The following is a 112,819-nucleotide window of genomic DNA, read 5'->3' on the forward strand; positions in this document are numbered from 1 at the left end:
GGGTTCCGTTGAGGAACGTGATAAACGCCCTACTTGCCCAGCCGGTTGGCGGTGTGCACCGCCCGCAGCACGGCCGCCGCCTTGTTGCGGCACTCCTGGTCCTCGGCGGCCGGGTCCGAGTCGGCGACGATGCCGGCGCCGGCCTGGACGTAGGCGGTGCCGTCGCGCAGCAGGGCCGTGCGGATGGCGATGGCGGTGTCGGAGTCGCCCGCGAAGTCGAGGTAGCCGACGCAGCCGCCGTACAGGCCGCGGCGGGACGGTTCGAGTTCGTCGATGATCTGCATCGCGCGGGGCTTCGGCGCTCCGGAGAGGGTGCCGGCCGGGAAGCAGGCGGTCAGCACGTCGAAGGCGGTGCGGTCCTCGGCCACGCGTCCGGTCACCGTGGAGACGATGTGCATCACGTGCGAGTACCGCTCGACGGACATGAAGTCGACGACCTCGACGGATCCGGGCTCGCAGACCCGGCCGAGGTCGTTGCGGCCGAGGTCGACGAGCATGAGGTGCTCGGCGCGCTCCTTGGGGTCGGCGAGCAGTTCGTCGGCGAGGGCCTGGTCCTCCTGCGGGGTGGCGCCGCGGTGCCGGGTGCCGGCGATGGGGTGGACCATGGCCCGTCCGTCCTCGACCTTCACGAGGGCCTCGGGGGACGAGCCGACGACGTCGAACGCACCTTCGTCCCCGTGAGGGAACCGGAAGAGGTACATGTACGGCGAGGGGTTGGTGGCCCTCAGGACCCGGTACACGTCCAGCGCGCTCGCCGTGCACGGCGTCTCGAACCGCTGCGACGGCACGACCTGGAAGGCCTCGCCCGCCCGGATGCGCTCCTTGATGTCCTCGACGGCCCGCTGGAAGTCGGGGCCGCCCCACAGGGCGGTGTACTCGGGCAGTTCCGAGGGCGGGAGCACGGCGGGCGGCTGGGCGACCGCGCGGGTCAGGTCCGCCTCCATCGCGTCGAGGCGGGCCACGGCGTCCGCGTACGCCTCGTCGACGCCCGTCTCCAGGTCGTTGTGGTTGATCGCGTTGGCGATCAGCAGAACGGAGCCCTCCCAGTGGTCCATGACGGCGAGGTCGCTGGTCAGGAGCATGGTCAGCTCGGGAAGCTTCAGGTCGTCCCGCTCGCCGGGGCCGATCTTCTCCAGGCGGCGGACGATGTCGTAGCCGAGGTAGCCGACCATGCCGCCGGTGAAGGGCGGCAGGCCCAGGTCGTGGGCGAGGTCGCGGGGGGTGTGCAGGGCCTCGATGGTGGCGCGCAGGGTGGCGAGCGGGTCGCCGCCGGTGGGGACGCCGACGGGCGGGGTGCCCAGCCAGTGGGCCTGGCCGTCGCGCTCGGTCAGCGTCGCCGCCGACCTCACGCCGACGAAGGAGTACCTGGACCAGGAGCGGCCGTTCTCCGCGGACTCCAGCAGGAAGGTGCCGGGGCGCTCGGCGGCGAGCTTGCGGTAGAGCGCGACCGGGGTGTCGCCGTCGGCGAGCAGCTTGCGGGAGACCGGGATGACGCGGCGGTCGGCGGCGAGCTTGTGGAACGTCTCGAGGTCCATGGCGGCAGACCTTACTGATCCGAGGGCCGGGCGCCGGAATCGGCGTCCTCGAAGAGCACGTCGGCGTCGAAGCAGGTGCGGGCGCCGGTGTGGCAGGCGGCGCCGACCTGGTCGACCTTGACCAGCACGGTGTCGGCGTCGCAGTCCAGGGCGACGGACTTCACCCACTGGAAGTGGCCGGAGGTGTCGCCCTTGACCCAGTACTCCTGGCGGCTGCGGGACCAGTACGTGCAGCGGCCGGTGGTGAGCGTGCGGTGCAGCGCCTCGTCGTCCATCCAGCCGAGCATGAGCACCTCTCCGGTGTCGTACTGCTGGGCGATGGCGGGCAGGAGCCCGTCGGCGCTGCGCTTGAGGCGCGCGGCGATCTCGGGGTCGAGGCTGCTGGGCCCGGGAGTGCCGGTCGTACTGGTCATGGGTGCCATTGTGCCGGGCGGCTCGGGCAGGGCCGGTCCGTGTCCACTGCGCGGACGCGGCGTGGGGTCGTAGGCTGACGGTATGTCGACCTTCGCCAAGCGTGAACGGCTGCTGCTCGCAGATCTCTTGGAAACGACCGGTCCGGACGCCCCGACCTTGTGCGAGGGGTGGCGGACCCGGGACCTGGCCGCGCACGTGGTGGTGCGCGAGCGACGCCCCGACGCGGCCGGCGGCACGCTGATCAAGCCGCTCGCGCCGCGGCTGGAGAAGGTGATGGCGGAGTACGCCGCGAAGCCGTACGAGGAGCTGATCCAGCTGATCCGTACGGGCCCGCCGCGTTTCTCGCCCTTCCAGCTCAAGCAGATCGACGAGGCGGCCAACGTCGTCGAGTTCTACGTGCACACGGAGGACGTCCGCCGGGCTCAGCCGGACTGGGGCACGCGCGAGCTGGATTCGGTCTTCCAGGACGCCCTGTGGTCCCGTCTGGAGCGCACCGCCCGGCTGGTGGGCCGGGGTGTGCCGACGGGCCTGGTGCTGCGCCGGCCGGACGGCCAGACGGCGGTCGCCCACCGGGGCACGCCGGTGGTGACGGTCACCGGCGAGCCGTCCGAGCTGCTGCTGTTCGCCTTCGGCCGGCAGAGCGCCGCGAAGGTGGACCTGGACGGCGACGAGGACGCGATCACCACGCTGCACGAGTCGAAGCAGCTCGGCATCTGAGAAAGCAGCTCGGCATGTGAGGGGCTCGCCATGATCAAGGTCGCGATGACCGGCGTGTACGTCGACGACGTGCCGAAGGCCCACGCCTTCTACACGGACGTGCTCGGCTTCGAGACCCGCACCCACCTGGACCTCGGCGGCGGCACGCTGTTCGTCACGGTGGGCGCCCCCGGCGGAGCCCAGCCGGACCTGCAGTTGCTGCTGGAGCCGGGCGGCGGCCCCATCGCGGAGCCGTACCGCCGTGCCCTGTACGAGGCGGGGATCCCGGCCATCGTCTTCTCGGTGGGCGACATCGTGGCCGAGTACGGGCGGCTGCGGGGGCTCGGGGTGCGGTTCACCCACGAGCCGCAGGAGCAGGGTCCGGTGATCGCCGCCGTGCTGGACGACACCGTGGGCAACCTGGTGCAGTTGGCCCAGCCGAAGGGGTGACGCCTCAGCGCGGCAGTTCGGCGCGGCGCAGGTCCGGTACGCAGAGGGCCACGACGCCGCCGAGGCCGCAGACGGCGGCGCTGACGGTGTACACCGGGCCGAGGCCCCAGGCGCCGATCGCGGCGGCGGAGAACGGCATGCTCAGCGGGGTCAGGCCGAGGCTGACCAGGCTGGAGACCGCGGTGACCCGGCCCAGGTAGGCGGGGTCGGCCTGGGTCTGCAGCAGGGCTCCGCACATGGCGCCGCTGAGTCCGGCCAGCAGCCCGATGAGCAGGGCGATCCCGACGGCACCGACGAGGTGCGGGACGAAGGCGAGGGCGCCGATCGCGGCGGAACCCGTGATGATGGTGCACGCGGCGACCAGTCCGGCCCGGGGCAGCCGCCCCCGGGCGGCCAGCAGCAGCGAGGCGGCGCCCGCGCCGGCACCGAACCCCGCCAGCACCCAGCCCATCCCGGAGGCGCCCCAGCCGCGCCGCTCGGCCAGCAGGGTCAGGCCGACGTTGAGCGGGCCGACGAAGCCCAGGTCGCCGAGGGCGATGACGATCATCAGCGGGGCGAGGACGCGGTGGCCGCGGATGTAGCGGAGGCCGGCGGCGAGGTCGCTCCGGGCGGTACCGGTGGGGGCCCTGTCGTCGGCGGGCAGTTCCCGCACCCGCACGCCGATCAGGAGCGGCACCGACACGGCGATCAGCAGCCCGGCGAGCCCGAACGCGGCCGCCGCGCCGCCGAGCGCCACGCCGAGTCCGCCGAGCGGGGCGCCCACGACGTTCGCGAAGCGGATCGCGAGGCCGCGCATGCCCTGGACCCGGGCGAGCTGGTTCTTGCCGGTGATCCGGGCGGGCAGGGCGCCCACGGCGGGCACGAACACGGCGTCGACGGTGCCGAAGACCAGGGCCAGCAGGGCCAGCGGCCACAGTCCGGGGCTGGTGAGGAACAGCAGGGCGGCCACCGCGAGCACGGCCGCGCACCGCGCCGCGTCACTGCCGATGACGACCCTGCGCGGCCCCAGCCGGTCCGCGATCACGCCTCCGCCCAGCATCAGCACGGCCCGCGGCAGCGCGCTGACCGACATCACGATCCCCGCCTGCGCGGGTGTCCCGGCCTGTACGGCGGCCCAGGACAGGGCGATGTAGTAGACGCTGTCCCCGACCATCGAGGACCCGTACGCCCCGAGCCAGCGCAGCACGTTGGGGTCGCGGTGGGCGGGGCGGTCGGTGGTGGTCAGCGCCGGGGGTGTGAGTGTGGCGGTCATGGGGCGGCGAGGTCCTCTCAGACGCGGAACGGGAATCCGTACACGTGCAGCGCGACGTTCTCGCGCCCTTCGGTGTCGCCCGAGGCTTCGGCGGACCGGCCTTTCTCGTCGTACTTCCTGGCGAGGGCCAGGAGTTCCTCACGCAGTTCGTTCATTTCGCTCGCGGTCAGGCGGAGCAGGGACTCGCTGTCGTGAGCGGCGGCGTTCCACTCGGGGCCCCAGGTGGACCGCTCGTCGAGGTAGCGGCGGTACATGTCCATGCGCTGTTCGAGGAAGAGCCGGGTGGCCGCCAGGTGCGCGGACGCCTTCCCGGGCTCGTCCCGGAAGTCCCGGTCGCTGATGCTCACGCCCTCGGAGGACGGCTGCCACCACCGCTCGCGGCCGTCACCGCTCTGCGCCTCGGCATCCTCGATCAGGCCGTGCTCGGCGAGCTTGCGCAGGTGGTAGCTGACCAGCGAGACGGCCTCGTCGACCTGCTCGGCGAGGTGCGAGGCGGTCGCCCTGTCGGCGACGCACAGCGCCCGGTACAGCTTCATCCGCAACGGATGGGCGAGCGCCTTGAGTGTGCCCACGTCCGTGATGGCACGACTCCCCTTGGTTGTCATGCCACAACCATAGATACGAAAGAGAAGTTGCACAACAGATTTTGCGCAACTCCTCTTTCCTATCGGGGCGCGAAAAGGCCCCGGTTACCGGAAGGCAACCGGGGCCGAAGCTCAGCGCGGCGTCACCGCACGGGGTGACCGGCCTCCTTCAGCGCCTGCTTCACCTCGCCGATCCGCAGGTCGCCGAAGTGGAAGACTGAGGCGGCAAGGACCGCGTCGGCGCCGGCGGCGACCGCCGGGGCGAAGTCCGCGAGCTTGCCCGCGCCGCCCGAGGCGATCACCGGGACGGTCACGTGCTTGCGGACCGCCGTGATCATCTCCAGGTCGTAGCCGTCCTTCGTGCCGTCCGCGTCCATCGAGTTCAGCAGGATCTCGCCCGCGCCCAGCTCGGCCGCCCGGTGCGCCCACTCGACGGCGTCGATGCCGGTGCCCTTGCGGCCGCCGTGGGTGGTCACCTCGAAGGTGCCCTCCGGGGTGCGGCGGGCGTCCACCGAGAGGACCAGCACCTGGCGGCCGAAGCGCTCGGCGATCTCCCGGATCAGGTCCGGGCGGGCGATCGCCGCGGTGTTCACGCCCACCTTGTCGGCGCCCGCCCGCAGCAGCCTGTCCACGTCCTCGGCCGTGCGGACGCCGCCGCCGACGGTCAGCGGGATGAACACCTGCTCGGCGGTGCGGCGCACCACGTCGTACGTCGTCTCGCGGTTGCCCGACGAGGCGGTGATGTCCAGGAACGTCAGCTCGTCGGCGCCCTCGGCGTCGTACACCTTGGCCATCTCTACGGGGTCGCCCGCGTCCCGCAGGTTCTGGAAGTTGACGCCCTTGACGACCCGGCCGTCGTCCACGTCCAGGCAGGGAATGACTCGGACGGCGAGGGTCATGCTCCGGACACTCCTCTGAACGCCTCCACCTCGACCTCGACGACCAGACTGGGGTCGACGAAGCCGGAGACGAGGATCATGGATGCGGCGGGCCGGACGGAGTCGAACAGCTCCTTGTGGGCGCGTCCGACGTCCTCCACGTCCCGGGCATGGGTGAGGTACATGCGCGTCCGCACGACGTCGTCGCGGCCGAGGCCCAACCGGCCCAGCGCCGCGAGCGCGACGTTGAAGGCGTTGACCGTCTGCTCGTACGGTCCGCCTCCGGCGATCTCGCCGTCCACTATCGATGTGCAACCGGAGACCAGCACCAGCCCGTTCGGCAGTTCGACCGCTCGGGAGTAGCCGAAGCTCTCCTCCCAGGGCGCGCCGGTCGTGACACGTCGTACATCGCTCACTGGGCTACCGCCTCCAAGGCCTCTTCGAGAGTGAACGCCTTCGCGTACAGCGCCTTCCCGACGATGGCGCCCTCGACACCGAGGGGTACCAGCTCGGCGATGGCCCGCAGGTCGTCCAGCGACGACACGCCACCGGAGGCCACGACCGGGCGATCGGTCGCGGCGCACACGTTCCTCAGCAGCTCCAGGTTGGGGCCCTGCAGCGTGCCGTCCTTGGCGATGTCGGTGACGACGTACCGCGCGCAGCCCTCCTCGTCGAGCCGCGCCAGCGTCTCGTACAGGTCGCCGCCGTCGCGGGTCCAGCCGCGTCCGCGCAGGGTCGTGCCGCGGACGTCCAGACCGACCGCGATCTTGTCACCGTGCTCGGCGATGACCTTGGCGACCCACTCCGGGGTCTCCAGTGCGGCGGTGCCGAGGTTCACCCGGGTGCAGCCGGTGGCGAGCGCGGCGGCCAGGGAGGCGTCGTCGCGGATGCCGCCGGACAGCTCCACCTTGATGTCCATGGCCTTGGCGACCCCGGCGATCAGCTCCCGGTTGTCGCCGGTGCCGAACGCGGCGTCCAGGTCGACCAGATGCAGCCATTCGGCGCCCGAGCGCTGCCAGGCGAGGGCGGCCTCCAGCGGGGAGCCGTAGGAGGTCTCCGTGCCGGACTCGCCGTGCACGAGGCGGACGGCCTGGCCGTCACGGACGTCGACGGCGGGGAGGAGTTCGAGCTTGGCCATGTCTCTACAGGGTTCCGATCCAGTTGGTGAGCAGCTGGGCTCCGGCGTCGCCGGACTTCTCGGGGTGGAACTGCGTGGCCCACAGGGCGCCGTTCTCCACGGCGGCCACGAAGGGCTTGCCGTGCGTCGCCCAGGTGACCTTCGGCGGGTGCAGCACCGGGTTGTGGGTCTCCAGGGTCCAGTCGTGGACGGCGTAGGAGTGCACGAAGTAGAAGCGGGCGTCCGCCTCCAGGCCGGCGAACAGTTCGGAGCCGGCGGGCGCCGATACGGTGTTCCAGCCCATGTGGGGCACGACGTGGGCCTGCAGCGGCTCCACCGAGCCGGGCCACTCGTCGAGGCCCTCGGACTCGACGCCGTGCTCGATGCCGCGCGCGAACAGGATCTGCATACCGACGCAGATGCCCATCACCGGCCGCCCGCCGGACAGCCGGCGGTCGACGACCCAGTCGCCGCGGGCCTCGCGCAGGCCCTTCATGCAGGCGGCGAAGGCACCGACACCCGGCACCAGCAGGCCGTCGGCGTTCAACGCCTTGTCGAAGTCACGCGTGATCTCGACGTCAGCTCCCGCGCGCGCGAGGGCGCGTTCGGCGGAGCGGACGTTGCCGAAGCCGTAGTCGAAGACCACGACCTTCCTCGGCGCGCTCATCAGTTCCACACCTCCAGCCGCATGACGCCGGCGACCAGGCACATCGCCGCGGCGATCGAGAGCAGCACGATCAGGCTCTTCGGCATCTGCTGCTTGACGAAGGAGTAGATGCCGCCGACCAGGAAGAGGCCGACGACGATCAGTACGGTGGACAGACCGTTCATGGGGCTACAGCGCACCCTTCGTGGAGGGGAGGATGCCCGCCGCGCGCGGGTCCCGCTCGCTGGCGTAGCGCAGTGCGCGGGCCAGCGCCTTGAACTGGCACTCCACGATGTGGTGGGCGTTGCGCCCGTAGGGCACGTGCACGTGCAGGGCGATCTGGGCCTGGGCGACGAACGACTCCAGGATGTGCCGGGTCATCGTGGTGTCGTACTCGCCGATCATCGGCGCCATGTTCTCGGGCTCGGTGTGCACGAGGTAGGGCCGGCCGGACAGGTCGACGGTGACCTGGGCCAGGGACTCGTCCAGCGGGACCGTGCAGTTGCCGAAGCGGTAGATGCCCACCTTGTCGCCGAGGGCCTGCTTGAAGGCGGCGCCCAGTGCGAGGGCGGTGTCCTCGATGGTGTGGTGGGAGTCGATGTGCAGGTCGCCGTCGGTCTTCACGGTCAGGTCGAACAGACCGTGCCGGCCGAGCTGGTCGAGCATGTGGTCGTAGAAGCCGACGCCGGTGGCGATGTCGGTCCTCCCGGTGCCGTCGAGGTCGATCTCGACGAGGACCGAGGTCTCCTTCGTCGTGCGCTCGATCCTTCCGACACGCGCCTCGCGAGTCATGTGTTCTGCTCCTTCTTCAGGTCACGGACCGCGTCGAGGAACGCGTCGTTCTCCGCCGGGGTCCCGGCGCTCACCCGCAGCCATCCCGGTACGCCGTTGTCACGCACCAGGACGCCCCGGTCGAGGATCTTCCGCCAGGCCGCGTGGGCGTCCTCGAACCGCCCGAACTGTACGAAGTTCGCGTCGGACTCGGTGACCTGGTAGCCGATGGACCTGAGCTCGCTCACCAGCCGGTCCCGTTCGGCCTTCAGCTGTTCGACGTACTTCAGGAGGACGTCCGTGTGTTCCAGGGCGGCCAGGGCGGTCGCCTGGGTGACCGCCGACAGGTGGTACGGCAGCCGGACGAGCTGGACGGCGTCCACGACCGCCGGGTGCGCGGCGAGGTAGCCGAGGCGCAGGCCGGCGGCACCGAACGCCTTGGACATGGTCCGTGAGACGACGACATTCGGCCGACCTTCGAGCAGCGGCAGCAGCGAGCGGCCGTGGCTGAACTCGATGTACGCCTCGTCCACGACGACCATGGACGGCTTGGCCGCCTGAGCCGCCTCGTACAGGGCGAGCACCGTCTCGGGCGGGACCGCGTTGCCGGTGGGGTTGTTGGGGGTGGTGACGAAGACGACGTCGGGCCGGTGCTCGGTGATGGCCCGCTCGGCCGCCGCCGGGTCGATGGTGAAGTCGTCGCTGCGGGGGCCCGAGATCCAGCCGGTGCCCGTGCCGCGGGCGATCAGCGCGTGCATCGAGTACGACGGCTCGAAGCCGATCGCCGTACGACCGGGGCCGCCGAAGGTCTGCAGCAGTTGCTGGATGACCTCGTTGGAGCCGTTGGCGGCCCAGACGTTGGCCAGGCCGACCTCGTGGCCGGTCGTGTCGGTCAGGTACTTCGCGAGCTGTGTGCGCAGCTCGACGGCGTCCCGGTCGGGATAGCGGTTGAGGTTCCGGGCGGCCTCGCGCACCCGCTCGGTGATCCGCTCGACCAGCGGCTCGGGCAGCGGGTAGGGGTTCTCGTTCGTGTTCAGCCGTACGGGGACGTCCAGTTGGGGCGCGCCGTAGGGGGACTTGCCGCGCAGTTCGTCCCGTACGGGGAGATCGTCGATCCTTACGTCGCTCACTTGCTCGTCGGCACCTTCCACCCGAACCTGGCCTTGATCGCCGCGCCGTGCGCGGGCAGGTCCTCCGCCTCCGCCAGCGTCACCACGTGGTGGGCGACCTCGGCCAGCGCGTCCTTCGTGTAGTCGACGATGTGGATGCCGCGCAGGAAGGACTGTACGGACAGGCCGGAGGAGTGGCAGGCGCATCCGCCTGTGGGCAGGACGTGGTTGGACCCGGCCGCGTAGTCGCCCAGCGAGACGGGTGCCCAGGGGCCGACGAAGATCGCGCCCGCGTTCTTCACCCGGTCCGCGACGGCGGTGGCGTCGGCCGTCTGGATCTCCAGGTGCTCGGCACCGTAGGCGTCGACCACCCGCAGGCCCTCGTCGAGGCCGTCGACCAGCACGATCGCGGACTGCCTGCCCTTGAGGGCGGGCACGATCCGGTCGTCGATGTGCCGGGTGGCCGCGACCTGCGGTTCGAGTTCCTTCTCCACCGCGTCGGCCAGTTCGGTGGAGTCGGTGACCAGCACGGCCGCCGCAAGCGGGTCGTGTTCGGCCTGGCTGATCAGGTCGGCGGCGACGTGCACCGGGTCGGCGGTGGCGTCCGCGAGGATCGCGATCTCGGTCGGGCCCGCCTCCGCGTCGATGCCGATCTTGCCGGTGAAGTAGCGCTTGGCGGCGGCGACCCAGATGTTGCCGGGGCCGGTGACCATGTTGGCGGGGGCGCAGGACTCCGTGCCGTGGGCGAACATGGCCACGGCGGTGGCGCCGCCCGCCGCGTACACCTCCTCGACGCCGAGCAACGCGCAGGCGGCGAGGATCGTCGGGTGCGGCAGGCCGTCGAACTCGGCCTGGGCGGGGGAGGCGAGCGCGATCGACTCGACGCCGGCCTCCTGCGCGGGCACCACGTTCATGATCACGGACGACGGGTAGACCGACCGGCCGCCGGGTGCGTACAGCCCGACGCGCTCGACCGGCACCCACTTCTCGGTCACGGTGCCGCCGGGCACGACCTGGGTCGTGTGGGACGTACGGCGCTGTTCGCGGTGCACGAGGCGGGCCCGGCGGATGGACTCCTCCAACGCCGCGCGCACGGCCGGGTCGAGCTGTTCCAGCGCGTCGGTGAGCGCCTGTGCAGGGACCCGTACGGACTTCAGCCGGACCCCGTCGAACTTCTCGGCGAAGTCGATCAGCGCCGCGTCGCCCCGATGATGCACGGCTTCGCAGATCGGACGCACCTTCTCCAGGGCGGCCGCTACGTCGAAGTCGGCTCGGGGCAGCAGGTCGCGCAGGGCGGGTCCCTCGGGAAGGGCGTCGCCGCGCAGATCGATTCGGGAGATCACGCCCTCAATTCTCTCAGACCGGCGTCGGCTGTCGTCCGCGCGTATCAATGGCTGATACAGAACGTGGCCGGAACCCGGAAGATCCCCTTCACGTCTGGCGTTCGGAGCTTGCTCAGTGGGCATCACCGGCTGTACCAGCGGGCTGACCCACGAGTAGCCGGGGAGGGAGGGAACAGCGTGACCGAGGGGGACGGCCTCCGGACGGGGGACCTGCCGGAGGATCTGACGGCCGCCGAGGCGGGGATGTGGCAGGCCTTCCGCAACGGCAGCGTGTACGACCTGAGCAGCGGGGACGCCGTCGTGGACGACCCGCACGGCCGGCATCCCTGGGGTCCCGAGCGGACCGTGCGGGCGCGCATCGTGTGCTGGCTGCTGCTGGACGGCCCGCCCGCGCTGGCCGGCCGGGTGTCGTCGCTGAAGCTGTCCGGCGTGCGGATCAGCGGGACCCTGGACCTGGCGGGCGGCACGGTGGTGCCGTACGTGGAGCTCAAGGGGTGCCGTTTCGACCGGGAGGTCCTGCTGCCCGAGGCCCGCTTCACGACCCTGCGCATGGTGGACTGCTCGGTCCCCCGTCTGGAGGCCGCCCGGGTGCACACCGAGGGCGATCTGCACCTGCCCCGCTGCCGCTTCCTCGGCGGCGTCCGGCTCACCGACGCGCACATCGGCACGGACCTGCTGCTCAACCAGGCGATCGTGCACCGGGACCGCCTCGGCCGTTCGATCGCCGCCGACGGCATGACCGTGGGCCAGGACCTCCAGGCCGAGCTGCTGGAGTCGCACGGCGAGCTGAGCCTGCGCAGCGCCAAGGTCGGCGTCTCGCTGAGCCTGCGCGGCGCGAAGCTGACCAACCCGTATGCGCGGCTGGCCCTGAACGCCCCCCAGCTGACCGTCGAGCGCACCCTCTACCTGACCCCCGCCGGCGTGGGCAGCCCGCTGCTGAGCGGCACCACCCCCGCGCACGGGACGCGGATCCAGCGCTTCGAGTGCCAGGGCGGGGTGCGCTTCGACGACGGGCGGTTCGGGGACGCGGTCGACCTGGAGCGCGCCCGGTTCGTCTTCACCGACGAGCAGGAGCTCTCGCTGCGCCGGGTGCAGACGCCCGAGCTGCGCTTCCTCGGGGAACGGCCGCAGCGCGGCAAGGTGGTGCTGTCGGGGGCACGGGTGGTGAACCTCGTGGACCGGGCGGCGAGCTGGCCGGGGCCGGGGAGCCTGCACATGGGCGGTTTCACGTACGAGAGCCTGGTGCCACAGGGACCGTTCCCGCTGACCGAGCGCCTGGAGTGGGTGGCGGCGGCGACCGCCGAGTACAACCCGGAGCCGTACGAGCGGCTGGCCGCCGTGCTGCGCGGGGCGGGGGAGGACGAGGACGCGCGGGAGGTGCTGCTCGCCAAGCAGCGCCGCCGCCGCGAGACGCTGCCGCCGGCCGCCAAGCTGTGGGGGTACGCGCAGGACTGGACGGTCGCCTACGGGTACCGGCCGGGCCGCGCGGCCGTGTGGATGGCGGTGCTGTGGGCGGCGGGCACGCTCGCCTTCGCGCACGCCGGCCATCCGCCGACGAACCCCGACGGACACCCGGCCTGGAGCCCGGCCCTGTTCGTCCTGGACCTGCTGCTGCCGGTCATCGACCTGGGCCAGGTGGGCCAGTGGCAGCTGCGCGGCGGCTGGCAGTGGCTGGCGGCGGTGATGGTGCTGCTGGGCTGGGTCCTGGCGACGACGGTGGCGGCCGGAGCGACGCGGCTGCTGCGGCGGGGCTGAGCCGCCGGCTTGGCAGGTACCCATCAGTAGTTGAACAGTAATCAACTTTTACCGCTCCTTGACCGGAGCACGTACAACTTTCATCGGCCTTGCGTCAGGGGCTGGCGCGGCGCCGACCAGCGGTCTTTCAATGGTCCTCACCATGGCTCTTCTCCCCACGTTCATCCGCCCCACCCGGATGAAGAGGATCCCCTCGCGCCCGGCCGGACCGCCCGCCGGTGACGAGGTACTGCTCGACGCGCCCGACGACCGCCTCGGCCCCGCACTCGTCGCGGCCGGAAGAGGCGAGTACGGCGCCGCCGCCGAGCTGCTGGCCGCCACCCGCACGGCCGCCGAGTGGGAAAACCGGGACCGGTACACACGGCGCCTGGCCGCCTTCGCCCGCTCGCGCCCCGAGTGGTTCGAGGAGTGGCGCGGGGCCGCCCCCGGCGACCCCGACGTGCTGCTGATGACGGCCCAGCTGGCGGTGGACCGCGCCTGGCCGTCGCCGGACCGGGCCGAGCTGCTGCGCGAGGTGAGCCCGCTGATCACGGCCGCCGCCAAGGGCGACGACCGAGACCCGGTGCCCTGGCGGATCGCCCTGGACCACGCGCGCGGCACCCGTGCCGGGCACCGGTACTTCGAAGAGCTGTGGGAGGCGGCCGTCCGCCGCGCCCCGCACCACTACGGCTGCCATGTGGCGGCCCTGCGGTACCTGGCGGCCTCCTGGCACGGCTCCCACCGCGAGTGCTTCGACTTCGCCGACCTGGCCGCGCAGGACGCCCCGGCCGACTCGCTCGTGCAGGCGCTGCCCGCGCGGGCCGCCTTCGCCTACCTCACCGACGGCTGCGGGCCCGAGGTGCCGCGCGGACGGCTGGACGCGGCGGCCGACCGGGCGATCGCGCTCTCCGGCCGGTTCCCGGCTGCGGATCCCTGGCCCGCCGAGGTCCGCAACAAGCTGACGTACGTCCTCGTACGGCTGGACCGCTGGGAGGACGCCCGCACCCAGCTGCGGCTGATCGGCCCGTACGCCACCTCGTTCCCGTGGGACCGGGTCTCCGACGACCCGCTGGGGCACTTCCTGCGGCTGCGCGAGGAACTCCTGACGGGACTGATCCCGGCGCCCCCGCGACCACGAAGTGAGTACCCCGGACACGTCCGCGCCGGTGACCATTAGGCTGGGGCGCCGTGACCACCGTCCGTCTCCCCCTCTTCCCGTTGAACTCGGTACTGTTCCCGGGCCTGGTGCTGCCTCTCAACGTCTTCGAGGAGCGCTACCGCGCCATGATGCGCGAGCTGCTGAAGACGCCCGAGGAAGAGCCGCGCCGGTTCGCCGTCGTGGCGATCCGCGACGGCCACGAGGTCGCGCCGAGCGAACCGGGCATGCCGGATCCGACGGCCCTGCTCGAACGCGGGGCCGCCGCGGGTTTCGGCACCGATCCCCTACGGGCGTTCCACGCCGTGGGCTGTGTGGCGGACGCGGCGACCGTACGGGAGCGGGCCGACGGCACGTTCGAGGTACTGGCGACCGGGACGACCCGGGTCCGGCTGCTGTCCGTGGACACGTCGGGGCCGTTCCTGACGGCCGAGCTGGAGGAGCTGCCCGAGGAACAGGGCGACGAGGCCGGGGCACTGGCCGAGGGCGTCCTGCGGGCGTTCCGCCAGTACCAGAAGCGGCTGGCGGGTGCGCGGGAGCGCTCGCTGACCACGGGCGCGGACCTGCCGGACGAGCCCGCGGTCGTCTCCTTCCTGGTGGCGGCGGCGATGATGCTCGACACCCCGGCCAAGCAGCGGCTGCTCCAGGCGCCGGACATCGCGTCCCGGCTGCGCGACGAGCTGAAACTCCTTCGCGCGGAGACGGCGATCATCCGTAATCTGCCGTCGTTGCCGGCGGCCGAGCTGACGCGCGGCCCGACGAGTCTGAACTGAGGCCCCCCTCCCCGATGGCGAAGAAGTCCAAGAACAAGAAACCGCAGCAGTCCGGCGGCACGCCGGCGACGGTGGCCCTGACGGCGGCGGGCGTGGACCACACGGTCCACGCCTACGACCACGACCCGTCCCACCCCTCCTACGGGGAGGAGGCGGCCGAGGCGATGGGCGTCTCCCCCGAGCGCGTCTTCAAGACCCTGGTCGCGGACGTCGACGGCACCCTCACGGTGGCCGTGGTCCCGGTGGCGGGCTCCCTGGACCTGAAGGCCCTGGCGGCTGCGGTGGGCGGCAAGCGGGCGGCGATGGCGGACCCGGTGCTGGCGGAACGCACTACGGGTTATGTGCGCGGGGGCATCTCCCCGCTGGGCCAGCGGAAGAAGCTCCCGACGGTCCTGGACGACTCGGCGACCGCCCACGGCACGATCTGCGTCTCGGCCGGTCGGCGGGGGCTGGAGGTCGAGCTCTCGCCCGCCGACCTGGCCCAGCTCACGCAGGCGGTACTGGCCCCCATCGGGCGCGGCTGATTTCGGGCTGCTGGGGGCTCCGTCCCCAGACCCCCGGGCCTATGCCCACCCAACTGGAAGGCGCGGCCACCAAATCCAGCCCGTCCGGCGTTTGAGGACGAGGCCGTTCAGGCCGAAGGGGGGTCCAGGGGGCACAGCCCCCTGGCGGGGTCGAAGGGGCGGAGCCCCTGGGGACGGGAAGGGTAGGGGCGGCGGGGGCGAGAACAGCCCGGCGGTCACCCCTGCGCGGGCGGCGTCCCGTACGGCCCCTGGTGGGGGCCCTCCTGGTAGGGATCCGGATCCCGTGGCCCGAACAGCGCCATCAGGCCGAGATGGACGAGCAGCGCGGCCAGCGACCAGGCCAGCAGCGCACCCTTCGCCCCGAGCTTCAGCGGAGCCGAGAAGGTCACGCCCTTGCCCACGGCCTTGGCATGGGCGAGGACGTCCTTCTCCGGCCCGAGCCACACCCCGAGCCGCCACGCCAGCAACGACCCCAGTACACCGCCGACGGCCAGCCCGACCACCAGCGGCACTCCCCCGCGCCGCCGCAGCAGGAAGACGACGATCGCACTGACCACCCCGAAGGCCAGCGCCAGCAGCGTGAACGTTCCGTCGACGCCGACGGCCTGCTCCCCCTCGGTGTCCTTGAGGTAGACGATCCAGCGGCCCTTGTCGTCCACGGAACCGATCAACGGCACATGCGGCGCCAGCCACCACCACAGCAGCCCCAGCAGCACCCCGCCGAGCGCCAGCGCCACCGTGACGACGGCGGCCTCCCGCACTTCGGTCTTCATCCCGGGGCCGTCCTGTCCGTAGGCACCCCCCGCGGCACCGGCGGGCTGCGGCCCTTGCCAGCCCTGGTGCGAGGACGGTTCGTGCGGCGGCGGAGGCGGAGTCAGTGGTGCGGTCACCCTGACATCGTGCCAGGTCGCCCTGTGCCGCGCGTCACCGGACGGCGGCCCTGCGGTACGCCCAGGTCGCCACGGCCAGCGACACCACCCCGACCGCGGCGCACACGCCCAGGTCACCGGCGACGAACGCCCAGTCCGGACGCGCCGCGAAGGTCCGTGCGTAGGCCTCCACGCCGTAGGTGGACGGCAGCAGATCCCGGGCCAGCCGGATGATCTCCGGCATCCGGTCGGGCGGAAGCACGCCCAGCAGCAGCGCCGCCGACATGCCCAGCTGTCCCAGCAGCGTGGCCAGTTCCGGCCGGGGCGCGAGCAGACCGCAGGCCGCGCCGAGCCCGGAGAGCGCGGCGCCCGCGAGCGGGATCACCGCGAGGAGGATCCACAGGTTGCCCAGCGGCAGCCCGAACAGCACGCAGCCGAAGACGGCGGTCACCAGGGTCCCGGGCACGGTGAACGAGGCGTACGCCCCCGCCGCCCCCAGCACCACGGCCGCCGGAGGCACCGGAAGCGTGGCGTAGTGGTCGAGGCCGCCGCCGGCCCGCAGTTGCCCGAAGTACTGCGCCAGCAGGTTCAGCGCGACGAACGCGACGACGACGACCGACGACCCGGCCACCACGGACTGGGCCTCGCCCCGGGTGTCCACCACCCCGCGCATCATGATCATGATGCCGACGGACTGGAAGGTCGCCACGAACAGCAGCGGCATCCGCGCAACCCGGGCCCGGGACAGCTGCGCCCGGTACACGGCGGCCAGCGACGGCCACAGCCGCGCGGGCGGCGCCAGCTCCGCCGCGCCCCTCGCCGCCCCGGGCACGGACACGGCGCTCCCCGAGGGAGACTGCGCGGATACGGCACTCACGTCGAGCTGCTCCTCTTCCCTGCGGCGGACGAGCCGTCCCTCGGTGGACCGTACGGATGCGGCACCCCGCGTGCTCACGCCTTCACCAAACCCTGCCGCGCGGCACCGCCCAGTGCCAGGTACACGTCCTCCAGGCTGGGGGTGGCCAGCGTGAAGTCGTCCAGGGCGGCGAAGGCGGCCCCGCCGGTGACCGTGGCGACGGCCGCGCGGGCCTCCTCCGGCGCGAGCCGCAGCGTCCAGCGGCGCCCGGCCTCCACGGCCCGCTCGCGCAGCACGGCGACCTCCGGCACCTCCAGGGGCGCCTGGTCCCGCCACACCAGATCCACCCGCACCTCGCCGGACACTCTCTCCTTGAGCCCGGCGGGGGTGTCGCAGGCGATGACCCGGCCCTGGTCCAGGACGGCGACCCGGTCGAGGACGGTCTCGGCCTCGATGACGTTGTGGGTGACGAGCAGCACGGTCGTGCCCCGGTCGGCCCGCCGCCGGTCGACGGCCCCCCACACCGCACGCCGCGCCACCGGGTCCATGCCGGTGGTCGGCTCGTCGAGCACCAGCAGCGGGCGGTCACCGACCAGGGCGGCGGCGAAGCAGGCGAGCCGCCGCTGCCCGCCGGAGAGCTTCTTCAGCGCCCGCCCGGCGATCGGCGTGAGCCCGAGCTCGTCCAGCACGGCGTCCCGTTCGGCGCGCGCCCGGGTGACGTCCAGGCCGCGCAGGCGTCCGGTGGTCTCCACGGCGAGGGAGACGGTCAGTTCGTCCAGGGCGGTCGACTCCTGGCCGAGGTAGGCGAGGATGCGCGCGGCCCGCTCCGGATGCCGCACGATGTCGTGGCCGAGCAGCTCCACGCTGCCGGCGTCCGGCCGCAGCAGCCCGGTGAGCTGCCGTACGAGGGTGGACTTGCCGGCGCCGTTGGGTCCGAGCAGTCCGAAGATCTCACCGCGGCGGACGTCGAGCGTCACGTCGTCGGTGGCCCGGACCTCCGGGACGCCCGGCGCACCACGCCGCCCTCGCACGGCCGGATAGGTCTTCGTCAGCCCGCGCACGATGCACACCACGTCATCGGGATGCCGAAGTGCCTGTGCCACGCGCGTACTCACAAGGGACGAGAGTACGCCGTCCGGGGGCTTTACTCGCCTTTGGGGCGCCCGGGCCCCGTGGGCGGGGACGGCCGTCGGCGGTTCACTCCCCCGCGGGTGCGTGCTCCGCGGACGAGGGCACGTCGATCTCCCGCCAGAAACCCGCCCGGATGGCGTACCGGTCGTGTTCGTCGATCTGGTCGTCCTTGTGGGCGAGGAGACCGAAACGGGCCGCGTAGCGCAGCAGCTCGCCGTCGATGCGGTGCGGGATGCGCGGATACATCCCGGACAGTTTCTGCAGGTGGCTCTGGTCGCCCAGGCGGGAGATCCAGCGCCGGGCGAAGACCTGTCCGACCTCGAACGGGTCTCCGCCGACCGTGGTGATGTCCTCCTCGCGGTCGGCCCACCGCTGCTCGGCCGTGGTCAGCTGGGCGAGGGTCGGCATGGAGGCGGCCTCCGGCGGTTCGGGCACCACCCCGGACCGGTCCACCCAGCCCTTGTCGGAGGACCAGCGCAGGGTGGCCGTGGTGGGGTGCTGCGCGGCCTGGGCCCCTGGGGCGCGCAGCGCGGCGAGGTCCTTGGGGGTGGGTACGCCCTTGGGTGCGGGCACCCGCTCCTGCGCGCCGTTCTCCTGGGCGCGGGCGGCGGGCGCGTGCTCCTCCTCCGCGGGCCGCTCGGCGGCCGAGGTCAGCGCGGACTCGGGCAGCGGCGCGGAGAGGATCGCGGCGATCTCCGGACGGGGCGCGGGGGGCGGTGCGCAGACGCCGGTGAGTTCCTTGGCCCGTACCGCCTGTGTGATCCAGGCGCGGTCCAGCACCCGCCGCTCGTCCGCCTCGGCGACCAGGTCCTCGGACTGGTTGTAGTCGCCGTCGGCGGCCTGTACGGCCCACAGGTGGACGGCCACGCCGTGCTCCTTGGCGGCCATCATGCCCGGCAGCAGGTCGCCGTCGCCGGTGACCAGGACGACGTCGGAGCATGCGCGGTTGCGGGCCAGCTCGGTGAGCTCGGCGTGCATGGCGGCGTCCACGCCCTTCTGGGCCCAGCGCCCGTCGCTGCGGGTCAGCGCGCCGAGCCGGACGGTGACCCGGGGCATCACGCGCAGCCGGCGGTGCTCCGGCTGGGGGACGCGGTCCGGGGCTCCGTCGAACCAGTAGATGCGGAGCAGGGGACGCTCGGTGTCGGCCTCCGCTCGCTCGCGCAGCGCCTGGATCAGGGCGGCGTGATCGACGGTGATCCGGGACCGTGAGGGCTCTCCGGCGAGGAGGCTGGCGGCGGCCCCCAGCAAGTACCCGGCGTCCACCAGGACGATGCAACGGTCCACGCGACTCACCCTCTTCCCGGGAGGTTTGTGCTTGCGGCTTGCTTCGAGTCTGCCCGACCGTGCGGGCGTTAACGGCCCGAACTCGATCTTCGGCGTGGCGTTTCCGGACCGGGCGCCCCGACAAGCCTGTCACAGACGGTAATTATCCGGAATGCGTTCATTGTCAGCCTATGTGAATCTGATGGCGGCCCTGGCCCCTAGACCCCCTTCAGGAGGCAGATCACCATGGCCAAGAACAAGAACAGCCGCAAGCAGGCCGGCCCGAAGAACCGTTCCTCGCAGGCGGAGCAGCCGCAGGAGCACACGCAGCGCCCTCCGGCTCAGGCGCACGAGCCCGAGATGGCGGGCGGCCCGGCGGATGTTGCCCGTAAGCAGCACAAGCGCTTCGGCCACAACTGAGACCGTCGCGCGGGCCTTTGAGCCCAGGCATTGACGAGGGGCGTGTCCGTGACCGGACACGCCCCTCGTTCACGCCGGTCTCCGGGCCGCGCGCCCAGGATCCGGTGGGGTCGCTCAGCCCGCCATCGCTCAGCCCGCCAGGCAGGACGGCCCGAGCAGCACCTTCAGATCACCGAAGAGCGCCGGGTCCGGCTTCACACGGTGCCGGTCGAGGCGCAGGACGGTGGTCTTGCGCGGGCCCTGGAGCTTGATACGGACCTCGCTGTCGCCCTTGTGGTGGCTGAGGATCTCGCCGAGGCGGCTGACCATCGGCGGGGTGACCCGCGTGGCCGGGATGGTGAGGATCACGGGCGCGTTGGTGCCCGCGTTGGACAGGTCGGGGACCGCCAGCTCCATCGCGACCAGCCGCGGCACGTCCTCGCGCTTGTCGAGGCGGCCCTTGACGAAGACGACCGCGTCCTCGACGAGTTGGGTCGACACGAGCTGGTACGTCGCCGGGAAGAACATGCACTCGATGGAACCGGCCAGGTCCTCCACGGTGGCGATGGCCCAGGCGTTGCCCTGCTTGGTCATCTTGCGCTGCAGGCCCGAGATGATGCCGCCGATGGTGACGACCGCGCCGTCCGCGTGCTCGCCGCCGGTGAGCTGGGCGATGCCCGCGTCGGCCTTGTCGGACAGCACGCGCTCCAGGCCGAAGAGCGGGTGGTCGGAGACGTACAGACCGAGCATCTCCCGCTCCTGGGCGAGCAGATAGGTCTTGTCCCACTCCTCGTCGGTGAACTGCACGTCGAGTCCGAAGCCGGGTTCGCTGCTGGTCTCCTCGCCCATGCCGCCGAAGAGGTCGAACTGGCCCTCGGCCTCCTTGCGCTTGACCGCGACCACGTTGTCGATCATCGGCTCGTACTGGGCGGTGAGGCCCTTGCGGGTGTGCCCCATGGCGTCGAAGGCGCCGGCCTTGATCAGCGATTCCGTGGTGCGCTTGTTGCAGACCACCGCCTCGACCTTGTCGAGGTAGTCGGGGAAGGAGGTGTACTTCCCCTTGGTCTTGCGGCACCTGATGATCGCCTCGACGACGTTGGTGCCGACGTTGCGGACGGCGGACAGGCCGAAGAGGATCACGTCGTCGCCCTGGGCGGCGAAGTTGGACATCGACTCGTTGACGTCCGGCGGGAGCACCTTGATGCCCATGCGGCGGCACTCGTTGAGGTAGACGGCCGACTTGTCCTTGTCGTCCTTGACGGAGGTCAGCAGCGCCGCCATGTACTCGGCGGGGTAGTTCGCCTTCAGGTAGGCGGTCCAGTACGAGACCAGGCCGTACGCGGCGGAGTGCGCCTTGTTGAAGGCGTATCCGGCGAACGGGACCAGCACGTCCCACAGCGCCTGGATGGCCTCGTCGCTGTAGCCCTTCTCGCGGGCGCCCTTCTGGAACAGGACGAAGTTCTTCGCCAGCTCCTCGGGCTTCTTCTTGCCCATCACACGGCGGAGGATGTCGGCCTCGCCGAGCGAGTAGCCGGCGATGATCTGGGCGGCCTTCTGCACCTGCTCCTGGTAGACGATCAGGCCGTAGGTGACGTCCAGGACCTCCCTGAGGGGCTCCTCCAGCTCGGGGTGGATCGGGGTGATCTCCTGGAGCTTGTTCTTGCGCAGCGCGTAGTTGGTGTGCGAGTCCATGCCCATCGGGCCGGGACGGTAGAGCGCGGAGACGGCGGAGATGTCTTCGAAGTTGTCGGGCTTCATCAGCCGCAGCAGCGAGCGCATGGGACCGCCGTCGAACTGGAAGACGCCGAGGGTGTCGCCGCGCTGGAGCAGTTCGAAGGTCTTGGGGTCGTCCAGCGGGAGGCTCAGCAGCTCAAGATCGATGCCCTTGTTGGACTTCACCATCTTCACGGCGTCGTCCATGATCGTCAGGTTGCGCAGGCCGAGGAAGTCCATCTTCAGCAGGCCGAGCGACTCACAGCTCGGGTAGTCCCACTGCGTGATGGTCACGCCGTCGGTGTGCCGGACCCAGACGGGCACGTGCTCGGTGATGGTCTCGCTGGACATGATCACGCCGGCGGCGTGCACGCCCATCTGCCGGACCAGGCCCTCGACGCCCTTGGCGGTGTCGATGACCTTCTTCACGTCGGGTTCGTTCTCGTACATCCCGCGGACCTCGCCCGCCTCCGAGTAGCGGGGGTGCGAGGGGTCGGTGATGCCGTTGAGGTCGATGCCCTTGCCGAGGACGTCCGCGGGCATCGCCTTGGTGATGCGGTCACCCATCGCGTACGGGTAGCCCAGCACGCGCGCGGAGTCCTTGATCGCGTTCTTGGCCTTGATCTTGCCGTAGGTGCCGATCATGGCGACCTTGTCGGCGCCGTACTTCTCGGTCACGTACCGGATGACCTCGACGCGCCGGCGCTCGTCGAAGTCGATGTCGACATCGGGCATGGAGACGCGCTCGGGGTTGAGGAAGCGCTCGAAGATCAGGCCGTGCGGGATCGGGTCGAGGTCGGTGATGCCCATGGCGTACGCGACGATCGAACCGGCCGCGGAGCCTCGGCCGGGGCCCACCGCGATGCCGTTGTTCTTGGCCCACATGATGAAGTCGGCGACCACGAGGAAGTACCCCGGGAACCCCATCTGGATGATGACGTCCATCTCGTACTCGACCTGCTTCTGCCGGTCCTCGGGGACACCGCCGGGGAAGCGGCGCTCCATGCCGCGGCGGACCTCCTCCTTGAACCAGGTGACCTCGGTGTAGCCCTCCGGGATGTCGAACTTCGGCATGAGGTTCTTGGCCTCGAACATGCCGGTGGTGTCGACCATCTCGGCGACGAGGAGCGTGTTGGCGCAGCCCTCCTGCCAGGCGTCCGAGGAGTCGATGGCGTACATCTCGTCCGTGGACTTCAGGTAGTAGCCGGTGCCGTCGAACTTGAAGCGGTCCGGGTCGGAGAGGTTCTTGCCGGTCTGGATGCACAGCAGCGCGTCGTGCGCTGACGCCTCGTGCGCGTAGGTGTAGTGCGAGTCGTTGGTGACCAGCGGCGGGATGCCGAGCTTCTTGCCGATCTCCAGGAGGCCGTCGCGGACCCGGTGCTCGATGTCGATGCCGTGGTCCATCAGCTCCAGGAAGTAGCGGTCCTTGCCGAAGATGTCCTGGTAGTCGGCGGCGGCCTTGAGGGCCTCGTCGAAGTGCCCCAGGCGCAACCTGGTCTGCACCTCGCCGGAGGGGCAGCCGGTGGAGGCGACGATCCCCTCGGACCACTGGGAGATGGTCTCCTTGTCCATCCGGGGCCACTTCTGCAGCCAGCCCTCGGCGTACGCGTCGGAGGAGAGCCGGAAGAGGTTGTGCAGGCCGGTGTTGTTCACCGCCCACATCGTCTTGTGGGTGTAACCACCGGAACCGGAGACGTCGTCCCTCTTCTGGTGCGGCTGGCCCCACTGGATCTTGCGCTTGTTGCGCCGCGACTCGGGCGCGACATACGCCTCGATGCCGATGATCGGGGTGACTCCGGCCTTCTGCGCGGAGTGGAAGAAGTCGTACGCCCCGTGCAGGTTGCCGTGGTCGGACATGGCGATGTGCGTCATGCCCATCTCGTTGCAGGCGTTGAACATGTCCTTGAGCCGCGCGGCACCGTCCAGCAGCGAGTACTGGGTGTGGACGTGCAGGTGCGTGAAGGGCGGCTTTGACACGGTTTCGGCCTCCAAGGAGAACAGGCGTCGACGGACTTCCGACCGGCTGTGGACCGACTGCGGACAGTCTGGGGGACAGCGTCGAAGTCTATGCCTCGGGAATGACATTCCGCGGGCACCCACGCGTACCTTCATGCGTTGGAGACGGCAGACGCCGTCGGACACATTCATGCACCAGGAGGCACCCAGCGATGTCGGTTCCCCAGCTCAACGGCGAGCAGCGCGGCGAGGAGATCCTCGCCGTCTTCGACACCGCCTTCGGCGAGCTCCTGGCCGCCGACCCGGCCGCGTTCCGCGTGAAGTTCCGGAAGATGGCGGCCTCGGCCTTCGCCTTCTACCGGGGCACGGCGGCCCTCTTCTACCACGACCTCACTGCGAACAAGGACTTCGGGTCGAAGCGCGGCGGCCCGTACCTGGACGAGCGCACCTCGCGCGTGTGGATCCACGGCGACCTGCACGCCGAGAACTTCGGCACGTACATGGACTCCAACGGCCGGCTGATCTTCAATGTCAACGACTTCGACGAGGCGTACGTCGGCCCCTTCACCTGGGACCTGAAGCGCCTGGCCGCCTCCATCGCCCTGATCGGGTACGCGAAGGCGCTCAGCGACGAGCAGATCACCGAGCTGGTCGCGATCTACGCGGCCGCCTACCGCGAGCGTATCCACGCCCTGGCGACCGGCGCCAAGAGCGACGAGGTGCCGCCCTTCACGCTGGACACCGCGCAGGGTGCCCTGCTGGACGCGCTGCGTGACGCCCGCTCCCTCACCCGTTTCGGGCTGCTGGACTCGATGACCGAGATCCGGGACTTCGAGCGCCGCTTCGCCCCGGGCGGCGGCTCCGTCGAGCTGGACGCCGCCACCCGCTACAAGGTGCTGGCGGCCTTCGACGGCTACCTGGAGACGCTGCCGGAAACCTCCCTGGCCCGCCCGGACTCCTACCGGGTCAAGGACGTCGTCGGGCGGCGCGGCATCGGCATCGGGTCGGCCGGGCTGCCGTCGTACAACATCCTCCTGGAGGGCCACAGCGACGCCCTGGAGAACGACGTCGTGATCTACATCAAGCAGGCCCAGACCCCGGCCGTCTCCCGGCACGTCACCGACCCCGCGATCCGGGACTACTTCCAGCACGAGGGCCACCGCACGGTGATCTCCCAGCGCGCCCTCCAGGCGCACGCCGACCCGTGGCTGGGCTGGACCGAGCTGGACGGGGCGGGCCAGCTGGTCGCCGAGGTGTCCCCGTACGCCGTCGACCTGGACTGGGGCGACATCGACGACCCGGAGGAGATCGCGGCCGTCGTCGCCGACCTGGGCCGGGCCACCGCCACCATGCACGCGGCGGCCGACGACACCTCCGGCGAGTCCCTGGTGCCCTTCTCCACCGAGCGGGCCATCGACGCGGCGATCGCGGCCGACGAGGAGGGCTTCGCGGACCTGCTCACCGACTTCGCGCACTCCTACGGCGCACGCGCGCGTGCCGACCACCAGATCTTCGTCGACCTGTTCCGCAACGGCCGGATCCCCGGTCTGTGACCGGAGAGCCACCCACAGGCCCCCCTTAGGGGTCTCTTACAGCAGGACGTGTCACACTCTCCACGCTATGGACATATCCGGGATCCAGCTCAGAGCCGTACGCGCGGCGCTGTTCACGGCACTGGTCGTGACGCTCAGCACCGCGTCGCACGTGCTGCTGTCCCGGGTCCCGCTGCCGGCGAACACGGTGGCCGCGGTCGCGGTCGCCGTGTTCCTCCTCGCGTACGCCCTCGCGGGCCGCGAGCGCGGCTTCGGCAGGATCGCCGCCCTGCTGATACCGCTAGAGCTGGCCGCCGACACCGTGTTCACCACCGGCCAGCACGTCTGCTACGGGCGTGCGGGCGGCCCGGTCGCGGGCCCGCTGCGTTCGGTCGGCTGGGACGTGCTGTGCGGCAACGGCACACAGGTCGGCACGCCGCTGGCCCGGGTCACGGGCACGGACACCGACCGGCTCGCCGCGCTACTCGCCCACGCCGATCCGGTGACCGCCTGGCTGCTGCTCGCCGCGCACGTCGCCGTCGGCCTGCTGGCCGCCGCCTGGCTGCGCCGGGGCGAACGGGCCCTGGCGCAACTGCTGCGCGCCGTGGCCGCGACGACGTTCCGGCCACTGCTGCTGGCGGTGGCCGCGGTGACCGTGCGGCCGGGACCGGCGGTGCGGCGCGTACGGCTCCCGCGCCCTCGCCCGGCCACGGTCCGGGACCGGATCCGCACGCACTCCCTGGGACGGCGCGGACCGCCGTACTCGCTCGCGTTCGTCTGAACGCCGGCCGAGTACCAGCCACCCCCACACGTATCCCGCGTACAGCATGTGCGCGTCCCATAGGGAGATCACCACCATGAGCAAGCGGAACAGTGCAGCAGCGAAGACGGCGGCCCGGGAGCGGCTGCGCCAGGAGCGCGAGCGCCAGGCCAAGCGCGACAAGACGAAGCGGCAGGCCATCGTGGCCGGCTCGGTCGTGGCCGTGCTGGCGGCGGCCGGCGGCATAGGCTACGCCGTCGTCCAGGCCAACAAGCCCAGCTACTGGGCGGGCCTGAAGGACGCCAAGGTCGTCGCCCCGGCCAACACGACGGGCGCGAAGGGCACCACCGTCGTCATCGGCAAGAGCACCGCCAAGAAGACCCTGAAGGTCTACGAGGACCCGCGCTGCCCCGTCTGCGCCCAGTTCGAGCAGACCGTCGGCTCCACGGTGACCAAGGACATCGACGACGGCAAGTTCAAGATCCAGTACATCGGTGGCACGTTCATCGACAACCATGACAACGGCGAGGGCTCCAAGAACGCGCTGAGCGCGCTCGGTGCCGCGCTGAACGTCAGCCCGGACGCGTTCCTCCAGTACAAGACCGCGCTGTATTCGAAGAAGTGGCACCCGGACGAGACGACCGACAAGTTCAAGGACGACGCCTACCTCATCAAGGTCGCCGACACGGTGCCCGCGCTGAAGAGCAACACCAAGTTCCAGAGCGCGGTGAAGAACGGCACCTACGACGCCTGGGCGCTGGCCATGTCGAAGACCTTCGACACCAACAAGGACGGCGTCACCGGCACTCCGAGCTTCGTGATGAACGGCAAGAAGCTCACCACCAACGGCCAGCCCGACGGCAACCCGCCGATGTCCGTCGCGGACTTCAACCGCCTGGTGGACGCGGCCCTCAAGGCATAGCCACCGCGTGAAGGGCGGGCGAACTTTCCGCGTTCGCCTGCCCTTTTTGCATACTGGTCAGTAACCTGATCGGCCGTGACCAGTCGATACAGAGCTCCCATATCGTCCGAGGGCGTCAACTCCCTCTCCCCCCGCCGCCGTACGGTCGTCAAGGCCGCGGCGGCGACTGCTGTCCTGGCAGGTCCCCTCGCCGCCGCGCTGCCCGCCCGCGCGGCCGAGGCGCCCGCCTTCCTGCACGGCGTCGCCTCCGGTGACCCGCTGCCCGACGGGATCCTGCTGTGGACCCGGGTGACGCCCACCGCCGAGGCGACACCCGGGTCCGGGCTCGGCCCGGACACCGAGGTCAGCTGGGTGGTGGCGAAGGACAGGGCGTTCAGCGCCGTCGTCGCCAAGGGGTCGACCATCGCTACGGCCGGCTCCGACCACACGGTCAAGGCCGACATCCGCGGCCTGGAGCCCGCCACCGACTACTGGTTCCGCTTCTCGGCCGGCGGCACCGACTCCCCGCCGGCCCGCACCCGCACCGCACCGGCGGCGGACGCGAGCGTCGCGGGCCTGCGCTTCGGCGTGGTCTCCTGCGCCAACTGGGAGGCCGGTCACTTCTCCGCGTACCGACACCTCGCGGCCCGAGGCGACCTGGACGCGTGGCTGCACCTCGGCGACTACATCTACGAGTACGGCACCGGTGAGTACGGCGCGCGCGGGACCGTCGTACGGCCGCACGCACCCACCCACGAGATCCTTGACCTCGCCGACTACCGCACACGGCACGGCAAGTACAAGACCGACCCCGACCTGCAGGCCCTGCACACGAAGGCGCCGGTCATCGCGATCTGGGACGACCACGAGTTCGCCAACGACGCCTGGTCGGGCGGCGCCGAGAACCACACGGAGGGCGCCGAGGGAACCTGGAAGGCCCGTCAGGCGGCCGCCAGGCAGGCCTACTTCGAGTGGATGCCGGTGCGCCCGGCGATCGCCGGCACGACCTACCGCCGCCTGCGCTTCGGCAAGCTCGCCGATCTCTCGCTGCTGGACCTGAGGTCCTTCCGCTCACAACAGGTCAAGGTCGGCAACGGCTCGGTCGACGACCCGGACCGCACCATCACCGGCCGGGCCCAACTCGACTGGCTGAAGGCCGGGCTGAAGGCGTCCGACACCAGGTGGCGGCTGGTCGGCAACTCGGTGATGATCTCGCCGTTCGCCATCGGTTCCCTCTCCGCCGACCTCCTGAAGCCGCTCGCCAAGCTGCTCGGGCTGCCGCAGGACGGCCTCGGCCTGAACACCGACCAGTGGGACGGCTACACCGACGACCGGCGCGAACTGCTGGCCCACCTGCGCTCCAACGCCATCGGCAACACCGTCTTCCTGACCGGTGACATCCACATGGCGTGGGCCAACGACGTGCCCGTGGACGCCGGGACCTACCCGCTGTCCGCGTCGGCGGCCACCGAGTTCGTGGTCACCTCGGTGACCTCCGACAACCTCGACGACATCGTGAAGGTGCCCGAGGGCACCGTCTCCGCCGTCGCCGCACCCGTCATCAGGGCCGCCAACCGGCACGTCCACTGGGTCGACACCGACCGGCACGGCTACGGCGTGCTGGACATCACCGCGGACCGCGCCCAGATGGACTACTACGTGCTGTCCGACCGTACGGACGCGAACGCCACCGCCACCTGGGAGCGCTCGTACCGCACGCGCAGCGGCACGCAGCAGGTCGAGCGGACCTACGACCCGGTGTAGCCGCCCGCTAGAGGGATTCGAGGAAGCCGAGCGCCACCCGCCAGGTGGCCTCGGCGGCCTCCTCGTCGTAGTCCGGCAGGTCGGGGTCGGTGTAGAGGTGACCGGCCCCGGCGTACCGGTACACCTCGACGTCGGCGCCGGCCCTGCCCATCTGCAGGTACCAGGCGCTCAGCCAGTCGTCCGTCTCGAACGGATCCGGCTCGGCCACGTGCAACTGCACCGGCAGCTCGTCCACCGCGGTGTTCGGCGCCAGGTCCGAGGTGCCGTGCAGGAGCAGCAGCCCGCGCGCCTTCTCGTCGCCGAGCGCGAGGGTCTGCGCGACGGAGGCACCGAGCGAGAACCCCGCGTAGACGAGCCCGCGGTCGGAGTACGGCGCGGCGGCCAAGACGGCCCGCTTGAGCAACTCGTCCTTGCCGACCTCGTCATTGAAGGCCATGCCCTCCTCGACCGTGTCGAACGTACGCCCCTCGAAGAGGTCCGGCGTCCACACCTCGTGCCCCGCGGCACGCAGCCGGTCCGCGGCCCGGCGCACCGCGGGCCTGAGGCCATAGGTCGAGTGAAAGAGCATGATGTTCATGAGGCCATGGTGCCAGCCGGGTACGGCAGTGGCGGTCCGTGACCGCTTGGCGCCCTACCCAGGACGCGGTCGAAGTCACATGTTCATGTCCGCCGACGGCCGGTTACGTTCGGAGGCATGGAGAACGTACTCCGCCCTCTGATCGTGATCGGCAGCTCGCTGCTCCTGACCCTGGCCATCGGCTGGGCCACGGACCGGCTGCTGCGCAAGGCCGACGAACGGGACAGTGACACCCCGCTGTGGGGACTGCTGCGCCGCGGGCGCATCCCCTACCAGCTCGTGCTGTGCGCAGCCCTGCTCAGAGGGTCGTACGACCAGGCGCAGCTGCTGCCGGCGCACGAGACCGCCATCGGCCGGGTGCTGACGCTGGTGCTGATCGGGTCCGCCGCCTGGCTGGTGATCCGGATCGCGGCGGCCATCGTCGAGACGTCCTACAGCCGGTACGCCCGTGCCCACCGGGACGTGGCCAGGGTGCGCCGGGTGCGCACCCAGGTAGAGCTGATCATGCGCGTGGTCTCGGCGATCGTCATCGTGGTGGCCGCCGCCTCCATGCTGCTGACGTTCCCGGCGATGCGCGCGGCCGGCGCCTCACTGCTGGCCTCCGCCGGCATCCTCGGCATCGTCGCCGGTGTCGCCGCGCAGTCCACGCTGAGCAACATGTTCGCCGGGCTGCAGATCGCCTTCGGCGACATGGTGCGGATCGGGGACACGGTGGTCGTGAACGGTGAGTGGGGCACGGTCGAGGAGATCACGCTGACCTTCCTGACGGTCAAGACCTGGGACGAGCGCCGGATCACCATGCCCGTGTCGTACTTCACAGCGAACCCGTTCGAGAACTGGTCGCGCGGCACCCCGCAGATGACCGGCATCGTCTACTGGCACCTCGACCACAGCGCGCCCATCGAGGCGATGCGCGAGAAGCTCCGGGACATCCTCCGCAAGTGCGACGCCTGGGACGGCCGCGCCCACGGCCTGGTGGTCACCGACACGACGCCCACCACCATCCAGGTCCGCGCCCTGATGACCGCGAAGGACGCCGACGACATCTGGACGACGCGGGTCGTGGTCCGCGAGGAGATGATCAGCTGGCTGCGCGAGGAGCATCCGTACGCCCTGCCCCGCGTCAACACTGCCGACGCGGTGCTGCCCGCGCACTGGCCCCGCATCCCGTCCCAGGACGGCGCCCACCGCCGCGCCTACGAGCAACCGGGGACGGGCCGGGGCTGACGACCGCACACGGTCACCGCGGCCCCCTGCCGGACACCGTCCGGCAGGGGGCCGCCGTCATCGCAGGCTGCGCACGTCCAGATGCCGGAGCACCCGGTCCACGATCTCCGGATCCGCCCCGGGCTCGCTCCGGGCGGCCAGCACCTCGTGCCGGGCGGCGCTCAGCATCTCCCCCTGGATGCGGCGCACCCGTTTCAGCCGGCGCACCCGCTTCTCGTGCGCCTCCCGCCGCTCGTCCTCCCCCACGTCCGGGCTGATCCGCAGTCCGATGTCGAACGCCCGCCGCGCCATCTGCTCGGACAGCTCCTCGGGCAGCTCCTCGACCGCCTCGATCTCCTTCAGCCGCCGCTTCGCGGCCTTCGCCGCCCGCACGGCCAGCTCCTTCTCGAGCTCCTTCTCCCGCTCGGTGTCCGCCCGCACCCGCAGCCGCTTCACCAGCCACGGCAAGGTCAGCCCCTGCAGCACCAGCGTCGCCATGATCACCCCGAAGGCGATGAACACGATCTCGTCCCGGTCGGGGAACGGCGACCCGTCGTCGGTCGTCAGCGGCACCGCCAGTGCCAGTGCCACCGAGGCCACGCCACGCATCCCGGCCCACCACATGACGACGGTCTCCCGCCAGCCCACCGGGATCTCCTCCTCGGTGTCCCGCCTGGCGTGCAGCCGTTTGGTCAGCCAGGTCGCCGGCAGCAGCCACAGCAGGCGTACGACGACCACCACGCCCACGATCGCGGCCGCCCAGCCGAGCAGCTCGCCCCAGCGGCCGGACGCCGTCCGGATGGCGTTGTGCAGTTCCAGGCCGATCAGCCCGAACGCCACCCCGGTGACGAGCGTGTCGACGATGTCCCAGAAGGTGTGCCCGGCGAGACGGGTCATCACGTCGTCCGGGTCGGAGGCGTACTCGGCGAGGAAGAGCGCCGTGGTGAGCACCGCGAGCACCCCCGACCCGTGCAGTTCCTCCGCGAGCACGTAGGAGGCGTACGGGACCAGCAGCGTCAGCCCGATCTGCAGGGTGGCGTCCCCCAGGATGTCCATCAGCCGGTTCGCGCCCCAGCCGAGCGCCAGCCCCACGGCGACCGCGACCACCGCGGACAGCACGAGGTCCAGTCCGGCCCGCCACGGCGAGAAGCTGCCGCTGATCACGGCGGCGATCGCCACGTGGTACAGCACGATGGCGGTGACGTCGTTGAACAGCCCCTCGCCCTCCAGGATCGACACCAGCCGCCGTGGCAGCCCGAGCTGGCCGGCGACGGCGGTCGCGGCGACCGGGTCGGGCGGGGCGACCAGCGCGCCCAGCGCGACGGCGGCTGCGACCGGCAGTCCCGGCACGATCGCGGAGGCGACGGCCGCCACGCACACCGTGGTGACGAACACCAGGGCGACGGCGAGCAGGAAGATCGGCCGTTTGTTGGCGGCGAACTGCCGCCAGGACGTCCGCCGTACCGCCGCGTACAGCAGCGGCGGCAGCAGCGCGGGCAGGATCAGGTCCGGCGGGATGTTCACGTTCGGCACGAAGTCCGACACCGCGAGCGCTATCCCTAGCAGCGTCATCAGCACCGGGGCCGGCAGGCCGAACCGGTCCCCCACCGGCACGCTCACCAGGGCCCCGAGCAACAGCACGAACAAGAGGGCCAACTGGTCCACGGCCAACGCTCCGGGAGATCGACGTCAGACGGCTGGTGTCAAGCGTGCCATGTCCCTGCCGGTCACCCGTAGGTCTCCTCACGGACCTGGTCGAGCGCGTTCCGCAGGTCCTCCGGGTAGTCGCACTCGAACTCCACCCACTGGCCGTCCCCGGGGTGTTCGAAGCCGAGCCGTACGGCGTGCAGCCACTGGCGGGTCAGGCGGAGCCGTTTGGCGAGAGTGGGGTCGGCGCCGTAGGTCAGGTCGCCGACGCACGGGTGGCGGTGGGCGGCCATGTGGACGCGGATCTGGTGGGTGCGGCCGGTCTCCAGCTTCACGTCGAGCAGGGACGCGGCGCGGAAGGCCTCGATGAGGTCGTAGTGGGTCACGGAGGGCTTGCCGTCCGCGGTGACGGCCCACTTGTAGTCGTGCTGGGGGTGACGGCCGATGGGGGCGTCGATGGTGCCGCTGGTCGGGTCGGGGTGGCCCTGGACGAGCGTGTGGTAGCGCTTGTCGACCGTGCGCTCCTTGAACTGGCGCTTGAGCGACGTGTACGCGTACTCGGACTTGGCGACCACCATCAGGCCGGACGTGCCCACGTCCAGGCGGTGCACGATGCCCTGGCGCTCCGCGGCGCCGGAGGTGGAGATCCGGTAGCCGGCGGCGGCGAGCCCGCCGATGACGGTCGGCCCGGTCCAGCCCGGCGACGGGTGCGCGGCCACGCCCACGGGTTTGACGATGACGACCACGTCATCGTCGTCGTGCACGATCTCCATGCCCTCGACGGGTTCGGCGACCACCTGCACGGGCGCGGGCGCCTGCGGCATCTCGACCTCGAGCCAGGCGCCGCCGTGCACCCGCTCGGACTTGCCGACCACCGCACCGTCGACCTGGACCTTGCCCGCGGCGGCCAGTTCCGCCGCCTTGGTACGGGAGAAGCCGAACATGCGGGAGATGGCGGCGTCGACGCGCTCGCCCTCCAGGCCGTCGGGTACGGGCAGGGTGCGGATCTCGGGAAGCGTGCTCACCCCGACGAGTATGCCGGACGGGTGAGACAGCCCCGTACGAGAGCCCGGGCAGGCCCTGGTCCCCTAGTCCTTGTGGACCGTGCCGTCCGGGTCCAGGCCGCGGAAGGACAGCAGCACGATCAGGATGCCGCCGCAGACGATCGCCGAGTCGGCCAGGTTGAACACCGCGAAGCCCTTGGGCGCGATGAAGTCGATCACTTCGCCCTGGAAGACGCCCGGCGCGCGGAAGATCCGGTCGGTGAGGTTGCCGAGGGCGCCGCCGAGCAGCAGGCCCAGCGCGATCGCCCAGGGCAGGCTGTACAGCTTGCGGGCCAGGCGGATGATCACCACGATCACGGCGGCCGCGATGACCGTGAAGATGACCGTGTAGGCCTGTCCGAGGCTGAAGGCCGCGCCCGCGTTGCGGATGGCGGTGAACTCGAGCCAGTCGCCGATGATCTGGACCGACGGGTGGTGCTCCAGCTTTGCGACCACGATCAACTTGCTGACCAGGTCGAGGGCGTACGCGAAGGCGGCCACCGAGAACAGCACCGCGATCCGGCGCCGGCCCCGGGGCCGCTCGGCCGGGGCCGCCGCGGTCGCTGCGGTCTCATCGTCCGCCGCTCCAGCAGCGTCCGGGGTGTCCGGCGTACCGATGATGTGCTCCGCCTCTGCCACGTGAGTCCCTCAACCTAGGTACCTGACTTCAGACGAGACTACGGCACCCCCCGGCGGGCGCCGGGAGCGGTCAGTACCGGCGTTCCTGCTTCTGCTTGCACTCCACGCACAGGGTCGCCCTCGGGAAGGCCTGCATACGGGCCTTGCCGATGGGGTTGCCGCAGTTCTCGCACAGACCGTACGTGCCCGCGTCGAGCCGTTCCAGGGCACGCTCGGTCTGGATGAGCATCTCACGCGCGTTGGCGGCCAGCGCCATCTCGTGCTCCCGCGTGATGTTCTTGGTGCCGGTGTCGGCCTGGTCGTCGCCGGCGCCGTCCCCGGAGTCCCGCATGAGCCCCACCAGGGACTGCTCCGAGGTGGTGATCTCGGTGCTGAGCCGGGCCTCCTCGGACTGCAGCTCGGCGCGTGCCTCCTCGACCTCCTCAGCGGTCCAGGGGTCCTCACCGGGGCGCACCGCGAGCTCGCCGGGCTTCACCGCGGCGAGGCGTGCCTTGGGGACGGCCGTCTTCGCCGCCGTGGCCGTGCCAGGAGTCTTCTTCGCAACCACCGTCGTGGCTCCCGTCTGCTTCGCGGCCTGCGCCGCGCCCGCCTTCTTGGCCGAACTCTTCCCGGCCACCGCCTCCTCGGTGCCCGCGTCACTTCCGGCGGCCCGCGCGGCCGCCTCGCCCTCGCCGCTCACTGCTCCGGCGGGGCCGCTCCCGGCGCCGGTCCCCTTGCCGCGCCGTCCCTTGCCGGCGCTCCCCGTCACCGCCTTCTCTGCGACACCCTTCCCCGCCCCGGCCCCCTTGACCGCAGCCTTCCCGGACCCGTCCCCCTTGGCCACCGTCTTTTCGTCACCGGCACCCGCGACCGGCGTCTTCCTGGCAGCGGACTTCCTGGTGGCTCCCTTCACGCCCTCGGCCCCGGTCGTCACCTTCCTGGTGGCGGTCTTCCCGGCGGAGGCCGTGGGAGAGGCGGCCGCCGCCTTCTCGCCCGCCGCCTTCTCGCCCGCCGCCTTCTCGCCCGCCGTCTTCTTGGCCACGGTCTTCTTGGCCGGGGCCTTCGCACGCACCGTCTTCGTGGCCGCGGTCCCGGTCTTGCGCACCGCGGTCTTCTGCGCCCCGTCCGCCCCGCGCACTCCCTGCTCGGCGGCCCCTTCGGCGGAGCCCCTCGCGGTCTTCTTCGCCACCATGGCCGCGGCCCCTTCACATATTGTGATTTCGCTCGCGAATCGTGCTGGGACGATAAATCGACTCGAGTCCCGCGGCAACGGGGCACGCCGCCCGATCCGCCCGCCCCGCGACCCGCGCGCGACAAGCATGCATGCGTTGTGCCCAGCTCCCAGCCGGGTAATCCGCCGAGCCGGGCATCCCGGGATCCGAACACGCGTACCTCGCCATTCAGGTCACATTCGGGACATACCATCCCTTCCCCATCGTCCTCCTCCCCGCACCCGAAATCGTTCTGCCGCTGTCATCGCGGCGCCGTACACTGGGCGGAGCGAAAAGCGTGGATGGGGACGAGTAGCGGCGTACGCAGCCCAGAGCGACCCGGGGACGGTGGAAGCCCGGGGGCGAGCGCGACGTGAAGATCACCCCGGAGCCGCCGGAAGAAAGCCGCAGCACCATCGCGGCCAGTAGAACCGGCTTCGCGACCTCAATGAGGGGGCTCGCCGGCGTGCCAGGCGCACGGAGGGCCAAGGAGGGTGGTACCGCGGGAGCGCGCCGCACCCGGCGCACGTGACACATACGGCTCTCGTCCCTCCGACGGAAGGCAGCACATCCGTTGGAGGAAGCTCGCTGATGACAGCGCCGACGTACCGCCAGGTACCCGCCCAGGTCGACCTGCCCGCGCTCGAGCACGCGGTGCTCGACTTCTGGCGCGAGCAGAAGATCTTCGCCAAGAGCCTGGAGCAGTCCGAAGGCCGCCCGGAGTGGGTGTTCTACGAGGGCCCGCCCACCGCGAACGGCATGCCCGGCGCCCACCACATCGAGGCCCGCGTCTTCAAGGACGTCTTCCCGCGCTTCCGCACCATGCGCGGCTACCACGTGGCCCGCAAGGCCGGCTGGGACTGCCACGGCCTCCCGGTGGAGCTGGCGGTCGAGAAGGAGCTCGGCTTCTCCGGCAAGCAGGACATCGAGGCGTACGGCATCGCCGCGTTCAACGCCAAGTGCCGCGAGTCGGTGACCCGGCACACCGACGCCTTCGAAGCGCTCACGACCCGCATGGGTTACTGGGTCGACCTCGACGACGCCTACTGGACCATGAACCCGGAGTACGTCGAGTCGGTCTGGTGGTCGCTGAAGGAGATCTTCGGCAAGGGCCTGCTGGTCCAGGACCACCGCGTCGCCCCCTGGTGCCCCCGCTGCGGCACCGGCCTGTCCGACCACGAGCTCGCGCAGGGCTACGAGACGGTCGTCGACCCCTCCGTGTACGTCCGTTTCCCGCTCACCTCCGGCCCACTGGCCGGCGAGGCAGCGCTCCTGGTGTGGACGACCACTCCGTGGACGCTGGTCTCCAACACCGCGGTCGCCGCGCACCCTGAGGTCCGGTACGTCGTCGTGACCGACGGCGCGGAGAAGCTCGTCGTCGCCGAGCCGCTCGTCGGCAAGGCGCTCGGCGAGGGCTGGGAGACCACCGGCCAGACCTTCACCGGCGCCGAGATGGAGCGCTGGACGTACCGGCGCCCGTTCGAGCTGGTGGAGTTCCCGGAGCCCGCCCACTACGTGGTGAACGCCGAGTACGTCACCACCGAGGACGGCACGGGCCTCGTCCACCAGTCCCCCGCCTTCGGTGAGGACGACCTCAAGGTCTGCCGCGCGTACGGCCTGCCGGTCGTGAACCCCGTCCGCCCGGACGGCACGTTCGAGGAGGACGTACCGCTGGTGGGCGGTGTCTTCTTCAAGAAGGCGGACGAAAAGCTCACCGAGGACCTCCAGGCGCGCGGTCTGCTCTTCAAGCACCTCGCGTACGAGCACAGCTACCCGCACTGCTGGCGCTGCCACACCGCGCTGCTGTACTACGCGCAGCCCTCCTGGTACATCCGCACCACGGCGGTCAAGGACCGCCTGATCCAGGAGAACGAGAAGACCAACTGGCACCCGGAGACGGTCAAGCACGGCCGCTTCGGCGACTGGCTGAACAACAACATCGACTGGGCGCTCTCCCGCAACCGCTACTGGGGCACCCCGCTGCCGATCTGGCGCTGCGAGGAGAACCACCTCACCTGCGTCGGCTCCCGCGCGGAGCTCACCGAGCTGACCGGCACCGACCAGTCGGAGCTGGACCCGCACCGCCCGTTCATCGACGAGGTCACCTTCACCTGCCCGCACGAGGGCTGCGGGGCGACGGCCACGCGCGTGCCGGAGGTCATCGACGCCTGGTACGACTCCGGCTCGATGCCGTTCGCCCAGTGGGGCTACCCGTACAAGAACAAGGAGCTGTTCGAGAGCCGGTACCCGGCTCAGTTCATCTCCGAGGCCATCGACCAGACCCGCGGGTGGTTCTACACCCTCATGGCCGTCGGCACCCTGGTCTTCGACAGGTCGTCGTACGAGAACGTCGTCTGCCTGGGCCACATCCTCGCCGAGGACGGCCGCAAGATGTCCAAGCACCTGGGCAACACCCTGCAGCCGATCCCGCTCATGGACCAGCACGGCGCCGACGCGGTGCGCTGGTTCATGGCCGCCGGCGGCTCCCCCTGGGCGGCCCGCCGGGTGGGCCACGGCACCATCCAGGAGGTCGTCCGCAAGACCCTCCTCACGTACTGGAACACGGTCGCCTTCCAGGCCCTGTACGCCCGTACGTCCGGCTGGGCGCCCAGCGCGGCCGACCCGGCCCCGGCCGACCGCCCGCTGCTGGACCGCTGGCTGCTGTCCGAGCTGCACGCGCTGACCGACCAGGTCACCCAGGCCCTGGAGGCCTACGACACCCAGCGCGCCGGCAAGCTGCTGTCGGCCTTCGTCGACGACCTGTCCAACTGGTACGTCCGCCGCTCCCGGCGCCGCTTCTGGCAGGGCGACAAGGCGGCGCTGCGCACCCTGCACGAGGTCGTGGAGACGGTCACCAAGCTGATGGCCCCGCTGACCCCGTTCATCACCGAGCGGGTCTGGCAGGACCTGGTCGTGCCGGTCACCCCCGGCGCCCCGGAGTCCGTCCACCTGACCTCCTGGCCCGAGGCGGACCTGTCGGCGATCGACCCGGAGCTGTCGAGGCAGATGGTCCTGGTCCGCCGCCTGGTGGAGCTGGGCCGCGCCACGCGCGCGGAGTCGGGTGTGAAGACGCGTCAGCCGCTGAAGCGGGCGCTGGTGGCCGCGGCGGGCTTCGACACCCTCGACACCGAACTGCACGCGCAGATCACCGAGGAGCTGAACGTCGAGGCGCTGGCGTCGCTCAGCGAGGTCGGCGGCTCGCTGGTCGACACGACGGCGAAGGCCAACTTCCGGGCACTGGGCAAGCGGTTCGGCAAGCGCGTCCAGGACGTGGCGAAGGCGATCGCCGCGGCCGACGCCGCCGCCCTGTCCCTGGCCCTGCGCGAGGGCACTGCGTCGGTGGAGGTCGAGGGTGAGACGGTCGGCCTCGCCCCCGACGAGGTGATCATCACCGAGACCCCGCGCGAGGGCTGGTCGGTGGCGTCCGACTCCGGTGCCACGGTCGCCCTCGACCTGGAGATCACCGAGGAGCTGCGGCAGGCGGGCCTGGCCCGTGACGCCATCCGGCTGATCCAGGAGGCCCGCAAGAACAGTGGCCTGGACGTGGCCGACCGCATCGCGCTGCGCTGGACGTCCACGGACCCGGCGGTCGTCGCGGCGCTCACCGGGCACGCCGGGCTCATCGCCGAGGAGGTCCTCGCGACCGACTTCGCCCAGGGCGAGGCCGACGGCGGCTACGGCGAACCCTTCACCGACGAAGGCCTGAGCCTGACGTTCCGCTTGCGCAAGGTGTAGCCGAGGAGCAAGCCGAAGGCCCGGCCCCCGATGGGGCCGGGCCTTCGGTATGAAGAACCCACCGGCCGGCGTCAACACGCGTAAAAAGGGCGGGGCCCCGGACCGAAGTCCGGGGCCCCGCCCCTGAACGCTGCCGACGCCTACGGCGTACTACTGACCGTGCCGGCCGTCAGTTGTCGTCCTCATCGATCAGGAACCCGCGCATCGGCGAGGGAGCCTGGCCCATCGGCGACGGCCCCTGCGGGCGGACCGGAGCCATCGGCTGGGTCATCGCCGGGGTCATCTGCTGCTGGCCACCGTAGGACGGGGCAGCGGGGCTCGGCGCACCGCCCATGGGCTGGTTGCCGCCGTAGGACGGGGCGCTCGCGCCGGCCGGTGCCATGGAGGGCGCCGGGGACGGCGGGAGGGAGGCCGTGGCCGGGGTGCGCGGCGGCGCCAGGGAGTCGTCGGCCTGGGTCTCCAGCTGACGCAGCTGGGACTCGAGGTACGACTTCAGGCGCGTACGGTACTCGCGCTCGAAGCCACGCAGGTCCTCGACCTTGCGCTCCAGCGTGGCGCGCGCGGACTCCAGGGAGCCCATGGCGACGCGGTGCTTCTCCTGCGCGTCCCGCTCGAGCGCGTCGGCCTTGGCGCGGGCGTCACGCTCAAGACCCTCGGCGCGGCTGCGGGCCTCGCCGACGATCTTGTTGGCCTCGGAGCGGGCCTCGGCGATCGCCTGGTCGGCGGTCTGCTGGGCCAGCGAGAGGACTCGGGCGGCGCTGTCGCCACCGGGGCCCTGACCGGGGCCGCCCATCGGACCGCCCATGGGGCCGCCCATCGGACCGCCCATCTGCTGCTGCATGGGGGGCTGACCACCCATCGGGCCCTGGCCCATCGGACCCTGGCCCATGGGGCCGGGACCCTGCGGACCGCCCTGACCGCCGGGGCCGGCGGGCAGCTGCGGGGCACCGCTCGGCAGCTGGGGCGGGCCACCCATGGGGCCACCCATCTGCTGCTGCGGCGGGCCCGATATTCCGGCGGGCACGGGCGCGCCAGGACCTCGCATGCCCTGCTGCGGCATGCCACCCTGCTGCATGCCGCCTTGCTGCATACCGCCTTGCTGCATTCCGCCCTGCTGCATTCCGCCCTGCTGCTGGTCCTGCTCCGGGGGCTTGCGCATGTTCTGCTGGTTCTGCGCAGCCGCGCGCGTGGCCGCGGCCAGCTTGGCCCGCAGGTCCTCGTTCTCGCGGAGCAGACGGGTCAGTTCGGCTTCGACCTCGTCGAGGAAGGCATCGACCTCGTCCTCGTCATAGCCTTCTCGGAGGCGGACGGTCGTGAACTGCTTGTTCCGCACGTCCTCGGGGGTCAACGGCATCTCTTCACCTCAACGTAGTCATCGGCAGTCGGCAAGACCTTTCGTCCACGTTCACCCCACCAGGTTTCCCACGATGTTGATGAGGACGTAGACGATGATCATCAGTACGAAGAAGGACAGGTCGAGCGCCACGCCCCCGAGACGCAGCGGCGGAATGAACCGCCGCAGAAGCTTCAACGGTGGATCGGTGACAGTGTAGGTGGCCTCCAGTACGACCACCATCGCCTTGCCGGGTTGCCACGAGCGGGCGAACTGGAAGACGTAGTCCATGACCAGCCGGAAGATGAGCACGATGAGGAACACCATCAGCGCGATGTAGATCACCTGCGCGAACACGCTCATGGTCTGTGCTTCCCTCTCCCCTGCTCCGTGCTTCGTTCCGTTGGTACTTCTCAGCTCTGGTTGAAGAACCCGCCCTCTGCGATGCGGGCCTTGTCCTCCGCCGTGACATCGACGTTAGCAGGAGACAACAGGAACACCTTCTGCGTCACCCGCTCGATGCTGCCGTGAAGACCAAACACCAAACCGGCCGCAAAGTCGACAAGTCGCTTCGCGTCTGTGTCATCCATCTCAGTCAGATTCATGATCACCGGTGTGCCCTCACGGAAGTGTTCCCCGATGGTACGGGCCTCGTTGTAGGTCCGGGGGTGAAGCGTGGTGATCCGGTAAGGCTCTCGTTCGGACACGACCTTGGGCATGATCACCGGTGCGTTCTTCTCCAGGGATTGACGTTCTTGTGTGATGGACGCCACGGGCGCGATCCGCGCCGGGCGGCTCGATTCCGCGGGGAGCGAAGCGGCGTGAGAAACCGGGTCGCGCTGCGCGGGGGGCTGCACGACTCGTACCGATTCATCCCTTTGGGACTGATGCGACTGGTGTGACGGCTCGTGCCGTCGATGGTCCCGCTCCGGCTCCGGGTCCAGTTCGGGCTCGAAGTCGTCGTCGGGGTCGAAACCGCGGCCGTCGTACCCATCGTCCTCCACGAGGCCGAGGTAGACCGCCATCTTGCGCATCGCGCCGGCCATGCTCTGAGTCCTCCGCTCTGTGGTGGATCGGCTGACGACTGCCAAGTGCCTGCGATCCACGAGGTCGTTCTGCCCGCCTTTCGGCGACATTGACCATATTTTCTGCTGTGGTCCGACTTCTTGGCGACGTTACCCGAGCCTGGCGCGGACTCCGAGTACCGCGGTGCCGATGCGTACATGTGTCGCTCCGGCCGCCACGGCGTCCTCGAGGTCCGCACTCATCCCTGCGGACACCATGTTCGCAGCAGGATGGGCTCGGCGCAGGTCGGTCGACAAATCCATCAACCGCTCGAAAGCGGCCCGTTGGCGCCCGGCGTACTCCCCGGTGAGCGGCGCGACGGTCATGAGCCCGTCGAGCCGCAGCCCCGGAGCGCCGGCGATCAGGCCGGCCAACTCCTCGATGCCGCCGGGTGCCACGCCGCCGCGCTCGCCCCGCCCGCCCTCTCCCGCGTCGAGCGCGACCTGGATCAGGCACCCCACCTCGCGCCCGGCCCGGACGGCCTCCCTCGACAGGGCCGTGACGAGCTTGGGACGGTCCACGGACTGAACGACATCGGCGTAACCGACCACGGAGCGCACCTTGTTGGTCTGCAACTGGCCGACAAAGTGCCAGGAAAGGGGCAGATCCGAGCAGGCGGCGGCCTTGGGGGCCGCGTCCTGGTCCCGGTTCTCGGCGACGTGGCGCACACCGAGCCCCGACAGGAGCCGCACATCGCTCGCCGGATAGGTCTTGGTGACCACGATCAGGGTCACCTCCCCCCGCTCCCGCCCGGCGGCCGCGCAGGCCGCGGCGATGCGCTCCTCCACCTTCGCCAGGTTTCCGGCGAGTTCACCCTTACGGTCCGGCATGCCGCATCAGTCCAGCCACACATAGCCTGCGAGCCGCCCGGTGGCGCGGTCGCGGCGGTACGAGAAGTGATCGCCCGATTCGAGCGTGCACACCGGCGACTGCTCCCGGTCGCACACCCCGAGGCGCTCGAGCTGCGCGTGCACTCCGGCGCTCACGTCGACCGCAGGGGTGCCCCAACTCGTCTCCGCGTGCGCCGCCGACTCGACCGCGGCCACCTCGGCGCGCATCGCCTCCGGCACCTCGTAGCACCGGCCGCAGACCGCCGGTCCGGTGCGGGCGACGATCCGGCCCGGCTCGGCACCGAGTTCGACCATGGCCCGTACGGCGGCGGGAACCACCCCGGCGACCATGCCGGGCCGCCCGGCGTGGGCGGCGGCGGCGATCCGGGCGACCGGGTCGGCGAGCAGCACCGGCGTGCAGTCGGCGGTGAGCACCGCGAGGGCGAGTCCCGGCCGCGAGGTGACGATCGCGTCGACCTCCGGCACCGGGCCGTCGCCCCAGGGCTCCTCGATCACGGCCACGTCCGCCCCGTGCACCTGGTTCATCCAGACCACGTGCGCCGGGTCCAGACCGAGGGACTTCGCGGCCAGCTCGCGGTTGGTCCGTACGGCGCCGGGGTCGTCGCCGACCGCACCGCCGAGGTTGAGTTCCTCGTAGGGAACGGCGCTCACCCCGCCCCACCGGTCGGTGAAGGCGAAGTGCGCGCCGCTCACGATCTCGTGCTGTCCTATCACGGCAGAAGCGTCACTTGAGGAAGTCCGGTACGTCCAGCTCCTCGGCGGCGCTGTCCGAGTACGTCCGCGGGGCCGGCGGGGCCGGCGGGGCGGTCGGGATCTCGGCCACCGGCTCGGGAACCGCCGCGGGCTCCGGCTCCTCCTTGGGCGTGACGCTGCCGAGCGAGCCGAAGGACGGACGGCTCTCGGGCTGCCGCGCCGGGGCCGGCTCGTCCCGGCGGGCGGTGGACGACGACGACGTCGAGCCGATGACGTTGTCCCGGCGGGCCGGGGGCTGCCCCCCGTCGAAGCCGGCCGCGATCACCGTGACCCGGACCTCGTCGCCGAGGGCGTCGTCGATCACCGCGCCGAAGATGATGTTGGCCTCGGGGTGGGCCGCCTCGCTGACCAGCTGGGCGGCCTCGTTGATCTCGAACAGGCCGAGGTCGGAGCCACCGGAGATGGAGAGCAGGACACCCCGGGCGCCGTCGATGGAGGCCTCCAGCAGCGGCGAGGAGATCGCCATCTCGGCGGCGGCCACCGCGCGGTCGTCGCCGCGGGCCGAGCCGATGCCCATGAGGGCCGAACCGGCCTCGGACATGACCGACTTGACGTCGGCGAAGTCCAGGTTGATCAGGCCGGGGGTGGTGATGAGGTCGGTGATGCCCTGCACACCGGACAGCAGCACCTGGTCCGCGGACTTGAACGCGTCGAGCACGCTGACCTGGCGGTCCGAGATGGACAGCAGCCGGTCGTTGGGGATGACGATGAGGGTGTCGACCTCTTCGCGGAGTTCGGCGATGCCGTCCTCGGCCTGGTTGGCGCGGCGCCGCCCCTCGAAGGTGAAGGGACGGGTGACCACACCGATGGTGAGGGCACCCAGGGAGCGCGCGATGTTGGCCACGACGGGCGCGCCGCCGGTGCCGGTGCCGCCGCCTTCACCGGCCGTCACGAAGACCATGTCGGCCCCCTTGAGGACCTCCTCGATCTCCTCGCGGTGATCCTCGGCGGCCTTGCGGCCGACGGCCGGGTTGGCTCCGGCGCCGAGTCCGCGGGTGAGTTCGCGGCCGACGTCGAGTTTGACGTCGGCGTCGCTCATCAACAGCGCCTGTGCGTCGGTGTTGATGGCGATGAACTCGACGCCCTTGAGACCGACCTCGATCATCCGGTTGATGGCATTGACACCACCGCCGCCGACACCGATGACTTTGATGACTGCGAGGTAGTTCTGCGGTGCTGCCACGTCGAAGGCCTCTCGCCTCGAGTTACGTGTCGCCGGGCCACCGAAGCACTGCGCTTCGCGATCCGACGACGGATGCCGAATGGGACGGTCCTGAACGCCGACCCGAACCCTAACCCTGAAGTTTAGGGTTACCAGTGTGTCTGTTCCTTGAAGTCTTCTGAACAGGACACTAAGTCGACAAGTGGCGCACGTTCAACGAACACGCCGAACCTCCCGTTTTTCTTTTCACCCTATGTGATCAGGCATAGCAGTGCCCAACCAGGGTGCTGGCCTGCGCGGATGTGCGTCAACTCCCCGATGACGCCGGGGCGGTGGGGACGCTGACGTCGAAGTGCCCTGCGCGGGGAGCGGCTTTCATGAGAGCGTTGAGTGTGCGGGCCTTGGCGCGGCCGTTCTCGCCGCTGCCCCACTCGACGGTGCGCCCGCCGCTCAGCTCCAGCGAGATGTCGTCGTAGGAACGCACCTTGACGACCCGTGTCTCCCGCGCGACGTTGGCCGGAATGTCACCTGCCACGTCCACCGCCTCCCGGACCAGACGGTCCTCGCCGAAGCGGCGCAGGCTCGCGGTGGCCGAACCGGACCGGGGCGGATCCAGTTTCAGAGCGGCAACGCCTTTCGGCGCCTGCGAAACGGTGGCGAAACGGACACCTTCCTTGTCCACTTCGACGAACCGTCCGCCCTTCCCGATGAGGAGCACCGGAACACGCTCGGTTACTTTCAGCCCGATTCCGTGCGGCCAGGAGCGGACGACCTCGACCTCGTCGATCCGGGGCAGTTTCCGGCGCAGCCGCGCGGCGATGGCATCGGTGTCGACGGAGATCAGCGGCTTGCCGACCGGCACCCGGGCGGCCTGGCGGACCTGTTCGGGCGTCAGAACCACGGTCCCCTGGACCGAGACGTGGTCCACCCGCAGCCACTTGGAGCCGTACAGCGTCCAGACCACTCCGGCGACGAGGAGCACGAGTGCGGCAGCCAGTACGACGATCCCACGAAGGCGGGGAAGGCGGAGCTTTCCCAACCGCCTTCCGGGCGGCGGGCCGGACGACTCCTGCTGGCGATCACCGCGCTCGGCGGTCGTCGGTCCGGCCACACTCACTGCCCTCCGTGCATATCGTCCTATCGGCGCGAGGCGATCGCCTCGTACACCATGCCGACGAGCAGGTCGTCGGCGTCCCGGCGGCCGAACTCGCTGGCGGCGCGGGACATCTCGTACAGCCGGTGCGGGTCGGCGAGCACGGGCAGGACGTTCTGCTGCACCCACTCGGGCGTGAGTTCCGCGTCGTCGACCAGGAGGCCGCCGCCGGCCTTGACCACCGGCTGGGCGTTCAGCCGCTGTTCGCCGTTGCCGATGGGCAGCGGGACGTAGGCGGCCGGAAGCCCGACGGCGGAGAGTTCGGCGACGGTCATCGCGCCCGCACGGCAGAGCATCATGTCGGCCGCCGCGTACGCGAGGTCCATCCGGTCCAGGTAACTTACCGGGATGTAGGGCGGCATTCCCGGCATCTGATGCACCTGCGGCAGTTCGTTCTTCGGGCCCACCGCGTGCAGGATCTGGATGCCGGCCTGCTGCAGCCAGGGGGCGACCTGCTGGACCACCTCGTTGAGGCGGCGTGCGCCCTGCGAGCCGCCGGAGACGAGCAGCGTGGGCAGGTTCGGGTCGAGACCGAAGCGCGCGCGGGCCTCGGGGCGAGCGGCGGCGCGGTCCAGGGTGGCGATGGAGCGGCGCAGCGGGATGCCGATGTAGCGGGCGTCGCGCAGCTTGCTGTCGGGCGTGGAGACGGCGACCCGGGCGGCGTAGCGGGAGCCGATCTTGTTGGCGAGGCCGGGGCGGGCGTTCGCCTCGTGGATCACGATGGGCACGCCGAGACGCTTGGCGGCGAGGTAGCCGGGCAGGGCGACGTAGCCGCCGAAGCCGACCACGGCGTCCGCCTTGGTGCGCTCCAGGACCTGCTCGGCGGCCTTGATCGTGCCGCGCAGCCGCCCCGGGACGGTGATCAGCTCCGGCGTGGGTTTACGGGGCAGCGGCACCGCCGGGATCAGCGCGAGTTCGTAGCCGCGCTCCGGGACGAGCCGGGTCTCCAGGCCGCGCTCCGTGCCAAGGGCCGTGATCCCCACGGTCGGGTCCTGCCTGCGCAGGGCGTCCGCGAGGGCGAGCGCGGGCTCGATGTGGCCGGCGGTCCCCCCACCGGCGAGTACGACATGCACCGAAATTCACCGCTCTCCGGACGAGCGCGCCGCCGAGGCACGCCGTCGCATCGTGTTCCATCTCCGGGGCCCCCGAGGACCTCCGGTCCCCCGTTTTCTACCAAAGCGGGGTTGCCGCATCGCAAGCGCCGCCCGCGCAGCGGGCTCGTCGCGCGCGAAGGCGATCAGCAGCCCGATGGCGAACATGGTCGGCAGCAGGGCCGACCCTCCGTAGGAGAACAGCGGGAGGGGGACGCCGGCGATCGGCAGCAGGCCGAGCACCGCACCGATGTTGATCACTGCCTGGGCGGTGATCCAGGTGGTCACGCCTCCCGCGGCGTACCTCACGAAGGGGTCCTCCGTGCGTCCGGCCACGCGGATACCCGCATAGCCTAGAGCCGCGAAGAGGGCGAGCACCGACAGCGTCCCCGCCAGGCCCAGTTCCTCACCGGTGACGGCGAAGATGAAATCGGTGTGGGCTTCGGGGAGTTGGCCCCATTTTTCCACACTCGCGCCCAGCCCGGAGCCGAAGAGCCCGCCGGAGGCCAGGGCGTAGATCCCGTGCACGGCCTGCCAGCAGTCGGCCACCCCCGAGCGGGGCTCGGTGGCGCCGATGCAGGCCAGCCGGGCCATGCGGTTGGGGCTGGTCTTGATCAGGAGCACACCGATCGCGCCGGCGACCGACAGCACGCCGACGAACAGCCGGGTCGGCGCCCCCGCCAGCCACAGCAGCCCGAAGAGGATCGCGGTGAGGATGATCGCGGTGCCCATGTCGCCGCCGAGCATGATCAGCCCGAGCAGCAGGAAGGAGACCGGCACGAGCGGCACCAGCATGTGCTTCCACTGGGTCAGCAGTTTCCGGTCGTGCTTGCGCGCCATCAGGTCGGCGCCCCAGAGCACCAGCGCCAGCTTGCCGAACTCGCTGGGCTGGATCTGGAAGGAGCCGCCGAGCGAGATCCAGTTCTGGTTGCCGTTGACCGCCATCCCTATCCCGGGGACCTGTACGAGGGCCATCAGGAAGACGGCGCCCGCGAGGATCGGGTAGGCCAGCGCCCGGTGCAGCTTCACCGGCATCCGGGAGGCGACGAACATCAGCACGCCGCCGATGGCCGCGGCAAGGAACTGCTTGCGGAAGAAGTACGACCCCGGCAGTGACAGCTGCAGCGCGGTGATCTGCGAGGCCGAGTAGACCATCACCAGGCCCAGCACGGTGATCAGCACACTGCCACCCAGGATCAGGTAGTAGGCGGTCAGCGGCCGGTCCCAGGCCCTCCGCGCGCGCGTGACGAACCGCCGTACCGGATTGTCGCGGGGCGGCCGGGGCGCCACGGGCCGCCTGACGGCCCGCTGGACCGGAGGCCGGCCCGTACGGCTACCGGACATCACCGGATCCTCCCGACCTTCAGCCACATCCGTCTCACGCGTCCCTCCAGGGGCCCCGAAGCACCCGCTGAGACGGGACCCGTCGTCAGGCGCCCGCGCCGAGTTCGCGAACCGCCTCCGCGAACGCGTCACCGCGCTGGTTGTAGTTGGTGAACATGTCCATGGAGGCGCAGGCCGGCGCAAGCAGCACCGTGTCGCCGGCGACCGCCAGCCGCTTGGCTTCCGTCACCGCCTGGAGCATCGCCCCAGTGTCGGTCCGGTCGAGGTCGACGACGGGTACTTCCGGGGCGTGTCGCGCCAGGGCGTCACGGATCAGGGCGCGGTCGGCGCCGATGAGGACGGCGGCGCGAAGTCGCTTTGCCGACTTGGCGACCAGCTCGTCGAAGGCGGCGCCCTTCGCCAGACCGCCCGCGATCCACACGATCGACTCGTACGCCGCCAAGGAGGCTTCCGCGGCGTGGGTGTTGGTGGCCTTCGAGTCGTCGACGTACGTCACGCCCTCCAGCTCCGCCACCTTCGCGATGCGGTGGGCGTCCGGGGTGAAGGCCCGCAGGCCGTCCCGTACGGCCTGCGGGGGCACCCCGAAGGCGCGCGCGAGGGCCGCCGCGGCAAGGGCGTTGGCGATGTTGTGCGGAGCGGGCGGGTTGACGTCCGAGACCTCGGCGAGCTCCTGGGCGTTCTTGTGCCGGTTCTCGACGAAGGCACGGTCGACCAGGATGCCGTCCACCACGCCGAGTTGGGAGGGCCCCGGGGTGCCGAGGGTGAAGCCGATGGCCCGGCAGCCCTCCTCGACGTCCGCCTCGCGCACCAGGTCCTCGGTGAGTTTGTCGGCGACGTTGTAGACGCAGGCGACCCGGTTGCCCTGGTAGATGCGGCCCTTGTCGGCGGCGTAGGCCTCCATGGAGCCGTGCCAGTCGAGGTGGTCGGGGGCGAGGTTGAGCACCGCGGCGGAGTGCGCGCGCAGGGAGGGCGCCCAGTGCAGCTGGTAGCTGGACAGCTCCACGGCGAGGACGTCGTACTCCTGGTCACCGAGCACGGCGTCCAGCAGCGAGACGCCGATGTTGCCGACGGCCGCGGTGCGCAGGCCAGCCGCCTGGAGGATGGAGGCGAGCATCTGGACGGTGGTGGTCTTGCCGTTGGTGCCGGTGACGGCCAGCCAGCGCGCGGCGTCGGGGCCGCGCAGCCGCCAGGCGAGTTCGACGTCGCCCCAGACCGGGACGTTCGCTTCGGCGGCCGCCGTGAACAGCGGCTTGTCCGGCTTCCAGCCGGGCGCGGTGACGATGAGTTCGGTGCCCTCCGGCAGGGAGTCGCCGTCGCCGAGGCGCACGGTGACGCCGAGCGCCTCCAGTTCGGCCGCCTGGGCCCGCGCGCGGTCGTCGTCGCCGTCGTTGACGACGGTGACCCGCGCGCCGAGGCCGTGCAGCACCTTGGCCGCCGGGACGCCGGAGACGCCCAGCCCGGCGACGGTGACGTGCTTGCCCTGGAACTCCGAAGATCCTTCAGGCACCGAGGAGGTCACTTGTCCGCTGCCCATCCCGCATAGAAGAGACCCAATCCGACAATCACACAGATGCCCTGGATGATCCAGAACCGGACCACCACAAGGACTTCGGACCAGCCCTTGAGTTCGAAGTGGTGCTGGAGTGGCGCCATCCGGAAGACGCGCTTGCCGGTGAGCCGGAAGGAGCCGACCTGGATGACGACCGACATGGTGATGAGGACGAACAGTCCGCCCATGATGGCCACCAGCAGCTCCGTGCGGGAGAGGATGGCCAGGCCCGTGAGGACGCCGCCGAGGGCGAGCGAACCGGTGTCCCCCATGAAGATCTTGGCGGGCGAGGTGTTCCACCACAGGAAGCCGAGGCAGGCGCCCATCAGCGCGGAGGCGACGACGGCCAGGTCGAGCGGGTCGCGCACCTCGTAGCAGGCGTTCGGGTTGGTCAGCGTCTGGGCGTTGGCGCAGGACTCCTGGAACTGCCAGACACCGATGAAGGTGTAGGCGCCGAAGACGAGAACGGAGGCACCGGTGGCCAGGCCGTCCAGGCCGTCCGTCAGGTTCACGCCGTTCGACATCGCCAGGATCATGAACAGCGCCCAGACCACGAACAGCACCGGGCCGATCGACCAGCCGAAGTCCGTGATGAACGAAAGCTTCGTGGACGCCGGGGTGTTGCCGCGCGAGTCGGAGAACATCAGCGACAGCACGGCGAAGCCGATACCGACGATCAGCTGGCCGGCCATCTTCGCCTTGGCCCGCAGACCCAGCGAACGCCGCTTGACGATCTTGATGTAGTCGTCCAGGAAGCCGACCAGGCCCATGCCCGCCATCAGGCCGAGGACCAGCAGCCCGGAGTACGTCACCGGCTTGCCGCTGATCACCTTGCTGAGGAAGTAGGCGGCGATCGTGGCCAGGATGAACGCGATACCGCCCATGGTCGGCGTACCGCGCTTGCTGGCGTGCTCACGCGGACCGTCGTCACGGATGTACTGGCCGTAACCCTTGCGCGCGAGGAGCTTGATCAGCAGCGGGGTGCCGACCAGCGTCAGGAAGAGACCAATGACTCCCGAGAACAGGATCTGGTTCATCATCGGGCGGCAACCTCACCCTCGGCACCGCTCTCGACGAGCGCCTGGGCAACGCTCTCCAGCCCCACCGAACGGGACGCCTTCACGAGCACGACATCCCCCGGGCGCAACTCGCTGCGCAACAGGTGGACCGCCGCCTGTGCGTCGGACACGTGCACCGACTCCTCACCCCACGAACCCTCGTTATATGCGCCCAGTTGCAGCCAGGAGGCTTCGATCCCCCCGACCGCGACGAGCTTGCTGACGTTGAGCCGGACGGCGAGCCGTCCGACGGCGTCGTGCTCGGCGAGCGCCTCGTCCCCCAGCTCGGCCATCTTGCCGAGCACCGCCCACGTGCGGCGCCCCTGGCCCATGGCCGCGAGTGCCCTGAGGGCGGCCCGCATGGACTCGGGGTTGGCGTTGTAGGCGTCGTTGACGATGGTCACGCCGTCCGGGCGCTCGGTGACCTCCATGCGCCAGCGGGAGAGGGAGCCCGCCTCGGAGAGCGCGGTGGCGATCTCTTCCGCGGACATGCCCAGCTCATGGGCGACGGCGGCCGCGGCGAGCGCGTTCGACACGTGGTGCTCACCGTACAGGCGCATGGTCACATCACTTGCACCGGAGGGTGTGTGAAGCCTGAACGAGGGCTGTCCGCTGTCCGTGAGTCGCACGTTCTCGGCGCGTACGTCCGCTTCGGCCGACTCTCCGAAAAGGATCACCTTCGCCTGGGTACGGGAGGCCATGGCCCGGACCAGGGGGTCGTCGGCGTTGAGGATCGCGGCCCCGCCGTCCTCGGCCGGGGGCAGGGCCTCCACGAGCTCGCCCTTCGCCTGCGCGATCTGCTCGCGGCCTCCGAACTCGCCGATGTGGGCGGAGCCGACGTTGAGCACGAGCCCCACCTTCGGCGGGGTCAGCTCGGTGAGGTAGCGGATGTGGCCGATGCCTCGGGCGCCCATCTCCAGCACAAGGAAGCGCGTCTCCTCGGTAGCGGACAGGGCGGTCAGCGGCAGCCCGATCTCGTTGTTGAGCGAGCCCGGGGTGAACACCGTCGGCGCCTTGCGCCGGAGCACCTGGGCGATGAGGTCCTTGGTGCTGGTCTTGCCCGCGGAGCCGGTGAGCGCGACGAGGGTCGCGCCGAGCCGTCGTACGACGTGCCGGGCGAGGGCGCCGAGGGCGCTCTGGACGTCCTCGACGACGATCGCGGGCACGCCGACGGGCCGCGACGCCAGCACGGCGACCGCGCCGGCCGCCACGACCTGCGCCGCGTAGTCGTGACCGTCGGCGCGCTCGCCGACGAAGGCGACGAACAGGCTGCCCGGAACCGCCTCCCGGGAGTCGCGGACCACGGGCCCGGTGACCTGGACGGACGGATCCGGTATGTCGTGCGTCTGCCCGCCGACGACTGCTGCGATCTCGGCGAGGGAGAGGGCGATCACAAGTTCATCCCTGGGTCTTCTGGATAGCTTCGCGGAGCACCTGGCGGTCGTCGAACGGACGGATCACGCCGGCGATGTCCTGGCCCTGCTCGTGGCCCTTGCCCGCGACCAGCACGGTGTCCCCGGGGTGCGCCCGGCCGACGGCGGCGGCGATCGCGGCGGCCCGGTCCTCGAAGAGGAGCACCTCTCCGCGCTGGTGCGCGGGCACGGACGCCGCGCCCTGGAGCATGGTGGCCAGGATCGCCAGGGGGTCCTCGGAGCGGGGGTTGTCGGAGGTCAGTACGGCGGTGTCGGCGAGCCGGGCGATGGCGGCGCCCATCGGGGCGCGCTTGGTGGTGTCGCGGTCGCCGCCGCAGCCGAGGACGACGTGCAGACGGCCCTTGGTGACCTTGCGCAGGGCCTTGAGCACCGATTCGACGGCGTCGGTCTTGTGGGCGTAGTCGACGACCGCCAGGTAGGGCTGTCCGGCGTCCACCCGCTCCAGGCGGCCCGGCACGCCCGGTACGGCGGCGACGCCGTCGGCCGCTGCCTGCGGGTCGAGACCGGCGGCGGCCAGGGCGACGATGGCGGCGAGGGTGTTCGCCACGTTGAAGGGACCCGGCAGCGGCGACTTGGCGGCGATCCGCTCGCCCTGCGGGCCGAGCACGGTGAACGTCGAGTCCATCGGGCCGACCTGGACGTCCTCGGCACGCCAGTCGGCGTCGGGGTGGCCCTCGGCGGAGTAGGTGATCACCGGGACGGTGGCCTCGCGGGCGAGCCGGCGGCCGTACTCGTCGTCGGTGTTGACCACGCCGAGTTTGCTGCGCAGTGGTGTGAAGAGCTGCGCCTTGGCCTGGAAGTAGTCCTCCATGCCGGAGTGGAACTCCATGTGCTCCGGGCTGAGGTTGGTGAAGACGGCGATGTCGAAGACGCAGCCGTCCACCCGGCCGAGGACCAGGGCGTGGCTGGAGACCTCCATGGCGACGGCCTCGACCCCGCGCTCGCGCATGACGGCGAACAGGGCCTGCAGGTCGGTGGCTTCGGGGGTGGTGCGCTCGGACTTGATGCGTTCGTCGCCGATGCGCATCTCGACCGTGCCGATCAGCCCGGTGGACCGGGCCGTCTTCAGACCGCCCTCGACGAGGTAGGCCGTGGTGGTCTTGCCGGACGTGCCGGTGATGCCGATCTGGAGCAGGTCGCGGCCGGGGTGGCCGTAGATGGTGGCCGCCAGCTCCCCCATGCAGCCGCGGGGGTCGTCCACGACGAGGACGGGCAGACCGGTCGCGGCGGCGCGTTCGGCGCCGGCCGGGTCGGTCAGCACGGCGGCGGCGCCGAGGCCGGCGGCCTGGGTGACGAAGTCGGCGCCGTGCACCCGCTCGCCGGGGCGGGCGGCGTACAGGTCGCCGGGGCGGACGGCGCGCGAGTCATGGGTGACACCGGTGACCTGCGCGTCGCTCGCCGGTCGTTCGACACCCAGCTGATCGGCGAGTTCCGCGAGGGGTGTGGCGGAGACCCGCGCCGGTCGCGGCGGTCCCGGATATGTCACGGAAGCGCCCTTCTGGGTGGTTTGGGACTGATCAGCGTGTGGCACGGCGGTGAGCGTACCGGGCGTACCGGCTCCGGAGCGAAGCGAGGGGCCGGGGGCATCGGGGTTCCCGGGGTCGGGAGTGATCGTTGTCACGGGGATCGTTCCTGGTCAGGGCTTGAAGTCGACGGGCAGGTTCGCGGGCTTGGCACCGGTCGGCGGGACCTGCAGGGTCTTCAGCGCGAACTCCATGACCTGCTTGTAGATCGGGCCGCAGATCTGACCGCCGAAGTAGCTGCCCTTCGTGGCGTTCTGGATCGCGCAGTAGACGGTGATGCGCGGTTTGTCCGCGGGTGCGAATCCGGCGAACGACGAGGTGTAGCCGTGGTACTTGCCGGTGGCCGGATCCACACGGTTGGCCGTGCCGGTCTTGCCGGCCACCCGGTACCCCGGGATACGGGCCTTGATGCCGGTGCCCTGCTCGTCGCCCACGACCGACTCCAGCATCCGGGCGAGGGTCTTGGCGGTCTTCTCGCTGATCACCCGGTTCTTCTTGGGCTTCGGGGCGGGGGCGAAGCGGCCGTCGGCGCCCTTCTCGCCCCGCACCAGGGTCGGCTGGACCCGGACGCCGCCGTTGGCGATGGTCGAGTACACGGAGGCGGCCTGCATGGCGCTGAGGGAGAAGCCCTGACCGAAAGGGATCGTGTACTGCTGCGATGTCGACCACTTGCCCGCGGGCGCGAGGATGCCGCTGGTCTCGCCGGGGAAACCGAGCCCGGTCGGGCTGCCGATGCCGAACCTGCGCAGGTAGGAGTAGAGGACCTTGTTCGCCTGGGGCTGGGTCCTGCCGAGCTGGCCGGTGGCCAGGATGGTGCCGATGTTGCTGGACTTGGCCAGTACGCCGTTGAGCGTGAGGTACCAGGTCGCATGGTCGACGTCGTCCGAGAACAGCCGGTCGCCGCGGTGCAGCCGGTTGGGCACGACCACGTGGGTGAGCGGGGTGGCGGCGTTCTCCTGCAGTACGGCGGCCATGGACATGATCTTGGCGGTGGAGCCGGGCTCGTAGGCGTCCTGGACGGCGGCGTTGCCCATGGCGGCGCCGTCGGCCTTGGCCAGGTCGTTGGGGTCGAAGCCGGGCGAGTTGGCCATGGCGAGGATCTCGCCGGTGCGGGTGTCCTGGACGATCACGTAGCCGCGGTCCGCCCCGGACTTCTTCACCTGGTCGGTGATGGCGTTCTGGGCGGCCCACTGGATGTCGCGGTCGATGGTGAGCTCGACGTCGGCGCCGGGCACGGCCGGTGTCTCGGTGGAGCCGGCGGTGGGGATCTGGCGGCCGCCGGACTGGGCGTAGCGGACCTTGCCGTCCTTGCCGGTCAGTTGCTTGTTCAGCTGCTGCTCGATGCCGCCGCCGCCCTTGCCGTCGGCGTTGACCCAGCCCAGTATCCCGGCGGCGAGGTCGCCGTTGGGGTACACGCGCTTGCTGCTGGGGTCGGCGAAGACGCCGGCCAGGACGTTCACGGTGGAGTGGTCCGTGGCCGCCTTCTCGGTGAGCGCGGACCTGAGGTCCTTGATCTGGTTCCAGACCTCCGGGGTCTGGCGGCTCGCCAGCTTCACATAGCGCAGGTTCTTGTTGGCGGGCCGCAGCTTGCGCACCAGGTCGGCCTGGTCCTGTCCGAGGATCGGGGCGAGCAGGGCGGCCGCCTGTTCGGGGCCGTCGCCGATCTTCAGCTGCTTGCGGTTGAACATCGTGGGGTCGGCCGTGATGTCGTACGCGTCCTGGCTGATCGCCAGGGCCACACCGTTGCGGTCGGTGATCCCGCCGCGCTCGGCGGCCAGGGTGTGGACGACATAGCGATTCTGCTCGGCCTTGGCGGCGTACGCGCTCGCGTCGACGGCCTGGACCTGGAGCAGGCGGACGACGAACGCGATCAGCACCAGGGTCAGCGCGAGGCTCACCATGCGCAGACGGGGGCGGGGGCTGCCGAGCCGGATGGTGCGGGGCGCCGACGGACGCGGCCGGCCGGCTCCACTCGGACGCCGAGCCGGCCGGGCACCGGGCCCCGGACGCCCGGCACTGCCCCCCTTACGGGGCCCGGGCGGCTTGGCCGGGCCGGGCACACGACGGCGCGGTGCTTCCCTGTCGGACACTTCCGTCACCTGCCGGGGGTCGTGGTCGTGGCGGGCTGGAGGGCTGCGGGCACCGAGCTGGTGGGCTGGGACGGTGCCGGGGCGGGGGACGTGGAGCCGGAGGCGACGGGCGCCGCGGGCGGGACGGCGGGCTCGGTCGACAGGGCCGCGGAGGCCGGGCTGGGGACGCCCTTGACGGTGCCGTCGGGGTCGAGGAACGCCGGGTCGCCGCCGGGCACCATGCCGAGTTCGCGGGCGCGGCGCTGGAGGGCGTCGGGGGCGGAATAGGCGTCGATGTCCCGCTGGAGGGCCTGTTGCTGGTCGGTGAGGCTCTTGGTCTGCTTCTCCAGGTCGTCGAGTTTGAACGACCCCTCGCTCAGGGCGGAGTTCAGCACGAGCAGGCCGATGAGACCGCCGCCGAGGAGCAGGACGACGAGGAGCACGAACGGAGTGCGCGCCGCCTGCCCCGGACCGGCCGGGAAGAGCCGTGCCAGCCGGGCCGCCCGTCCCCTCAGTTCGGGTTTGCCGCTCACTTGCCCTCCGGTGCGTCCGGGGAGCCGACCGACTGCGTTCGGGAAACCGACCGACCCGGCTCGCTCACTCGACGTCCTCCCTGATGCGCTGGGCCCCGCGCAGCCGTGCCGGAGCGGCCCGGCGGTTCTCGGCGACCTCTTCCTCGGTGGGAAGTTCGGCACCGCGCGTGAGCAGCTTGAGCCGGGGCTGGTAACGCTCGGGGACGACCGGCAGGCCGGGCGGCGCGGTGGTGGCGGCACCGGCCGCGAACACCTGCTTGACCAGACGGTCCTCGAGCGAGTGGTACGACAGGACGGCGATCCGTCCGTCCACGGCGAGGGCCTTCACCGCGGCCGGGATCGCCCGTTCCAGAACCGCGAGTTCACCGTTGACCTCGATGCGCAGTGCCTGAAAGGTGCGCTTGGCGGGGTTGCCGCCGGTGCGCTTGGCGGCCTGCGGCAGCGCGTCCCGGATCAGCTCGACCAGCCGCGCGCTGGTGCTGAACGGCTCCTTCTCCCGCTCGCGGACGACGGCCGCGACGATCCGCTTGGCCTGCTTCTCCTCGCCGTACGCGCGCAGGATCCGCACGAGTTCGCCGGCCGGATAGGTGTTGAGGACCTCGGCGGCGCTCATGCCGGTCGTCTGGTCCATGCGCATGTCCAGCGGCGCGTCCTGGGCGTAGGCGAAGCCGCGGTCGGCCTCGTCGAGCTGCATGGAGGAGACGCCGAGGTCGAACAGCACGCCCTGCACGCGCGGGATGCCGAGCCGGTCGAGCACGTCGGGCAGCTCGTCGTAGACGGCGTGGACGAGGGCGGCCCGCTCCCCGTACGGCGCCAGCCGTTCCCCGGACAGGCGCAGGGCCTCCTTGTCCCGGTCGAGGGCGACGAGCCGGGCCTCCGGGAACCGGGTCAGCAGCGCCTCGCTGTGGCCGCCGAGCCCGAGGGTGCAGTCGACGACCACCGCTCCCGGCCGCTCCAGGGCGGGCGCCAGCAGGTCCAGGCACCGCTGGAGCATCACGGGAACGTGTCGGCTCTGGGTCAAGGGTGCCTCTCATGTGCGGCGCGAAGCGGTACGCACCGCCTGGTCCCCGCCCGCTCGAGAAGGGGAGGCCTGCCGGCGCCGGAGGCGTCAGCCGGCCGGGAGCGGGAGGAGGCCGGGCCGTGCGTACGCGCCGCGCGGGAAGATCAGTCCAGCAGGGAGAGCGTCGCCTCCCGCTTCGCGTCACTTTAGTCCACCGTGTCTCGCGGTCAATCAACCGGCCTGCGCGTCGCGCATCGCGTGCCGGGCGGGGGCGCAATTCGCAGGGAATCACCCTTCCGGCACACGTTTGCCCTCCGTGTGGGTTAGTTCACAACAAGCCACGATGACACACCTGAGCGGCACACTTGTAACGTCGTGGCTATGACGACTTCCTCTGCAGCCCCGACCGGATCCGAAGGCGCCATAGCGAACGGCGGCAAGGTCACCGACCGCCTCGTCGAGGCGAACGAACGCTACGCCTCCGCGTTCACCGACCCCGGCATGGACGCCCGCCCCGTCCTCCGGGTCGCCGTGGTGGCCTGCATGGACGCCCGCCTCGACCTGCACGCCGCGCTCGGCCTGGCACTCGGCGACTGCCACACCATCCGCAACGCCGGCGGTGTGGTCACCGACGACGTGATCCGCTCCCTCACCATCAGCCAGCGCAAGCTCGGCACGCGCAGCATCGTCCTCATCCACCACACCGGCTGCGGCCTGGAGTCCCTCACCGAGGACTTCCGCAACGAACTGGAGATGGAGGTCGGCCAGCGCCCGGCGTGGGCGGTCGAGTCGTTCCATGACGTCGACCAGGACGTCCGGCAGTCCATGCAGCGCGTACGCACCTCGCCGTTCCTGCTGCACACGGACGACGTACGCGGCTTCGTCTTCGACGTCCGCACGGGTCTGCTGCGGGAGGTCGACCCGGCCTGACCGGCCCGCCCACCCCGGAAATCCCGCCACCCGGCATCGAAAATCTCATCGAAAAGGTCATGAGACCGACATAGTGCGGGCAGTTGTCCACAGGCGAGTGACACGAAACGGTAACGGCAGCAAGAATGCGGGGTGTGACGTCACTCGGGAACTCTTTCCGCGTGCTGTCCGTGTTTCGGGGTGGGCCACCGCAGAGCGACGGCCCTTGTAAGAACGGGCCGAGGAGGGCCGGGTGACGACCTATGACGATCGAGCGAGCCTGACAGATCTGACTGCCACCGTGGAGCGGGTACGCAGTTCGGTGGAAGGAGTGATCGAGGGCAAGCCGGAGGTCGTACGGCTTTCGCTGACCGTACTGCTCGCCGAGGGACATCTTCTGATCGAGGACGTCCCCGGCGTGGGCAAGACGATGCTCGCCAAGGCGCTGGCGCGGTCCATCGACTGTTCGGTGCGGCGCATCCAGTTCACGCCCGACCTGCTGCCCTCCGACATCACCGGCGTGTCCATCTGGGACCAGCAGCGCCGGGACTTCGAGTTCAAGCCGGGTGCGATCTTCGCGCAGATCGTGATCGGCGACGAGATCAACCGCGCCTCCCCCAAGACCCAGTCCGCGTTGCTGGAGTCCATGGCGGAGCGCCAGGTCACCATCGACGGGCAGACCTACGAACTGCCCAGCCCCTTCATGGTGGTGGCCACGCAGAACCCGGTCGAGATGGAGGGCACCTACCCGCTGCCCGAGGCCCAGCGCGACCGCTTCATGGCCCGGGTCTCCGTCGGTTACCCGAGCGTCGAGGCCGAGTTGCAGATGCTGGACGTGCACGGCGGCATCTCGCCGCTGGAGGACCTCCAGCCGGTGGCTCACGCGCACGAGATCGTGAAGATGATCGAGGCGGTGCGCGCCGTGCATGTCGCCGAACCGGTCAGCAGGTACGCGGTCGACCTGGTCGCCGCCACCCGCACCCATCCTGACCTGAGACTCGGGGCCTCGCCGCGCGCGACGCTGCACCTGCTGCGCGCGGCGAAGGCCTCCGCCGCCCTCAGCGGGCGGGAGTACGCGCTGCCGGACGATGTGCAGGCCCTCGCCGTGGCCGTGCTGGCCCACCGGCTCCTGCCCACCGCACAGGCCCAGCTCAACCGGCGCACCGCGGAACAGGTCGTGCAGGAGATCCTGCAGAACACGCCGGTGCCCGCGGCCTCGCCGCAGCAGAGCGGCCTCGGTCTCGGCCGGGGCGTGCCGGCGTATCCCCAGCAGCCCCCGCGGAGGCTCTGATGACCACCGGGGGGACGGGGCCGGCGGAGGTCGACCGCGGGGAGCGGGGCGGCGTCCGTACGGCCCTGGCCGGGCTGACCACCCGGGGGCGGTCGTTCCTGGCCGCCGGTGTCGCCGCCGCGATCTGCGCGTACGTCCTCGGACAGAGCGAGCTGCTGCGGGTCGGGCTGCTGCTGGCCGTCCTGCCGCTGATCTGCGCGACCGTGCTGTACCGCACCCGCTACCGGGTGGCCGGCAGCCGCCGGCTGTCGCCCTCGCGGGTGCCCGCCGGCAGCGAGTCCCGCGTGCACTTGCGGATGGACAACGTCTCGCGGCTGCCGACCGGCCTGCTGATGCTCCAGGACCGGGTGCCGTACGTCCTCGGGCCGCGGCCCCGTTTCGTGCTGGACCGGGTCGAGCCGGGCGGCCGGCGCGAGGTGTCCTACCGGGTCCGCTCGGACCTGCGCGGCCGGTATCCGCTGGGGCCGCTGCAGCTGCGGCTTACGGACCCCTTCGGGATGTGCGAACTGACCCGCTCCTTCTCCTCGTACGACACCCTGACGGTGATACCGCGCGTGGAGCCGTTGTCACCGGTGCATTTCAGCGGCGAGGCGAAGGGGTACGGCGACGGACGGCACCGCTCGGTGGCGCTGGCGGGCGACGACGACGTGATCCCGCGCGGGTACCGCTACGGCGACGACCTGCGCCGCGTGCACTGGCGCTCCACCGCGCGCTACGGCGAGCTGATGGTGCGCCGCGAGGAGCAGCCGCAGCGGTCCCGCTGCACGGTGCTGCTGGACACCCGGGGCATCGCCTACGCGGGCGTCGGCCCGGACTCGGCCTTCGAGTGGGCGGTCTCCGGCACGGCGTCCGTGCTGGTGCACATGCTCGAACGGGGCTTCTCGGTGCGGCTGCTGACGGACACCGGCAGCGCGGTGCCCGGGGAGGGCGCCGACGGGTTCGCCGGCGCCAGCCAGGAGACGGCGGACGCGGCCGGGCTGATGATGGACACGCTCGCCGTGATCGACCACTCGGACGGTACGGGTCTGTCCCGCGCCTACGACGTGCTGCGCGGCGGCAGCGAAGGGCTGCTGGTGGCGTTCCTGGGCGATCTCGACGAGGAACAGGCCGCAGTGGTCGCCAAGATGCGCCGGCGCAGCGGCGGCGCGATCGCCTTTCTGCTGGACGGCGACGTCTGGCTGCGGGAACCGACCGGCGTTCCCGGACCGGCGGACCCGCACGGCGAGCGGCTGCGGATGCTGCGCGAGGCGGGCTGGACGACCGTGAGCGTCCCCCGTGGCGCCTCCTTGGACGATCTGTGGCGTCAGGCGGACCACGAACGCCGGGGCGTGACCGCGTTGAGCGGCGGGGAGGCCCTGTGAGGACCGGCTGGGAGGAATTGTCATGAGCGGGCGGGCTCGGCTGGCCCTGTTCGCCGCGGCGGCCACGCTGATGGCGTCGTGTGCGTTGCTGCCCCTGGTGGACCGGCCGACGTGGCTGCTCGAGGCGGTCTTCCTGGTGGCGGCGCAGACCGGCGTGGGTGCGGCCACCCGGCGGGTGCCGCTGGCCCGGCCGCTGACCGTGGCGGCGCAGGCCCTGGTGACTCTGCTGCTGCTGACCCTGGTCTTCGCCCATCAGCAGGCCGTCGCCGGGCTGACACCCGGTCCCGAGGCGTTCCGGCATCTGACCGGTCTGCTCCAGCAGGGCTCGGACGACGTCAGCCGGTACGCGATCCCGGCGCCGCTGACCGACGGGATCCGGCTGATGCTCGTCGGTGGCGTCCTGGTGATCGGTCTGCTGGTGGACACGCTCGCGGTGACCTTCCGCAGCGCGGCCCCGGCGGGACTGCCACTGCTCGCGCTGTACTCCGTCGCCGCCGGGCTGTCCGACGGCGGCGGCGCCTGGCTGTGGTTCCTGGTCGCGGCCGCGGGTTATCTGATGCTGCTGCTCGCCGAGGGCCGGGACCGGCTCTCGCAGTGGGGCCGGGTGTTCGGCGGGGCGCCCCGCAGGCCCGGCGGGTCGTCGGACGGTGCGGTGGCCCCGGTCCGTACCGGGCGGCGCATCGGCGCGGCGGCGCTGGGCGTGGCGCTTTTCGTTCCGCTGGCCCTGCCCGCGATGAGCGGCGGCCTGCTGGACCCGGCCGGTACGGGCATCGGGAGGGGCAACGGCCACGGCGGCACGATCTCCGCGGTGAACCCGCTGGTGTCGCTGCGCGACAGCCTGAACGTGGACCAGGACCGCCAGGTGCTGTCCGTGAAGACGAGCACGAACGACATCTCGGACCTGTACCTGCGGATCGTCTCGCTGGACGACTTCGACGGCACCACCTGGAAGCCGTCCCAACGGCACATCGTGGGCGTGCCGAACCAGTTCCCGACACCGATCGGACTGAGCCCCGACGTCAAGCGCAGCAGCGTGCGGACCACGATCACGGCGGCGGACTGGTACGCCCAGGACTGGCTGCCGATGCCGTACCCGCCGAGCAGCGTGCGGATCAGCGGCAACTGGCGCTACGAGCCGGTGGGCATGACGGTCGTCGGTGACCACGGTCAGAACACGCGTGGCAAGTCGTACACGGTGACCAGCGTGGACGTGCAGCCGACCGCCCAGCAACTGGCCGGGGCCCCGCAGGCGCCGGCGGCGCTGCTGCGGGAGTACACCAAGGTGCCGTCAGCACTGCCCAAGGTGGTGAAGCGGACCGCCGAGGAGGTCACCGCGGGCGCGACGAGCCACTACGACGAGGCGGTCAAGCTCCAGGACTACTTCGCCGTGACCGGCGGCTTCCAGTACGACACCCAGGTGGAGGTCGGCCGGGGCCCGAACGCCATAGCCAACTTCCTGAAGCAGAAGCAGGGCTTCTGCGTGCACTTCTCGTTCGCGATGGCCGCGATGGCCCGCACGCTGGGCATCCCGGCCCGGGTGGCGGTGGGGTTCGCACCCGGGTCCCCGCAGGCGGACGGCTCGGTGTCGGTGGGTCTGAAGGACGCTCACGCCTGGCCGGAGCTGTACTTCGAGGGCGTGGGGTGGACCCGTTTCGAGCCGACCCCGACCCGGGGCACGGCACCGTCGTACACCGAGACGGACACACCCGGCAGCAGCCTCCCGGACCAGGTGCGGCCCTCGCAGTCGACGAGTGCGGCGCCGGCCGTGCCGGTCTCCCCGAGCGAGAGCTGCTCGGCGCAGCAGCGCAAGCTCGAGGCGTGCGGCAGCCCGTCCGCGCAGGCGGCGCAGGACAATCAGCCGCAGCCCCGGCCGTGGTGGGTGTACGCCCTGTGGGTGCTCGGCGGGCTCGCCGTCGCTCTGGTTCCGTTCGTACCGATGCTCTGGCGGGTCCGGACGCGCGGCGTGCGGCTGGGCGGGCACGCCCGTACGGACGAGGGTGCGGCGGCGCACACGCTGGCGGCCTGGCAGGAACTGACCGATTCGGCCTGGGACTTCGGCATTCCGCCGGACGAGTCGCAGACCCCGCGCAAGGCGGCCGCCCGGATCGTCCGGCTCGGCCGTCTCGACCCGGTGGCCGGGGCCGCGGTGCACCGGGTGGCGGACGCCGTGGAGCAGGTCCTGTACGCGCCCCGGCCGCGCCCGAGGGCCGGGCTGGCGGAGGATGTGCGGCAGGTGATCGCCGCGTTCGAGGGCACGGTGAGTACGCGTACGCGGCTGCGGGCGTTGTTCGTGCCCCGTTCGACCGTGCGGGTGCTGTGGGCGGCGTCGGCGTGGTGGGCGTCCGTCACGGCGCGCGTGGCGGCGGCCCGTCCGACGCCCCGCAGGGCGTCGGGCCAGCAGGGCTGAGGCCCTGCGGGAAACCGCCGGCCAGCGGCAAGGCCTCGCGGCATGCACGAGGGGCGGCCACCGGGATGGTGGCCGCCCCTGTCACGACGTCACCGACCGGCCGGCCGCTGGTGGGCGACGTCCGTGGGATGGGCGTCCCCGCGGCGCACGGGTGCCGGGACGGCGGGCCGGAAGCCCTGAGGGAGACAGCCGGACCGCGTCACGGGCTTCGCCGCATGCCAGAGGGGCGGCCACCGGGATGGTGGCCGCCCCTCTCACGTCTGTCGTTCGAGCCGCTGGAGGCTAGTGACCCTGCTCGTCGCGGCGGCGCTGCCAGCGCTGTTCGATCCTGTCCATCATGGAGCGCTTGGGCCGGCCCTGACGGCGTGCTTGCGGGGCGCCGGCGGGCTGTTCGCCCGGCTTGGGGGCCTTGCGCCAGCCAGTGACGGCGAGCACCGCGCAGCCCAGCATGACGAGGAAGCCCACCACACTCACCCAGATCAGCTGCGCGACCATTCCGGCCATGAGGAGCGCGATACCCACGAGGAAGCCTGCGACCGCCTGGTAGACCCGCCGCCGGGTGTACGTACGCAGCCCGCTTCCCTGGAGCGCCGACGCGAACTTGGGATCTTCTGCGTACAGCGCTCGCTCCATCTGCTCGAGCATGCGCTGCTCGTGCTCCGAGAGCGGCACGGAGTCCTCCTCATCGTGCAGTCGCCGGGGCGACCGGGGGGTCCCTTCAGGATAGGCAGGGAATCGCCCCCGTGAAACCCGCCCCTCTGCGCCAATTGGCCAACCAGGACCGCCATGCCGGGCCGGGCTCGCTGAGGCTTCCATTCCCCGGCGGCCGACCCGTCATGCCGAGCGGTCTCCTTCGATCATACGGCGCAAACCCCTCGATCGGGGGGCCTGTGGCGTACTCCATGTGCCGTCGACGCGCTGATCAGCGGGGTGCGCCCGGTGGCACGTGGGGCGGCTCACGCCTCCCTCGGCCCCGCCGTCTCGCCGAGCACGTGCAACTGGGTGGCCACGGAGTGGAACGCCGGGAGCTCGGCGGCCGCCGCCTCCAGCTTCAGCAGGGCGTCGAGGGCGCCGGGCTCGGTGTCCACGAGGACGCCCGGGACCAGGTCGGCGAAGACCCTCACCCCGTGCACGGCACCGACCCTGAGGCCCGCGCCCTCGACCAGGGCGGTGAGCTGCTCGGCGGTGAAGCGCCGCGGCACCGGGTCGCCGGAGCCCCAGCGGCCGTCGGGGTCCTCGAGCGCCTGCTTGGCCTCCTTGAAGTGGCCCGCGAGGGCGCGCGCGAGCACGGCGCCGCCGAGGCCGGCGGCGAGCAGGCTGAGGACGCCCTCGGGGCGCAGGGCGGCCACCGCGTTGCGGACGCCCTCGGCCGGGTCGTCCACGTACTCCAGGACACCGTGGCACAGCACCGCGTCGTACCCGCCGCGCTCGACCACGTCGAACAGGCCGTGGGCGTCTCCCTGCACGCCCCGCACCCGGTCGGCGACGCCGGCCTCGGCGGCGCGGCGCTCCAGCGCGAACAGCGCGTTGGGGCTGGGGTCGACGACGGTGACGCGGTGGCCGAGGCGAGCGACGGGCACCGCGAACTTGCCGCTGCCGCCGCCGGTGTCGAGGACGTCCAGCGCGTCCCGACCCGTGGCCTTGACCCGGCGGTCAAGGGCGTCCTGGAGGACCTCCCAGACCACGGCGGTACGGAGAGAAGCGCGAGGGCGCATCGGGTCCGACACGGTTTTTGACTCCTCGGGACGGAAGGCTTCGGCAACGCTTCAGGCGCCCTCCACCCTATTGCCTCCGCCGCCGCTCGCGGTCACCGTCTCATCCCGCGTCCGGCATCTCGCGCGGGGCGGCCGGGCCCTCCGGCTCGTCGGCGTCGCGGCGGGGCTGGGGCAGCACCGGCTGGAGTACCAGCATCCGCTCCACGAGGCGGACGAACATCGCCACGTCACGTATCAGGTCGTCGGCGTCACGGCCGCTCGCGGCGCCCTGGATGCCCGCCTCGGCCCGGGCGCGGCGGTCGGCGCCGGAGGCGAACAGCGCACTCCACTCGGTGAGTTCGGGTGCGATCTCGGGGAGCACTTCCCAGGCGCTCCGGATGCGTGCGCGACGCCTCGGGGAGGTCTCGGGGCGGCCGCGTGCGGCGAGCACGGCGGCGGCGGTGCGCAGCGCGGCCAGGTGGGCGGTCGCGTAGCGCTCGTTGGGGGTTTCCAGGACGGTGGCCTCGTCGAGTCCGGCACGGGCCTGGGCGAGCAGGTCGAGGGCGGCGGGCGGGGCCGTGGACCGGCGCAGCACGGGGTGCACGTCGCTCGCCGGTCCGGTCAGTGAGGGGGCAGGGCCGGTGGCGCGGCGCCGGTGGGCGGCGGCTGCGGACGAGTGGGCCATGACGAACCTCCTGTCGTCTGGGTCACGGCGCCCCCGCTATGGGGTGCCGTATGTGCCCATCGTGAGGTATGGCACTGACAATCCGTTCTGACCTGGGCTTTTGCTTCGATCGGAGGTTCGGGTTACTTTTTGCACTGACCAGTCAGTTCAAAAATACGCGCAGGGGGAAGGCGGGAGCCATGGACCCGTCACAGGACAGTGCCCAGGACCTCGGTGTCACAGCCCTCGGTGTCACGGCCCGCGGCTTCGGGCTGCGAGGGCCGCGCGGCTGGGCGTTCCGGGGCGTCTCGATCGACGCGGAGCCCGGCTCGCTGATCGCGGTCGAGGGGCCCTCCGGCTCAGGCCGTACGTGTCTGCTGCTCGCGCTCACGGGACGCATGAAGCCCACGGAAGGAGTGGCCACCGTCGGCGGCCTCAAACTCCCGCGGCAGATGTCCGCCGTACGCCGGATCAGCGCCGTGGCGGGCGTCGCCGGGGTCACCGACCTGGACCCGGCGCTCACCGTCGGGGAGCACCTGCGTGAACGCGCGCTGCTGCAACGCCGCTTCGGCGGCCCCCTGCGCTCCCTGCTGCGTCCCCGGGCGCAGCGGGCGGACGAGACCCGGCGCCGGCTCGGCACCGCGCTGGCCGCCGCCGGGCTCGACCCGGACGACCTGCCCAAGGGCGCCCGGACGACCGTACGGGACCTCGATCGGCTTGAGGCGCTGCGGCTGTCCGTCGCCCTGGCCCTCGTCGGCGGCCCCCGGTTGCTGGCCGTGGACGACACCGACCTCAAGCTCTCCGACGCGGAGCGGGCCGAGGCGCACGCGCTGCTGGCCTCCGTGGCCGCGGCGGGGACGACGGTGGTGGCGGTGTACGCCGACGCCCCCGAGGGCGTCCTGACCGTCTCCACCCGGCCCGCAGAGTCCACACGATCCACCGAGTCCACCGAGCCCGCCGACGAGGAAGCGAAGGAGGCGGCCGATGCGCTCGCCGAAACTGGCCGCCCTTGAGCTGAGGCGCTTCGGCCGGGGCCGGCTCCCCCGGGCCGCCCTCGTCGCGCTCCTCGTGCTGCCCCTGCTGTACGGCGCCCTGTACCTGTGGTCGTTCTGGGACCCGTACGGCCGTCTCGACCGCATCCCCGTGGCCCTGGTCAACGAGGACAAGGGGGCGCACGCCGACGGGAAGAAGATCACGGCGGGTGACGACATCACCGACGGGCTGCGCGACAGCCGGACCTTCGACTGGCACGAGGTGAGCGCCGCAGAGGCCCGCCGGGGCGTCGAGAACGGCACCTACTACCTGTCGCTGACCATGCCGGCCGACTTCAGCCGGCGCATCGCCTCCAGCGCCGGAGACTCCCCCGAGACGGGCGCGCTGCAGGTGCGCACCAACGACGCGAACAACTACATCGTCGGGCAGATATCCCGGACGGTGTTCAGCGAGGTGCGCACGGCGGCGTCCACCAAGGCGTCCCGGTCCTTCCTGGACCGGATCTTCATCTCCTTCTCCGACATCCACGGGCAGACGGAGAAGGCCGCCGAGGGCGCCGACAAGCTGGAGGGCGGCATCGGCAAGGCGGAGCGGGGCGCCAAGGACCTCGCCGACGGACTGAAGGACGCCAAGAGCGGCAGCGGCAGGCTGGCCAAGGGGCTGAAGAAGCTCGACCGGGGCGCGGGCGACCTTCAGGACGGCTCACGGCAGGTCGCCGACGGCACCCAGACCCTCGCCGACAAGGTCAACGGGGTCTACGCGAAGGTGGGCCCCTTCGTGAAGGACAACGAGAAGACCATCGGGGACACCGCCCGGCTCGTCGCCGACTCGGCGAAGACGGTCCGGGACAACCTCGACGTCCTGGTGAGGACGGCCCCGGCGGCGGCGAGGACCGCCCACGCGGCCTCCACCACGCTGGACGAGGTCTACCGGACGCACTGCGAGACGCCCGTACTCCCCGACCCGGTCTGCCCCGACCTGAAGAAGGCGAGGACGGCGGCCTCCGACGTGGCCACGGTCGCCGACGACCTGAACACGCTGATCGCCGACCAGGGCGGCGACCTGAACACCCTGCGCGCGAACCTCGGCACGCTGCAGACGCAGGCGCGGGCGCTCGCCGAGCGCGCCCCGCACCTGTCCGAGGACCTCGACGACGCCGTGTCCCGGATCAACAAGCTGAACGAGGGGGCGGGCAAGGTCGCCGCGGGCGCCGAGCAGCTGCACACCGGCCTGGGTACCGCGAGCACCGGCGCGACCACCCTGGACAAGGGCATCGGCACGGCCGCGTCGGGCGCCGAGGACCTCGACGGCGGCATGTACAAGCTGGTCGACGGATCCGGGAAGCTGGCCGGCGGTCTGCACGACGGCGCGAAGAGGATCCCCGACTACGACAAACGGGACCGCGACAAGCGCACCGGCGTCATGGCCGACCCGGTACAGCTGGCCTCCAGGGATCTGCACCACGCGCCGAACTACGGCACCGGGTTCGCCCCGTACTTCATCCCGCTGTCCCTGTGGGTGGGCGCGATGGTGGCGTACATGCTGATCCCGCCGCTCAACCGGCGTGCCCTCGCGGTCGGCTCCTCCGCCTGGCGGACCGCGCTCGCGGGCTGGCTGCCGGTGGCCGCGATCGGGGTGCTGCAGACGGCCGCGCTGATGTCCGTGCTGCACTGGGCGATCGGCCTGGAGATGACCCGGGCGGCCGGGACGGTGGGCTTCCTGTTCCTGGTGGCGGCCTGCTTCGCGGCGATCGTGCAGTGGCTGAACGCGTGCTTCGGCGCGGCGGGCCGGATCCTGGTGCTCGCCCTGCTGATGCTCCAGCTGACCTCGGCGGGCGGTACGTACCCGGTGCAGACCAGTCCGGGCTTCTTCAACGCGATCCACCCCTTCCTGCCGATGAGCTACGTCGTGACGGCCCTGCGCCGGCTCATCACGGGCGGCGGGCTCGGCCCGGTGTGGCTGGCGTGCGCCGTGCTGGCGGCGTTCACCGCGGGGGCCCTCGCGCTCACCGCCCTGTCGGCCCGCCGCCGCCAGGTGTGGACACTGGACCGGCTGCATCCGGAACTGAGCCTGTGACCTCGCCTTTCGCGTCCCCTTCGGGAGCCGTTCCTGTGACAATCGACGCCATGGAAAGCAGCAGCGCCACGTCGGGTGGCAGCACACGCCGCGAGGCCACCCGGCAGAAGCTCTACGAGGCCGCCGTCACGCTCATCGCCGAACAGGGCTTTTCCGCTACGACGGTGGACGAGATCGCCGAGCGGGCCGGAGTCGCGAAGGGCACGGTCTACTACAACTTCGCGAGCAAGTCGGTCCTCTTCGAGGAGTTGCTGCGGCACGGTGTCGGCCTCCTCACCGCCTCCCTGCGCGAGGCCGCCGAGCGGACGGCGAGCGAGGGCGGCACCAGGGTCGACGCCCTGGACGCGATGATCCGGGCCGGGCTGGTCTTCATCGACCGCTATCCGGCCTTCACCCAGCTGTACGTGGCCGAGCTCTGGCGGACCAACCGCGCCTGGCAGTCGACGCTGATGGTGGTCCGGCAGGAGGCCGTCGCGGTCGTGGAGGGCGTGCTGCGCGAGGGCGTGGCGAACGGCGAGTTCAGCGAGGACATCGACGTCCAGCTGACCGCGGCCGCCCTGGTGGGGATGGTGCTGGTGGCCGCGCTGGACTGGAAGTCGTTCCAGCCGGAGCGGTCGCTGGACGACGTCCACGCGGCGCTGTCCCGGCTGCTCCAGGGGCGGGTCAGCGGCAAGGGCTGAGCGAGCCGCACGCGCGCGTGCATGTGAGAAGCGCCGGTCCGGTGTGGCCGCGTCCCCCGCGGGCCACCTCGAACCGGCGCCTCCCTCTTGCTCCCCCGTACGTCCCCCCGTGCGGTCGTCCCCCGGGCACCCCCGTGCCTCGCTTCCGCCGACGGATCGGCGGCAACGAGCGGATCGAGGGCGGCCCCGTTCCGGCGCCCCGTGTCGCCGGTGCCGGGACCAGGCCCCTTCTCCGTGTCTCCACTCTCTCGTCCGCGCAGGTGGCAGCCCATCCGTGCGCGTACTCATCTCATGCACTAGGTACGGATACTCAGCCCTGCGCGCTCATCCACAGCCCCTGGGCGGGACTGTCGGTGCCGGTCGCTAAAGTCGCAGGCATGGCACGGATTGCGGTGATCGGCGCCGGCATGGGCGCGATGGCGGCCGCCGCCCGGCTGGCCGTCGCGGGCCACCGGGTGGCGGTGTACGAGCGTACGGAGACGTACGGCGGTGCGGTGCGCCGGTTCGAGCGGGACGGGTTCCGCTTCGACACCGGTCCCGGACTGCTGCCCCTGCCCGCGGTCTACCGCGACCTGTTCGTCAAGACCGGCAAGCAGCCCCTGGAGGCCTGCGTCGAGCTGGTGCAGGTCGACCCGTCGTCGCGGCACGTCTTCGCCGACGGCACCGCGGTGTCGCTGCAGAACGCCTCGCGCGCGGGTGTCGTGGCCGCCCTGGACGAAGCCCTGGGCGAGGGCGCGGGCCGGCGCTGGGGCGACTTCCTGGTGCGGGCACGCGAGGCCTGGGACCGCACCCGGCGCCCCCTGCTGGAAGAGCCCCTGTGGCCGAACTGGCGGGTGCTGGCCGAGCGCGAGCCCTATCCGGCCGTCCCGCACAAACGGCTGCTGCGCACCCGGCGTGCCGCCACCCTGACCGAGGTCGGGGAGTGGGAGCTGCGCGACCCGCGTCTCGCGGCGCTCCTGGAGGGCCACGCCCTCGCCCACGGCCTCGACCCCCGGACGGCTCCGGCGAGCGCGGCCGTGCTGCCGTACATGGAGCACGCCTTCGGCGTCTGGTATGTGCGCGGCGGCATACGGGAGTTGGCGCGCGCGGTGTACGAGCGGTGCGTGGCCCGCCGGGTGGAGTTCGCCTTCGGCGCGGAGGTCACCGGGATCCTGGAGAAGGACGGCCGGGCCGCCGGCGTGGAACTGGCCGGGGGCACGGTTGCCGAGGCCGACCACGTGGTGGCGGACGTGGACCCGGAGCGGCTGCGGGGCCTGACGGAGCATCCGCTGGACGCCGACGGGGACGTGCGCGCCGAGACCACGGCGTCCCGTACGGGCCGGTTCACCGTGCTGCTGGCCCTCCGCGGCGAGCGTGCGCCCGGTACCGCGCACCGCACGGTCGTGCACGCGCCGGACGCCGGGGCGGAGAAGGACTTCCTGGCGTCTCCCGGCGGCGCCGAGCCGGTGCGGCCCACGGTGACCGTGCTGCGGCCCGACGACCCCACCCTGCGCCCGGAGGGCGGGTACGAGTCGGTGGTCGTCCATGCCGTGGTGCCGACGGAGGCGGGCTGGGAACGGGAGGACCTGGTGCGGCGCTTCACGCGGCTCGTCCTGGAGGCCACCGGGTCCGCCGTCCCCGGGCTGCGGGAGCGGCTGATGTGGCACGAGGTGCGCACGCCGGGCGATGTGGCCGCCGAGACGGGCTCGGCTGCCGGAGCCGTCCCCGCTCCGGCGCTGGCCGCCGCCGACGGCCGTTTCCTGCATCCGGCGAACATCACACGCCTGCCGGGTCTTTACCGGGTGGGCGGCTGGGCACACCCCGGTGGGGGGCTCCCCCACGCCGGCATGTCCGGCGCGCTGGTCGCGGGGCTGATCGTGGAGGGGCCGGACTTCCGCGGCTCACAGTGAGACCCGCGCGCCGGCGGGGCCGGGCCGGGGTTCAGAAGCGGTACTGCTCGTCGAACCCGTGCCCCTGCTGCTGCCCGCCCGACTGGTAGGGATACGGCTGCTCGGTGGCGAGTTGGTCGCCGCCGTAGGGCTCCTCGGTGCGCTGCTGCGGCACCCAGACGCCGTCCGAGGGGGTCTCGCCGTAACCACCGGTGCCGTGGTGCCCCTGGCCGTAACCCTGCTGGTCGTAACCCTGGCCGCCGTAACCCTGGTCGTACCCGGTCCCGCCGTAGGGGTCGGAGTAGCCGTTGTACTGCTGCTGGCCGGCGTCGTAGGCGTAACTCTGCTGGCCGTAGCCGGAGTAGTCGTAGGCGTACGACTGGTCGGTGCCCGGGGCCGCCGCAGCGTAGGTCTCCTGAGGCTGGTCGGCGGAGGCGTGGGCGGGGCCCGTGAAGGAGTCGCCGTATATGCCGTACGTGCCGGTTTCGTCGGGCATCGGCTGCGGCTCGTAGACCGCGGTGGTCTCGGCGGCCGTGGGCCCGGCGGAGCGGGCGACGGGGGTGAAGACGTCGTCACGGTCGTAGTCGTCGAGGCCGTAGGCGGCACCGTCCTGGCCGAAGTCGCCGCTGTAGCCGGCCGCCTCGGCCGCCTTGACGCCGGAGACGTCGAGGGCGGGCCCGTCGTCCTCGGGTTCGCCCCGGCGGCGCTTGCTCCGGCCGGCTTCACCGGCGGCCGGACGGCTGACCGCCCAGCCCGCGGCGAAGCCGCGGCGGAACGACAGCGTGACGTAGGTCTGCCCGACCGCGAAGGCGGCCGCGCCCAGACCGATGACCGGCACGGACGGGATCAGCACACCGACCACGACACCGACGAACCCGACGAAGGCGAGCAGCCGCCAGCGCAGACGTGCCTTGTACTGCAGCAGCACCTCACCGAGCAACCACAGCGCGACGATGCCGAACGCGATGTAGAGGACCGCCCAGCCCATGTACGCCCCTCTCCCAGTGGCCGCTACGCAGTGTGGCGTATCGCGGTGCGGCCGGTCTAGGCCTGCGGGGGATGGTGCAGGCCCAGGTTCTCGTAGATTTCCAGCGTCGCCGTGGAGTTGTTGAGCGTGATGAAGTGCAGTCCTGGCACTCCCTCGGACAGCAGCCGTGCGCAGAACTCCGTGGCGAATTCGATACCAATGGAGCGTACCGCCGCCGGATCGTCTTTGGCTGTGAGGATCCGCTCTTTCAGGGCGGGCGGGAAGAGCGCGTTGCTGAGCTTCGGCAACCGCTGCAGCATCTTCACACTCGTCACCGGCAGGACCTCGGGGATGACCGGGGTCTCGCAGCCCGCGTCGGCCACCCGGTCGCGCAGGCGCAGGTAGGACTCCGGCTGGAAGAACATCTGCGTGATGGCGTAGTCGGCGCCGGCCCGGCACTTGTCGACGAAGTGCGCGACATCGGTGTCCCACTCGGTGGAGCGCGGATGCATCTCCGGGAAGGCGGCGACGCCCACGCAGAAGTCACCCGACTCCTTGATGAGCCGGACGAGCTCGGCCGCGTAGGTCAGGCCCTGCGGGTGCGGCACCCATTCGCCCATCGGGTCGCCGGGCGGGTCGCCGCGCACGGCGAGCATGTTGCGGATCCCCGCGTCCGCGTACTGGCCGATGATGTTGCGCAGCTCGGCGATGGAGTGGTTGACCGCGGTCAGGTGGGCGACCGGCGTCAGCGTGGTGTCGACGACGATCTGCTGGGTCTCCTTGACCGTGGTGGCACGCGTGGACCCGCCGGCCCCGTAGGTCACGGACACGAAGTCGGGCGCCACCGCCTCGACCCGGCGCAGCGCGTTCCAGAGGTTCCGCTCTCCCTGGGGCGTCTTGGGCGCGTAGAACTCGAAGGAGTACGTCGTTTTTCCGGTGCCGAGGATGTCACGCACCGTGCGCGCGCGGTCGGTCCTGGTGGATGCGGTTCCGAGGGCCATAACGGCAGGTTAGCCAGGAGCGGCCGGTCCCCCAACCGAGGGCTGGAAATATGCCCGAATTTGTCGGCCTGCCGTCCACCACTTGGACATGCGTGGACACCTGTGGGTGCCGCGTCAGGCCTGCCGCAGCCGCTTGGTGAACTCCGCCGCCGCCGCTCCCGGGTCCGGGGCATCGGTGATCGCCCGGACGACGACCACCCGGCGGGCCCCCGCGTCGAGGACCTCGTCGAGGTTGCCCAGGTCGATGCCGCCGATGGCGAACCAGGGGCGGTCGGTGCCCAGGGCGGCGGTGTGCCGGACCAGGTCCAGGCCGGGGGCGTGGCGGCCGGGCTTGGTGGGGGTGGGCCAGCACGGGCCCGTGCAGAAGTAGTCCACGCCCTCCTGCACGGCGGCGGCCTCCGCCTCGGCCTCGGCGTGCGTGGACCGGCCTATCAGGACGTCCGCGCCGAGGATGGCGCGGGCCGCGGGGACCGGGAGGTCGCCCTGCCCGAGGTGGAGCACGTCCGCGGCGGCGGCGTGGGCCACGTCCGCACGGTCGTTGACCGCCAGCAGCTTGCCGTGCCGGGCGCAGGCCTCGGCGAGGACCGCCAGGTGCTCCAGCTCCTCGGCGGCCTCCATGCCCTTGTCCCGCAGCTGCACGATGTCGACACCGCCGGCCAGCACCGCGTCGAGGAACTCGGCCAGGTCGCCCTGCCGTCTGCGGGCGTCCGTGCACAGGTAGAGCCGGGCGTCGGCCAGGCGCTCGCGTGCGGTGCCGGCAGCGGTATCGGTCATGCGTGGGTCCCCCGGGTGTCGTGCGGCGCGGGCGCGCTGTCGGCGGCGTACGGGCCGTGGCCCACCGTGGCCGGGCCCCGGCGGCCGCGGCCCGTACGCCGGACGGTGTTCGGTTTCAGATGATCTGGTTCAGACGGCGAGCGCCTGGGCGCGGCGCTTCACCTCCGTGCCGCGATTCTCGCTCAGTGCCTGCGCGGGGGTGCCGGGCAGGCTGGGGTCGGGGGTGAAGAGCCACTCCAGCATCTCTTCATCCGTGAAGCCGTCGTCCCTGAGGAGCGTCAAGGTGCCGGACAGGCCCTTGACGACCTTGTCCCCGTCGATGAAGGCGGCGGGGACGTGCAGCGCCCGGTTCTCACCACGGCGTACGGCGATGAGCTGGCCCTCCTTGACCAGCTGCCGCACACGTGTCACCTCGACGCCGAGCTGTTCGGCGATGTCGGGGAGGGTCAGCCAGGCGGGGACGAGCGCATCGATCTTCGCGTCAATCTCGGTCACGGAAACAAGCCTGCCATCTGCCACTGACAGTCGGAAGCCAGGCGGGTCCACCCGGGGTGACGCGGCAGGTCGCGGCGCTATGCCGTGGCGTCCTTCAGGGGCCTCGCCGGGTCGGTCAGCGCCTCGGGGTGCATGGCTGCGCCCGCCTCGATCAGGCGTCGGCCCTGGGCCAGGTCCCGGGGGCGTCCGACGGCGAGCAGGGCCACCAGCCGGTCCTCCTTCAGCCAGCAGACCGTCCAGGCCGGGCCGGCCGGGTCGCCGCGCCACAGGGTGCGGTCGGCGGCGCCGTGGTGACCGGCGTACTGGACGAAGCGGCCGAACTGCTCGGACCAGAAGTAGGGCACGGGGTCGTAGGCCGCGGGGGTCTCACCGATGATGTTCGCGGCGACCGTGCGGGGGCCCTGGAGGGCGTTGTCCCAGTGGTGGACGAGCAGCCGCTCCCCGTACCGGCGGGAGGGGAAGGAGGCGCAGTCGCCGACCGCGTACACGTCGGGGGCCGAGGTTCGCAGGTGTTCGTCGGTCACCACCTCGTGGTGCGTGCCGAGCTCGATGCCGGAGCCGGCCAGCCACGCCGTGGCGGGACGGGCACCGATGCCGACGACGACGGCGCCCGCGGGCAGCCGCGAGCCGTCGTCGAGCACCACCGCGCCCGGCTCGACGCGCTCCACGCGCGCGTGCGTGCGCAGCACCGCGCCGCTGTCGGCGTACCAGGACGCCATCGGCGCGGCCACCTCGGCCGGGAGCGCGCCGGCGAGCGGGCGGTCCGCCGCCTCCACGACCGTCACCGCGCACCCCGCCTCACGGGCCGCCGTGGCGAACTCGGCACCGATCCAGCCGGCGCCGACGACCACGATGTCGTGCTGCCGGGCGAGCACCGGCCGCAGCCGCTCGGCGTCGTCGAGGGTGCGCAGGAGGTGCACGCCGGGCACGCCCTCCGCGCCGGGCAGCCGGATCGGTTCGGCGCCGGTGGCCAGCACCAGGACGTCGTACGGCACGGGCCCGGCCTCGGTGTCCAGCTCGTGGTCCGCGGGGCGCACGCCCAAGGCCTCGCGGCCGAGCCGGAGTTCGATGCCGAGCGCCTCGAAGTCCACGTCGAAGGCGGAACCCTCGGCCTTGCCGAGCAGCACGGCCTTGGACAGCGGGGGCCGGTCGTAGGGCTGGTGGGGTTCGGCGCCGATCAGCGTCACGGTGCCCTTCAGGCCCTGTTCGCGCAGGGCGACCGCGGTCTGCACGCCGGCCATGCCCGCTCCGACCACGACCACTCGCCGCGTCTGTGACGTGCCCTGTTCCCGCGTCTCCCGCGTCTGCTCGCTCACTCGATCACCATAGTCAACTGACTGTGCGTCAGTCAGGGGGCGTGCTCAGTGACCTGCTCCACAACGCTCGTCCCGGCTCCCGACTGCGATTCCCACGCCCAGGCCTCCTCCAGCCGCACCCGTCCGTCGGGCAACTCGGCCACGGTCGACGCGCAGCGCCCGGAGGAGGTTGTTCCGTCCCGTTTGAGTTGCACGTACCGGAAGTCCAGCCGGTCGCCCTCGCGCGTGCCCACCAGGTACCCGCGTACGACGTCCCCACCCGCGTACTCGGCCCAGATCTCGCCGTCCTTCTCGTGGTAGGAGAAGCGGGTGCGCGTGCCCACCTGGCCGGGGGCCTGGTCGGCGACGGGCGCGAGGACGAGGCCGTCGAGCGAACGGGCCATGAGCTGAGGCCTCCTTACGAGTCCGGTGCCCTGAGGGCTAGGGTGGCCACCGTAAAGCACTCGCGGGAGCCCGGACGCACCGGGCTGAGAGGGAGGCTGGCGGCCTCCGACCGTACGAACCTGATCCGGGTCATGCCGGCGAAGGGAGGGGCTCGACGCCCATGTCGTCACGTACATCGGACGTCCTCGTCATCGGGGGCGGGATCATCGGGCTGGTCACGGCCTGGCGCGCCGCGCAACGCGGGCTGGCCACGGCCGTGGTGGACCCGGAGCCGGGCGGAGGGGCCGCGCAGGTGGCGGCGGGGATGCTGGCCGCCGTCACGGAACTGCACCACGGCGAGCACACACTGCTCGGCCTGAACCTGGCCTCGGCCCGCCGCTACCCGGACTTCGCGGCCGAGCTGACCGACCTCACCGGCCTGGACCTCGGCTACCGCAGGTGCGGCACGCTCGCCGTCGCGCTGGACGCCGACGACCGCGCCCACCTGCGCGAACTGCACGCCCTGCAGCACCGCTCGGGACTGGAGTCGGAGTGGCTGTCCGGTCGGGAGTGCCGGCGCCTGGAGCCGTTGCTCGCGCCGGGCGTGCGCGGCGGGCTGCGGGTGGACCGCGACCACCAGATCGACCCGCGCCGGCTGGCGGCCGCGCTGGTCGCCGCGTGCGAGCGGGCCGGGGTGGTCTTCCACCGGGCGTGGGCCGAGCGCTTCGACGTCGTACGGGACCGGGCGGCCGGTGTCACCACCGCGGACGGCGACGCGCTGGGCGCGGGCCAGGTGGTGCTCGCGGCGGGCAGCCTGAGCGGGCGGCTCGCGGGCCTGCCGGGTGACCTGCTGCCGCCGGTACGGCCGGTGAAGGGGCAGGTGGTACGGCTGACCGTGCCCGAGCGGTACGCGCCGTTCCTGAACCGGACCGTACGGGCCGTGGTGCGCGGCAGCCATGTGTACCTGGTGCCCCGGGAGAACGGCGAGCTGGTCGTCGGGGCCACCAGCGAGGAAGTGGGCTGGGACACGACGGTGACCGCCGGCGGGGTGTACCAGTTGCTGCGCGACGCGCACGAGTTGGTGCCCGGCATCACCGAACTGCCGCTCACCGAGACCCGGGCCGGGCTGCGTCCCGGCTCCCCCGACAACGCGCCGTTGCTCGGCCCGACCGGTCTGGACGGGCTGCTGCTGGCAACCGGGCACCACCGCAACGGCGTGCTGCTCACCCCGGTCACCGGCGACGCCCTGGCACAGGCCCTGACCACCGGCGAACTGCCCGAGGAGGCACGCCCGTTCACCCCGAAGCGCTTCAGCACGGCACTCATGGAGCAGCCCGTATGAACATCTCCGTCAACGGGGAGCGCCGGGAGGTCGCCCCGGGTACCGCTCTCGACACCCTCGTGAAGTCCCTCACGGCGGCGCCGCGCGGAGTGGCCGCCGCGCTCAACGAGACCGTCGTCCCGCGCGCGCAGTGGCCGGCCACGGCCCTGGCCGAGGGCGACCGCGTCGAAGTCCTGACCGCCGTGCAGGGAGGCTGACCATGGCAGACGACCCCTTCGTCATCGACGGTACGTCCTTCACGTCCCGTCTGATCATGGGTACGGGCGGTGCGCCCAGCCTCGAGGTACTGGAGCGGGCGCTGGTCGCCTCCGGCACGGAGCTGACGACCGTGGCGATGCGGCGGGTGGATCCTGGCGTGCACGGGTCGGTGCTGTCAGTGCTGGAGCGGCTCGGTATCCGGGTACTGCCGAACACCGCGGGGTGCTTCACCGCCGGGGAGGCCGTGCTCACCGCCCGGCTGGCCCGGGAAGCGCTGGGCACCTCACTGGTGAAGCTGGAGGTCATCGCCGACGAGCGCACGCTGCTGCCGGATCCGGTGGAGCTGCTGGACGCGGCGGAGACGCTGGTCGACGACGGGTTCACGGTGCTGCCGTACACCAATGACGATCCCGTGCTGGCGCGGAAGCTGGAGGACGTCGGCTGCGCCGCGATCATGCCGCTGGGGTCGCCGATCGGATCCGGGCTGGGGATCCGCAATCCGCACAACTTCCAGCTGATCGTCGAGCACGCGCGCGTGCCGGTGATTCTGGACGCGGGGGCCGGGACGGCGTCGGACGCGGCGCTGGCGATGGAGCTGGGGTGTGCGGGGGTGATGCTGGCCTCGGCCGTCACCCGGGCGCAGGCGCCCGCGCTGATGGCCACCGCCATGCGGCACGCGGTGGAGGCGGGGCGGTTGGCCCGGCTGGCGGGGCGGATTCCTCGACGGTACTTCGCCGAGGCGTCTTCTCCTGCGGAGGGCTTGGCTGTGCTTGATCCGGAGCGGCCCGCGTTCTGAGCGGGGTGCAGTCCCGCCTTTGTCTCCCACCCACGCACCACCCTTTACTGCCGATCGAGGGGTGGACGTCTCCCGAGGGGCCCGTTCGCCGTCGGCGGCTCACCGTTCGTGGCGGGATCTTCCCCCACTGGCGTGGGAAGCGTCACAGGTGCGCTTCAGTACCGGTGCGATCCTGGCCGAAACCGTGGGGGTGTCGGTCCTGGCTCGTACACTCGCCTGCGTGGATACGACCCTTCAGGACGCCCTCGTCGGGCAGGTGCTCGACGGCCGTTACCGTGTCGACGCGCGGATCGCGGTCGGCGGGATGGCCACGGTCTACCGGGCCCTGGACACCCGCCTGGACCGGGTCCTCGCGCTCAAGGTGATGCACCCGACGCTCGCGGCGGACGTGTCGTTCGTGGAGCGGTTCATCCGGGAGGCGAAGTCGGTGGCCCGGCTCGCCCACCCGAATGTCGTCCAGGTGTTCGACCAGGGGGCCGAAGGGGCGTACGTCTACCTGGCCATGGAGTACGTCGCGGGGTGCACCCTGCGGGACGTGCTGCGCGAGCGGGGCGCGCTGCAGCCGCGGGCGGCGCTGGACATCCTGGAGCCGGTGCTTGCCGCGCTCGGCGCCGCGCACCGGGCCGGGTTCGTGCACCGGGACATGAAGCCGGAGAACGTCCTGATAGGGGACGACGGGCGGGTCAAGGTGGCCGACTTCGGGCTCGTGCGGTCCGTGGACACGGTGACCAGCACGACGGGGACCGTGCTCGGCACGGTCTCGTACCTGGCGCCCGAGCAGATAGAGCACGGCACGGCCGATCCGCGCGTCGACGTGTACGCGTGCGGCGTCGTGCTCTACGAGATGCTCACCGGCGGCAAGCCGCACGCCGGGGACACCCCCGCCCAGGTGCTCTACAAGCACATCCACGAGGACGTCCCGCCGCCCTCGGCCGTCGTGCCGGGGCTGGCGTACGAGCTGGACGAGCTGGTCGCCGCCGCCACCGCCCGCTCCCCCGAGCTCAGGCCGCAGGACGCCGTGGCCCTCCTCGCCCAGGTGCGTGAGGCCCACGCGGCGCTCCGCGACGAGCAGCTGGACGCGGTGCCGCCGCAGGCGGTCGCGGCGGCGCACGACAACGCGGAGGACCGCACGAGCGTGATCCCGCGCGCGCTGACCTCCCCCACGCTCGGCTTCGCTCGCGCGGGGGGACCCCCATCCCGCCCGCTGCCGGTGAACGAGCACGACGTCCCGGACGCCGAGGCGGCCCTCAACCGCACCAGCGTGCTCCGGACCCCGCCCGCAGAGCCGTCGCGGCGCCGGCTGGGGCGGCCCCGGCGCGGGCTCGTCACGGTCGTCGCGGCCGTGCTGCTGGTCCTCGGGGCCGGTGCGGGGGTCTGGTACATCAACTCCGGCCAGTTCACGAGGGTCCCGCCGCTCATGACCAGGACCGAGGACCAGGCCAGGGAGCGGCTGGACAAGGCCGGGCTGGAGCTCGGGAAGGTCAAGCACGCCTACAGCGACACGGTGAAGAAGGGCACGGTGATCAGCAGCGACCCGTCGAGCGGTGCCCGGATCCGCAGCAACGACTCGGTGACGCTGACGATCTCCGACGGCCCGAAGACGGTGAAGGTGCCCGACCTGTCGGGCCAGGAGCTGGCGAAGGCCAGGGCGCGGCTGAAGGAGGAGGGGCTGGCGCCGGGCATGGTGACCCAGGAGTTCAGCGAGGACGTGCCCAGCGGTTCCGTGATCGGCACTACCCCGGCCGCCGGCACCGTGCGGCGCGCGGGCTCGGCGATCGCGCTGACCGTCAGCAAGGGCAGCCCGATCGACGTGCCGGACGTCACGGGCGACGACCTGGACAGCGCGAAGCAGGATCTCCAGGAGGCCGGGCTGAAGGTGAAGGTGTCCGCGCAGCAGGTCAACTCCGAGTACGACAAGGGCAAGGTCGCCCGGCAGACCCCGGCGGGCGACAGCCAGGCGGCCGAGGGCGACACGGTGACGCTGACCGTGTCCAAGGGCCCGGTGATGGTGGAGGTGCCGGACGTGGTGGGCGACAGCGTGGACGACGCGCATCAGCAGCTGGAGGACGCAGGCTTCCAGGTCGACGAGGACCGCGGGCTGCTCGGGCTGTTCGGCGACACCGTGAAGAAGCAGTCCGTGGAGGGCGGCGAGAAGGCGCCCAAGGGGTCGAAGATCACGATCACCATCCGGTGACGGGGGCGCGGCCGGGGCATGACACCCTGAAGGGGTGACACCGCAGCACCCCGCTTCCGCCGTCCCCGCCCCCGGCCCCGCCCGCAATCCCGTCGGCGGGCACGTGCCCGTGGCCGGTGGTCTGCACTCCGTGGGGCTGTCGTACGCCCGTGAGCTGGGCGCCGAGACCGTGCAGGTCTTCGTCGCCAACCCGCGCGGGTGGGCGACGCCCGCCGGGAACCCGCGGCAGGACGAGGCCTTCCGTCAGGCGTGCGCGGAGGGCGCGATACCGGCGTACGTGCACGCGCCGTACCTGATCAACTTCGGCTCCCACACCGAGGCGACCGTGGAGAGGTCGGTGGAGTCCCTGCGGCACTCGCTGCGGCGTGGCCGGGAGATCGGTGCGCTCGGGGTCGTGGTGCACACCGGGAGCGCGACCGGCGGCCGGGAGCGGTCCGTGGCGCTGAAGCAGGTACGGCAGCACCTGCTGCCGCTGCTGGACGAGCTCACCCACGACGACGATCCGTACCTGCTGCTGGAGTCCACGGCCGGGCAGGGGGCCTCCCTGTGCTCCCGCACCTGGGACTTCGGGCCGTACTTCGAGGCACTGGACGCCCATCCGAAGCTGGGCGTGTGCCTGGACACCTGCCACGTCTTCGCCGCCGGCCACGACCTGACCGGGCCCAGCGGCATGCATCAGACACTGGACCTGCTGGTGGACACGGTCGGCGAGGGCCGGCTGAAGCTGATCCACGCCAACGACTCCAAGGACGTGGTGGGCGCCCACAAGGACCGCCACGAGAACATCGGCGCCGGCCACATCGGCGAGGACCCCTTCCGCGCCCTGATGAACCACCCGGCGACCGCGGGAGTGCCGCTGGTCATCGAGACCCCGGGCGGCAAGGAGGGCCACGCGGCCGACGTGGAGCGCCTGAAGAAGCTCAGGGACTCTTGAGGTTCACGGCTTCACAGCTCCGGCCCGTCCCCCGGTTCCTCCTGGTAGGAGTAGCGCTGTTCCTTCCAGGGGTCGCCGATGTTGTGGTAGCCGCGCTCTTCCCAGAAGCCGCGGCGGTCCGTGGTCATGTACTCGACCCCGCGGACCCATTTGGGGCCCTTCCAGGCGTACAGGTGGGGGACGACGAGGCGAAGCGGGAAGCCGTGCTCGGCGGTGAGGAGTTCGCCGTCCTTGTGGGTGGCGAAGAGGGTGCGCTCGGAGGCGAAGTCCGGCAGGCGGAGGTTGGAGCTGAACCCGTACTCCGCCCAGACCATCACATGGGTGACGTCGGGCGCGGGCGGCGCGATCTCCAGGATCGTCCGGGCCGGGATGCCGCCCCATTCGGCGCCGAGCATGCTGAACTTCGTGACGCAGTGCAGATCGCCCACGACGGTGGTGTACGGCAGGGCCGTGAACTCCTCGTGGTTCCAGCAGTGCTTCTCACCGTCGGCGGTGGCGCCGAAGACCCGGAACTCCCAGCGCTCGGGCCGGAACTTGGGCACCGGACCGTAGTGCGTGACCGGCCAGCCGCGCTGGAGTCGCTGCCCCGGCGGAAGCCCTGGCCGTGCGGCCTCTCCTGACTCTCCAGACTCGCGATCCACCGGCTGACCCATGACTCCATCCTGACAGACCCCGGGCAGTGCACATGACCAGGGAGGCGGCCAAAGCGGGCAAACCATGAGTAAGCATGCACTAACTTACTGAGTATGCGCTTACTGGACGATCTTCTGCGCCGATGAAATCATGCCGCCGCAACCTCCCCCGTTCCCCATGTGGAAGGAGCCTCTGCGATGCAGGGCGATCCCGAGGTAATCGAGTTCCTGAACGAGCAGCTCACCGCCGAGCTCACCGCGATCAACCAGTACTTCCTGCACGCGAAGATGCAGGAGAACTTCGGTTGGACGAAGCTCGGCAAGTACACGCGGCACGAGTCCTTCGACGAGATGAAGCACGCGGAGGTCCTCACCGACCGGATCCTGTTCCTGGAGGGGCTGCCGAACTACCAGCGGCTGTTCCATGTCCGGGTGGGGCAGACGGTCAGGGAGATGTTCGAGGCGGACAAGCAGATCGAGGTGGAGGCGATCGACCGGCTCAGGCGTGGCATCAAGGTGATGCGCGAGAAGGGCGACATCACGTCCGCGAACATCTTCGAGGACATCCTCGCCAACGAGGAGCACCACATCGACTACCTGGACACCCAGCTCGAACTGCTGGACAAGCTCGGCGAGGCCCTCTACATCGCCCAGCTGATCGAACAGCCGGAGAGCTAGGGCCGCCGTTCTCCCAGGCGGCTCGTTTCCTTAGGCGGCCTCGTCCAGGGCCGGCAGCCGGTCGGCCGGCTCGCGGGTGGGACAGGCGCCACGGCCGAGGATGGCCTGGATGCGGCGGACGCAGGAACCGCAGTCGGTGCCCGCCTTGCAGGCGGAGGCGATCTGGCGGGGCGTGCAGGCGCCGCCCTCCGCGTGCTTCTTCACCTGCGCCTCGGTGACACCGAAGCAGCTGCAGACGTACACGCGGATTCACCTCCCGACGGGATCGATCAGTCTTGCCGTCCCGATTCCTCGGTGAGGCAAACCTAACCTTACCCGTCGGGCCGGGCCCGCAAAAGCGGAGCGGGGCGCGGATCGTATGTGATCCGCGCCCCACCGAAAGAAGCACGACGGCTACTGGTCCCGGTACATCTCCGCCACGAGGAACGCGAGGTCCAGGGACTGGCTGCGGTTCAGGCGCGGGTCGCAGGCCGTCTCGTAGCGCTGGTGCAGGTCGTCGACGAAGATCTCGTCGCCGCCGCCCACGCACTCGGTGACGTCGTCACCGGTGAGCTCGACATGGATACCGCCCGGGTGGGTGCCCAGCTCCTTGTGCACCTCGAAGAAGCCCTTGACCTCGTCGAGCACGTCGTCGAAGCGGCGGGTCTTGTGCCCGGAGGCCGCCTCGAAGGTGTTGCCGTGCATCGGGTCGGTCACCCAGGCCACCGTCGCCCCGGACGCCGTGACCTTCTCGACCAGGTGCGGGAGCCGGTCGCGGATCTTGTCGGCGCCCATGCGGACGATGAAGGTGAGCCGGCCCGGCTCCCGGTCGGGGTCGAGGCGGTCGATGTACTGCAGCGCCTCCTCGGGCGTCGTCGTCGGGCCGAGCTTGATGCCGATCGGGTTGCGGATCTTCGAGGCGAACTCGATGTGCGCGTGGTCGAGCTGCCGGGTGCGCTCACCGATCCACACCATGTGCCCGGAGACGTCGTAAAGCTGCCCGGTGCGGGAGTCGACCCGGGTGAGCGCCGACTCGTAGTCCAGCAGCAGGGCCTCGTGCGAGGAGTAGAACTCGACGGTCTTGAACTCCTCCGGGTCGGCCCCGCACGCGTGCATGAAGTGCAGCGCGTTGTCGATCTCCCGGGCGAGCTGCTCGTAGCGCTGGCCGGACGGCGAGGAGCGCACGAAGTCCTGGTTCCAGGCGTGGACCTGGCGCAGGTCGGCGTAGCCGCCGGTGGTGAAGGCGCGCACCAGGTTCAGCGTCGAGGCGGACGCGTGGTACATCCGCTTCAGCCGCTCCGGGTCCGGGACGCGGGCGGCCTCGGTGAAGTCGAAGCCGTTGACGGAGTCGCCCCGGTAGGTCGGGAGCGTCACGCCGTCGCGGGTCTCGGTGGGCTTGGAACGCGGCTTGGAGTACTGGCCGGCGATCCGGCCGACCTTCACGACGGGCACCGACGCGGCGTACGTCAGCACGGCGCCCATCTGGAGCAGCGTCTTGAGCTTGTTGCGGATGTGGTCGGCGGACACCGCGTCGAAGGCCTCGGCGCAGTCGCCGCCCTGGAGGAGGAACGCCTCTCCCTTGGCGACGGCCGCCATCCGGGCGCGCAGCTGGTCGCACTCGCCCGCGAAGACGAGCGGCGGATACGACTCGAGGTCCGCGATCACTGCGCGCAGAGCCTCGGCGTCGGGGTACTCGGGCTGCTGCGCCGCGGGCAGGTTTCGCCAGGTGTTGCCAGCGCTCGCGCTGGTCTTAGCGTTCACGGTCACCCGGTAAACACTACGGGGTCGTGCCGACGGATTTTCCTCCTGCCCGAAAAATGAGACGGGGCGATCACGGTACGGACGGCCGGGTGTGCGGTAGGGTTCCCGGCATGTTCGCGCTTTCGATCCAGAACTGGTGGTGGACCGCTCATCCGGCGGCCCACTGACTGCGCGTACGCAAGACTTCGCGAAGGCCGCCCGAGGGGCGGCCTTCGGTGTTTCCCGGGGTCGTTCCTCACCGACATCGACGTCAGTTCGACGGAAGAGGAACCCATGGACCTGGCACAGCTCCTTGCCGACCCCCGACCCTTCGCCCTGCTGCGCCGCCGCACCCCCGGCCGCGACGAGAGCACGGTCGAGGTCCTCGTCGGCCCGGTCGTCACCCGCGACCGTCTCGCCGACCTGCCCGACGAGGGCCTCGCGCTGGTCCCCTTCCGGCAGATCCGCGAGCGCGGCTTCGACGTCCGCGACGACGGCACGCCCCTGGCGGTGCTGACGCCCGAGGAGTCGTACGAGGTCCCGCTCGCCGACGCGCTGGCGGCGCTGCCCTCCCACCAGGTGCGGGTCGAGGGCGGTGGCTTCGACGTCGACGACGAGGAGTACGGCGAGATCGTCGGACGGGTGCTGCGCGAGGAGATCGGGCGGGGCGAGGGCGCCAACTTCGTGATCCGGCGGACGTACCAGGGGGAGATCCCCGGGTTCTCCAAGGCCGACGCGCTCGCGCTGTTCCGGCGGCTGCTGGAGGGCGAGCGGGGGGCGTACTGGACGTTCGTCGTGCACACGGGGGACCGGACGCTGGTCGGCGCCAGCCCGGAGGTGCACGTGCGGATGGCCGGCGGGACCGTGGTCATGAACCCGATCAGCGGGACGTACCGCTATCCGGACGAGGGGCCCACCGCCGGTCATCTGCTCGGCTTCCTCGCCGACGGCAAGGAGATCGAGGAGCTGTCGATGGTGGTCGACGAGGAGCTCAAGATGATGTGCACCGTCGGGGACATGGGCGGGGTCGTCGTCGGCCCCCGGCTGAAGGAGATGGCCCACCTCGCGCACACCGAGTACGAGCTGCGCGGGAAGTCCTCCCTGGACGTGCGGGAGGTGCTCAGGGAGACCATGTTCGCCGCGACGGTCACCGGGTCCCCGGTGCAGAACGCGTGCCGGGTGATCGAGCGCCACGAGGTCGGCGGACGGGGTTACTACGCGGGCGCCCTGGCCCTGCTCGGCCGGGACTCCGGGGGTGCCCAGACCCTGGACTCCCCGATCCTGATCCGCACCGCCGACATCTCCCGCGACGGCCGTCTGCGCGTCCCGGTCGGCGCGACCCTGGTCCGCGGCTCGGACCCGGCGGGCGAGGTGGCGGAAACCCATGCGAAGGCGGCGGGCGTGCTTGCGGCCCTCGGGGTGCGGCCCGCCCGGCCGCGCGACGAGCGGGAACGCCCCCGGCTCGCCGACGACCCGCGGGTCCGGGCCGCGCTGGACGGGCGCCGGGCCTCGCTGGCCCCCTTCTGGCTGCGGATGCAGGAGAGGTCCACCGCCCTGGACGGTCACGCCCTGGTGGTCGACGGGGAGGACACCTTCACGGCGATGCTGGCGCACGTGCTGCGCTCCGCCGGCCTCGAGGTGACCGTCCGGCGCTACGACGAGCCGGGTCTGCGGGAGGCGGTGCTCGCGCACGAGGGGCCGGTGGTGCTCGGGCCGGGCCCGGGCGACCCCTCGGACCTGACCGACCCGAAGATGCGGTTCCTGCGCGAGCTGACCGCCGAGGTGGTCCGGGACCACCGGCACGGCCTGCTCGGGGTCTGCCTCGGGCACGAGCTGATCGCGGCGGAGCTCGGGCTGGACATCGTCCGCAAGGAGGTGCCCTGCCAGGGGGCGCAGACGACGGTGGACCTGTTCGGGCGCCCGGAGACGGTCGGCTTCTACAACAGCTTCACCGCGCACTGCGACGAGGAGACCGCCCGGGAGCTGGCCGCCCACCGGATCGAGGTGAGCCGGGCGGAGAACGGCGAGGTGCACGCCGTACGGGGGCCCGGGTTCGCCGGGGTGCAGTTCCACCCGGAGTCGGTGCTGACCCTGAACGGGGCGGCGATCGTGCGCGAGCTGATCGGCCGGCTCCGCACGGCAGGCAGCAGGAACTGAGCGTTCCGGGCCCGGGGAGCGCGATTCCCGGGCCCGGAAGGCGTGTCAGCCGAAGAAGACGCCGACCTCGGCGTAGAGCGCGGGATCCACCGTCTTCAGCTTCGCCGTGGCCTCGGCGATCGGCACGCGGACGATGTCGGTGCCGCGCAGGGCGACCATCTTGCCGAAGTCGCCGTCGCGGACGCAGTCGATGGCGTGCAGGCCGAAGCGGGTGGCGAGCCAGCGGTCGAAGGCGCTGGGGGTGCCGCCGCGCTGGATGTGCCCCAGCACGGTCGTGCGGGCCTCCTTGCCGGTGCGCCTCTCGATCTCCTTGGCCAGCCACTCGCCGACCCCGGACAGGCGGACGTGGCCGAAGGAGTCGAGCGATCCGTCCTTGAGGACCATGTCGCCGTCCTTCGGCATGGCGCCTTCCGCCACGACGACGATCGGGGCGTAGGAGGCCTTGAAACGGGAGGTGATCCAGGCGCAGACCTGGTCGAGGTCGAAGCGCTGCTCGGGGATGAGGATGACGTTCGCGCCGCCCGCGAGTCCGGAGTGCAGGGCGATCCAGCCGGCGTGACGGCCCATCACCTCGCAGACCAGGACCCGCATATGGGACTCGGCGGTGGTGTGCAGCCGGTCGATGGCCTCGGTGGCGATGCCGACCGCGGTGTCGAAACCGAAGGTGTAGTCGGTGGCGGAGAGGTCGTTGTCGATGGTCTTCGGCACGCCCACGCAGGGCACGCCGTACTCGTCCGACAGCCGCGCGGCGACCCCGAGGGTGTCCTCGCCGCCGATCGCGATCAGCGCCTCGACCTCCTGCTTGGCGAGGTTGTCCTTGATCCGGCGGACGCCGTCCTCCTGCTTGAGGGGGTTGGTCCGCGAGGAGCCGAGGATCGTGCCGCCGCGCGGCAGGATGCCGCGCACCGCGGGGATGTCGAGGCGGATGGTGTCGCCCTCGAGGGGCCCTCGCCAGCCGTCCCGGAAGCCGACGAAGTCGTAGCCGTACTCCTGTACGCCCTTGCGCACGATGCCCCGGATGACGGCGTTGAGCCCGGGGCAGTCGCCGCCTCCGGTCAGTACTCCGACCCGCATGGAATTGTCCCTTCGCAGCGGTTGCCTGACGGAGAGTAACGGTAGTGGTGATTCACGTCACACAGCGAGAGGCGGGAAGGGCAATTCCGGTGAACCGCCGGGAATTTGCTTTACTCGTCGTCAAGTCCGCGTTCTATGGCGTACCGCACGAGTTCCACCCTGTTGTGCAACTGGAGCTTGCCGAGGGTGTTCTGCACGTGGTTCTGCACCGTGCGGTGCGAGATGACCAGGCGTTCGGCGATCTGCTTGTAGCTCAGGCCCTTGGCGACCAGCCGCAGCACCTCGGTCTCGCGGTCGGTCAGCCGGGGCGCCTTCGGCGAGTCGGTGTCCGGCGCGGGGGCGGGCTCGGAGGCGAGCCGGCGGTACTCGCCGAGCACCAGACCGGCGAGGCCGGGCGTGAACACCGGGTCGCCGACCGCCGTACGGCGCACCGCGTCCAGCAGTTCCTCCGTGGACGCCGACTTCAGCAGATAGCCGGTCGCGCCGGACTTCACCGCCTCCAGCACGTCGGCGTGCTCACCGCTCGCCGACAGCACCAGCACCCGCAGCGCCGGATCGGCGGCCACCAGCTCCTTGCAGACCTGGACGCCCGGCTTGACGGGCAGGTTGAGGTCCAGCACGAGGACGTCGGGGGCCGCGGCCTTCGCGCGGCGCACCGCCTGCTCGCCGTCGCCCGCGGTGGCCACCACCTCGAGGCCGGACTCGGCCAGGTCCCGGGCGACCGCGTCGCGCCACATCGGGTGGTCGTCGACCACCATGACCCTGATCGGGTCCTGCTGCCGTGTCATCGCCTGTCCGCCTTCCCCCGGGAGACCTCGCGGTCCTTCGGTGCCTTCAGTTCGACTTCCGTGCCCTGCCCCGGTGTCGAGACCAGCTCGGCGCTGCCGCCGAGGTCGCGCAGCCGCCCCCGGATGGACAGGGCCACCCCGAGCCGCCCCTCGCCCTCGGCCTGGTCCAGCCGCCCTTCCGGGATGCCGGGTCCGTCGTCCCGTACGGTCACCACGACCTCGTCGGGCTCGTCCTCGACCAGGATCCAGGCCCGCGCCCCCTCGCCCGCGTGCTGCCGGACGTTGTCCAGGGCGGCGCCGACCGCCGCGGCCAGCTCCCGTGCGGCGCCGGACGGGAGGAACACGGGGGCACCGGGCTCGGCGAGGCTGACGAGGGCGCCGGCGAACGGGGCGAGCAGTGAGCGCAGATCGACGGGGCCGGTGGGGACGTCCGGCTCCTCCACGGCCCGTACGACCGCTCCCTCGGCCGGGTCCTGGGAGGCACGCGGGACGGGCACCAGGCCGCCGGAGACCAGCGTGCGCAGCGCCACCTCCTGCTCCCCGGCCATCCGGCCGAGCTCGGCCGCCTCGCCGCCGATGACCGCGCCGCGCCGCTGCACCATGGCCAGCACCTGCAGCACACTGTCGTGGATGTCCCGGGCGAGCCGCTCCCGTTCCCGGGTCGCGGCCTCGATCTCCAGGGCGCGGGCGAGGGTGCGCTCGGAGGCGCGGGCCACCTCGACGACGTAGCCGATGGCTATGGACGCGACCCACACGAGGATCACGTTGTGCACGGTGTCCCTGGCCGGGCTGCCGCGCTCGATCAGATTGGCGACCGCCACGGGCGTGGAGGCGAACGCGGCCCAGCGCCAGCCGCCCTTGACGGCGAAGGCGAGGACGGAGCCCGCCGTCCATATCGACGGCAGGGTGGGGCCGCCGAGGGCGATGTGCCGGCTGGTGACGACCCATGGTGTGAGGACGATGCCGACGAGCGCGATCGTGAGGTCGAGGGCGAGGAAGCGCTTGGTGCAGGCGACCGCGTTCTGCACGCGGGGCAGGGTGGCGAGCGTCCAGACGAACAGGACGGCGTAGTAGGCGATGGCGACGCCGGGGCGGTCGTACTCGTCGTAGGCGGAGGCGAACAGGCCGACCGCGTACAGCATCGTCAGCACGCGGTAACCGGTCAGCGCCCGCCACAGCGGCAGCTCCACCGACATCCGCATGACTCGCTCGCGCCTGGCCATGTCCCCCACGCCCCCCGGATCCCCGACTCCCCCGACGCCGCCGACTCCCGGCTAGGACTCGGCGCTCTTCTTCCCGGCCTTCTCCGCCTTCTCGGCCTTCTCCGCCTCCTTGGACGCCTTCGCGGCCTCCGCTATCTGGCGCTTGGCGGCGGTGGCGTAGATGTCGACGTACTCCTGGCCGGAGAGCTTCATGATCTCGTACATGACCTCGTCGGTCACCGCCCGCAGTACGAACCGGTCGTGCTCCATGCCCTGGTAGCGGCTGAAGTCCAGGGGCCTGCCGATGCGGATGCCGGGCCGCATCAGCTTCGGCATCACCTTCCCGGGCGGCTGGATCTTCTCCGTGTCGATCATCGCGACGGGGATGACCGGCGCGCCGGTGGCGAGGGCCACGCGGGCGAGGCCGCCGGGCTTGCCCCGGTACAGCCGGCCGTCGGGCGAGCGGGTGCCCTCGGGATAGATGCCGAACAGCTCACCGCGCTCCAGGACCTCTATCCCGCTCTTGATGGCCGCCTCGCCCGCACCGCGCGCGCCGGAGCGGTCCACCGGGAGCTGGCCGACACCCTTGAAGAAGGCCGCGGTGAGCCGCCCCTTCACGCCGGGCGTGGTGAAGTACTCCGCCTTCGCGATGAAGGTGACCTTGCGGTCGAGGACCGCGGGCAGGAAGAACGAGTCCGAGAACGAGAGGTGGTTGCTCGCCAGAATGGCGGCGCCCTCGGCCGGGATGTTCTCCAGGCCTTCCACCCAGGGCCTGAAGGCGACCTTCAGCGGTCCCCCGATGGCGACCTTCATCGTGCCGTACAACAACCGAGTGCCTCCTGTTCCCGTCGATCAGACCTTAACCCGGTCCGCCGTCAATGGCGCCGACGGCCCTGGTCGGTGTCAGTGGGGTCGCGTACGGTGAAGCAACACGTGGAGTCGTTCACGCCCCCTCTCATGAACAGGAGACCGAAATGCCGGTTCTCCCTGGAGCCGAGCCGTACCGCCACGACGGCGGTCCGGTGGGTGTCGTCCTGTGCCACGGGTTCACCGGAGCGCCGCAGTCGCTGCGCCCCTGGGCGGAGCACCATGCCGCGCACGGCCTGACCGTGTCGTTGCCGCTGCTGCCCGGTCACGGTACGAGCTGGGAGGACATGCAGGTCACCGGCTGGCAGGACTGGTACGCGGAGGTCGACCGGGAGCTGCGTCTGCTGCGCGAGCGCTGCGCGCGGGTGTTCGTGGCGGGCCTGTCGATGGGCGGTGCGCTGGCGCTGCGGCTCGCCGCGAGGCACGGGGAGAAGGTCGACGGCGTGGTGGTCGTCAACCCGGCGAACAAGGTGCACGGCCTGTCCGCGTACGCCCTTCCGGTGGCCCGGCACCTCGTCCGTACGACGAGGGGGATCGCGAGCGACATCGCTAAGGAGGGGGCCTCGGAGCTGGGCTACGACCGGGTGCCGTTGCACGCGGCCCATTCCCTGCGGAACTTCTTCCGGCTGGTGGACGGCGAGTTGCCGCAGGTCACGCAGCCGCTGCTGCTCCTGCGCAGCGCGCGCGACCATGTCGTGCCGGCTGCCGACTCAGCCCGCGTGCTGAGCCGGGTGTCCTCGATCGACGTAACGGAGGTCGTGCTGGAACACAGCTACCACGTGGCGACGTTGGACCATGATGCGGACCGGATCTTCGAGGAGAGCCTTGCCTTCATCGGCCGGCTCGCACCCAGTGTCGGCAAGGAAGGGACGGCCGCAGTTGGCTGAGCACGACTCCGACCGCGAGGACCGCGAGCCGGACGAGAAGGGCGTTCCCTTCGACGAGGAGGCCGCCTGGGCGGCGATCGTCGCCGGGTACGGGGAGGAGCCCGAGGACCCACCGGGCACCAAGCCGTATCTGCCGGTCGAGGATCTCGCGCTGCCCGAGACGGATCTCGGGCAGAACCTCAACGGGAACTCCGAGAAGAAGAACGGGAACCCAGAGCAGAAGACGGACGACGACGAAGAGGAGCGGCAGCGGCCGCCTGCCCGGCCGCTGGGCAGCTCGGTCTCCTTCGCGCCCGGTGTCGGCCCGCGTGACTACACGGCGCGGGAGGCGTCCGAGGACGACTTCGACGAGGACGACGAGGGCCACTTCGTGCCGCCCGAGCCGCCGCCGCTGCCCGACACCGACACCACCGCCCGGTTCGCCTGGCTGGGTGTGGTCGGTGGCCCCATCCTGCTCCTGCTCGCCGTGGTGTTCGGCTGGGAGATGACCTGGTGGCTGGCGACCCTCGGCATCGGCGGTTTCCTCGGCGGGTTCACCGCGCTGGTGGTGCGGATGCGGACGGACGACGACGAGGACGACGATCCGGGGCGGGGCGCGGTCGTCTGAGCGGCGCGTCAGCCTGCCGGGACCTTGAGGGCGGCCAGGACCGGCAGACGGTCCGTGGCCGTCCTCGCCGTTGCCTCCCGGTGTTCAGGCCGCGGGCACCCGAAGTGAGGCCAGCACGGGCAGGTGGTCCGTCGCCCTCATGAGGTCCGCCTCGGTCACACCGGGATGGCCGAGGGGTACTCCGCAGCCGAGGACCTCGATGCCCTTGGTGGCGAAGACGGCGTCGATACGGCGGTGGGGCTCGTCCCGGGTCCAGGTGTGCTCGCCGCCCCAGGGGGCGGTGGCCCGGCAGTCCTGGAGGCCGTCGGCGAGGCGCCGGAAGGTCGGGCCGTCGGGGCGCTCGTTGAGGTCGCCGCCCGCGATCGCGTGCGGGGTGCCGAGGCCTGCCAGACGGTCGAGGAGCATGCCGCCCTGCTCGTACCGCTCGTCCTTCTGGAGGCTGAGGTGACAGCTCAGGACGCCGAGGCGGGCACCGCCGAAGCGGACCACCGCCGTGGCGAAGCCGCGCCTGTGCAGTCCGGGGGTGAGCGGGAGGAGTACGTCTTCCGTCCGCTCCACCGTGGCCCGCAGGTTGCAGAGGATCGCCGGGCCCGCGGCCGTCGCGCCGCCCGTGAGGACGACCAGGCCGGATGCGGCCGCCAGGCGGGCCAGCTTCTTGCGCCAGCGGAAGAAGAGCGGGGCTTCCTGGATGAGGACCAGGTCGGGGTCGCAGGCGGTGATCACCCGGGCGAGGGCGTCGGTGTCGTCGCGCATCGAGCGGATGTTGTAGCCGAGGACGCGGATGACGGCTGAACCGTCGGGCTCGGTCCGGGAGTTCGGAAGCAGCGCCATGCGATCAATGTACGCCCATGACCGGGGGCGCGAGGTTTCCGCCTCGCGCCCCTGTACAGCACGGGTCTTCTACATGATCGGGTCGGGCTCGCGGGCCAGGTCCGCCGCGCCGACGAGTCCCGCCTTGTTGCCCAGCTGGGCCGCGATGACGTCCGCCACCGGGCGCCAGTTGCCACCGACCAGCCAGCGCTTGTAGGACTTGCGGATGGGGTCGAGGACCAGTTCGCCCTCGTCGGAGAGGCCGCCGCCCACGATGAACGCGGAGGGGTCGAAGAGGGAGGCGAGGTCGGCGAGGCCGGCGCCGGCCCAGCGGGCCAGCTCGCGGTAGGAGTCGACGGCGACCGGGTCGCCCTGGCGGGCGGCCATGGAGATGTGCTTGCCCTCGATGCCGTCGGGGGTGCCGTCGCCGAGGCCGAGCAGGATCTCGGCGTTCTCGGGGGTGGCGTTGGCGCGCTGTTTGGCGTAGCGGACGAGGGCGCGTCCGGAGGCGTACTGTTCCCAGCAGCCCTGCGAGCCGCAGCCGCACAGCAGCCCGTCCGGGACCATGCGGATGTGCCCGAACTCGGCGGCCACGCCGAAGTGGCCGCGGCGCAGCTTGTTGCCGATGATGATGCCGCCGCCGAGGCCGGTGCCGAGCGTGATGCAGATGACGTTGCGGTGGCCCTTGCCGGCACCGAACTTGTACTCGCCCCAGGCGGCGGCGTTGGCGTCGTTCTCCACGACGACCGGGAGGCCCACGCGGGCCTCGACCTCTTCCTTCAGCGGTTCCTGGCGCCAGTCGATGTTGGGCGCGAAGTAGACCGTGGAGCGCTGGCGGTTGACGTATCCGGCGGCGCCGATGCCCACGCCGACGATCTCGTGCCCGGCGCGGGCGCCCTCCACCGCCGAGGCGATGGCGTCCACGATGCCCTCGGGCGTGCCCGGGGTCGGCACCTTGAAGGTCGAGAGGATGTTGCCTTCCTCATCGACCACGCCGGCCGCGATCTTCGTGCCGCCGATGTCGACGCCGATGGTGAGTCCCATGAATCCCTCAGTTTCGGTCGAGCCCCGCTACCGCCAACCGTACCCGAGGCCCTGCCGCCGGCTTCCCGTCGTCCGCCTCGCGGGCGGACGACGGGAAGCCGGCGGCAGGCTCTGCAGGGGGCCCTCAGTCCAGGTCGATGCGTTGCCCCGGGCCGGTGCCCTCGCCCGGGTCGTCACGGTCGTTCCAGGCTTTCCTCAGGTCGTCCTTGAGGCCGCCGGGGTCGGACGTCCAGCGCCGCTCCTGGGACTGGACGGCCGAGCGGTAGGCGGCCAGCAGTTCGTTCCCGGCCGCCGCCAGGTGGTCGAAGACGTCGGGGTTGCGCTCCAGGACGGGTTCCACGGCGGCCTTCGCCTGCTGTACGACCTGCCGCACCACCTGCTGGGCGGCGGGTCCGGCGACCGCGCCGAGCAGCGGGGACTGGATGCCGGACAGCTTGTCGGCGACCGCGTCGACCAGCTTGCGCAGTTCCTCGGCGGCCGCGCCCGGAGGCGGACCGTGTTCGGTGCGTCGGCGGGCCTTCTCCGCCGCGAGGTCCTCGGCACAGGCCGTGGCCCAGGCGTCGGCGTCGGTCGCCCGTACCTCGTCGACGGCCTCCGGTTCCGGGGCGTCGGGCGTGGGGCGCTCTTCGCTCATGACGGACTCCTGACTACGGTTCGCTCTTACGACGTTACCCGAACGGGCGTACTCGGTTCACCGCTGCCGGGACCCCGGCCGGGCTCACTGCTCGCGCGGCCACAGGCCGGGGTCCGGCTCGAACCGGATGCGGAGTTCGCCGTCGCGCAGGGCGGCCCCCGCGACGGTGCACCGGCGCAGCGCGGAGGGCAGCGGGACGATCCGGCGGAACGGGCCGACCGTGATCACGATCTCGTCGCCGCGCCGGACCAGGTCCAGTTCGTCCCGTATGGCGCCGGGAAGCGGAATGTGCCAGACCAGGACACCGTCCTCGGTGATCCGGTCGGTGACGGGCCACTCGACCGGGGCGGGCGCCGGGTCGGCCCCGGGCACGGCGAGCGCGGCGAGGTCGTCGGCGCCGCGCGGGTCCCGGCCCAGGTGGGCGACCCCGTGGACGTCGAACGACGCGCGCCATTCGGCCAGGGTCTTGCCCTGCTGGGTGACGAGACCCGCCGACCAGGGGTCGTGGGCGGTGTCCGGCAGGACGCGGTTGGCGATCAGTGCCTCGGTGCGCAGGCCGCGCAGGGCGAGCCCGAGACGGGCGGTGCGGACGGCGTCGGCGGCGGCCGGCCCGGGTTCGGCGACCAGGTGGACGGCGGTGTGCCGGTCGGCGACGACCGCTTCGACGGCGGCGAGTTCGACGTCCCAGCGGGCGGCCGTCTCGTACAGCCAGTCCGCGGGCATGGGGACCCCGGCGAGCCGGCCGAGGACGGGGCGCAGGGCGCGGGCCGCCTGGCGCTCGGGCGGGAGGAGGCGGCGCAGGTACCGGCGCAGTTCCTCCGGGAGGGCGAGGAGGGTGAGGGCCTGCGGGGCGGGCGGCAGGTCGACGACGAGCAGTTCGTACCGCTCGGAGAGGGCGGCGTCCCGCAGGGCGCGCAGGAAGGACAGTTCCTCGGCGCCGGGGAGCGGGGTGACCTCCTCGGCGTCCAGCCGGGCGGCGCCGAGCAGGTCGAGCACGCCGGCGGCGCGGCTCTGGAAGGCGGTGAGGTCGTCCCGGAAGCGCTCGGCCGCATCGGGCCGCCAGGCGGTGAGCTCGGGCGTGACCTGTACCGGGGCGGCGCCCGTGGCCGTGCCCAGTGCCGCCCCGAGGGTGTCGGTGCGGTCGGCGCTCAGCACGAGGGTGCGGGTGCCGTGGCCCGCGGCACGTAGGGCGGCGGCAGCGGCGACGGTCGTACGTCCGCAGCCGCCGGGGCCGGTGATCAGGATGGTGCGCATGGGGCTGAACGCTACCCGCGCTCGGCGGACGTTCCGGGCAACCTACTTCTCGCCCGACTCCACCCGCTTCTTCAGCCCGGCCAGCGCCCGGTCGATGATGACCTTCTCGGCCTTGCGCTTGATCATGCCGAGCATCGGGATCTTGACGTCCACCGTCAGCCGGTAGGTGACCTCGGTCGCGCCGGCGCCGGCGGGCTTGAGGATGTACGAGCCGTCGAGGGAGCGCAGCATCTGGGACTTCACCAGGGTCCAGGAGACCTCGTTCTGGCCGGTCCAGGTGTAGGCGAGGGTCTGGTCGTCCTTGATGGCGCCCGCGTCCATGACGAGGCGGACCTGCTCGGCGCGGCCCGCGTCGTCGGTCTTGAGGACCTCGGCCTCCTTCACCTCGCCGGTCCAGTCCGGGTAGCGGGCGAAGTCGGCGATCACCCCCATGACATCGGCCGGTGCCGCCTCGATGGTGATGCTCGAGCTGGTGTGTTCCGCCATCGCCGTGGCTCCTCCGGATGCGGCCGGTAGTCGGGTGGTCGTCGTGCGTGGTCGTCGTGCGTGGTCGTCGTGCGTGGCCGTCGTACGTGGTGGTCATGCGCACGGGTGTGCAGCGGAAGGCTACCGCGCCCGCCACCAGCCGACTTCACCCCGTGCCCCGCGGCCCCTCACCATTCGAGCGCCCAGGGCTTTCCGGTGCCCGCGAAGTGCCCCACGTTCACGCACTCCGTGGCCCCGATCCGCATGCGCCGGACCAGCGGCTGGTGGACGTGTCCGAAGAGGGAGTAGCGGGGCCGGGTGCGGCGTATGGCGTCGAGCAGGGCGCGGCTGCCCCGTTCGAAGCGGCGCGCGACCGTGTCGTAGACCAGTTCCGGCACCTCCGGCGGGATGTGTGTGCACAGCACGTCGACCTCGCCGACGGCCTCGATCTTGGCCGCGTACTCCTCGTCGCCGATCTCGTACGGGGTGCGCATCGGGGTGCGCAGGCCGCCGCCCACGAAGCCGAAGACCCGGCCTCCGATCTCCACCCGCTCGCCGTCGAGCACGGTGATGCCGGGCCCGGCGTACTCCCGCCACAAGGGCGGCATGTCGACATTGCCGTAGGTGGCGTACGTCGGTGTCGGGAACGCGGCGAACATCTCGGCGTACTGCTTGCGTACCGCCCTCTCGATGGCGGTGGCCCGGTCGGCGGCGATGCCCGCCCACAGCCTGGCCCCGAACTCCCGCGCCTCCTCGAAGCGGCGCGCGGTGCGCAGTTCGACGATGCGGTCGGCGTTCTCCTTGCCGAACAGGTCGGGGAAGATGCCGCGCGAGTGGTCGGCGTAGTCGAGGAAGAGCACCAGATCCCCGAGACAGATCAGCGCGTCGGCCCCCTCGCCGGCCGCGGCCAGGTCACGGGCGTTGCCGTGCACGTCGCTGATCACGTGAACGCGGGTGACACGGGTTCGGGAGCGGGCGACTGATGTAGGGGCCATGGTGATCAAGAGTAGGCGGCGCGGTGCACTTGTGAACAGTGGCGACCGGGCCTGCGGTTACTGGCTAGTCAGTTAGTGCGTCGACTACTGTGCGCTCAGGAACATCAACCCGTGTGACGCAGCGAACATCTCGCCGGGCCCCCCTGTCGAAGAAGCCATACCGGCGGGTAACGTCCGGGCAGTCCAGTCGTGCTCAGGATTTCAACAGCTGAATCTCCGAGCACTTGCCCGAGCCTTGGACCGACCGTCGCATCACACAACGTCGTGGCGCCGGCGCCCTATGAGGAGCAGCAGTCTTGCGCGAGTTCAGCCTTCCGGCTTTGTACGAGGTCCCTGCGGACGGAAATCTGACCGACATCGTCCGCAGAAACGCCGCGCAGCATCCCGACGTCGCCGTCATCGCCCGCAAGGTGGGCGGTGTGTGGCAGGACGTGACGGCCACGGCGTTCCTGGCCGAGGTGCGCGCCGCCGCCAAGGGCCTGATCGCCGCCGGCGTCCAGCCGGGCGACCGGGTGGGCCTGATGTCCCGTACCCGGTACGAGTGGACGCTGCTGGACTTCGCGATCTGGAGCGCGGGCGCGGTCACGGTGCCGGTGTACGAGACGAGCTCGCCCGAGCAGGTGCAGTGGATCCTCTCCGACTCGGGCGCCACCGCCTGCATCGTGGAGCAGGCGGGCCACGCCGCCGCCGTGGAGTCGGTGCGCGAGTCGCTGCCCGGGCTCAAGCACGTCTGGCAGATCGACGCCGGGGGCGTGGAGGAGCTGGGCCGGCTGGGCCAGGACGTCGCGGACGCGACCGTCGAGGAGCGCAGCTCGCTGGCGAAGGCCGACGACCCGGCGACGATCGTCTACACCTCGGGCACCACGGGCCGCCCCAAGGGCTGTGTCCTCACCCACCGCAGCTTCTTCGCCGAGTGCGGGAACGTCGTGGAGCGGCTGCGCCCGCTGTTCCGCACCGGTGAGTGCTCCGTCCTGCTGTTCCTGCCGCTCGCGCACGTCTTCGGCCGTCTGGTGCAGATCGCCCCGATGATGGCGCCGATCAAGCTGGGCAACGTCCCGGACATCAAGAACCTCACCGACGAACTGGCCGCGTTCCGCCCGACGCTGATCCTCGGCGTGCCGCGGGTGTTCGAGAAGGTGTACAACACCGCGCGGGCCAAGGCGCAGGCGGACGGCAAGGGCGCGATCTTCGACAAGGCGGCCGACACGGCCATCGCGTACAGCAAGGCGCTCGGCACGCCGTCCGGCCCGTCCGTCGGTCTGAAGATCAAGCACAAGGTCTTCGACAAGCTGGTCTACAGCAAGCTGCGCGCGGTGCTCGGCGGGCGCGGCGAGTACGCCATCTCCGGTGGTGCCCCGCTGGGCGAGCGGCTCGGCCACTTCTTCCGCGGCATCGGCTTCACGGTCCTGGAGGGCTACGGTCTGACCGAGTCCTGCGCGGCCACCGCGTTCAACCCCTGGGACCGGCAGAAGATCGGCACGGTCGGGCAGCCGCTGCCGGGCTCGGTGGTCCGTATCGCCGACGACGGCGAGGTGCTGCTGCACGGCGAGCACCTGTTCAAGGGCTACTGGAACAACGAGGCGGCGACCGCCGAGGCGCTGGCCGACGGCTGGTTCCACACCGGTGACATCGGCACCCTCGACGAGGACGGCTATCTGAGGATCACCGGCCGCAAGAAGGAGATCATCGTCACCGCGGGCGGCAAGAACGTCGCCCCGGCCGTGATAGAGGACCGCATCCGGGCGCACGCGCTGGTCGCGGAGTGCATGGTGGTGGGTGACGGGCGGCCGTTCGTGGGCGCGCTGGTCACCATCGACGAGGAGTTCCTCGGCCGGTGGTGTGCCGAGCACGGCAAGCCGGCCGGTTCCACCGCGGCGTCGCTGCGCGAGGACCCGGATCTGCTGGCGGCGATCCAGGCCGCGGTCGACGACGGCAACGCCGCGGTGTCGAAGGCGGAATCGGTGCGGAAGTTCCGCATTCTGCCCTCCCAGTTCACGGAGGAGTCGGGCCATCTCACGCCGTCGCTGAAGCTGAAGCGGAACGTGGTGGCGAAGGACTACGCGGCCGACGTCGAGGCGATCTACGCGAAGTAGTCGCCCGCGGTCGCCCCGGCGGTCATCCCCTTCCGCGACGGCTCATGGCGCGATGTCCTCGGCGAGGACGCGCGCCATGATGCGTTCGGCGAGCGCGGTGATCGTCACGAAGGGGTTGACTCCGGTCGAGCCGGGCACGAGCGAGCCGTCGGTGATGTAGAGCTTCGAGTAGCCCTTGACCCGGCCGTAGTCGTCGGTGGCCTTGCCGAGGACGCAGCCGCCCAGCGGGTGGTAGGTGAAGTCGTCGGCGAAGACCTTGCTGGTCGAGCCGAACAGGTCGTAGCGGTAGATGGTGGCGTTCGCCGAGTTGATCCGGTCGAACAGCTTCTTGGCCATGGCGACCGACACCGCGCTCTGGGCCGCCGTCCAGCCCAGTCTCACCGCGCCCGACGCGGAGTCGTAGGTGAATTTCGCCCGTTGCGGGTTCTTGGTGATGGCGAGGTACATGCTGACCCAGTGCTCGATGCCCATGGGCAGTGGGGCGATCTCGGCGAAGACCGGGTTGCCGGCGTTGGCCCAGTCGTCGATGCCCATCACCGGCATGGTGGCCTGGTTGGCGCCGACGGTGTCCCAGACGTGGTTGGCGCGGCCGACCATGGTGTTGCCGTTGGTGCCCCAGCCGGCGCCGACGTTCGCGTTCAGGTCGGGCAGGGTGCCGGTGTCCCGGGCGCGGACGAGGAGTTCGCTGGTGCCTAGGCTTCCGCCGCCGAGGAAGAGGTATGTGCAGCCGTAGCTCTTGGTCTCGACGACCTTGCCGGTGTTGTCGATGCGGTCGGCGGTCAGGACGTACGAACCGTCGCCGGCCCGGCTGATGGCCCGCACCTTCTCCAGGCTGTGGACGGTGACGTTGCCGGTGCCGAGCGCGGCGGCCAGGTACGTCTTGTCCAGGCTGCGCTTGCCGTAGTTGTTGCCGTAGATGACCTCCCCGGCGAGCGCGGACTTGGTCGCGGTGCCGGCCGCCTCGCGCTGCATGTAACCGAAGTCGTAGACGTTCGGGACGAAGGTGGTCTTCAGGCCGGCGGCGGTGGCGGCCTTCCGTGAGGTGCGGGTGAACTGGTACCACTCGGTCGACTCGAACCAGGCGGGGTCGACGCTGTTGACGCCGAGCATGGCGCGGGCGCGCGGGAACCAGGTGCCGTACATCTCGTTCACGTCGACGGTCGGGAACAGCTCGGCGAAGTACGACTGGAGCGGGGTGACCGCCATCCCGCCGTTGACCAGGGAGCCGCCGCCGACGCCCCGGCCGACGTAGACGGACATGGCGTCGTAGTGCACGCGGTCCAGGGCCCCGGGGTAGGGCGTGATGTCCCTGTTGACGAGGTCCAGCCACAGGAAGGTGGCCAGCGGTGCCTCGGTGCGGGTGCGGAACCACATGGACCGCTGGTCCGGGGCGGTGGTGGTGCAGAACACCTTGCCGTCGGAGCCGGTGGTGTTCCACAGGCGCCCCATCTCGAGGACGACGGTGCGGATCCCGGCCTGGCCGAGGCGGAGGGCGGCGACGGCACCGCCGTAGCCGGAGCCGATCACGATGGCCGGGGCGGACTCGACCGCTGCGGGCTCCACCGCGTGGGCCGACTGCAGGCCGACGCGGGTGAAGCCGAGGGTGGCCGCCGTCTGCAGGGCGGCCATACCAAGGATATGACGTCTCGTCAGCTGACGCTGCATCAGTTTGGCTGTCATGCGCGCAGCATCGGCGGATTATCGGCCTCCGGCTAGAGGATTCCTTTCAACTTCTCGGCCAAAAGGTCCCAGCGCCACTTCTCCTCGACCCAGCTCCGTCCCCGCTCCCCCATCCGGCGGCGCAGTTCGGCGTCGCCGAGGAGGGCGACGATCCGCTCGGCGGCGTCGGCCGGGGAACCGCCACGGACCACCCAGCCGGTCTCGCCGTCGAGCACCGCGTCGGGGGCGCCGCCGGAGTCACCGGCGACGACGGGCAGCCCGGTGGCCGAGGCCTCCAGGTAGACGATGCCTAGGCCCTCGACGTCCAGACCGCCCCGCCGGGTCCGGCACGGCATGGCGAATACGTCCCCGGCACCGTAGTGCGCGGGCAGCTCGGACCAGGGCACGGCGCCGGTGAAGCGCACCGAGTCGGCCACGCCGGTCTCGTGGGCGAGGCGGCGCAGATCCTTCTCGTAGGGGCCGCCGCCGACGATCAGCAGTACGGCGTCCGGCTCGGCCGCGAGGATCCGGGGCATGGCCAGGATCAGCGTGTCCTGGCCCTTCCTCGGCACCAGCCGGGAGACGCACACCACGACGGGCCGCTCGGTCAGCCCGAGCCGCGCCCGCACCTCGGCGCCGCCCGACCCCGGATGGAAGGTCTTCTCGTCCACGCCGGGCGGCAGCTGCACCATCCGCCCGGCCGCCTCGGGGCTGAGCGCGGCGGCGATCCGCGAGCGCGTGTACTCGCCGAGGTAGGTGACGGTGTCCGTCGACTCGCCGATCCGGCGCAGCAGTTGCCGTGCCGCGGGCAGCTGGGCCCAGCCCGCCTCGTGCCCGTGGGTGGTGGCCACCAGCCGCCGGGCGCCCGCCTTCCTGAGGGCCGGGGCCATCAGCCCGAGCGGGGCCGCCGCCCCGAACCACACCGAGGTGCACCCGTGCTCGTCAAGCAGCCCGACGGCCCGCCGGGTGACCTGCGGGGTGGGCAGCAGCATGGTGGTGCGGTCGCGTACCACGGTGAACGGCTGCTCGGCGTCGAACGCGGCCGTGGCCTCGATGCCCTCCCGGCTCCGCTTCCAGGTGGAGGCGTAGACGACCAGCCGCTCCGGGTCCAGGCGCAGTGCCATGTTGTGCAGGAACGCCTGGATGCCGCCCGGCCGGGGCGGGAAGTCGTTGGTGACGATGAGGGTCTTGTGCATCGCCGCCGACCCTATCGAACGGGCCGTGCCCGGCCCGGAGCGGCCGAGTCTGTGGCGCGCCCGCAGGCGGACAGGACATCATGTCCCCCTCAGGTGGTGAATCGAACGGCAGGGGATCGCGTGGAGAGCAAGGGCGCCGGGTGGTCCCTGGCCGGGCTGTCGGTGACCTGGGCGGCGACCCGGCTGGTGGTGCTGCTCTACGTCTTGCGGGTGCTCGTCCTCCCGGGTGCGGACGTCACGTCCGACGTGTCCGTGACCTACCGGGGCTGGTACGAGGTGCTGCGCACCGGCACCTTCCCGCTGGACGACGTGACCTGGCAGTACCCGCCCGCGGCCGCGCTGGCGATCCTCTCCCCCGCCACCCTGCCCTTCCTCAGCTACACCCACGCCTTCTTCGTCCTGGCCGTCCTCGCCGATCTGGCCGTGCTGGGCCTGCTGCTGTACGCCGGCCGGCGCCCCGGCAAGTCGCTGCGCGGTGCCCTGGTGTGGGTGGTGGGCGCCCCGCTGCTCGGCCCGACCCTGTACGCCCGCTACGACGTGATGGTGACCGCGGTCGCGGTGGCCGCGCTGCTCGCGGGTGCCGGGCGCCCCCGGGTGATGGGAGCGCTGGCGGGTTTCGGGGCCATGCTCAAGGTGTGGCCGGCGCTGCTGCTGGTCGGTTGCGTGCGGCGCCGGGCGTGGGGCGCGGCGGCGGCGACCGCGGCCGGCCTGGCCGCGCTGTTCTCGGTCACCATGCCCGGCCCGTTCGCCTTCCTCACCTTCCAGCGTGACCGCGGCACCGAGGTGGAGTCACTGGGCGCCCTGGTCTTCCATGTGGCGCGGCACTTCGGCTGGCAGGGCAAGGTGCTGCTGAACTACGGCTCGATCGAGTTCCTCGGCCCGTACGTCGGCGTCGTGAGCACCGCGTCCCTGACGCTGACCGTGGTCTGCTTCGCGTGGCTGCTGCTGTGGCGGATGAACGCGACGAAGGTGACGAACGCGGACCGGTTCGAGCCGCACACGCTCGCCGAAGCGGCGTTCACGGCGGTGCTGATGTTCACCGTGACGAGCCGGGTGATCAGTCCGCAGTACATGGTGTGGCTGGTCGGCCTGGCCGCGGTCTGCCTGTGCTTCCGGGCCGGCCGGATGGGCGTGCCCACGCTGCTGGTGCTGGCGGCGACCGCGGTCACGGTCCTGGAGTTCCCCACCAACTTCACCCACGTCATGGCCAGCGACTGGTACGGCACCGGCCTGCTGTTCCTGCGCAACGCCCTGCTGGTCGCCGCCTCGGTCACCGCGGCCCGCCGCCTGTGGCGCTCCACGGTCCTGCCGTCCCGTCTGCCCGCGCTGCCGAGCCAGAGCTCGCCCTCGACGGAGACCCCGGTGTCCCCCTGATCCCGGTGCGCGCCGCTGATCCCGGTGCGCGCCGCCGGCTCAGCCGAGCTGGGCCCGGACGTAGTCCTGCCACTGTGCGGTGAACTCCTCCGGTGTGGTGCCGAGGACCTTCTTCAACGCGTCCTCGACCGCGCCCGCTCGCTTCGTGTGCGCGCCGACGGCCCGGTAGAACTCGCCGAGCCGGACCTCGCCCCAGCGGTCGGCGATCATCCGGCAGGCCAGCCAGCCGCTCTCGTACGCCCTGGCCAGGGCGACGGCTTCCGTGCTGAAGCCGAAGTCCTTGTCGGCGGGCAGGTGTGCCGGCACATGGCCGTCCTGGACCGCCCGCGTCAGCTCCGGCGCGGCCTGTGGCGCCGTGCGGCCCGTGCCGAGGTAGCCGATCCAGTCGGCGTAGCCCTCGGAGAGCCACAGCGGGGTGGCGGCGTCGGTGTGGGCGCGGGTGGCCACGTGGGTCGTCTCGTGGGTGAGCACGACCTGTTTGCCGACGTCGCCGAGGATGGCGTACGCCTCGGGGTTGACGATGACCCGGTCGGCGGGCGCGCTGCCGGAGCCTCCTACCTCGCCGGTGGTGACCGCGGCGATGCCCCGGTAGGAGGAGGCGGGCGAGCCGAGCAGCCGGGCCATCCCGGCCAGGTCCTCCGGTACGAGCAGGACGACCCGCCGGGTCCAGTCCGTGCCCCATTCCCGCGACACCGCGGGGACGGCCCGGTCGGCGAGCCGGGCGTAGCCGCGCAGCTCGGCACCGGACTGCCCGACCCCGAGCACCAGGCTGTGCTCTCCCCGGGCGGCCACGACGGTGCCCTCGTCCCACAACTGCTGCCCGGCCTTCCCGGCGGGCCGGTCGGCGGCGACGTACCAGTGTCCGCCGGCGGTGCGCGTGAGGGTGAGCCTGCGGTCGGTGGTGACGGGCGCCTTGTCGTAGTCCCGGATGCGGTAGCGCAGTCGGGCGTCCGCGGTGGCGCCGGTGCCGTCACGGTGCAGGGCGGTCAGCCGGTAGGCCCAGGACGCCAGCGGCACCGCGCGCAGGTGCCCGTACTGCGCGGGGCTGCCGGTGGCGTCGTACGCCGTTTCGTCGTGTCGCAGCAGGGCCGCCGCCCGGCGGTCGAGCATCTGCTGCACCTCGGCCTTCGCCGCGTCGGTACCGGACTGCCCGCGGCACCCCGTCAGGGAGGTGAGCAGCAGACAGAGCCCCACCAAGGGGGCGTGCCACGCCCGTCCGCGTCCAGCCACTCGCCGATCGTACGGCCCGGCGCGGAAAGTCAGGGCCGGGTGACCGAGGAGATCGGCATCATCCCGACCGGGTCGTAGCGCACCGGGGCGCCGGGATAGGGCGCGTGGATCACCTGGCCGTTGCCCGCGTACATGCCGACATGACCGGCGTCGGAACGGTAGACGACCAGGTCGCCGGGCCGGGCCTGGGAGAGGGGGACCTGCCGGCCGGCGTACCGCTGCTCCTGCGAGGTGCGCGGCAGATGGACGCCCGCCTGTGCGTACGCCCACTGGGTCAGGCCCGAACAGTCGAAGGCCGAGGGGCCGTTGGCTCCCCAGACGTAGGGGCGGCCGAGGGCGGAGCGGGCGGCGGCGACGGCCGCTGCGGCGCGGGCGTTCGGGGCGGTGGCACCGAAGAGTTCGGAGATGCCGCCGCGGCCCGAGCGGGAGGCCCGTACATAGGCGGCGCGCTCGGCGGCGGGCAGGGAGTTGAGCAGCTGCCGGGCCCGGGCGAGCTTCTTCTCCACGGCCCGCTTGCGGGCGGCCACCTCCTTGCGGCTCTTCTCCAGTTCGGCGAGTTTCCCCGCGGTCCTGGCGCGTTCCCGGGAGAGTTCGCGCATCGCCGACTGAAGCCGGGTGAGCCGGTCGGACTGGCGGGCACCGATCCGGTCGAGCGTGGTGGCCCGGTCGAGATAGTCGTCCGGGTCGTCGGAGAGCAGCAGGGCGACGGCCGGGGCGAGGCCGCCGGAGCGGTACTGGGCGCCGGCGACCGCACCGAGCGAGTCCCGCATGGTGTTGATGCGCTGCTGCTGCCGGGCGATCCTGTCCCGGGCGTCACCGACCTCCTCGCGCAGTCTGTCGGTGCGCTCGTCGGCCTTGTCGTAGGCCTCGGTCGCCTGCTCGGCCTCCCGGTAGAGCCGGTCCACCTCGGCGCGGGTGTCCCCGTGCGGCGCGGCACTCGACGGTACGGCGCCGAGCGCGGCGGTCGCGACGGACAACACGCTCAGGGCGGCGCCGGCGCCCCGGTCGAACCCGGACGGTGCAAGACGGCGATGGGACCCCACGGGAAGCCGCACTCCTTCCGCTGGCGAATGTCTGGCAGAGCTGACAGAGCTCGGCAGACAGTAGCCGCGCGGACACGCAGCGTCCAAGGAGGTCGGGGGCCCGACACCCCGACGCCCCGCCGCTGACGCAGGTCACCGGCGGGGCGTGGAGTCAGTTTTGGGTTGTCGCGAATCGCCCGTTCGGGCGCACCCGCGGGGTCAGGAGATGCGGACGCCGAACTCGAACGTCATGTTGCTCATCGCCTCGTAGCGCACCACGGCACCGGTGTGCGGGGCGTGCAGCACCTGGCCGTTGCCCGCGTACAGACCGACGTGGTGATAGTCGCCGAAGAAGATGATGAGGTCGCCGACCTTGAGGTCCGACTGGTTGTAGATGCGCGTACCGGCGTTGGCCTGCGCCTCGGAGGTGCGCGGGATGGAGACTCCGGCCTGGGCGTAGGCCCAGGAGGTCAGGCCCGAGCAGTCGAAGGTGGACGGACCGGTGGCGCCCCACTGGTAGGGGGAGCCGATCCTGGTCTGGGCGGCGGCGAAGGCCGCGGCCGCGCGGCTGGAGCCGGCCGGGGCGTCACCGAGGTTGACGCGCTCGGTGGAGGAGCGGCTGGCGCGGTTCTGCTCGGCGGCGAGGGCCGCCTTCTCCTTGGCGGTCAGCGTGTTGTACAGCTTCCGCGCCTCGGCGAGCTTGTCCTGGACTTCCTGCTTCTTCTTGCCCAGTGCGGTGCGGGTGGAGGCGAGGTCCTTGAGCTTCTCGGTGGCCTCGGCGCGCTCCTGGGCGAGTTCGCGCTGTTTGTCCTGAATCTCCCTCAGGGCCTCGACCTGCTGACTGCTCAACTGGTCGAGGGTGGAGGCCTTGTCGAGGTAGTCGTCCGGGTTGGAGGACAGGAAGAGCTGGACCGAGGGGTCGATGCCGCCGGAGCGGTACTGCGCGGTGGCCATCGAACCGAGGCCGTCGCGGAGCTTGTTGAGGTCCTGCTGGCCGCGGGCGACGTTGTCCTGGATGGTGGAGATCTCCTTCTGGAGCTTCTCCTGCTTCTCCTTGGCCCCGTCGTACTTCTCGGAGGCCTGCTCCGCCTCCTCGTAGAGCTTGTCGACCTTCGCCTTGACCTCGGTCTTGCTCAGCTTCGCGCTGGGCGCGGCGTTGGCGGCGTTCGCGCTGAACGCGACGGCGGCGGCTGCCGCGGTGGTCAGCACGGTGACGCGCGTGCGACTGGGCTGCTTGGGTCGACGGTGGGACGCCACGACAGGCGAACTCCTTCTTGTGAGTGATCACCCGCTCGGAGGTTCGAGCCCAGACCCTAGTGACCCTCTTGTGATCAGATCAAATCCTCACACCAAAAAACCTCGTCACGCAATGCATTCTTTGCACTCAACCCACAAGGAGTGATGCGCGGTTGACACTACGTTGCGTGACAGAACCGCCAATTCGGGCATTAAACCTCTACGTTGCCGTTTTCAGGACAGGCGCTTGAGAAGCACCGCAGAAGCCACCGGACGCGCCCCCGCCCTGGCGACCCCGTCGGCCACCTCGCGGTCGGTCGAGGCGACGATGACCGGGCGGCCCGGCGGCTCGGCGCGCACGAGCTGGCGGATGAGCTCGTCGGCGGTGACGCCCGGCTTGGAGAACAGCACGCGCACCCCGCGCGGCGGGGCGAGCAGCACCGGCGCGGCCAGTTCGGCCCCGTCGAAGACGCACGTCACCTCGGCGCCGGTCTGGGCGGCGAGCTGGGAGAGCTGGCCGAGCAGCCGCAGCCGCTGCTTCTCCAGCGGCATCTGCGGATAGCCGGTCTTGGTGACGTTGTAACCGTCGACCACCAGGTGCGCCTGCGGCAGGGCGAGGAGCTGGTCGAGGATCGCGGGGTCGTTCTCGGACAACGCCCGCGCGGCGATGTCCTTCGGGGTCATCCGTCCCGGTTCGACCGCGTCGACCGTCTCCGCCGGCCGCACCGAGACCGGCGGCAGGGCCAGTTCACGGCGCAGCCCCTGCGTCGCGTCCAGAAGGGTGTCAAGGAGCAGCCGGACGCGCATGTCCTCGACACTGCGCCCCTCGCGCGCTGCTCTGCGCGTGGCCTCCAGCGCGGCCTCGGCCTCGCCCAGGCGGGACTTGAGCCGCCGGGTCTCGCTCTCCGCGGCGGACACCTGGGCCTGCCCCTCGGCGCGTACGGCCTCGATGTCGCCCTGCACCCTGCGCAGGGCCGCCTCACCGCGCTTGACGTCGCTGAGGGCGGCGCGGAGCTTGCGGTGAAGCGATTCCGCTTCCTTCCTGGCCGCGTCCAGCTCGGCGCGCAGCCGCTCGGTCTCGGCCCGGGTCTGCTCGCGGGCCCGGTCGAGTTCCTCGCGCAGCCGCTCCAGCTCGGCGCGGCTCTCCTCGTCGGCGCGTTCGGCGTCCGCCCGCTGGGCCTCCTCGCCGGCCGCGGCCACCAGCTTCACCCAGCCCGTGGGGCGCAGTACGTAGGCCGCGGCCGCCACGTCGAGCGGGTCCGCGGCCGGAGGCGGGGAGCCGGAGTCGAGGGCGCCGGTCAGTTCCGGCTGGGCCTCTCTGAGTTTCTCGCCGATGCGCTGCCGGAACAGCGGGTCGGTCTCCAGCGCCGCCGCCATCGCGTTGCCAGCGAACTTCGCACGGCGACTTGGGGTGAAACGGGCGTACTGCCTTAGCTGTGCGGGCAGTTCGGCGACCGTCAGCCCGCCGAAGCCGTCCGAGACGATCTGCACGACCCGCCGCCGCACGCCGTCGGGCAGCGGACGGTCAAGCACCTCGGCGGTGCCGTCGCCCGGCCCCCCGCCCGTGGTCTCCACCATCCGTCACACCCCATTACGTGTGCATCGCTCCGATTAGGAGTCGGCGCCCGGCCTGTCCACGAGTTCCACCTGGTCCACCGCGTTGCACCAGCGGCAGCGCACCGACTCGATGGTCTCACTGACCACCTCCCGCTCCTCGACCTTCGGCTCACCGGCGAGGTCGAGGTGGACGTACTCGACGACCTTCGACGAGCGGGTCACGTCGAAACGGGTGAGGTTGCCGCAGAGGGTGCAGCGCCACCGGGTCTCGGCGGTCGGCAGGGGAACCGGCATCGTGACTGTTCGCTTCCTTCTAGTGTCCGTGGTCCGTGACACATCGTCTCCGCGACGCGTGTGGCTCGTAACCCTACGGCCTGGCGGCAACTCGCCGCCCGTCCGTCCACGGCGGCGAGGCGGTTCCTGCACTTGCGTCCCGTTACGTCATGCTCTGTAGCCATGATCAGCAAGTCGACGCCGATGACGTACGCCCTGATCGTCCTGTGCTGTCTGCTGTTCCTGCTGGGTCCGGCGGGCGGGCTCAATCCGGCCTACGGCTCCGGCGACGCCCTGCTCGCCGCCCAGCGGGCCTACTTCCGGCGCTGGGGCGTGATCCCCGCCGAGCTGTTCGACGGCCCGGCCCGGACCGCCCTCACCCCGGCCACGGCGCTGTTCGTGCACGGCAGCTGGGTGCATCTGCTGGGCAACATGCTCTTCCTCTACGTCTTCGGGGCGATGACCGAGGAACGGATGGGCCGCGTGCAGTTCACCCTGTTCTACGTCGGCTGCGGCTATCTGGCGCTGCTCGGCTACGCCGCCGCCAACGCCGCCTCCGAACAGTCCCTGGTGGGGGCCTCCGGGGCGATCTCGGCGGTCCTCGGCGCGTTCCTCTACCTGTTCCCCGGCGCCCGCGTCACCAGTCTCCTCCCCTTCCTGTTCTTCCTTCCGCTGCGCTTCCCCGCCTGGGTGGTCCTGCCCTTCTGGGCGGCCCTGCAGTGGCTGGCGGCGGGCCGCGCCCCCCAGGGACCGGGTGTGGCCTACCTGGCGCACCTGGTGGGCTTCGGCCTGGGCTTCGTCGTCGCGTGGATGCTGTTCGGGCGGGTGAACAGGGGCTGCCCTAGAGTTGAGGCCGCCCCAGCCCAGGCCCCCGAGGGAGAGAACCAGCCGTGATCACCGCGATCGTGCTCATCAAGACCAGCGTGGACCGGATCCCCGAGATCGCGGAGCGGATCGCCTCGCTGGACAGCGTCAGCGAGGTCTTCTCGGTCACCGGCACCTACGACCTGATCGCCATGGTCCGGGTGCGGCAGCACGAGGACCTGGCGGACGTCATCCCCGGCCGGATCAGCAAGATCCCCGGCGTGGAGGCCACCGACACGCACGTGGCCTTCCGCACCTACTCCCAGCACGACCTGGAGGCGGCGTTCGCGATCGGGCTGGACAACTGAGGCCTGTCCGGCCGGTCCGGCGCCAGGCGCCCAGGCCGGCCGCCGCGATGCCGGTGGCCGGGGCTCGTGGATGCGGCGGCTGCTGACCACCACGGAGGTGGGCGGCCCGCGGAGACCTGGGGTGCGTCACTGAAGGACGGATTCCGAGCCGGCGCCGCCCGCGGGCGTGGTGAGCCGCACGTCCGCGGGCCTGGGCGAGGTACAGCCGTGATGGCCGCGGTGGTCACACCGCCGGGACGCAGCGGCCGTCCTCGGTGCGGTAGCGCCACTTGGCGCCGTCCCGGACGAGTTCCCTCACCGCGTTCACGAACCGCTCCACGTGCTCGTCCGGCGTTCCCGCGCCGAAGCTGACGCGGATGGCGTTGAGGGACTTCTCGCCGGGCGCGGCCTCGGGGGCGCCGCACTCGCCCTGTGTCTGCGGGTCGCTGCCCAGCAGGGTGCGGACGAGGGGGTGGGCGCAGAACAGGCCGTCGCGGACGCCGATGCCGTACTCGGCGGAGAGCGCGGCGGCGAAGTGGGAGCTGTTCCAGCCCTCGACGACGAACGAGATGACGCCGACGCGCGGGGCGTCGTCGCCGAAGAGGGACAGGACCCGGACTTCCGGGATCTCGGCGAGGCCCGCGCGGACCTTCGCGATCAGGTGCTGCTCGCGGGCGACCAGGGCGTCGAAGCCCGCCTCGTCGAGCGCCTTGCAGGCCGAGGCGATGGAGTAGGCGCCGATGACGTTCGGGGAGCCGGCCTCGTGGCGGGCCGCGCTGTCGTGCCACTCCACGTCCACTCCCCCGTCGTCACGCCGGGTGACCTTGCGGCTGGCGCCGCCGCCCGCGAGGTACGGCTCGGCCGCGCGCAGCCAGTCGGCGCGGCCGGCCAGCACACCGGAGCCGAACGGGGCGTACAGCTTGTGCCCGGAGAAGGCGACCCAGTCGACGTCCAGCTCCCTGAGGCTCACCGGGTGGTGCGGGGCGAGCTGGGCGGCGTCCAGGACGATCCGGGCGCCGTGCGCGTGGGCGGCGGCGGCCAGCTCGCGGACCGGCCACAGTTCGCCGGTGACGTTGGAGGCGCCGGTGACGCAGACCAGGGCCGGGCCGTAGCCCCCTTCGATCGACACAGTGCGCTCGGCGAGGGCCCGCTCCAGCGTGTCGACGGCCTGCCGCGGGCTGCGGGGGGCGTCGAGGTAGGTGACCCGTGCGTCCTGCCAGGGCAGCAGGGAGGCGTGGTGCTCGGTCTCGAAGACGAAGACCTGGCAGTCGGCGGGGAGCGCGCGGGCCAGGAGGTTCAGCGAGTCCGTGGTCGACCGGGTGAAGACGACCTGGTCGTCCGCCCGGCAGCCGAGGAAGTCGGCGACGGTCTTCCGGGCGTTCTCGAAGAGGTCCGTGGAGAGCTGCGAGAGGTATCCGGCGCCCCGGTGCACGCTGCCGTAGTACGGGGCGTACGCGGCCACGTCGTCCCAGACCCGCTGGAGCGCGGGGGCGCTGGCCGCGTAGTCGAGCGCGGCGTAGGTGACCTCGCCACCCGTGACGAGCGGAACGGTGACATCACGGCCCAGAACGGGCAGCGGGGCACAGACGGACTGGTCGGCGGCAACGGCGGAGACGGACATGGGTGTACTCCCGTGAAGGCAGGCGGAACTCACCGCACGAGCGGACGGCGCTCAAGCACGGATGAGGTGAAAAGGGGGATGCGGAGGCGGGGCTCGACGCCCTAGCGCATTCGCTTGCTCACGGAAGGCTCCCTCGTCGACCAGGACCCCTGGTGTGCGAGGGGTCCGCGCTTGCCGTAGACCTCGCTGCCTACGGCCTGGTCTTCACCCGGGGCACCCCGCCACGGACGGAGGGTTGCCGGACAGTCGGCCGGGGCCGAATGACTGTCACTCATGACCTGGTCAGAGAAAGTACGTGGGCTGATCACCGTCCGCAACTCGTGTCCGGATGGCGGGACGGCGGTCCTTGGGCCGGGTTCACCGCACGGCGTGGTGTCCGTGGTGCCGGGACCAGCGGACGCCGAACAGCACCAGGTCGGCCACCAGGATGACCGCGCCGATGACCAGGAGCCAGAACAGCCCGTGCGCCGCCACGCCGATGAGTCCCAGGATGATCGCCACGAGGATCAGGAACAGGAAGAGCGCCATGGGTGACCACATCCTCCGACGGGTCGGTCAGCCGCGCGCGAGACGGCGCCCGCGTTCGGCAGCGGCCTCGTAGGGCCTGTCGTAGTGTTCGTAGATCTCGTGCTCCCGCTCGACCGGCAGGACGTCGTCCATGCCGATGGACGGTGCCTTCTTCACCTGCCCCCTGGGGTGGGCCACCTTCACGTACCCGGGTCCGAGGGTCGCCTCGTCGAGGGGGACGAAGACGAGCCGGTGCCGGGTCGGCAGTCCGGTGCGGACGGTGACCATGGCAGGCGTGTCGGTGGTGGTGTCCACGTAGACCGCTTCCAGGGCGCCGATCTTGCGGCCCCTGGGATCGATCACGTCGCGGTTGCGCCACTCGCGGATATCGGCTGAGTGGATCATGCCTAGCTCCTTGCGGCCCGTGTTCCCGGGCACCCCACGCCGAGACGGAGCGGCCGCGGGACCGCTTTGTCACGGTTTCACTGTACTCCCGCGGCTGCCCGGCGTTACTCGTTGCTCGCCGCCACCCAGCGGTCGAGGGTCCGCCTGGCCGATCCCGAGTCGATCGACTCGGCCGCCTTGCGCATCCCGGCACGCAACTGCTCGGCCAGCGGTTCCCGCGTCGGGTCCAGGGCCACCAGCGCCGCCGCCGAGTTGAGCAGGACGGCGTCGCGGACGGGGCCCGTCTCGCCGTCGAGCAGGCGCAGCGCCACGTCGGCGTTGTACGACGGGTCACCGCCGCGCAGCGCCTCCACCGGCACCAGCTCGATGCCGACGTCCCGCGGGTCGAAGGTCTCCTCGGTGACCTTGCCGTCCCTGACCACCCAGACGTGGGAGGTGGACGTCGTGGTCAGCTCGTCGAGGCCGTCGTCGCCGCGGAAGACGAGCGAGGAGTTGCCGCGTCCGGCCAGGACGCCCGCGATCATCGGCGCCAGGCGGGGGTCGGCGACGCCGACCGCCTGCGCCTTCACCTTCGCCGGGTTGGTCAGCGGCCCGAGTGCGTTGAAGACCGTCCGGATGCCCAACTGGCCGCGGGCGGCGGCCACATGGCGCAGCGCCGGGTGGAACTTCACCGCGAAGCAGAAGGTGATGCCCGCCTCCTCCGCGACCTCGGCCACCCGCTGTGGCGTCAGGTCCAGATTGACGCCCAGCTTCTCCAGTACGTCGGACGAGCCCGAGGCCGACGAGGCGGCCCGGTTGCCGTGTTTGACGACCTTCGCGCCCGTTCCGGCCACCACGAGCGCCGACATCGTGGAGATGTTCACCGTCTTCGCGCCGTCGCCACCGGTGCCGACGATGTCGACCGTGCGGCCCGACACCTCGATCACGTTGGCGTGCTCGTACATCGCCCGGACCACGCCGGTGATCTCCTCGACGGTCTCGCCCTTGGCGCGCAGCGCCACCACGAAGCCGGCGATCTGCGCGTCGGTCGCCTCGCCGCGCATGATCTGGTCCATCGCCCAGGCCGTCGCGTCGGCGCTCTGGTCACGGCCGTACAGCAGGGCGTTCAGTACCTCGGGCCAGGAACGGCCCGCCGCGGTGTCGCCTCCAGCGGGGGTCACAGCGCTCATAGCCGCTCCTGATCGGTCGTAGCAGGGTGTGACCCCACCCTATCCAGCCGGGGGCATGGCGAAGGGCCCCGTCCGAACACCGGACGGGGCCCTTCGCGCGTGGCGTGGCG

106 protein-coding genes and 2 riboswitches are annotated in these 112,819 nt (G+C 71.5%); of the genes, 35 read left to right on the forward strand and 71 right to left on the reverse strand.

Annotated elements, in window-relative coordinates; translation table 11 throughout:
• Positions 1-29: 29 nt before the first annotated feature.
• Together ACFYZQ_RS01050 and hisI are read right to left on the reverse strand one after the other, a co-directional pair.
• Positions 30-1,535, reverse strand: a complete 1,506-nt coding sequence (locus tag ACFYZQ_RS01050) for an anthranilate synthase component I (protein ID WP_389140278.1) — start codon at positions 1,533-1,535, stop codon at positions 30-32.
• 11 nt (positions 1,536-1,546) lie between these two features.
• On the reverse strand, positions 1,547-1,948 hold the full coding sequence (hisI, locus tag ACFYZQ_RS01055; protein WP_389140280.1) for a phosphoribosyl-AMP cyclohydrolase: 402 nt from the start codon (positions 1,946-1,948) through the stop codon (positions 1,547-1,549).
• An 82-nt stretch (positions 1,949-2,030) separates the two neighbouring features.
• On the opposite strand from hisI, the gene ACFYZQ_RS01060 reads away from it, so the two are divergent.
• Positions 2,031-2,666: a TIGR03085 family metal-binding protein gene (locus ACFYZQ_RS01060; RefSeq protein ID WP_389140282.1), complete on the forward strand. Its 636-nt coding sequence runs from the start codon at positions 2,031-2,033 to the stop codon at positions 2,664-2,666.
• 30 nt (positions 2,667-2,696) lie between these two features.
• On the forward strand, positions 2,697-3,095 hold the full coding sequence (locus ACFYZQ_RS01065; protein WP_389140284.1) for a VOC family protein: 399 nt from the start codon (positions 2,697-2,699) through the stop codon (positions 3,093-3,095).
• 4 nt (positions 3,096-3,099) lie between these two features.
• Here the strand turns inward: ACFYZQ_RS01065 and ACFYZQ_RS01070 are convergent, their stop codons facing one another.
• The 10 genes from ACFYZQ_RS01070 to hisD form a co-directional block, all read right to left on the reverse strand.
• Positions 3,100-4,347, reverse strand: coding sequence for an MFS transporter (locus ACFYZQ_RS01070; protein ID WP_389140286.1), 1,248 nt, complete (start codon positions 4,345-4,347; stop codon positions 3,100-3,102).
• Between the two features lie 17 nt (positions 4,348-4,364).
• Positions 4,365-4,952 (reverse strand): ArsR/SmtB family transcription factor, encoded by a 588-nt coding sequence (locus tag ACFYZQ_RS01075; protein WP_389140288.1) that lies wholly within the window; start codon positions 4,950-4,952, stop codon positions 4,365-4,367.
• 122 nt (positions 4,953-5,074) lie between these two features.
• Positions 5,075-5,830: an imidazole glycerol phosphate synthase subunit HisF gene (gene hisF / locus ACFYZQ_RS01080; RefSeq protein ID WP_389140290.1), complete on the reverse strand. Its 756-nt coding sequence runs from the start codon at positions 5,828-5,830 to the stop codon at positions 5,075-5,077.
• Positions 5,827-6,225 carry a RidA family protein gene (locus ACFYZQ_RS01085; RefSeq protein ID WP_389140292.1) on the reverse strand — a complete coding sequence of 133 codons (399 nt, stop codon included), beginning with the start codon at positions 6,223-6,225 and terminating at the stop codon, positions 5,827-5,829. Before ACFYZQ_RS01085 ends, hisF begins: the two co-directional genes overlap by 4 nt.
• Positions 6,222-6,947 carry a bifunctional 1-(5-phosphoribosyl)-5-((5-phosphoribosylamino)methylideneamino)imidazole-4-carboxamide isomerase/phosphoribosylanthranilate isomerase PriA gene (gene priA / locus ACFYZQ_RS01090; RefSeq protein ID WP_389140294.1) on the reverse strand — a complete coding sequence of 242 codons (726 nt, stop codon included), beginning with the start codon at positions 6,945-6,947 and terminating at the stop codon, positions 6,222-6,224. The genes ACFYZQ_RS01085 and priA overlap by 4 nt, the downstream gene beginning before the upstream one ends.
• A gap of 4 nt (positions 6,948-6,951) precedes the next feature.
• Positions 6,952-7,593, reverse strand: coding sequence for an imidazole glycerol phosphate synthase subunit HisH (gene hisH / locus ACFYZQ_RS01095; protein ID WP_389140296.1), 642 nt, complete (start codon positions 7,591-7,593; stop codon positions 6,952-6,954).
• The gene (locus tag ACFYZQ_RS01100; RefSeq protein WP_361810975.1) at positions 7,593-7,757 is read right to left on the reverse strand and encodes a hypothetical protein; all 165 of its coding nucleotides are present in this window, start codon (positions 7,755-7,757) and stop codon (positions 7,593-7,595) included. The genes hisH and ACFYZQ_RS01100 overlap by 1 nt, the downstream gene beginning before the upstream one ends.
• 4 nt (positions 7,758-7,761) lie before the next feature.
• Entirely contained in the window at positions 7,762-8,364 is a 603-nt protein-coding gene (gene hisB / locus ACFYZQ_RS01105; RefSeq protein ID WP_388788666.1) for an imidazoleglycerol-phosphate dehydratase HisB, read from the reverse strand.
• The gene (locus tag ACFYZQ_RS01110) at positions 8,361-9,473 is read right to left on the reverse strand and encodes a histidinol-phosphate transaminase (protein ID WP_389140298.1); all 1,113 of its coding nucleotides are present in this window, start codon (positions 9,471-9,473) and stop codon (positions 8,361-8,363) included. The genes hisB and ACFYZQ_RS01110 overlap by 4 nt, the downstream gene beginning before the upstream one ends.
• The gene (gene hisD, locus ACFYZQ_RS01115) at positions 9,470-10,795 is read right to left on the reverse strand and encodes a histidinol dehydrogenase (protein WP_389140300.1); all 1,326 of its coding nucleotides are present in this window, start codon (positions 10,793-10,795) and stop codon (positions 9,470-9,472) included. Before hisD ends, ACFYZQ_RS01110 begins: the two co-directional genes overlap by 4 nt.
• 177 nt (positions 10,796-10,972) lie before the next feature.
• On the opposite strand from hisD, the gene ACFYZQ_RS01120 reads away from it, so the two are divergent.
• The 4 genes from ACFYZQ_RS01120 to ybaK all read left to right on the forward strand — a co-directional run bounded on the left by ACFYZQ_RS01120 (position 10,973) and on the right by ybaK (position 14,982).
• Positions 10,973-12,550 (forward strand): oxidoreductase, encoded by a 1,578-nt coding sequence (locus tag ACFYZQ_RS01120; RefSeq protein ID WP_389140302.1) that lies wholly within the window; start codon positions 10,973-10,975, stop codon positions 12,548-12,550.
• Between the two features lie 130 nt (positions 12,551-12,680).
• On the forward strand, positions 12,681-13,706 hold the full coding sequence (locus ACFYZQ_RS01125) for a hypothetical protein (RefSeq protein WP_389140304.1): 1,026 nt from the start codon (positions 12,681-12,683) through the stop codon (positions 13,704-13,706).
• A gap of 11 nt (positions 13,707-13,717) precedes the next feature.
• A complete protein-coding gene (locus ACFYZQ_RS01130; protein ID WP_389140306.1) occupies positions 13,718-14,458 on the forward strand; it encodes an LON peptidase substrate-binding domain-containing protein in 741 nt (246 codons plus the stop codon).
• Between the two features lie 14 nt (positions 14,459-14,472).
• Positions 14,473-14,982 (forward strand): Cys-tRNA(Pro) deacylase, encoded by a 510-nt coding sequence (ybaK, locus tag ACFYZQ_RS01135; protein WP_389140308.1) that lies wholly within the window; start codon positions 14,473-14,475, stop codon positions 14,980-14,982.
• A 215-nt stretch (positions 14,983-15,197) separates the two neighbouring features.
• Here the strand turns inward: ybaK and ACFYZQ_RS01140 are convergent, their stop codons facing one another.
• From ACFYZQ_RS01140 to ACFYZQ_RS01155, 4 genes are all read right to left on the reverse strand, one after another.
• Positions 15,198-15,872, reverse strand: coding sequence for an AAA family ATPase (locus ACFYZQ_RS01140; RefSeq protein WP_389140310.1), 675 nt, complete (start codon positions 15,870-15,872; stop codon positions 15,198-15,200).
• Between the two features lie 34 nt (positions 15,873-15,906).
• Entirely contained in the window at positions 15,907-16,728 is an 822-nt protein-coding gene (locus ACFYZQ_RS01145) for an ABC transporter permease (RefSeq protein WP_389141831.1), read from the reverse strand.
• A 74-nt stretch (positions 16,729-16,802) separates the two neighbouring features.
• Positions 16,803-17,777, reverse strand: coding sequence for an ABC transporter ATP-binding protein (locus ACFYZQ_RS01150; RefSeq protein WP_389141833.1), 975 nt, complete (start codon positions 17,775-17,777; stop codon positions 16,803-16,805).
• Between the two features lie 127 nt (positions 17,778-17,904).
• Positions 17,905-19,122: an NYN domain-containing protein gene (locus ACFYZQ_RS01155; RefSeq protein WP_389140312.1), complete on the reverse strand. Its 1,218-nt coding sequence runs from the start codon at positions 19,120-19,122 to the stop codon at positions 17,905-17,907.
• Positions 19,123-19,347: 225 nt separating this feature from the next.
• Between ACFYZQ_RS01155 and ACFYZQ_RS01160 the strand changes: the two genes are divergently transcribed.
• Complete coding sequence (locus ACFYZQ_RS01160; RefSeq protein WP_389140314.1) at positions 19,348-19,521, forward strand: hypothetical protein; 174 nt, start codon at positions 19,348-19,350, stop codon at positions 19,519-19,521.
• A gap of 129 nt (positions 19,522-19,650) precedes the next feature.
• Here ACFYZQ_RS01160 and dnaE read toward each other — a convergent pair whose 3' ends face one another.
• Positions 19,651-23,190, reverse strand: coding sequence for a DNA polymerase III subunit alpha (gene dnaE, locus ACFYZQ_RS01165; RefSeq protein ID WP_389140316.1), 3,540 nt, complete (start codon positions 23,188-23,190; stop codon positions 19,651-19,653).
• A gap of 191 nt (positions 23,191-23,381) precedes the next feature.
• Between dnaE and ACFYZQ_RS01170 the strand changes: the two genes are divergently transcribed.
• From ACFYZQ_RS01170 to ACFYZQ_RS01185, 4 genes are all read left to right on the forward strand, one after another.
• The gene (locus tag ACFYZQ_RS01170; protein ID WP_389140318.1) at positions 23,382-24,722 is read left to right on the forward strand and encodes a DUF2252 domain-containing protein; all 1,341 of its coding nucleotides are present in this window, start codon (positions 23,382-23,384) and stop codon (positions 24,720-24,722) included.
• Between the two features lie 67 nt (positions 24,723-24,789).
• Positions 24,790-25,482, forward strand: coding sequence for a hypothetical protein (locus ACFYZQ_RS01175; protein WP_389140320.1), 693 nt, complete (start codon positions 24,790-24,792; stop codon positions 25,480-25,482).
• Positions 25,483-25,558: 76 nt separating this feature from the next.
• A complete protein-coding gene (locus tag ACFYZQ_RS01180; protein WP_389140322.1) occupies positions 25,559-26,383 on the forward strand; it encodes a thioredoxin domain-containing protein in 825 nt (274 codons plus the stop codon).
• A 75-nt stretch (positions 26,384-26,458) separates the two neighbouring features.
• Positions 26,459-28,126: an alkaline phosphatase D family protein gene (locus ACFYZQ_RS01185; RefSeq protein WP_389140324.1), complete on the forward strand. Its 1,668-nt coding sequence runs from the start codon at positions 26,459-26,461 to the stop codon at positions 28,124-28,126.
• Positions 28,127-28,133: 7 nt separating this feature from the next.
• On the opposite strand, the gene ACFYZQ_RS01190 is transcribed toward ACFYZQ_RS01185, so the two are convergent.
• Positions 28,134-28,703 carry a dienelactone hydrolase family protein gene (locus ACFYZQ_RS01190; RefSeq protein ID WP_389140325.1) on the reverse strand — a complete coding sequence of 190 codons (570 nt, stop codon included), beginning with the start codon at positions 28,701-28,703 and terminating at the stop codon, positions 28,134-28,136.
• A 117-nt stretch (positions 28,704-28,820) separates the two neighbouring features.
• Here ACFYZQ_RS01190 and ACFYZQ_RS01195 point away from each other — a divergent pair, with 117 nt between their 5' ends.
• On the forward strand, positions 28,821-29,930 hold the full coding sequence (locus ACFYZQ_RS01195) for a mechanosensitive ion channel family protein (RefSeq protein WP_389140326.1): 1,110 nt from the start codon (positions 28,821-28,823) through the stop codon (positions 29,928-29,930).
• Positions 29,931-29,987: 57 nt separating this feature from the next.
• Here ACFYZQ_RS01195 and ACFYZQ_RS01200 read toward each other — a convergent pair whose 3' ends face one another.
• The 4 genes from ACFYZQ_RS01200 to ACFYZQ_RS01215 form a co-directional block, all read right to left on the reverse strand.
• Positions 29,988-31,574 carry a Na+/H+ antiporter gene (locus ACFYZQ_RS01200; protein WP_389140328.1) on the reverse strand — a complete coding sequence of 529 codons (1,587 nt, stop codon included), beginning with the start codon at positions 31,572-31,574 and terminating at the stop codon, positions 29,988-29,990.
• Between the two features lie 62 nt (positions 31,575-31,636).
• Entirely contained in the window at positions 31,637-32,581 is a 945-nt protein-coding gene (locus ACFYZQ_RS01205; RefSeq protein ID WP_389140330.1) for an RluA family pseudouridine synthase, read from the reverse strand.
• A 63-nt stretch (positions 32,582-32,644) separates the two neighbouring features.
• On the reverse strand, positions 32,645-33,238 hold the full coding sequence (gene lspA, locus ACFYZQ_RS01210; protein WP_389140332.1) for a signal peptidase II: 594 nt from the start codon (positions 33,236-33,238) through the stop codon (positions 32,645-32,647).
• A gap of 70 nt (positions 33,239-33,308) precedes the next feature.
• Positions 33,309-34,409 (reverse strand): TraR/DksA C4-type zinc finger protein, encoded by a 1,101-nt coding sequence (locus ACFYZQ_RS01215; RefSeq protein ID WP_389140334.1) that lies wholly within the window; start codon positions 34,407-34,409, stop codon positions 33,309-33,311.
• A 610-nt stretch (positions 34,410-35,019) separates the two neighbouring features.
• Here ACFYZQ_RS01215 and ileS point away from each other — a divergent pair.
• Positions 35,020-38,163, forward strand: a complete 3,144-nt coding sequence (ileS, locus tag ACFYZQ_RS01220; protein WP_389140336.1) for an isoleucine--tRNA ligase — start codon at positions 35,020-35,022, stop codon at positions 38,161-38,163.
• Positions 38,164-38,332: 169 nt separating this feature from the next.
• Here the strand turns inward: ileS and ACFYZQ_RS01225 are convergent, their stop codons facing one another.
• The 16 genes from ACFYZQ_RS01225 to rsmH all read right to left on the reverse strand — a co-directional run bounded on the left by ACFYZQ_RS01225 (position 38,333) and on the right by rsmH (position 56,101).
• Complete coding sequence (locus ACFYZQ_RS01225) at positions 38,333-39,517, reverse strand: DivIVA domain-containing protein (protein ID WP_389140338.1); 1,185 nt, start codon at positions 39,515-39,517, stop codon at positions 38,333-38,335.
• A gap of 51 nt (positions 39,518-39,568) precedes the next feature.
• A complete protein-coding gene (locus tag ACFYZQ_RS01230; RefSeq protein WP_388788601.1) occupies positions 39,569-39,859 on the reverse strand; it encodes a YggT family protein in 291 nt (96 codons plus the stop codon).
• A 50-nt stretch (positions 39,860-39,909) separates the two neighbouring features.
• The gene (locus ACFYZQ_RS01235) at positions 39,910-40,542 is read right to left on the reverse strand and encodes a cell division protein SepF (RefSeq protein ID WP_388788598.1); all 633 of its coding nucleotides are present in this window, start codon (positions 40,540-40,542) and stop codon (positions 39,910-39,912) included.
• 129 nt (positions 40,543-40,671) lie between these two features.
• Positions 40,672-41,391 (reverse strand): YggS family pyridoxal phosphate-dependent enzyme, encoded by a 720-nt coding sequence (locus ACFYZQ_RS01240; protein WP_389140340.1) that lies wholly within the window; start codon positions 41,389-41,391, stop codon positions 40,672-40,674.
• Between the two features lie 6 nt (positions 41,392-41,397).
• Entirely contained in the window at positions 41,398-42,126 is a 729-nt protein-coding gene (pgeF, locus tag ACFYZQ_RS01245; protein ID WP_389140342.1) for a peptidoglycan editing factor PgeF, read from the reverse strand.
• Positions 42,127-42,136: 10 nt separating this feature from the next.
• A complete protein-coding gene (ftsZ, locus tag ACFYZQ_RS01250) occupies positions 42,137-43,348 on the reverse strand; it encodes a cell division protein FtsZ (protein ID WP_389140343.1) in 1,212 nt (403 codons plus the stop codon).
• 286 nt (positions 43,349-43,634) lie between these two features.
• Positions 43,635-44,438 (reverse strand): cell division protein FtsQ/DivIB, encoded by an 804-nt coding sequence (locus ACFYZQ_RS01255; protein WP_389140345.1) that lies wholly within the window; start codon positions 44,436-44,438, stop codon positions 43,635-43,637.
• 26 nt (positions 44,439-44,464) lie between these two features.
• Positions 44,465-45,553, reverse strand: coding sequence for an undecaprenyldiphospho-muramoylpentapeptide beta-N-acetylglucosaminyltransferase (gene murG, locus ACFYZQ_RS01260; RefSeq protein WP_389140347.1), 1,089 nt, complete (start codon positions 45,551-45,553; stop codon positions 44,465-44,467).
• A 6-nt stretch (positions 45,554-45,559) separates the two neighbouring features.
• Positions 45,560-46,915 carry a putative lipid II flippase FtsW gene (gene ftsW, locus ACFYZQ_RS01265; RefSeq protein ID WP_389140349.1) on the reverse strand — a complete coding sequence of 452 codons (1,356 nt, stop codon included), beginning with the start codon at positions 46,913-46,915 and terminating at the stop codon, positions 45,560-45,562.
• A gap of 85 nt (positions 46,916-47,000) precedes the next feature.
• On the reverse strand, positions 47,001-48,449 hold the full coding sequence (gene murD, locus ACFYZQ_RS01270) for a UDP-N-acetylmuramoyl-L-alanine--D-glutamate ligase (RefSeq protein ID WP_389140351.1): 1,449 nt from the start codon (positions 48,447-48,449) through the stop codon (positions 47,001-47,003).
• Positions 48,431-49,504, reverse strand: coding sequence for a phospho-N-acetylmuramoyl-pentapeptide-transferase (gene mraY / locus ACFYZQ_RS01275; protein ID WP_389140353.1), 1,074 nt, complete (start codon positions 49,502-49,504; stop codon positions 48,431-48,433). The genes murD and mraY overlap by 19 nt, the downstream gene beginning before the upstream one ends.
• A complete protein-coding gene (gene murF / locus ACFYZQ_RS01280) occupies positions 49,501-50,916 on the reverse strand; it encodes a UDP-N-acetylmuramoyl-tripeptide--D-alanyl-D-alanine ligase (RefSeq protein WP_389140355.1) in 1,416 nt (471 codons plus the stop codon). The genes mraY and murF overlap by 4 nt, the downstream gene beginning before the upstream one ends.
• A gap of 4 nt (positions 50,917-50,920) precedes the next feature.
• Positions 50,921-52,441, reverse strand: coding sequence for a UDP-N-acetylmuramoyl-L-alanyl-D-glutamate--2,6-diaminopimelate ligase (locus ACFYZQ_RS01285; RefSeq protein WP_389140357.1), 1,521 nt, complete (start codon positions 52,439-52,441; stop codon positions 50,921-50,923).
• Between the two features lie 150 nt (positions 52,442-52,591).
• Complete coding sequence (locus ACFYZQ_RS01290; protein ID WP_389140359.1) at positions 52,592-54,568, reverse strand: peptidoglycan D,D-transpeptidase FtsI family protein; 1,977 nt, start codon at positions 54,566-54,568, stop codon at positions 52,592-52,594.
• 5 nt (positions 54,569-54,573) lie between these two features.
• Positions 54,574-55,080, reverse strand: coding sequence for a septum formation initiator family protein (locus tag ACFYZQ_RS01295; protein WP_389140361.1), 507 nt, complete (start codon positions 55,078-55,080; stop codon positions 54,574-54,576).
• Between the two features lie 64 nt (positions 55,081-55,144).
• The gene (gene rsmH / locus ACFYZQ_RS01300; protein ID WP_389140363.1) at positions 55,145-56,101 is read right to left on the reverse strand and encodes a 16S rRNA (cytosine(1402)-N(4))-methyltransferase RsmH; all 957 of its coding nucleotides are present in this window, start codon (positions 56,099-56,101) and stop codon (positions 55,145-55,147) included.
• Positions 56,102-56,461: 360 nt separating this feature from the next.
• On the opposite strand from rsmH, the gene ACFYZQ_RS01305 reads away from it, so the two are divergent.
• The 4 genes from ACFYZQ_RS01305 (at position 56,462) to ACFYZQ_RS01320 (ending at position 62,048) form a co-directional block, all read left to right on the forward strand.
• Positions 56,462-57,010, forward strand: coding sequence for a beta-class carbonic anhydrase (locus ACFYZQ_RS01305; RefSeq protein WP_389140365.1), 549 nt, complete (start codon positions 56,462-56,464; stop codon positions 57,008-57,010).
• A 232-nt stretch (positions 57,011-57,242) separates the two neighbouring features.
• Positions 57,243-58,280, forward strand: a complete 1,038-nt coding sequence (locus ACFYZQ_RS01310; RefSeq protein ID WP_389140367.1) for an AAA family ATPase — start codon at positions 57,243-57,245, stop codon at positions 58,278-58,280.
• The gene (locus ACFYZQ_RS01315) at positions 58,280-59,641 is read left to right on the forward strand and encodes a DUF58 domain-containing protein (RefSeq protein WP_389140369.1); all 1,362 of its coding nucleotides are present in this window, start codon (positions 58,280-58,282) and stop codon (positions 59,639-59,641) included. Before ACFYZQ_RS01310 ends, ACFYZQ_RS01315 begins: the two co-directional genes overlap by 1 nt.
• A gap of 22 nt (positions 59,642-59,663) precedes the next feature.
• On the forward strand, positions 59,664-62,048 hold the full coding sequence (locus ACFYZQ_RS01320; RefSeq protein ID WP_389140371.1) for a DUF3488 and DUF4129 domain-containing transglutaminase family protein: 2,385 nt from the start codon (positions 59,664-59,666) through the stop codon (positions 62,046-62,048).
• A 282-nt stretch (positions 62,049-62,330) separates the two neighbouring features.
• Here ACFYZQ_RS01320 and ACFYZQ_RS01325 read toward each other — a convergent pair whose 3' ends face one another.
• The 3 genes from ACFYZQ_RS01325 to ACFYZQ_RS01335 all read right to left on the reverse strand — a co-directional run bounded on the left by ACFYZQ_RS01325 (position 62,331) and on the right by ACFYZQ_RS01335 (position 64,427).
• Positions 62,331-62,720, reverse strand: coding sequence for a DUF3040 domain-containing protein (locus ACFYZQ_RS01325; protein WP_389140373.1), 390 nt, complete (start codon positions 62,718-62,720; stop codon positions 62,331-62,333).
• A gap of 284 nt (positions 62,721-63,004) precedes the next feature.
• Positions 63,005-63,775 carry a methyltransferase gene (locus ACFYZQ_RS01330; RefSeq protein ID WP_389140375.1) on the reverse strand — a complete coding sequence of 257 codons (771 nt, stop codon included), beginning with the start codon at positions 63,773-63,775 and terminating at the stop codon, positions 63,005-63,007.
• Positions 63,776-63,863: 88 nt separating this feature from the next.
• Complete coding sequence (locus ACFYZQ_RS01335; RefSeq protein WP_389140377.1) at positions 63,864-64,427, reverse strand: SAV_6107 family HEPN domain-containing protein; 564 nt, start codon at positions 64,425-64,427, stop codon at positions 63,864-63,866.
• A 179-nt stretch (positions 64,428-64,606) separates the two neighbouring features.
• On the opposite strand from ACFYZQ_RS01335, the gene ACFYZQ_RS01340 reads away from it, so the two are divergent.
• The 4 genes from ACFYZQ_RS01340 (at position 64,607) to ACFYZQ_RS01355 (ending at position 70,044) form a co-directional block, all read left to right on the forward strand.
• The gene (locus tag ACFYZQ_RS01340; RefSeq protein ID WP_389140379.1) at positions 64,607-65,419 is read left to right on the forward strand and encodes an ATP-binding cassette domain-containing protein; all 813 of its coding nucleotides are present in this window, start codon (positions 64,607-64,609) and stop codon (positions 65,417-65,419) included.
• On the forward strand, positions 65,391-67,475 hold the full coding sequence (locus ACFYZQ_RS01345; protein WP_389140381.1) for a YhgE/Pip family protein: 2,085 nt from the start codon (positions 65,391-65,393) through the stop codon (positions 67,473-67,475). The genes ACFYZQ_RS01340 and ACFYZQ_RS01345 overlap by 29 nt, the downstream gene beginning before the upstream one ends.
• A gap of 50 nt (positions 67,476-67,525) precedes the next feature.
• Complete coding sequence (locus tag ACFYZQ_RS01350; protein WP_388788535.1) at positions 67,526-68,155, forward strand: TetR/AcrR family transcriptional regulator; 630 nt, start codon at positions 67,526-67,528, stop codon at positions 68,153-68,155.
• A 377-nt stretch (positions 68,156-68,532) separates the two neighbouring features.
• Positions 68,533-70,044: a phytoene desaturase family protein gene (locus ACFYZQ_RS01355; protein WP_389140383.1), complete on the forward strand. Its 1,512-nt coding sequence runs from the start codon at positions 68,533-68,535 to the stop codon at positions 70,042-70,044.
• Between the two features lie 31 nt (positions 70,045-70,075).
• Here ACFYZQ_RS01355 and ACFYZQ_RS01360 read toward each other — a convergent pair whose 3' ends face one another.
• From ACFYZQ_RS01360 to ACFYZQ_RS01385, 6 genes are all read right to left on the reverse strand, one after another.
• A complete protein-coding gene (locus ACFYZQ_RS01360; RefSeq protein ID WP_389140385.1) occupies positions 70,076-71,011 on the reverse strand; it encodes a hypothetical protein in 936 nt (311 codons plus the stop codon).
• A 56-nt stretch (positions 71,012-71,067) separates the two neighbouring features.
• Positions 71,068-71,991, reverse strand: coding sequence for a methylenetetrahydrofolate reductase [NAD(P)H] (metF, locus tag ACFYZQ_RS01365; RefSeq protein WP_389140387.1), 924 nt, complete (start codon positions 71,989-71,991; stop codon positions 71,068-71,070).
• A gap of 114 nt (positions 71,992-72,105) precedes the next feature.
• Positions 72,106-72,765, reverse strand: coding sequence for a thiamine phosphate synthase (thiE, locus tag ACFYZQ_RS01370; RefSeq protein ID WP_389140389.1), 660 nt, complete (start codon positions 72,763-72,765; stop codon positions 72,106-72,108).
• Between the two features lie 129 nt (positions 72,766-72,894).
• Positions 72,895-73,260 carry an Rv2175c family DNA-binding protein gene (locus ACFYZQ_RS01375; RefSeq protein WP_053671919.1) on the reverse strand — a complete coding sequence of 122 codons (366 nt, stop codon included), beginning with the start codon at positions 73,258-73,260 and terminating at the stop codon, positions 72,895-72,897.
• A 77-nt stretch (positions 73,261-73,337) separates the two neighbouring features.
• A complete protein-coding gene (locus ACFYZQ_RS01380) occupies positions 73,338-74,522 on the reverse strand; it encodes an NAD(P)/FAD-dependent oxidoreductase (RefSeq protein ID WP_389141835.1) in 1,185 nt (394 codons plus the stop codon).
• An 86-nt stretch (positions 74,523-74,608) separates the two neighbouring features.
• Positions 74,609-74,959 carry a hypothetical protein gene (locus tag ACFYZQ_RS01385; protein ID WP_389140391.1) on the reverse strand — a complete coding sequence of 117 codons (351 nt, stop codon included), beginning with the start codon at positions 74,957-74,959 and terminating at the stop codon, positions 74,609-74,611.
• Between the two features lie 52 nt (positions 74,960-75,011).
• Positions 75,012-75,123, forward strand: a riboswitch (TPP riboswitch).
• On the opposite strand from ACFYZQ_RS01385, the gene thiO reads away from it, so the two are divergent.
• The 5 genes from thiO to ACFYZQ_RS01410 all read left to right on the forward strand — a co-directional run bounded on the left by thiO (position 75,121) and on the right by ACFYZQ_RS01410 (position 80,403).
• Positions 75,121-76,281 carry a glycine oxidase ThiO gene (gene thiO / locus ACFYZQ_RS01390; RefSeq protein ID WP_389140393.1) on the forward strand — a complete coding sequence of 387 codons (1,161 nt, stop codon included), beginning with the start codon at positions 75,121-75,123 and terminating at the stop codon, positions 76,279-76,281. (Overlaps the previous riboswitch by 3 nt.)
• Entirely contained in the window at positions 76,278-76,478 is a 201-nt protein-coding gene (gene thiS / locus ACFYZQ_RS01395) for a sulfur carrier protein ThiS (protein ID WP_389140395.1), read from the forward strand. The genes thiO and thiS overlap by 4 nt, the downstream gene beginning before the upstream one ends.
• 2 nt (positions 76,479-76,480) lie before the next feature.
• Complete coding sequence (locus ACFYZQ_RS01400; protein WP_389140397.1) at positions 76,481-77,275, forward strand: thiazole synthase; 795 nt, start codon at positions 76,481-76,483, stop codon at positions 77,273-77,275.
• 220 nt (positions 77,276-77,495) lie between these two features.
• A complete protein-coding gene (pknB, locus tag ACFYZQ_RS01405; protein WP_389140399.1) occupies positions 77,496-79,469 on the forward strand; it encodes a Stk1 family PASTA domain-containing Ser/Thr kinase in 1,974 nt (657 codons plus the stop codon).
• A 34-nt stretch (positions 79,470-79,503) separates the two neighbouring features.
• On the forward strand, positions 79,504-80,403 hold the full coding sequence (locus tag ACFYZQ_RS01410; RefSeq protein ID WP_389140401.1) for a deoxyribonuclease IV: 900 nt from the start codon (positions 79,504-79,506) through the stop codon (positions 80,401-80,403).
• Positions 80,404-80,414: 11 nt separating this feature from the next.
• Here the strand turns inward: ACFYZQ_RS01410 and ACFYZQ_RS01415 are convergent, their stop codons facing one another.
• A complete protein-coding gene (locus ACFYZQ_RS01415) occupies positions 80,415-81,056 on the reverse strand; it encodes a sulfite oxidase-like oxidoreductase (protein ID WP_389140403.1) in 642 nt (213 codons plus the stop codon).
• 177 nt (positions 81,057-81,233) lie between these two features.
• Between ACFYZQ_RS01415 and bfr the strand changes: the two genes are divergently transcribed.
• Positions 81,234-81,713, forward strand: a complete 480-nt coding sequence (bfr, locus tag ACFYZQ_RS01420; protein WP_389140405.1) for a bacterioferritin — start codon at positions 81,234-81,236, stop codon at positions 81,711-81,713.
• A gap of 30 nt (positions 81,714-81,743) precedes the next feature.
• Here bfr and ACFYZQ_RS01425 read toward each other — a convergent pair whose 3' ends face one another.
• Together ACFYZQ_RS01425 and ACFYZQ_RS01430 are read right to left on the reverse strand one after the other, a co-directional pair.
• Entirely contained in the window at positions 81,744-81,956 is a 213-nt protein-coding gene (locus tag ACFYZQ_RS01425) for a bacterioferritin-associated ferredoxin (protein WP_389140407.1), read from the reverse strand.
• Positions 81,957-82,106: 150 nt separating this feature from the next.
• The gene (locus ACFYZQ_RS01430) at positions 82,107-83,459 is read right to left on the reverse strand and encodes a class II 3-deoxy-7-phosphoheptulonate synthase (RefSeq protein ID WP_389140409.1); all 1,353 of its coding nucleotides are present in this window, start codon (positions 83,457-83,459) and stop codon (positions 82,107-82,109) included.
• 104 nt (positions 83,460-83,563) lie between these two features.
• Here ACFYZQ_RS01430 and ACFYZQ_RS01435 point away from each other — a divergent pair, with 104 nt between their 5' ends.
• Both ACFYZQ_RS01435 and ACFYZQ_RS01440 read left to right on the forward strand, forming a co-directional pair.
• Entirely contained in the window at positions 83,564-83,620 is a 57-nt protein-coding gene (locus ACFYZQ_RS01435) for a trp operon leader peptide (protein WP_115913573.1), read from the forward strand.
• 106 nt (positions 83,621-83,726) lie between these two features.
• Positions 83,727-85,589, forward strand: a complete 1,863-nt coding sequence (locus tag ACFYZQ_RS01440) for an anthranilate synthase family protein (protein WP_389140411.1) — start codon at positions 83,727-83,729, stop codon at positions 85,587-85,589.
• Between the two features lie 45 nt (positions 85,590-85,634).
• Here ACFYZQ_RS01440 and ACFYZQ_RS01445 read toward each other — a convergent pair whose 3' ends face one another.
• From ACFYZQ_RS01445 to ACFYZQ_RS01460, 4 genes are all read right to left on the reverse strand, one after another.
• A complete protein-coding gene (locus tag ACFYZQ_RS01445; RefSeq protein ID WP_389140413.1) occupies positions 85,635-86,663 on the reverse strand; it encodes a 6-phosphofructokinase in 1,029 nt (342 codons plus the stop codon).
• Between the two features lie 110 nt (positions 86,664-86,773).
• Positions 86,774-87,451: a response regulator gene (locus ACFYZQ_RS01450; RefSeq protein WP_389140415.1), complete on the reverse strand. Its 678-nt coding sequence runs from the start codon at positions 87,449-87,451 to the stop codon at positions 86,774-86,776.
• A complete protein-coding gene (gene macS, locus ACFYZQ_RS01455; protein WP_389140417.1) occupies positions 87,448-88,674 on the reverse strand; it encodes a MacS family sensor histidine kinase in 1,227 nt (408 codons plus the stop codon). The genes ACFYZQ_RS01450 and macS overlap by 4 nt, the downstream gene beginning before the upstream one ends.
• Before the next feature lie 51 nt (positions 88,675-88,725).
• The gene (locus ACFYZQ_RS01460; protein WP_389141837.1) at positions 88,726-89,466 is read right to left on the reverse strand and encodes a lysophospholipid acyltransferase family protein; all 741 of its coding nucleotides are present in this window, start codon (positions 89,464-89,466) and stop codon (positions 88,726-88,728) included.
• Positions 89,467-89,627: 161 nt separating this feature from the next.
• Here ACFYZQ_RS01460 and ACFYZQ_RS01465 point away from each other — a divergent pair, with 161 nt between their 5' ends.
• Positions 89,628-90,407, forward strand: a complete 780-nt coding sequence (locus ACFYZQ_RS01465; protein ID WP_389140419.1) for an alpha/beta hydrolase — start codon at positions 89,628-89,630, stop codon at positions 90,405-90,407.
• The gene (locus tag ACFYZQ_RS01470; protein ID WP_389140421.1) at positions 90,400-91,014 is read left to right on the forward strand and encodes a hypothetical protein; all 615 of its coding nucleotides are present in this window, start codon (positions 90,400-90,402) and stop codon (positions 91,012-91,014) included. The genes ACFYZQ_RS01465 and ACFYZQ_RS01470 overlap by 8 nt, the downstream gene beginning before the upstream one ends.
• Positions 91,015-91,098: 84 nt before the next feature.
• Here the strand turns inward: ACFYZQ_RS01470 and ACFYZQ_RS01475 are convergent, their stop codons facing one another.
• The 6 genes from ACFYZQ_RS01475 to ACFYZQ_RS01500 all read right to left on the reverse strand — a co-directional run bounded on the left by ACFYZQ_RS01475 (position 91,099) and on the right by ACFYZQ_RS01500 (position 96,216).
• Entirely contained in the window at positions 91,099-91,845 is a 747-nt protein-coding gene (locus tag ACFYZQ_RS01475; RefSeq protein WP_389140423.1) for an endonuclease/exonuclease/phosphatase family protein, read from the reverse strand.
• A 69-nt stretch (positions 91,846-91,914) separates the two neighbouring features.
• Entirely contained in the window at positions 91,915-92,868 is a 954-nt protein-coding gene (locus ACFYZQ_RS01480) for an ROK family glucokinase (protein ID WP_388788471.1), read from the reverse strand.
• A 124-nt stretch (positions 92,869-92,992) separates the two neighbouring features.
• Positions 92,993-93,502 carry a DUF5304 domain-containing protein gene (locus tag ACFYZQ_RS01485; RefSeq protein WP_389140425.1) on the reverse strand — a complete coding sequence of 170 codons (510 nt, stop codon included), beginning with the start codon at positions 93,500-93,502 and terminating at the stop codon, positions 92,993-92,995.
• Positions 93,503-93,586: 84 nt separating this feature from the next.
• Positions 93,587-94,756, reverse strand: coding sequence for an ArsA family ATPase (locus ACFYZQ_RS01490; RefSeq protein ID WP_389140427.1), 1,170 nt, complete (start codon positions 94,754-94,756; stop codon positions 93,587-93,589).
• A gap of 42 nt (positions 94,757-94,798) precedes the next feature.
• Entirely contained in the window at positions 94,799-95,242 is a 444-nt protein-coding gene (locus ACFYZQ_RS01495) for an SRPBCC family protein (RefSeq protein WP_389140429.1), read from the reverse strand.
• A gap of 167 nt (positions 95,243-95,409) precedes the next feature.
• Positions 95,410-96,216 carry a metallophosphoesterase gene (locus tag ACFYZQ_RS01500; protein ID WP_389140431.1) on the reverse strand — a complete coding sequence of 269 codons (807 nt, stop codon included), beginning with the start codon at positions 96,214-96,216 and terminating at the stop codon, positions 95,410-95,412.
• Positions 96,217-96,512: 296 nt separating this feature from the next.
• On the opposite strand from ACFYZQ_RS01500, the gene ACFYZQ_RS01505 reads away from it, so the two are divergent.
• Positions 96,513-98,309, forward strand: coding sequence for an AMP-dependent synthetase/ligase (locus tag ACFYZQ_RS01505; protein WP_389140433.1), 1,797 nt, complete (start codon positions 96,513-96,515; stop codon positions 98,307-98,309).
• A gap of 42 nt (positions 98,310-98,351) precedes the next feature.
• On the opposite strand, the gene ACFYZQ_RS01510 is transcribed toward ACFYZQ_RS01505, so the two are convergent.
• The gene (locus ACFYZQ_RS01510) at positions 98,352-99,938 is read right to left on the reverse strand and encodes a GMC oxidoreductase (protein ID WP_389140435.1); all 1,587 of its coding nucleotides are present in this window, start codon (positions 99,936-99,938) and stop codon (positions 98,352-98,354) included.
• A gap of 83 nt (positions 99,939-100,021) precedes the next feature.
• The gene (locus ACFYZQ_RS01515) at positions 100,022-101,164 is read right to left on the reverse strand and encodes a glycosyltransferase family 4 protein (protein ID WP_389140437.1); all 1,143 of its coding nucleotides are present in this window, start codon (positions 101,162-101,164) and stop codon (positions 100,022-100,024) included.
• Positions 101,165-101,284: 120 nt separating this feature from the next.
• On the opposite strand from ACFYZQ_RS01515, the gene ACFYZQ_RS01520 reads away from it, so the two are divergent.
• Entirely contained in the window at positions 101,285-102,538 is a 1,254-nt protein-coding gene (locus ACFYZQ_RS01520) for a glycosyltransferase 87 family protein (RefSeq protein WP_389140439.1), read from the forward strand.
• Positions 102,539-102,577: 39 nt separating this feature from the next.
• On the opposite strand, the gene ACFYZQ_RS01525 is transcribed toward ACFYZQ_RS01520, so the two are convergent.
• From ACFYZQ_RS01525 to ACFYZQ_RS01545, 5 genes are all read right to left on the reverse strand, one after another.
• Positions 102,578-103,768 carry a hypothetical protein gene (locus tag ACFYZQ_RS01525; RefSeq protein ID WP_389140441.1) on the reverse strand — a complete coding sequence of 397 codons (1,191 nt, stop codon included), beginning with the start codon at positions 103,766-103,768 and terminating at the stop codon, positions 102,578-102,580.
• A 29-nt stretch (positions 103,769-103,797) separates the two neighbouring features.
• Positions 103,798-104,811, reverse strand: coding sequence for an NlpC/P60 family protein (locus ACFYZQ_RS01530; RefSeq protein WP_389140443.1), 1,014 nt, complete (start codon positions 104,809-104,811; stop codon positions 103,798-103,800).
• Positions 104,812-105,009: 198 nt separating this feature from the next.
• A complete protein-coding gene (locus tag ACFYZQ_RS01535) occupies positions 105,010-106,047 on the reverse strand; it encodes an NlpC/P60 family protein (RefSeq protein WP_389140445.1) in 1,038 nt (345 codons plus the stop codon).
• 213 nt (positions 106,048-106,260) lie between these two features.
• Positions 106,261-107,604, reverse strand: coding sequence for an NYN domain-containing protein (locus tag ACFYZQ_RS01540; protein ID WP_389140447.1), 1,344 nt, complete (start codon positions 107,602-107,604; stop codon positions 106,261-106,263).
• Positions 107,605-107,637: 33 nt separating this feature from the next.
• The gene (locus ACFYZQ_RS01545; RefSeq protein WP_389140449.1) at positions 107,638-107,877 is read right to left on the reverse strand and encodes a hypothetical protein; all 240 of its coding nucleotides are present in this window, start codon (positions 107,875-107,877) and stop codon (positions 107,638-107,640) included.
• 162 nt (positions 107,878-108,039) lie between these two features.
• On the opposite strand from ACFYZQ_RS01545, the gene ACFYZQ_RS01550 reads away from it, so the two are divergent.
• Together ACFYZQ_RS01550 and ACFYZQ_RS01555 are read left to right on the forward strand one after the other, a co-directional pair.
• Positions 108,040-108,750: a rhomboid family intramembrane serine protease gene (locus ACFYZQ_RS01550; RefSeq protein ID WP_389140451.1), complete on the forward strand. Its 711-nt coding sequence runs from the start codon at positions 108,040-108,042 to the stop codon at positions 108,748-108,750.
• On the forward strand, positions 108,747-109,028 hold the full coding sequence (locus ACFYZQ_RS01555) for an Lrp/AsnC family transcriptional regulator (RefSeq protein ID WP_389140453.1): 282 nt from the start codon (positions 108,747-108,749) through the stop codon (positions 109,026-109,028). The genes ACFYZQ_RS01550 and ACFYZQ_RS01555 overlap by 4 nt, the downstream gene beginning before the upstream one ends.
• Positions 109,029-109,251: 223 nt before the next feature.
• Here ACFYZQ_RS01555 and ACFYZQ_RS01560 read toward each other — a convergent pair whose 3' ends face one another.
• From ACFYZQ_RS01560 to trpD, 4 genes are all read right to left on the reverse strand, one after another.
• The gene (locus ACFYZQ_RS01560; protein WP_389140455.1) at positions 109,252-110,628 is read right to left on the reverse strand and encodes an aminotransferase class V-fold PLP-dependent enzyme; all 1,377 of its coding nucleotides are present in this window, start codon (positions 110,626-110,628) and stop codon (positions 109,252-109,254) included.
• Positions 110,629-110,790: 162 nt separating this feature from the next.
• A riboswitch (SAM riboswitch) is annotated at positions 110,791-110,907 on the reverse strand.
• 78 nt (positions 110,908-110,985) lie between these two features.
• Complete coding sequence (locus tag ACFYZQ_RS01565; RefSeq protein ID WP_389140457.1) at positions 110,986-111,156, reverse strand: hypothetical protein; 171 nt, start codon at positions 111,154-111,156, stop codon at positions 110,986-110,988.
• A gap of 27 nt (positions 111,157-111,183) precedes the next feature.
• Complete coding sequence (locus tag ACFYZQ_RS01570) at positions 111,184-111,540, reverse strand: PRC-barrel domain-containing protein (RefSeq protein ID WP_388788425.1); 357 nt, start codon at positions 111,538-111,540, stop codon at positions 111,184-111,186.
• 104 nt (positions 111,541-111,644) lie between these two features.
• A complete protein-coding gene (gene trpD / locus ACFYZQ_RS01575; protein ID WP_389140459.1) occupies positions 111,645-112,709 on the reverse strand; it encodes an anthranilate phosphoribosyltransferase in 1,065 nt (354 codons plus the stop codon).
• Positions 112,710-112,819: the final 110 nt, after the last annotated feature.

This window comes from Streptomyces sp. NPDC001843 (assembly GCF_042891955.1).
Taxonomy (GTDB): Bacteria; Actinomycetota; Actinomycetes; order Streptomycetales; family Streptomycetaceae; genus Streptomyces.

What these genes read in the sequence shown, in the direction of transcription:
- ACFYZQ_RS01440 (WP_389140411.1), top strand. Translation starts at nt 83,727, where the DNA reads ATGGACCTGGCACAGCTCCTTGCCGACCCCCGACCCTTCGCCCTGCTG.
- ACFYZQ_RS01175 (WP_389140320.1), top strand. Translation starts at nt 24,790, where the DNA reads ATGGACATATCCGGGATCCAGCTCAGAGCCGTACGCGCGGCGCTGTTC.
- hisH (WP_389140296.1), bottom strand. Translation starts at nt 7,593, where the DNA reads ATGAGCGCGCCGAGGAAGGTCGTGGTCTTCGACTACGGCTTCGGCAAC.
- ACFYZQ_RS01345 (WP_389140381.1), top strand. Translation starts at nt 65,391, where the DNA reads ATGCGCTCGCCGAAACTGGCCGCCCTTGAGCTGAGGCGCTTCGGCCGG.
- ACFYZQ_RS01075 (WP_389140288.1), bottom strand. Translation starts at nt 4,952, where the DNA reads ATGACAACCAAGGGGAGTCGTGCCATCACGGACGTGGGCACACTCAAG.
- ACFYZQ_RS01350 (WP_388788535.1), top strand. Translation starts at nt 67,526, where the DNA reads ATGGAAAGCAGCAGCGCCACGTCGGGTGGCAGCACACGCCGCGAGGCC.
- ACFYZQ_RS01335 (WP_389140377.1), bottom strand. Translation starts at nt 64,427, where the DNA reads ATGGCCCACTCGTCCGCAGCCGCCGCCCACCGGCGCCGCGCCACCGGC.
- metF (WP_389140387.1), bottom strand. Translation starts at nt 71,991, where the DNA reads ATGGCCCTCGGAACCGCATCCACCAGGACCGACCGCGCGCGCACGGTG.
- ACFYZQ_RS01225 (WP_389140338.1), bottom strand. Translation starts at nt 39,517, where the DNA reads ATGCCGTTGACCCCCGAGGACGTGCGGAACAAGCAGTTCACGACCGTC.
- ACFYZQ_RS01360 (WP_389140385.1), bottom strand. Translation starts at nt 71,011, where the DNA reads ATGGGCTGGGCGGTCCTCTACATCGCGTTCGGCATCGTCGCGCTGTGG.
- ACFYZQ_RS01180 (WP_389140322.1), top strand. Translation starts at nt 25,559, where the DNA reads ATGAGCAAGCGGAACAGTGCAGCAGCGAAGACGGCGGCCCGGGAGCGG.
- ACFYZQ_RS01125 (WP_389140304.1), top strand. Translation starts at nt 12,681, where the DNA reads ATGGTCCTCACCATGGCTCTTCTCCCCACGTTCATCCGCCCCACCCGG.
- ACFYZQ_RS01485 (WP_389140425.1), bottom strand. Translation starts at nt 93,502, where the DNA reads ATGAGCGAAGAGCGCCCCACGCCCGACGCCCCGGAACCGGAGGCCGTC.
- ACFYZQ_RS01550 (WP_389140451.1), top strand. Translation starts at nt 108,040, where the DNA reads ATGATCAGCAAGTCGACGCCGATGACGTACGCCCTGATCGTCCTGTGC.
- ACFYZQ_RS01560 (WP_389140455.1), bottom strand. Translation starts at nt 110,628, where the DNA reads ATGTCCGTCTCCGCCGTTGCCGCCGACCAGTCCGTCTGTGCCCCGCTG.
- ACFYZQ_RS01060 (WP_389140282.1), top strand. Translation starts at nt 2,031, where the DNA reads ATGTCGACCTTCGCCAAGCGTGAACGGCTGCTGCTCGCAGATCTCTTG.
- ACFYZQ_RS01235 (WP_388788598.1), bottom strand. Translation starts at nt 40,542, where the DNA reads ATGGCCGGCGCGATGCGCAAGATGGCGGTCTACCTCGGCCTCGTGGAG.
- ACFYZQ_RS01400 (WP_389140397.1), top strand. Translation starts at nt 76,481, where the DNA reads ATGGCAGACGACCCCTTCGTCATCGACGGTACGTCCTTCACGTCCCGT.
- ACFYZQ_RS01415 (WP_389140403.1), bottom strand. Translation starts at nt 81,056, where the DNA reads ATGGGTCAGCCGGTGGATCGCGAGTCTGGAGAGTCAGGAGAGGCCGCA.
- ACFYZQ_RS01540 (WP_389140447.1), bottom strand. Translation starts at nt 107,604, where the DNA reads ATGGTGGAGACCACGGGCGGGGGGCCGGGCGACGGCACCGCCGAGGTG.
- ACFYZQ_RS01315 (WP_389140369.1), top strand. Translation starts at nt 58,280, where the DNA reads ATGACCACCGGGGGGACGGGGCCGGCGGAGGTCGACCGCGGGGAGCGG.
- ACFYZQ_RS01305 (WP_389140365.1), top strand. Translation starts at nt 56,462, where the DNA reads ATGACGACTTCCTCTGCAGCCCCGACCGGATCCGAAGGCGCCATAGCG.
- ACFYZQ_RS01515 (WP_389140437.1), bottom strand. Translation starts at nt 101,164, where the DNA reads ATGCACAAGACCCTCATCGTCACCAACGACTTCCCGCCCCGGCCGGGC.
- ACFYZQ_RS01500 (WP_389140431.1), bottom strand. Translation starts at nt 96,216, where the DNA reads ATGGCCCCTACATCAGTCGCCCGCTCCCGAACCCGTGTCACCCGCGTT.
- ACFYZQ_RS01385 (WP_389140391.1), bottom strand. Translation starts at nt 74,959, where the DNA reads ATGGCCCGTTCGCTCGACGGCCTCGTCCTCGCGCCCGTCGCCGACCAG.
- ACFYZQ_RS01070 (WP_389140286.1), bottom strand. Translation starts at nt 4,347, where the DNA reads ATGACCGCCACACTCACACCCCCGGCGCTGACCACCACCGACCGCCCC.
- trpD (WP_389140459.1), bottom strand. Translation starts at nt 112,709, where the DNA reads ATGAGCGCTGTGACCCCCGCTGGAGGCGACACCGCGGCGGGCCGTTCC.
- ACFYZQ_RS01170 (WP_389140318.1), top strand. Translation starts at nt 23,382, where the DNA reads ATGTCGGTTCCCCAGCTCAACGGCGAGCAGCGCGGCGAGGAGATCCTC.
- ACFYZQ_RS01195 (WP_389140326.1), top strand. Translation starts at nt 28,821, where the DNA reads ATGGAGAACGTACTCCGCCCTCTGATCGTGATCGGCAGCTCGCTGCTC.
- ACFYZQ_RS01240 (WP_389140340.1), bottom strand. Translation starts at nt 41,391, where the DNA reads ATGCCGGACCGTAAGGGTGAACTCGCCGGAAACCTGGCGAAGGTGGAG.
- ACFYZQ_RS01460 (WP_389141837.1), bottom strand. Translation starts at nt 89,466, where the DNA reads ATGAAGGTCGCCATCGGGGGACCGCTGAAGGTCGCCTTCAGGCCCTGG.
- hisB (WP_388788666.1), bottom strand. Translation starts at nt 8,364, where the DNA reads ATGACTCGCGAGGCGCGTGTCGGAAGGATCGAGCGCACGACGAAGGAG.
- hisF (WP_389140290.1), bottom strand. Translation starts at nt 5,830, where the DNA reads ATGACCCTCGCCGTCCGAGTCATTCCCTGCCTGGACGTGGACGACGGC.
- ACFYZQ_RS01065 (WP_389140284.1), top strand. Translation starts at nt 2,697, where the DNA reads ATGATCAAGGTCGCGATGACCGGCGTGTACGTCGACGACGTGCCGAAG.
- ACFYZQ_RS01490 (WP_389140427.1), bottom strand. Translation starts at nt 94,756, where the DNA reads ATGCGCACCATCCTGATCACCGGCCCCGGCGGCTGCGGACGTACGACC.
- ACFYZQ_RS01100 (WP_361810975.1), bottom strand. Translation starts at nt 7,757, where the DNA reads ATGAACGGTCTGTCCACCGTACTGATCGTCGTCGGCCTCTTCCTGGTC.
- ACFYZQ_RS01050 (WP_389140278.1), bottom strand. Translation starts at nt 1,535, where the DNA reads ATGGACCTCGAGACGTTCCACAAGCTCGCCGCCGACCGCCGCGTCATC.
- ACFYZQ_RS01480 (WP_388788471.1), bottom strand. Translation starts at nt 92,868, where the DNA reads ATGGGACTCACCATCGGCGTCGACATCGGCGGCACGAAGATCGCGGCC.
- ACFYZQ_RS01190 (WP_389140325.1), bottom strand. Translation starts at nt 28,703, where the DNA reads ATGAACATCATGCTCTTTCACTCGACCTATGGCCTCAGGCCCGCGGTG.
- ACFYZQ_RS01475 (WP_389140423.1), bottom strand. Translation starts at nt 91,845, where the DNA reads ATGGCGCTGCTTCCGAACTCCCGGACCGAGCCCGACGGTTCAGCCGTC.
- mraY (WP_389140353.1), bottom strand. Translation starts at nt 49,504, where the DNA reads ATGATGAACCAGATCCTGTTCTCGGGAGTCATTGGTCTCTTCCTGACG.
- thiS (WP_389140395.1), top strand. Translation starts at nt 76,278, where the DNA reads ATGAACATCTCCGTCAACGGGGAGCGCCGGGAGGTCGCCCCGGGTACC.
- ACFYZQ_RS01465 (WP_389140419.1), top strand. Translation starts at nt 89,628, where the DNA reads ATGCCGGTTCTCCCTGGAGCCGAGCCGTACCGCCACGACGGCGGTCCG.
- macS (WP_389140417.1), bottom strand. Translation starts at nt 88,674, where the DNA reads ATGGCCAGGCGCGAGCGAGTCATGCGGATGTCGGTGGAGCTGCCGCTG.
- ACFYZQ_RS01320 (WP_389140371.1), top strand. Translation starts at nt 59,664, where the DNA reads ATGAGCGGGCGGGCTCGGCTGGCCCTGTTCGCCGCGGCGGCCACGCTG.
- ACFYZQ_RS01340 (WP_389140379.1), top strand. Translation starts at nt 64,607, where the DNA reads ATGGACCCGTCACAGGACAGTGCCCAGGACCTCGGTGTCACAGCCCTC.
- ybaK (WP_389140308.1), top strand. Translation starts at nt 14,473, where the DNA reads ATGGCGAAGAAGTCCAAGAACAAGAAACCGCAGCAGTCCGGCGGCACG.
- ACFYZQ_RS01510 (WP_389140435.1), bottom strand. Translation starts at nt 99,938, where the DNA reads ATGGCCGCCCTGCAGACGGCGGCCACCCTCGGCTTCACCCGCGTCGGC.
- ftsW (WP_389140349.1), bottom strand. Translation starts at nt 46,915, where the DNA reads ATGTCCGGTAGCCGTACGGGCCGGCCTCCGGTCCAGCGGGCCGTCAGG.
- ACFYZQ_RS01355 (WP_389140383.1), top strand. Translation starts at nt 68,533, where the DNA reads ATGGCACGGATTGCGGTGATCGGCGCCGGCATGGGCGCGATGGCGGCC.
- ACFYZQ_RS01450 (WP_389140415.1), bottom strand. Translation starts at nt 87,451, where the DNA reads ATGACACGGCAGCAGGACCCGATCAGGGTCATGGTGGTCGACGACCAC.
- ACFYZQ_RS01160 (WP_389140314.1), top strand. Translation starts at nt 19,348, where the DNA reads ATGGCCAAGAACAAGAACAGCCGCAAGCAGGCCGGCCCGAAGAACCGT.
- ACFYZQ_RS01495 (WP_389140429.1), bottom strand. Translation starts at nt 95,242, where the DNA reads ATGGCGGAACACACCAGCTCGAGCATCACCATCGAGGCGGCACCGGCC.
- ACFYZQ_RS01570 (WP_388788425.1), bottom strand. Translation starts at nt 111,540, where the DNA reads ATGATCCACTCAGCCGATATCCGCGAGTGGCGCAACCGCGACGTGATC.
- ACFYZQ_RS01215 (WP_389140334.1), bottom strand. Translation starts at nt 34,409, where the DNA reads ATGGTGGCGAAGAAGACCGCGAGGGGCTCCGCCGAAGGGGCCGCCGAG.
- ACFYZQ_RS01565 (WP_389140457.1), bottom strand. Translation starts at nt 111,156, where the DNA reads ATGGCGCTCTTCCTGTTCCTGATCCTCGTGGCGATCATCCTGGGACTC.
- hisI (WP_389140280.1), bottom strand. Translation starts at nt 1,948, where the DNA reads ATGACCAGTACGACCGGCACTCCCGGGCCCAGCAGCCTCGACCCCGAG.
- ileS (WP_389140336.1), top strand. Translation starts at nt 35,020, where the DNA reads ATGACAGCGCCGACGTACCGCCAGGTACCCGCCCAGGTCGACCTGCCC.
- murD (WP_389140351.1), bottom strand. Translation starts at nt 48,449, where the DNA reads ATGGGCAGCGGACAAGTGACCTCCTCGGTGCCTGAAGGATCTTCGGAG.
- thiE (WP_389140389.1), bottom strand. Translation starts at nt 72,765, where the DNA reads ATGACCGATACCGCTGCCGGCACCGCACGCGAGCGCCTGGCCGACGCC.
- ACFYZQ_RS01230 (WP_388788601.1), bottom strand. Translation starts at nt 39,859, where the DNA reads ATGAGCGTGTTCGCGCAGGTGATCTACATCGCGCTGATGGTGTTCCTC.
- thiO (WP_389140393.1), top strand. Translation starts at nt 75,121, where the DNA reads ATGTCGTCACGTACATCGGACGTCCTCGTCATCGGGGGCGGGATCATC.
- priA (WP_389140294.1), bottom strand. Translation starts at nt 6,947, where the DNA reads ATGGCCAAGCTCGAACTCCTCCCCGCCGTCGACGTCCGTGACGGCCAG.
- ACFYZQ_RS01545 (WP_389140449.1), bottom strand. Translation starts at nt 107,877, where the DNA reads ATGCCGGTTCCCCTGCCGACCGCCGAGACCCGGTGGCGCTGCACCCTC.
- ACFYZQ_RS01445 (WP_389140413.1), bottom strand. Translation starts at nt 86,663, where the DNA reads ATGCGGGTCGGAGTACTGACCGGAGGCGGCGACTGCCCCGGGCTCAAC.
- bfr (WP_389140405.1), top strand. Translation starts at nt 81,234, where the DNA reads ATGCAGGGCGATCCCGAGGTAATCGAGTTCCTGAACGAGCAGCTCACC.